Below are 115,343 nucleotides of genomic sequence, written 5' to 3'. Positions count from 1 at the left end.
GTCCAATTAAAGAATGAAGCAGAAAAGGAGCTGATGGACCAAAGTAATTATGCCATTCAAGATATTACAATTACACTTTTGGATAAGAATGGAGAAATGAATGTAGAAAATATTGAAACCATACACGTGTTTGTGGCAGAAAGCCAAGAGTCCAGCTCAGAGGTTGTGCAGCCCGTAGAAAAAATTGATATTAACATTGATCAGAAACAAACCAATATGAATGATATACCGTCATCCGAACTATCCACAATACTATCTAATATATGGGGGATCGATTCAAATAAAATTGTAATCGGATTAAATGAAGGGGGTGATGGGCTTTGAAGAATGATTGGATTCAAAAGATTAAGGACTTATTGTCCAAAGGAGATGAGGGAGGCAAACAAAAGAAAACATATCGGTATCTTGCCATTATTTTAATTGCCGGTATATTACTGATGGTGGCAAGCATGTTTACGAATAAACCCACCTCTGAAAATGGACAAACAAATAAAGTTTTTCAAGCGAGTTCTACGCAAAATCAGAAAGAAGAGGAAGCGGTCACGACCTGGAAATCAACTTCATCAAAAAAGTCTGGATCAATCGGAGATATTGAAAAAATGTATGAAAGTGAATTGAAGGGTACATTGGAAACGATGCAAGGGGTATCAAATGTATCCGTTATCGTCAATATTGACGCAACAGAAACAAAGGTTTACGAAAAGAATTCAGTCGCGCAGCGCCAAACAACAGAAGAAACAGACCGTGATGGCGGGCAGAGAAAGGTTGAGGATTTTTCAACAGATGAAAAGATTGTGATTATACGCGAAGGGGATAAAGAGGTTCCTCTGGTTAGAGAAACGAAGAAACCGGCTATTCGTGGAGTATTAATTGTGGCAAAGGGAGCAGATGATGTTCGTGTAAAAAAGGAAATCATTGATGCGGTAACCAGGGTGCTGGATGTACCAAGTCACCGTGTAGCCGTATCAGCTAAAAAATAAGGATTTTAAGGAGGAAAAATATGTTGTTAAGAAAGCAAACAGTTTGGTTATTGACGATGTTAAGTTTGGTGGCGGTGCTAAGTGTATATTATATAACAACACCACAGGATACAGCGGTAAATCAGGAACAGGATACTCAGACTACGAAAGAAAAAACAAATACAAATTCGTCTAAAGATTCAACTGAAAATGAAGAGTCTTCCACAGTTATAACAAATGAATCAAGTGATTCTATTTTTGAAGCGATGCGTATTGATCTGAATGATGAAAGAAGCAGGCAGAAAGAGGAACTGACAAATAAAGTTGCTTCAAGCGATTTATCGGAAGAAGAGAGAGTGGAAGCACACGCACAGATTGAGGCATTGGCCGAAATGTCCACAAAAGAGGATATGCTAGAGACGATGATTATTGCGCTTGGTTATAAAGACGCATTGGTAAGGGCTGATGGTGATCAAATTCAAATTACTGTAAAAGCTGATAAACAGGATGCAGGGGCTGCAAATGAAATTATCCAAATGGTCACAAAAGAAATTGGCAAAACAAATGCAGTTGCTGTTGAATTTCAACCGGAAAAATAATACCAATCTATGAAACGATATCGGTGAGCTGCCGATATCGTTTTTGGTGTAAGGAAAGAGTTAAAAGTCAATTCCCCTCCATAATTGCTAGTTTATATAATTCAAATCACAACTACCAGCAAATGATGGAGCGTAATCAGGTGAACAGTGTTCTCAAAATGTTAGTATTGGCAGGAAGCTATACTCTGTGTAGCCATCAGTAAATAAAAATGGAATCGGACAAGTTGGCGTATCTGAAAAAGGATTTTAGGTAATCTGTGATTATCTGGAATACGTCCAGAGAGATTAGGAAACTCTTTAAAAGCAGGCCGGCAAAATTCTGTTTATATAGTTTTACAGATATTTAACGTAGCTCATCTCAGGGTGGGATTATTAGTTTTAGTAAACAATCCAATAATTTTATATGTAAATAAAAAGGATTGTGAGGTGTTTTTATCGAACTTGTAAATAACCTGCCATAAGAGAAAGCAGAGGAGGGAGTTAAATTAGGAAAGCTTCTAAATTGATCTATAGAGATTTTACTAGTGAAATTTAAATGCTTTTTTTGAGGAAATAAACTACTCACTTCATTGCCGAATCAAGCAGCTAGAGTAAGTTTTGTATGCGCATACAGACTGAATAACTGGATTTTTTTAATAATCTTTTTAACAAAAATTAGAAACTTGCAAAAGGGGTATCTATTTATCAAAATTGAATTTCTACCAGCTATTATAGTATTATATTAGTATCTGGTCATAAATAGGAGGGGTGGTTCCTGATGAAAGTACAGGAAATAAGAGAAATTATAAAATTAATTAACCAAACAACTATTAATGAGTTTGAGTTTGAACAAGAGGGTACAAAAATAAAAATTATTAAAAGTACTGGATTAGAAAACAGTATACAACCAACAGATGCACCAGTGCCTGCACCGGCAGTACAATCTGTATCTAAACAAGAGGTTCAATCTGAGAGTATAGAAGAGAAACCGCCTGTTGTGGGAGAAAAAACAGAACAACCATCCAACCTTCACAAGATTACTTCGCCAATGGTTGGCACATTTTATGGAGCATCATCGCCTGATGAAGACCCATACATAAAAATTGGTGAAAAAGTTAAGAAGGATACAATTGTTTGCATTGTGGAAGCGATGAAATTGTTTAATGAAATTGAGGCTGAAGTTTCCGGTGAGATTGTGGAAGTATTGGTGGAAGATGGCCAATTGATTGAATACGGTCAACCTCTGTTTTTAGTAAAAGCCGAATAGGAGGAACCGACTCATGATAAAGAAAGTACTAATTGCAAACCGTGGTGAAATTGCCGTTCGAATTATCCGCGCCTGCAAGGAATTAGATATTGAAACGGTAGCTGTTTATTCTGAAGCTGATAAAACTGCCCTGCATGTACAAATTGCGGATGAAGCCTACTGTATTGGGCCCACTGCCTCTAAGGACAGTTATTTAAATAAGGTAAATATAATCAGTCTGGCAAAATTAACAGGATGTGATGCTATTCATCCAGGCTACGGCTTTTTAGCCGAAAATGCTGATTTCGCCGAAATGTGTAAAGAATGTCATCTGATTTTTATTGGCCCGTCAGCGGATGCCATTTCAAAAATGGGTACAAAGGATGTAGCTAGAGAGACCATGCGCGCGGCCGGTGTACCGGTAGTGCCAGGTTCGAGAGGAATTGTGGATGATGAAGATGCTGCCATTCAGGTTGCTTCTGACATCGGATATCCGGTCATTATTAAAGCGACTGCCGGGGGCGGCGGTAAAGGGATTCGAATAGCAAGAGATGAAGCCGATCTGCTAAAAGGTTTTCGCATTACCCGCCAAGAGGCATTAACTGCTTTTGGCAATCCCGGTGTTTATATTGAAAAATTTATTGAAGATTTCCGCCATGTTGAAATTCAGGTTTTAGGGGACACGTTTGGGAATGTCATCCATCTGGGTGAAAGAGATTGTTCAATTCAAAGAAGAATGCAAAAGCTCGTAGAAGAAACACCTTCGCCTGCAATTGATAGTGAAATGAGAGCCGAAATGGGCGAAGCGGCAGTGACTGCAGCAAAAGCTGTCGATTATACCGGAGCGGGAACAGTTGAGTTTATTTTCGATCATCACAAGCGAAAATTTTATTTCATGGAAATGAATACAAGGATTCAAGTTGAACATCCTGTTACAGAGATGGTGACTGGAATTGATTTAATTAAGGAGCAAATCAGAGTAGCCTCCGGTGAAAAATTATCGGTTGAGCAAAATGATGTTCAATTTAACGGTTGGGCAATTGAATGCAGAATCAATGCGGAAAATCCGAATAAAAATTTTATGCCGTCAGCGGGTCAAGTGGAAATGTATTTACCCCCAGGTGGATTTGGCGTAAGGGTTGATTCGGCAGCATATACAGGCTATTTTATTCCTCCATATTACGATTCTATGGTAGCAAAATTGATAGTCCATGCTCCAACGAGAGACGAAGCTGTTCAAAAAATGAAACGTGCATTATCAGAATTTGTAGTCGAAGGTATTGAAACAACCATACCCTTTCATTTAAGGTTAATGAACCATGATGTTTTTGTTTCTGGAGATTTTAACACAAAATTTCTTGAAACTTATGACGTTATGAATCCATAATAGAGGTAGAAGATTTGGAGGTGTATGACATGGAACAAAATCAAACAGTAGATTTAGAGAGCTATGATGATGGATTGGGCAAGGTTGAAATTGCCCCTGAAGTTATTGAGGTGATCACTGGTATAGCAGCAAGTGAAGTAGAAGGAATTGCCCAAATGCGAGGTAATTTTGCTTCAGGTGTTGTAGAAAAGCTTGGTAAAAAGAATCATGGCAAAGGTGTAAAAGTTGAACTTAATGAGGACAGCATTAAAATTGATGTTTATTGCCTTGTGAAATTCGGTGTATCTATCCCGAAAGTAGCTCAGGAAGCACAGGAGAATATCCGCCAAACATTATTAAATATGACTGCTCTTGAAGCAACTGAAGTGAATATTCATATTGTTGGCATTCAATTTGAAACAGCTAAAGCTGAATCAGATTACCAGGATACAATCTAAATAATTGTATAACTAATGGTGTATAGGCTGCCCTCATTGTGGCACTGACGCACCGACTAAAAAGCACTCAGAACTGAACTTCCCTATATTAAGTTAGGTATTCATCTAACTTTCTTGGGGTAGATCAGCCATACTGAGTGCTTTTATTTTTTGGAAACAAATTTTGTATATAGTTCACTATAAGGGAAATAATGGGAGATCTAAGATGTCGTTCGCATCTGCAGGTAAGTTAATAGTAAATCACTTAATGACAATCTTTAAATGATGTTACTATACTACCTTTACTTGTCATGATGTGGTATGATTTCATATATGATACGAGGTGCACAAAGTTTAGTGTACTTTTCGAAAGTAAAGGAGTAAGAATTATTCATGAAACGCAGAGAGGCAAGAGAAAAAGCTCTTCAAGCTCTTTTTCAAATAGACGTTGGGAAAGTAGAAAGAGAACTAGCTATAGAACATGTGGTGGAAGAATCAGAGGCAGATCCCTATTTGGTTCAATTGGTAAATGGAACGACAGATCAGTTGGAAAAGATAGATAGTCTTATTATATCCAATTTAGAGAATTGGAAATTGGACCGTCTTTCTAATATAGATCGTAATATTTTAAGAATAACTACATACGAACTGTTATTCAACGAAGAAGTTCCGCAGAACGCTGCCATTAACGAAGCAATCGAATTAGCTAAACTATTTGGGGATGATCAGTCTCCGAAGTTTATTAATGCAGTATTATCCAAGATAAAAGAATCTTTATAAATAGAAAAGATGATAAGATTTTAAGGGGGAGCTGCTGTCATGCCGGCACAGATACTTAACGGGAAATCGATATCAGCAACAATCCGCGAAGAGATTGCAAGTGAAGTTGAATTATTAAAAGAAAACGGCATTATACCAGGTCTTGCGGTTATCCTGGTCGGTGACGATCAGGCATCGCAAACATATGTGCGAAATAAAGAAAAAGCATGTGAACAATTGGCGATGAAATCCGAGTTGATCACCTACCCTGCATCTATTTCCGAAGACAGGCTTCTTGATAAGCTTGTAGAGCTGAATCATCGTCCGGATATCCATGGGATTTTAGTTCAGTTACCTTTACCGGGGCATATTGATGAAAAACGGGTAATTGAAACGATTGATCCTGCTAAGGATGTAGATGGTTTTCACCCAATTAATATTGGCCGAATGATGACCAAGCAGGAGGCATTGTTGCCTTGTACACCATTTGGGATATTAAAAATGGTACAAAAAACAGGAATTGAGATTGCCGGTAAACATGTTGTGGTTGTGGGTCGAAGTAATATTGTCGGCAAACCTGTCGGACAGCTATTTTTAAATGAGAATGCGACCGTAACCTATTGTCATTCAAAAACAGTCGATCTGAGACACTTCACTAAGCAGGCCGATATCCTGATTGCAGCGGTGGGAATTGCTAAAATGATTAAAGCGGATGATATAAAAGAAGGCGCTATAGTAATTGATGTTGGTATGAACAGGGATGAATCGAATAAATTATGCGGTGATGTCGATTTTGATGATGTCATACACAAAGCATCTTATATCACGCCTGTTCCCGGTGGTGTTGGTCCGATGACAATTACGATGCTCATGTATAATACGGTTCAAGTTGCTAAAAAATCTTTGTAAAATAATAAAGAGTATGATTATAAAAAGCTGCCGAAAATTGCTATAATAACATTTACGGCAGCTTTTTTATGTGTAAAATAATAATTCGAAGAAGGAGGCCATATATAAAATGGAGAAAAATCAATATTTAACTGTGGCCGCCTTAACCAAGTATATTAAACGAAAATTTGATGCAGATCCTCATCTTGCGGATATTTATGTAAAGGGAGAAATATCAAATTTCAAAAAGCATTCCAGCGGTCATATGTACTTGACATTAAAGGATGATAAATCAAGAATTAATGCGGTGATGTTTGCTAAATCTGCACAATCGCTCGCGTTTACTCCTGAAAACGGGATGAAGGTTCTGTTGCGAGGAGAAATACGTGTTTATGAACCTACCGGCGGATATCAAATGTACATAAAAGAAATGATGCCTGATGGGATTGGAGAGCTCTTTATTGCATTTGAGCAGTTGAAGAAAAAGCTCGAGCAAGAAGGACTCTTTCAAAGGATGTATAAAAAGCCAATCCCCCTGTTTCCGGCTAAAATTGGAGTGATTACGTCTCCAACTGGAGCTGCGATTCGCGATATTATTACGACCTTAAAAAGGCGTTATCCAATTGGGGAAATTTTGATCTTTCCGGCTTTAGTTCAAGGGAAACAGGCAGCACCCTCTATCGTAAAAGCGATTGAACAAGCAAATGAGTATCCGATTGATGTCTTAATTGTCGGTCGGGGCGGTGGATCTATTGAAGAATTATGGGCATTTAATGAAGAAATAGTCGCAAGAGCTATCTATGCTTCTAAAATACCGATTATTTCAGCTGTTGGCCATGAAACAGATACAACGATCAGTGATTTTGTAGCTGATTTAAGAGCTCCTACTCCTACTGGGGCAGCAGAAATGGCAGCGCCAAGGGTAAGTGATATTGCAGAACGGATTACTATAATGGAAACGAAGCTGATTCGTTACTCTAATCAGCGGATTGAAACAGAGAAAAATCGCTTGTCTGCTATTCATAAATCATATGCTTTCAAATATCCCCACCTGTTATATCAACAAAAATTAGAGCAGCTGGATAGAGTGGCGGAGCGTATTTCACGGAACAGCAAGCTTTATTTCGAACGTAAACAAGACCAATTGTTGGCACTCACGAAAGCGGTGGAGCGTAATATTCCATTGAATTCGATATCGAGAAAAATACGTGAAATTGAACAAATAGAGTCTCGCATGACCCGTGCGGCTGTCCATACAGTTAAAAGTAAACAGCGGGATTATTTGAATACGGTAACGCTTCTTGAGGCAGTCAGCCCTCTTAAGATTATGGAAAAGGGGTTTGGACTGGTTTATAAAGATGAAGATAACTTGATAAAATCAACTGAGTCTGTAAAAATAGGCGATCAAATAACAGTTGTTGTACAAGACGGTGAAATCGACTGTACGGTTAATGATATTAGGGAGAGTGATTGATATGAGTAAAAAGGAAGAGGTTGCTATCACATTTGAAGAGGCAATGTCTAAGCTTGAAGGAATCGTGGCGCGACTCGAGGATGGAGAAGTACCATTGGAAGAGTCGATTAATCTTTACAAAGAAGGAATGGAGTTATCCAAATGGTGTCATGATAAGCTTAAAACAGCTGAAGAGCAATTAACGTTAATTATGAAAGAAGATGCGTTTAAGCCATTTTCCATTGATGAGGAGGAGTAACATGGAAGAGTTTGCTTCCTTCTTAAATAGTAATAAACATCAAATTGAGTCAAGGATGGAAGAAATCGTCTCTAATTTAAATACCCCGTCAACTCTCCAAAAGGCAATGGGTTATTCTTTGGAAGCCGGCGGAAAAAGACTAAGGCCTTTATTAGTGCTGGCTGTTTTACATGCCTTTGGCAAAGAGGGAGAGATTGGCCTTGATACAGCATGTGCTATTGAAATGATACATACGTATTCATTGATTCACGACGATCTCCCGTGTATGGATAATGATGACCTAAGAAGAGGCAAGCCAACGAACCATAAGGTATTTGGAGAGGGAATGGCAGTCCTGGCGGGCGATGCACTCCTTACATTAGCATTTGAAGTCGTTGCTAATCAGTCTAAATATGAAATAAACCCGTCAGTCAAACTTGAATTAGTTCTTGAATTGGCGAGAGCAGCCGGAGCTGAGGGCATGGTTGGGGGTCAAGTGGCCGATATAGAAGCAGAGGAAAATGGTGTTGATTTACAGGGTCTTGAGTATATCCATGAAAATAAGACTGGTAAACTACTTGGGTACAGCATTATGGCCGGAGCCATACTTGCGGGAGCAAGCTTGGAACAGAAGGAGAAGCTAAGGGAGTTTTCCCGCCATCTTGGCCTTGCTTTCCAAATCCGCGATGATATTCTTGATGTTGAGGGTTCCGAAAGTGTAATAGGTAAACCTGTAGGAAGCGATGTTACTAATCATAAAAGTACATATCCATCCCTTTTAACAATGGATAAAGCTAAAATAATGCTGGATCAGCATATTCATTCAGCAAGAATATTACTTTCCGAAATTGATTTTAATGAGACCTTATTACTGAAGTTTGTTGAATTGGTAGCAAACCGTGACCATTGATTTGGAAGGTTTTCCATCCAAATCCACTTACCTAGAATTATGATGTATGCTATACTTTTTGGTATCTAAGAGTGGTGCAGTATTCTAGTCGGTCTACCGTTCTGGAGAGTGAGCCTAAAAATTCACTAAAGGGCACATCGATGATGGTTCTTGGATTGGCTCGGGGCGCCCAGCTTTGGGTCGATTCAGGAAGTAAGGAATTAGGGCGATCCACAATGGCATGTGGGCGTTGACCCTGGTTTCGCGGAGGCTTTATTCTGATTTGAAAATAAATTGGAATATTGGAAAACCTGCATAAACAGGAAACTGTGTGCAGCGTAGCCTGCCTTGAGTGAAGTTTGAGGGGATTGCGAAAGGAGCGTATATACATCAGTTGGCCATTGATATATCTACTGCCATCGCATGAAATCGGCTTTGCAAAAGAGGCTAAAGAATTGGTTAAGGGCTGTCGGGGAAATCTCCTAGACTGTTCAATGACATATATGAAGGATTAAGGTACGGACTAAGTGGCAATCCAGTCCAATTGACGGAAACGCAGTTGAGTCAGATTTAAAGGGGAACCGCCGATATGGCGACATTCGGTAACTGACTGGGAAATCCTACTGGACCTAAGCCGTAAAATTAACTTCCTATATGACCACTCTCCTATAAAAATTACTTTAAAAGCTTGCTGATAGCAGGCTTTATTTTGCATATAGGATGGTTAGAGTATATATATTATGAAAAAAATATTGAAAGAATCAGCCAGATGGACAGTTACGATTACCGTTATTACGTTTCTTCTTGCAGCTATATTTACAGTCGTATCTACCGTAGCTTTAAATGGCGTTGGTTGGATAAGTGGTTTGGCGATTGTTCTTAGCATTGTACTTATTGGTATCTTCTTTGATATGATTGGTATTGCAGCTACTGCTGCTGATGAAATTCCTTTTCATGCAATGGCCTCCAATCGGGTACACGGAGCGAAGCATTCTATTCGGATCGTTCGAAATGCCGATAGGTTTGCAAGCTTCTGCAATGATGTAATCGGGGATATTTCGGGTATTGTTAGTGGAACAGCAACTGCAATTGTGATTGTGCAATTATCAATCAGCTTTGACTGGAATGAAGCGTCAGTAGCTGAAAGTGTTGGTTCGATTATTTTAACGAGTTTAATCGCAGCATTGACAGTGGGCGGTAAAGCAATGGGCAAAACCCTTGCTATTCGATATTCAAAGGATATTATATTTGCAGTGGGCAAAGTATTGTACATTCTCGAAGAACATTTCCAAATTGTTATTATAAAGGAAAATAAGGGAAAGAGACTCAAAAGAAAAAGAAATGAAAGTGAGTGATCCTGATGGATATGCTATCCATAAAAGACCCATCTTTTCTTAAAAAGATGTCCAATGCGGAATTGGAGTCTTTGGCACAGGATATTAGGGATTTTTTAATTAAACAACTATCTGTTACCGGCGGGCATATTGGACCAAACTTGGGTGTAGTAGAGTTAACGCTCGCCTTACATAAGGAGTTTAATAGCCCAAAGGATAAATTTTTGTGGGATGTCGGCCATCAGTCTTATGTTCATAAAATATTGACAGGGCGGGCATGTCAGTTTGAAACTCTCCGTCAATACAAAGGGCTGTGTGGATTTCCAAAGATGAATGAAAGTGAGCATGATGTTTGGGAGACAGGTCATAGCTCAACTTCTTTGTCAGCTGCAATGGGTATGGCGATTGCTCGTGACTTGAAAAAAGAAAAAAGCTTTATCATTCCTATTATTGGTGATGGTGCTTTAACAGGTGGTATGGCCCTTGAAGCATTAAACCATATAGGACATGAAAAAAAAGATATGATTGTTATCTTAAATGATAACGAGATGTCCATTGCTCCAAACGTAGGTGCCCTGCATTCTATTCTCGGAAGAATGCGGACAGGAGGCAAATATAACTATGTTAAAGATGAGCTGGAACAACTGCTTAAAAAAATACCGGCTGTGGGTGGCAAGCTTGCTAATACAGCTGAACGTATAAAAGACAGTTTGAAGTATCTGGTTGTTTCCGGAATGTTTTTTGAGGAACTGGGCTTTACTTATTTAGGTCCGGTTGATGGACACGACTTTGAAGATTTGTCTGAAAACCTTAAATATGCTAAAAAAACAAAAGGTCCTGTTCTTTTGCATGTGATTACGAAAAAAGGAAAAGGTTATAAACCTGCGGAAACAGATGCAATTGGTACGTGGCATGGTACGGGGCCATATAAAATCGAGACAGGCGATATAATCAAGGAATTGAATGCACCTCCGGCATGGAGTGCACTTGTCAGCGAGACTGTCAGAAGATTGGCGAGAGAAGACGAGCGGATTGTAGCGATTACTCCGGCAATGCCGGTAGGTTCGAAGCTGCTCGGATTTGCTTCTGAATTCCCTGATCGAATGTTTGATGTCGGAATCGCGGAACAGCATGCGACTACTGTTGCTGCAGGACTTGCCACGCAGGGAATGAAGCCATTCCTAGCGATTTATTCTACATTCTTGCAACGTGCTTATGACCAGGTTCTTCATGATATATGCCGACAAAAATTAAATGTCTTCATTGGGATTGATCGAGCAGGACTTGTTGGAGCAGATGGAGAAACCCATCAGGGTGTATTTGATATTTCCTTCCTGCGCCCTATGCCTAATATGGTTATTATGATGCCCAAAGATGAAAATGAGGGACAGCATATGGTGAATACGGCTATTCAATATAATGATGGTCCGATTGCCATGCGATTCCCAAGAGGAAATGGTTTGGGTGTTCCGATGGATGAAGAGCTAAAAACAATCCCGATTGGTACTTGGGAGGTCCTGCGTGAAGGAAATGATGCTGTCATATTAACATTCGGCACAACCATTCCAATGGCGATGGAAGCAGCTGATAGACTTCAGAAGGATAATATTCATGTGAAGGTAGTAAACGCTCGTTTTATAAAACCATTGGATCATGAAATGCTTGCTGAATTAATGTCTGCCAATTTGCCAATCCTAACAATAGAAGAAGCTGTTCTTCAGGGTGGTTTCGGAAGTGCAGTACTTGAATTTGCAGAGGAAAATGGATTCCATAAAGCTTATATCGAAAGAATTGGAATACCGGATGAATTTGTAGAACATGGCAGCGTCGGTAAATTGCTTCATGATATTAACCTAACGGCTGAACAAGTGGTAGAAAAATTATCTAAGATGACCTATAAAGTGACGAAAAAGGCGTATTAAATATGAAAAAAGAACGTGTAGATGTATTATTGGTTGAACGTGGATTAGCGGAAACAAGAGAAAAGGCAAAAAGGGCAGTAATGGCTGGTATTGTTTATTCAAACGACCTGCGAATGGACAAGGCTGGTGAAAAAATAGCTACCGATGCGCCGCTATCCATAAAAGGGCAAGTAATGCCTTATGTATCAAGAGGCGGCTACAAGCTGGAAAAGGCTATGGAGACATTTACTATTTCCGTTAAGGATAAGTTAATGATTGATATTGGGTCATCGACGGGAGGGTTCACAGACTGTGCCCTGCAGAACGGTGCAAAAAAATCATATGCTGTTGATGTCGGTTATAACCAACTGGCTTGGAAGCTGAGACAGGATCCGCGGGTAGTCGTAATGGAAAGAACGAACTTCCGTCATTCAGTACCTGAGGATTTCACTGAAGGTCTGCCAGAATTTGCTACAATTGATGTTTCTTTTATATCGTTAAAGCTTATCTTACCGGCTTTAAAACGAATTCTTGTGCCTGGAAGCGATGTTGTAAGTCTTGTAAAACCGCAATTTGAAGCTGGTCGTGAGCAGGTTGGAAAAAAAGGAATTATTCGTGATAAAAAAGTACATCTTCAAGTTGTGGAGCAAATTCGAGACTTTGCTATCCAGGAAGGCTATATACTAAAAGAAGCTACTTTTAGCCCCATTACAGGCGGGGATGGAAATATTGAATTTTTATTCCATTTATACTGGCCAGGGGAAGGTTCCGATTGTACACAAGATGTAGTCGTGAATCTTGAGCAGGTAGTTGAAGCGGCACACGAAGCGTTAAAAACGAATAAAGGTGAAGATAAGTGAAATGTTTAATCCCCCGGTGGCTTTGCCATGGGGGTTATTTCTTTATGCAATCCTTGCATAAAGATACATAAAATACATGTACTTTTGTGACAAAATCCGCTAACATTAGGTATGGAAGGCATTATATTGAGAGGTGTCAAACTAGATGAATAAAGGTCAAAGACATATAAAAATACGTGAAATCATTACAAATAATAATATTGAAACACAAGATGATTTAGTGGATATTTTAAGAGCGGAAGGGGTAAATGTTACGCAAGCGACTGTATCAAGAGACATTAAAGAACTGCATCTGGCAAAAGTACCAATGCAGGATGGACGCTATAAATACAGCCTGCCAGCAGATCAGCGCTTTAACCCTTTTCAAAAACTTAAACGGGCATTGGTAGATGCGTTCGTGCGAATTGATTCAGCCAACAATCTATTGGTCATGAAAACATTACCAGGTAATGCTCAGGCAATTGGTGTGTTAATGGACAATTTGGATTGGGAAGAGATTCTCGGAACGATTTGCGGAGATGATACATGTTTAATTATTTGCAGAGATGAAAAAGATGCTGAAATCATATCAAAACGTTTTCTTGATATGCTTTAAGAAAGTTGGGATGAAAGATGTTATTGGAACTCTCCATTCGTAATTTCGCCATCATTGAATCACAAACGCTCTCCCTCGATAAAGGTTTGACTGTACTTACTGGTGAAACAGGTGCCGGTAAATCTATAATCATTGATGCAGTACAGCTATTGGCCGGTGGACGAGGATCGTCTGAATTCATAAGACATGGTGAAGAAAAAGCTGAACTGGAAGGTTTGTTTCAGTTGCCGGATTCATTACACCCAGCCATAGAGAAAGCAAAAGAATTTGGGATTGAATCTGAAGACAATATAATTATTATCAGAAGAGATATGTATACCTCAGGGAAAAGTGTGTGCCGAATCAATGGGAAGATGGTTACAATCTCAACCTTAAGAGAGGTAGGGAGAAAATTAATTGATATTCATGGACAGCATGAACACCAGGAGTTAATGGATCCCGATTTTCATCTCCCTTTATTGGATCAATTTGGCGAGCAGGATATTAAACAATCTCTGACTGAATATCGGAAGCTTTATAAGCAATATAATGAAACCCGTCAGCAAATGAAAAAATTAAGTGAAAATGAGCAGAAAATGGCACACAGGCTTGATTTGATACAATTTCAATTTGATGAGATCCAAAAGGCTGAATTGGAGATTGATGAAGAAGAGCAATTAATGGAGGAAAAGCATAAACTGAGTAACTTTGAAAAGGTTCACCAAAGTCTACATAATTCCTATATGTCCTTAAATAATGAGAATGGCGGACTTGATTGGGTCGGTAATGCGATGACAGACCTACAAGGAATTGAACACATTGATGAACAATATAAAGAGTTATCTGAATCAGTGAAAAATGCGTTTTATATTCTTGAGGATGTAACAAGCTCGATTCGTTCCCAATTGGATTTATTGGAGTTTGATCCTGAAAGACTTCATGATATTGATGCAAGACTTAATGAAATTAATCATTTGAAGCGGAAATATGGTAAGACGATCAAGGAAATTCTGGAGTATGCTGCAACCATTGAGGAAGAGATTGATACGATATTGAATCGCGAAACACATCTTGAAAAATTAAAAACCCAGCTATCAGCTTTAGAGAAAGAAGTAATCCTAGAGGGCACAAATCTGTCAGAACTGAGACAAAAATATGCACATCTTCTAACGGACGCAATCCACCGTGAACTTAAAGAGCTGTACATGGATAAAGCCGTATTTGAAGTGTATTTTCATCATTCTGGACAAGATCAATCCAATCTTATTGGTGAGAACGGGATAGATCAGGTGGAATTTTATATTTCTGCTAACCCTGGCGAGCCTGTAAAGCCGCTATCCAAAACAGCCTCCGGTGGAGAACTTTCACGTATTATGCTGGCTATCAAAAATATCTTCTCTCAACACCAGGGAATCACATCGATTATCTTCGACGAAGTAGATACAGGAGTCAGCGGACGGGTTGCACAGGCAATAGCCGAAAAGATATACCGTGTGTCGGAAGGCTCGCAGGTATTATGTATCAGTCACTTGCCGCAGGTAGCAGCTATGGCAGACATTCATTTATTTATCTCTAAGGAAATTACAGAAGGCCGTACAAAAACGAATGTCAAACCGCTTGAAAAAGAGGAACGAGTAATAGAGATTGGCCGAATGATTTCCGGTAAAGAATTAACAGCTTTAACAGAAGAGCATGTAAAAGAAATGCTGAATCAGGCTGATCAAATTAAATACAATATAAAGACAAACTGAGGAGCGTTCTCCTCAGTTTTTTTCAATACTATTGTCTCCTCATTAAAATTATCTTATGTAAATATTTTACCATTGTTATTCCTATCCATAATGGGTAGCTTTTTATTTTGTACTTTTGTTATAAAGTCAATCCCTCTCGGCAAAATTATAAGGGTAGCCATAGAAACGAGGAGAGTGAATGGATGAAATCGATATCAATAAGAAAATGTTTCGGTGTATTTCTCCTTGTTTCGCTGTTAGCCGTTATTTTTAGCCACCCAATGCAAAAATATTTTGAAATTCCCACCAAACTTACTTTATTTGAAGGACAAAATAAATCATTTAAAAAAAGCCAGTTCCTTAACGCAGAAGTGGTCTCTGCAAACTCTGGAGTTTTAATTGATAATCGTTCCAAGGCTCTGAATATTAAGGGCTCTAAAAATGGGTATAACCAAGTCGTTTTTAATATTGCAGGTATTCCTGTTAAAACGGTTGACATAGAGGTTTTAAAGGATTTTAAGGTAATTCCGGGAGGGCAATCCATTGGAGTGAAATTGAATACATTGGGTGTCCTTGTGGTAGGCCATCATCAAATAGCAACCGAGAAAGGCAACCTTTCGCCAGGTGAGATTTCAGGAGTGCAAGTTGGAGATATTATTACTGCTATAAACGGGAAACCAATTACCAAAATGCAGGATGTCGCTCCTTTCGTTCAGGAATTTGAGAAGAATAATAAACCGCTGATTGTAGATATATTTCGGGATAATGTAAAATTGACCAAACAATTATCTCCTTTAAAGGATAAGAATGAGAAAGTATTTAAATTGGGGTTATATATTCGTGATTCAGCTGCGGGTATAGGTACAATGACCTTTTACCATCCACAGACGAGAAAATATGGGGCTTTAGGTCATGTTATTTCTGATATGGATACAAAAAAGCCAATTGTAGTGAAGGATGGTCAAATTGTTAAGTCAACCGTTACCTCGATAGAAAAAGGAAGCAATGGAAATCCTGGAGAAAAGCTGGCTCGTTTTGCAGCTGATCGGGAAGTAATCGGGAATATAAACCGTAATTCTCCATTCGGTATTTTTGGACGGTTGAATCGGCAAGTGGACAATGGAGTAAATGATACACCAATGCCAATTGCTTTATCAAATGAAGTCGAAGAAGGACCAGCTGAGATTTATACAGTTGTGAACGGAAATAAGGTAGAGAAATTCGATATTGAGATAATCAGTACTATTCCGCAAAAATTTCCGGCAACTAAAGGAATGGTTTTGAAGGTTACCGATAAAGATTTATTAAGCAAAACTGGCGGGATTGTGCAAGGAATGAGTGGGAGTCCAATTATACAAAAAGGGAAGGTTATTGGCGCAGTCACGCATGTTTTTGTCAACGACCCAACAAGCGGATACGGAGTTCATATTGAATGGATGCTCAATGAAGCAGGTATTAATATCTATCAAAAGGATCAAAAAGCAGGGTAATTCAGCCTGCTTTTTCCTTTTATTGGTAGTATAATGGGGAGTAGAGTGGAGATTTTTCGACAATTGAATAATATTATTTGCATGTTAAGACGAAAACAGTCGAAATAAAGAGGATTCAGGAGCAAAACTTGTATTAATATATAATTTTAAGTATTTTTCATTTTTTCAATGCTTTTTATATTGCAATGTCGAATTTCTCGGTTAGAATAAAGATTAGAAATGATAGAAAATAAAGGAAATGTCTGAGGAGGATATCTGGTTGAAAAAAATAAAAGTATGTGTCGTTGATGACAATCGTGAACTTGTTGCTTTATTGGAAGAGTATATATCAGAACAGCCGGATATGGAGATTACAGGGGTTGCCCATAATGGACAGGATTGTTTAAGCATGCTTGAACAGCAAACGCCGGATGTTTTAGTACTTGATATTATCATGCCGCATTTGGATGGTCTGGCCGTTTTGGAGCGAATTAAAGATTCTCAAAAAGGAACGAGTGTTCCGAATGTCATCATGTTAACTGCTTTTGGCCAGGAAGATGTTACGAAAAAGCGGTTGAACTAGGAGCGTCATATTTTATACTTAAACCATTTGATATGGATAACCTTGTCAATCATATTAGACAGACAGGTGAAAAGGGTGCTGGCATAGCGAGAACGAGCACATATACACCGCGTCAGCCATCGGAATCTAAGCCTCTAAACCTTGATGCAAGTATCACTAGCATTATCCACGAGATTGGGGTACCTGCGCATATTAAAGGCTATATGTATTTACGTGAAGCAATTTCTATGGTTTATAACGACATTGAACTGCTTGGTTCGATTACTAAAGTCCTTTATCCGGATATTGCGAAAAAATTCAACACTACTGCGAGCCGTGTAGAACGTGCTATTCGACATGCAATTGAGGTCGCATGGAGCAGAGGAAACATTGAATCCATCTCCTCATTATTTGGATACACAGTCAGTATGACGAAAGCGAAACCGACAAACAGTGAGTTTATTGCAATGGTCGCTGATAAGCTTCGACTCGAACATAAAGCATCTTAATCATATGTAATTGACGTACTTGTGATCTAACCCTTAGTGGTGCGACGCGATTAATTAATAAACCTTATGTACCAACTGTCTGGTTTATTATCATAAAGAGGTATCTGTGAAATGAAATTTGCATGGATACTTCTTTTCTTTCTAATCATCTGACCTTTAATCTGGATTAAATACCACATATTAGCTACAAAAGTTTACCCGTTTTGTTTTAACCCCTTCTTCATGTACTCCCCTAGCTTTATGCCTTGCAGATTTTCCTAATCTTGTGAGACTCGAAAATGAAAGAACAGCTACCTTTACGGGAATACTGTTTAATAATTACCTCCAGAGAAAATATCCTACTTCCTCCGGTTTTGTTAGTTTGTATTCTAAATCCTGTCCTATAAAATAGATGCATGAAATAAACTGATATAGGGAATAGGAATTTATATGTTTTGAACGGAGGTATGAATATTGACATTAATATTTGGACATAGAGGATATGCTGCTGTGTATCCGGAAAACACGATGATTTCTTTTATCGAAGCCTTTAATGCAGGTGCAGATGGGATTGAATTGGATGTACAATTAACGGAAGATGGTGAGCTTGTTGTCATCCATGATCTAACGGTTGACCGTACGACAGACTCAGAAGGTAATGTTCGTGATTTTACTCTTGCAGAGATTAAAAAGCTCAATGCTGCCAATAACTCCAAAACTGTAGAATTTGCTAGTATACCTACTCTTCGGGAAGTTATGGAGTGGTTGGCTACAAATGATTTACTATTGAACATTGAATTAAAAAATGGGGTATTTCCCTATCCAGGCATGGAAGAAAAAGTGATTGAAATGATTCGTGAGTATGACATGGAAGAGAGGACGGTTTTGTCCTCGTTTAATCACTATAGTATGGTCTATTGTCATCGATTGGCTCCTGAGATTGAAACAGCGCCATTATACTCAGATGGGCTATATATGCCCTGGATTTATGCAAGCTCGATAAAAGCGAAAGGGATTCATCCAAAATACAAAGCAGCACCTAATGAAATCATTGAGGAATCTATGAAAGCTGGGATTGCAGTCAGGCCTTATACGGTGAACCGCAAAGCAGATATGAAGCGATTATTTAATGTGGGATGCACTGCATTTATTACGGATGACCCAGATAAAGCGATTCAGCTCAGGAATCAATATCAATAATTTCATCTGAACTTATCCATTTTCGTGGTATATTTATCCATATAGATAAATAGGGGATGATGAATTGTTAGTGTTACTCTGTATCGTCGGCTGCATAGTTATAGGGTATTTTACCTTTGCGATATTTGGCTACTTATATGGCGGTATAATTGTTTTGGGAATAGTATTAGGATGTCTTGTCAGAAGCTTATACCTTATAACTAAGGTACATAATTATCTTTTAAAAGATGAGCCAAGAAAAGATAAAGTAAAAGAGGCCTACCAAAAGTATTTGCAAGAAGGCAGATCATATAAGTAGACTAAAATGGGCAGCCTTTGGTTTAAAATTAGATATATGCGTACATAAATAGATCAACTAAAGTAGGATATAGCAATAGGATATCTTTTGGTTGGAGCCTTTCTAATCGTGATATAGTCGAAGCGTGGAATCGTGTTTCGTGAATAGCATTATAACAGACGAACGTATTGTATACGTTCGTTTTTTAGTATGAAAAAAGGTATTTCGGAAATGGAAAACGAATATATACTTTTTCAGCTAACGGTTAGAAGAGTGGAATGAGGTTACCAATTTTAAACTAATTTGTAAAACAAACTTTACTTTTGGTAAAATTAGTTTTACAATTAACTTAACAAATATTTACAAAGGAGGGCTTGTGTGGGAGGAGAGGGATGTTTATTATCAAATAGAATTCGTATTCTAAGAGCCGAACGAAAAATGACTCAACAGGATTTAGCTAAAAGCGCAGGGGTTAGCAGACAGACAATTATTTCGATAGAAAAAGGTAACTATACCCCGTCATTAGTGCTAGCCTTTGATATTGCAGAAGCTTTTAATGTTGGGATTAATGAAGTATTCCAGTATAGAAAAAAAGGGGAGGGGTTATAATGGCAGTGTTTCTGCTTATCGCTATAATCGCGTATATATTGATCTTTTTTGGTTCTGTGTTCTTTAGTGTGAAATTCCAATTTGGAGACGAGAGTAAGGATGAGAGAGGGAAGGGTATATTAAACACATCTTACTCAATTGCTTTCCCGATATTCATATTAGGATGGTTCTTTATTTTTTTAATTGATGAATTTATAACACCATTTTCTTTTGATGGTTACAAAATGGCTATATGGTTCTTATTAACTGGAACCTATATTATTCACGCTGTTAGTTTATATAATTTGAAAAGGATTTCATAAAGTTTACTGGAAGTTCAGCCATTAAATAAAATAGTTTTACATCTTTTAGAACTAATTGCGAAATTAGGTCAATTAAGGAGACAGCCAATAAAAGCTGTCTCCTTCTTTAATCATAAGTACCAAGGTTACGAACAAATCCTTTTATAATTCCCTCACCTCCTGCCTTATCCTCATATAGCGATTAATTTAAATAACATTTCAATTACCAACTCTTTTAAATATGTGTCATAAAAAAAGACCAAATCATGTAGGATCTGGTCTTCAAAATTGGTACTTCTATTGGCACCCTTGCAAAACTTAATGGTTGTATGCCTGTAAGGATCACCTGAAATTCATTTACGGACAGGTTTCTCACTAAATCGATTTTGAACTTTATTACGTTTTCGATCGCGATAAAACACGAATCCGGCAATAAAAGAAAGTCCGCCAATAAATAATAGTAAACCTAATAAAAATTGTACCCAAAGGGCAGGTAGCATTGGGCTGAGTCTGCCAAAAATCATGTCTCTCATCCATTTAATTCCGAGTGCGGTTAGAAGGCCCGGAATCAATAAAAGCGCAAAGGCGATTATCCGTTGCAATTCATCACGTCCTGATTAAGTGTATTTCTATCTTCAACTTTATAAAATATAGAAAATTTGTCAAGTTTATTCAAATAACTTATGATAGAGGAAACAATGAAAAAATTTGCACTATTCTGCACCTTCACTTCAAAAGGAGGAGATTGCCTTGCAAACAGTTTTGATTATTGGGGCGGGCACTGGAGGGCTATCCATTTTAAAAATCTTACTTGAGGCAAAGGATTATCAGGTTATAGGAGTAGTGGATCGTCATTCGAGTGCAGTGGGACTTCAATTAGCTGAACAAAATCATATAAAAACAGGCAGTGACTGGGTAGATTTTATCACTGATGGCTCGGATATCATTTTTGAAGTGACAGGGGATGAGCAAGTTTACCAGGATATAGCCCGCCATAAAAGTAATCACACTCTTTTAGTTCACGGGCAGATTGCCTTTCTGTTAGCCAATCTGATTCAAGAGAAAGAAAGTTTAATCAGGAAGTCGAAAGAAGAGGCATATTTACATGAATTAGTTTTGAATGCGACCGATAACGGGATGGTGCTTATTAATACAGAAGAGAAAATCATCTTTTTTAATCAGGCTGCAGCAACGATTACCGGTGTCCCCAGAAAACAAGCAATCGGTCAGCACATACATAGAGTTATTCCTGCGTCCCGTCTTCCTGAAATCCTCAAAACAAGAAAAACGGAGAGCAATCAGCGGGCTCATTTGGATAAAAATTTAGATGTGGTAACAACCAGAATGCCTATCAAGAATGAAGAAGGCGGTTTACTGGGAGCTTTGGCCGTTTTTAAAGGAATCACGGAATTTACAAGCTTAGCAGAGGAAATTACAAATTTAAAGCATATTCAAAACATGCTCGAAGCTATTATTCATTCGAGTGAAGATGCAATAACTGTAGTGGATGAGGATGGGAATGGAATCTTAATTAATCCTGCGTATACCAGAATTACCGGGTTGACCGAAGAGGATGTCCTGGGCAAACCGGCTACGGCAGATATTACAGAAGGTAAAAGTATGCATATGCAGGTTTTGAAAACAAAAAAACCTGTCCGGGGCGTACGAATGAAGGTAGGGGCATCGAACCGGGATGTGGTGGTTAATGTAGCACCGATTATGGTGAATGGTCATTTGAAGGGAAGCGTTGGCGTCATTCATGACCTTTCTGAAATACAAAGCCTAACACAGGAACTGAAAAGGGCGAGACAAATCATTCGTAATCTAGAGGCCAAATATACATTTGACGATATTATTGGCCAATCTAAAGAGATGAAATTGGCATTGGAGCAGGCGCGTTTATGTGCCCGTACGCCAGTTACCGTATTATTGAGGGGTGAATCGGGTACAGGCAAGGAATTATTCGCCCATGCAATCCATAATGCCAGTGATCGAAAATATAATAAATTCATTCGCGTGAATTGCGCAGCGATATCGGAGTCGCTTTTGGAGAGTGAGTTATTTGGCTATGAAGATGGAGCTTTTTCAGGTGCAAAGCGAGGCGGTAAACGAGGACTGTTTGAAGAAGCCAATAATGGCAGCATATTTCTTGATGAAATTGGTGAGCTTTCTCAAAATATGCAGGCAAAGCTTCTTCGCGTTTTGCAGGAGAATGAAATAGTTCGTGTAGGAGGAACCAAGCCTATTTCCATTGATGTGCGTGTGATAACAGCGACCAATGTCAATCTTGAGAAAGCGATTGCAAAAGGAAACTTCAGAGAAGATTTATATTACCGAATTAACAGAATGCCTATTTATATTGAGCCTTTAAGGGAACGTAAGGAAGATATTCCCCCATTATGCGTCCACTTAATCAAAAAGTTAAATTTGGAGTATGGCCGAAGTATTGAGGATATAAGCGGTGAGGCACTCATCATGCTTCAGGAATATGATTGGACTGGAAATGTAAGGGAAATAGAGAATATATTAGGGAGAGCCATAATTTTTATGGATCAGCATGAAAAAATTATACAAAAGAAGCATTTACCTGAAAAATTATTGAAGGCTGCAGAAGGTTCTCCTAACCATACAATCGAAAAAAGACCAACATTAAATAATAAACAAAGTTTAGCGGATCAATTGGATGAAGTGGAGAAAAGCATTATTATGCGTTCTTTAGAAAAGCATAATGGGAATAAAACTGCTGCCAGCCGTGATCTGGGTTTGTCCATTCGTAATTTTTATTATAAATTGCAAAAGTTTAGTCTTGAATAAACTTGCATGCAGAATTTTTCGTGTGTGCAAATTTTTGCAGGTTCTATGAAAAAAGGATTCTTCTAAAAAGGTCGATTACTCAACAAAATTCATGTTGGCACGATTCTTGCATCTAAAGACTGTGGGTGAACCAAAACAAGGGGCCAAGATGGTATGGCTTGAGTTTTACAGCAGCTATGCTGTTCATAACAAGTCTGCAGAGGAGGCAAGTTCAAGCACGATTTAGAATTACACCCTAAAAGGACCTAAAAAGCCAAATAACTTCATTTTAAATCTTAAAGTGTGAAAGGTCAGTAAAAAGTAAAGGTTAGACCGAAGATAGAGAGGGGAAATGAAAAATGGAAATTTTTAAATATATGGAGCAATATGATTATGAACAATTGCTGTTTGTACAGGATAAACAATCTGGTTTAAAAGCTATTATTGCCATACATGATACAACCCTCGGACCTGCGCTTGGCGGCACAAGAATGTGGACATATGATACAGAGGATGCTGCAATAGAGGACGCTCTTCGATTAGCGAAGGGAATGACGTATAAAAATGCAGCTGCCGGCCTGAATCTTGGCGGAGGTAAAACCGTTATTATCGGTGACCCGCGTAAAGATAAAAATGAAGAAATGTTCCGTGCATTTGGGCGTTATATTCAAGGGTTGAATGGAAGATATATTACGGCTGAGGATGTTGGAACAACAGTGGCTGATATGGATATAATTCATGAGGAAACGGACTATGTAACGGGTATTTCACCTGCTTTTGGTTCATCAGGAAATCCATCCCCTGTCACTGCTTATGGCGTGTACAGAGGAATGAAAGCAGCAGCAAAAGAAGCATTTGGCACAGATTCGCTGGAAGGAAAAGTAATTGCTATCCAGGGAGTAGGAAACGTGGCCTATAATCTTTGTAAGCATCTACATGAAGAGGGTGCACAATTAATAGTGACAGATATTAATAAAGAATCAGTGAATCGTGCTGTGGAGGATTTTGGAGCAAAAGCAGTGGATCCTGAAGATATATATAGTGTCGATTGTGATATCTATGCACCTTGTGCGCTCGGTGCAACTATAAATGATGAAACTATTACGCGAATCAAAGCAAGAGTAATTGCGGGTGCAGCTAATAATCAATTAAAGGAAACTCGTCATGGAGATGCCATTCATGAAATGGGTATCGTTTACGCACCTGATTATGTGATTAATGCCGGTGGGGTTATTAATGTCGCAGATGAGTTATATGGCTATAACAAGGATCGGGCATTGAAAAAAGTAGAGGGTATATATAGCAATATTGAAAGAGTCATAGAGATTGCTAAAAGAGACGGAATTCCGACCTATGTTGCAGCGGACCGAATGGCTGAGGAGAGAATTGAAAAATTAAAACAATCCAGAAGCCAGTTTTTATTAAACGGCCGCCATATACTAAATCGTCGCCGTTAGAGTCACCTGGGAATGAAGAGTCCGTATACGTGTAAACTTGCGGACTCTTGTTCTCTAATCAGGCTCATTTCTGGTTTGCGAAAGGGGTTTAACTTAATAATCTCTGACCATGTGGTAAGACCAGTAGAATAAGGATGGAGTTATATGAGAAAGTGTGTATCTCTTAAATATTAAGTACTGAATATAGATGTTAGGATGTGGATTTTAAATGGCAACTGATTATGATTTGGTCATTTTGGGCGGCGGCACAGGCGGCTATGTAGCAGCCATAAGAGGCTCCCAGTTAGGTTTGAAAACAGCTATTGTTGAAAAGGGCAAGCTAGGCGGAACCTGTCTCCATGCTGGATGCATACCGTCAAAAGCACTTTTACGCAGTGCAGAGGTCTACCAAACTATCAAACATGCAGGAGAGTTTGGCGTGGAAGTATCCGAACCTCGTCTAAATTTTCTAAAGGCACAGGAAAGAAAAGAAAGAATCGTTGAACAGCTCCATAAAGGTGTGCAACATCTAATCAAACAAGGAAAAATCGATTTATATGAAGGGTATGGACGCATTCTTGGACCATCCATATTTTCGCCAATGCCAGGGACCATTTCAGTTGAGATGAATAATGGAACGGAAAATGAGATGTTAATTCCGAAAAATGTCATTATTGCAACGGGTTCAAGACCAAAATCCTTGCCGGGTTTAAAAATTGACGGTGAATCCGTAATAACATCAGATGAAGCTTTACAGCTATCCGAACTGCCATCTTCCTTGCTTGTTATCGGAGGAGGAGTTATTGGAGTAGAATGGGCATCGATGATGGCTGATTTTGGAGTGGAGGTAACTATACTGGAATACGCAGATCGTCTTATACCAACAGAAGACCGAGATATTTCGAAAGAGATGCAAAGGATCTTAAAGAAAAAAGGTATTAGGATCGTTACTAAAGCAAAAGTAATGCCAGAAACGCTGCAAACAGGACAGGGCGTATCCATATCCGCAGAATTAAACGGAGAAAAGAAGGAATATAAGGCTGAAAAAATTCTTGTATCGGTTGGTCGCCAGGCAAATGTTGAAGGGATTGGTCTTCAAAACACCGATATACAAATTGATAACGGCGTAATAGCTGTTAATGAGTTTTATCAAACAAAGGAATCGCATATCTATGCCATTGGTGATGTGATTGGAGGCATGCAACTGGCTCATGTCGCAAGCCATGAAGGAATCACTGCAGTGGAGCATATAGCTAACCAAAGTCCACATCCTATCCAATACGATTTTATTTCCAGATGCATATATAGTAGTCCTGAGGCAGCAAGTGTAGGAATCACAGAAGATGAAGCTATTCAGCGCGGTCATAAGGTCAAGGTCGGAAAATTCCCGTTCAAAGCAATTGGAAAGGCATTGGTCTTCGGAGAGTCAGACGGTTTTGTGAAAATGATTTCTGATGAAGAAACGGATGATTTATTAGGTGTACATATGATTGGCCCGCATGTAACAGATATGATTTCTGAGGCAGGCTTGGCCCTTGTATTAAATGCTTCAGCTTGGGAGGTTGCTCATACTATTCATCCGCATCCTTCATTGTCTGAAGTGATTGGAGAAGCAGCTCTGGCTGTTGATGGAAAAGCGATTCATTCGTAAAAATTTGAGCAAGGCTTTAGAGGAGGTTTACTAAATGACAAAAAACAGGCATGAAGTCCTGGGATTAACGGACGAAATGGTATTGGAAATGTATGAAACAATGCTGATGGCAAGGCGTATAGATGAAAGAATGTGGCTGTTAAATCGCTCTGGGAAAATTCCGTTTGTGATTTCGTGTCAGGGTCAGGAGGCAGCTCAGGTTGGAGCAGCTTTTGCCCTTGATAGGGAAAAGGATTATGTACTGCCTTACTATCGCGATATGGGGGTAGTTCTAACATTTGGTATGACACCAACTGAGTTGATGCTCTCAGGATTTGCAAAGCAGGAAGATCCAAACTCCGGCGGCAGGCAGATGCCAGGTCATTTTGGTCAGAAGAAAAATCGAATTGTAACAGGTTCATCGCCGGTTACCACTCAAGTTCCCCATGCAGTCGGAATCGCATTGGCTGGAAAAATGGAAAAGAAAGATTTGGTTACATTTGTAACTTTTGGTGAAGGTTCATCAAATCAGGGAGATTTTCATGAAGGTGCCAATTTTGCTGGTGTACATAAACTCCCTGTTATTTTTATGGTTGAAAATAATAAATATGCAATTTCGGTACCAATTGAAAAACAATTAGCCTGTGAAAAAGTGTCAGACCGAGCTATTGGATATGGGATGCCTGGTGTCACAGTAGATGGCAATGATCCGCTCGAAGTGTATAAAGCTGTTAAAGAGGCTGCTGACCGTGCCCGACGCGGGGAAGGCCCTTCTTTGGTTGAAACTGTATCCTACCGGCTTACTCCGCACTCAAGTGATGATGATGATCGAAGCTACCGTGCTCGAGATGAAGTGGAAAAGGCAAAAACGGAGGATCCGATTCTCACATTTGGGGCGTATTTAAAGGAAATTGACCTTCTGGATGAAGAGAAAGAAACAGAAATCAATAAAAGGGTCATGAAAATCGTAAATGAAGCAACAGATTACGCTGAAAATGCTCCGTATGCAAAAGCAGAAGATGCTTTGAAGTTTGTATATGCTGAGACGGAAGGAGAGTAAACCATGCCTGTCATTTCATATATTGATGCAATAACCATGGCGATGAAAGAAGAAATGGAACGAGATGAAAAAGTTTTTATCCTTGGTGAAGATGTTGGCAGAAAAGGAGGAGTGTTTAAGGCTACAAACGGGCTGTACGAGCAATTTGGTGAAGATCGAGTAATTGATACGCCTTTGGCTGAATCTGCTATTGCGGGGGTAGGAATCGGAGCTGCAATGTATGGAATGCGACCGATTGCAGAAATACAATTTGCGGATTTTATTATGCCGGCAATAAACCAAATCATTTCTGAGGCTGCCAAAATCCGCTATCGGTCCAATAATGATTGGCATTGTCCGATGGTCATACGTGCTCCTTACGGTGGTGGGGTACACGGTGCCTTATATCATTCACAATCAGTAGAGGCCATTTTTGCCAACCAGCCTGGTTTAAAAATTGTTATGCCATCTACACCATACGACGCAAAAGGGCTTTTAAAAGCAGCAATACGTGATGAAGATCCTGTACTTTTCTTTGAGCATAAACGTGCGTACCGTCTGATCAAAGGGGAAGTCTCCAATGATGATTATGTATTGCCGATAGGCAAAGCGGATGTAAAAAGAGATGGAGATGATATTACGGTTATCACTTATGGACTTTGTGTTCACTTTGCGCTTCAGGCTGCTGAAAAATTAGCTCAGGATGGAATCTCAGTGCATGTTTTAGATTTAAGGACAGTGTATCCCCTCGATAAGGAAGCAATTATCGAGGCTTCCTCCAAAACTGGTAAAGTGCTATTGATAACGGAAGATACGAAGGAAGGCAGCATAATAAGCGAGGTGGCGGCGATCATTGCCGAGAACTGCTTGTTTGAGCTGGATGCACCAATTAAACGTTTAGCAGGTCCTGATCTTCCGGCGATGCCATATGCTCCAACTATGGAAAAATATTTTATGGTCAACCCGGAAAAAGTGGAAAAAGCCATGAGAGAATTAGCAGAATTTTAAACTGATTGCGAAAGGAGATAAATAGCGAATGCCAATAGAACAGATGAAAATGCCGCAGCTTGGGGAGAGTGTAACAGAAGGGACGATCTCGAGCTGGCTTGTAAAGCCCGGTGACCGAGTGAATAAATATGACCCGATAGCTGAAGTAATGACGGATAAAGTGAATGCCGAAGTTCCATCTTCCTTTACTGGAGTAATTAAAGATTTGATTGCAGCAGAGGGAGAGACACTTCCTGTCGGGGAAGTCATGTGCAGTATCCAACTAGCAGGAGAGCCTGATAGTTCTGAAGAGGCACCAAAGGAAGAAAAGAATCATTCTGAGGAAAAAAGTGAATCGCTAATTCAGACCGACCAATCTAATAAGGCACGTTATTCTCCGGCCGTATTAAAATTATCCCAGGAACATGGGATTAACCTCGAAAACGTGGCTGGAAGCGGAGCCGGCGGTCGAATTACTCGTAAAGACATTTTGAAAGCTGTGGAGAGCGGCACTGCTGCTAAGGCCCAAGTTAACATTGAAAATGCTGAACCGAAAGCGGATACTCAGATGTATGAGCCTAATTTGGGTGTAAAGCAAAAATCATCAGGCAGTGATATGAAGATAGAAAGTGGAGATCGAGAAATACCTGTAACTGGTATAAGGAAAGCTATTGCACAAAATATGGTGCGTTCTAAACATGAGATTCCGCATGCATGGACAATGGTGGAAGCGGATGTAACCAATCTCGTTCAATACCGTGATTCACTTAAGAAGGAATTTAGGCAAAAGGAAGGCTATAATCTAACTTATTTTGCCTTTTTTGTTAAAGCGGTTGCTCAAGCATTAAAAGAGTTTCCAGAAATGAATTCAATGTGGGCTGGAGATAAAATTGTCAGGAAAAAAGATATTAACATCTCGATTGCTGTGTCGACGGATGAAGCGTTGTATGTTCCGGTTATTAAATTTGCAGATGAAAAAACAATTAAAGGGATTGCACGTGAAATTAATGAATTGGCTGAAAAGGTCCGTTCCGGTAAATTAAAGTCCGAGGATATGCAGGGCGGTACCTTTACGGTAAATAATACTGGTTCATTTGGATCCATCCAATCGATGGGAATTATAAACCATCCACAGGCAGCTATCTTGCAAGTGGAGTCAATTGTCAAGAAACCAGTTGTCATGCACGGCAATATGATTGCTATCCGGGATCGGGTCAATTTATGTCTATCACTAGATCACCGTATTCTTGATGGATTGGTATGCGGAAGGTTTTTGGCTCGAGTGAAAGATATCCTGGAACATATCACAAGCGAAAATACACCGCTATATTAATAGAAAACATGAGGGCACACAGTATGTGTGTCTTCTTTTATCTACTTGAATCATTTCCCAAGAAATAATTTACTGGATTAAATGAAAACAATGAAGTTCCTCTGAAGAATGGACATTGTATACACCTGTGAATTCATCGACGTTTTTCTTTTCATTTTATTTTAAAGGAATTTTTCTCGGAGTTGAAGAAATGATAGAGTGACTGCCGTCTGATTAAGGGGATGGATGTAGCTATGCACTATTTGATAGAACCAATAGCATTTGTGAAGAATAGCAGGAAAGAAATAGTGGATGATGATTGGGGTGCTATTGTATCGTCCATTGAACTGGCTGAGAATATAAGTCAATCGTCTTTAAAAGGTATACACGAATTCTCTCATTTAGAAATTATTTTTTATTTTGACAAAGTAGATGATAGAAATATTCAGTATGAAGCAAGACATCCCAGAAATAAAGAATTTCCCGAGGTAGGCATCTTTGCACAAAGAGGGAAGAATCGGCCGAATAAGCTTGGGGTTACAATCGTTGAATTGGTGGGAGTTGAACAGAGAGTATTAACTGTTAAAGGGCTAGATGCTCTGGATGGTACCCCTATCATAGATATTAAGCCTGTAATGAAAGAATTTTTGCCAAAAGAAAGAGTTCTTCAACCCACCTGGTCAAATACTTTAATGGAGAAGTATTGGTGAATTGATTGAATAATGATTTAAGAAGATTTGGACTATTTTTCCTTTTATTGGAGAAAAAGGTCGTTTGCATGATAAGATTAATTAACATACTATTTCGTTAATTGGCGAGGGGAGGGAGCTTTCTTTTAGTAGAAAGCAAGCTATGAAGATAAAGGATGCGAAGAATGATAGGTTTCAACAGACAACAGTGGAGGAGTGGGAAAAAGCAGTTCTAAAATCTTTAAAGGGAAAAGAACTGGACACATTACACACTCAAACGTTTGAAAAAATCATTTTGAAACCGCTTTACAATTTGGATTCAGAAAAAGATGAAGTACCCGTACCCGGTAAACCTCCTTATACAAGAGGAATCTATGAAAATGGCTATCAGCATCACCCGCTAAAAATTTGCCAAGTGGCAACAGGAAGCAATATTAAGGGAACTATACTCGAGGCATTGGAGAATGGGCAAAATACGATTTCCTTTGATGTAAACAAAATGGGCAGTGAAGAACTTATCAAACTATTGAATGATTTGCCGATTGAGGACTATCCTTTATTTCTACAGGCTGGTTCTGGTAACCGGCAGGAAATCATTATGGAAAAGTTAGCTGAGGTTAACGGGCTATCTGATCAACAAGGAGCAGTGGTACGAGATTTAATTACTGAATGGGCTGAAAGAGGGTCTATACCTACTAAAGAAAACAATGCCTTATCTGATTGGTTTCACTATATAAAGAACTGGAATCTATCTTCCCCAACAATAAAAACAATTCTGGTCAATAGTAGGCCTTATCATGAAGCAGGTGCAGATGCCGTCAAAGAGATTGCGTATTCATTATCACTTGGTGCACATTATGTATTTGAAGGCATGCAGGCAGGGTTATCAGCACAAGAAACGGCAGAAAAAATAATTTTTTCATTCTCGATTGATTCCTCCTTTTTCATGCAAATTGCCAAACTTCGAGCTGCGCGAAAGCTTTGGTTTGCGGTTGGTAAATCATATGGTCAGGAAAACATCTTTAAAATGGACATCCATGCACAGACCTCATTAAGAAATAAAACGGGGTTTGATCATTATGTAAATCTCCTCCGTTCAACAAATGAAGCATTGGCAGCAGTAATTGGGAACTGTCAGTATCTCACGGTCATCCCATTCGATCAATTGCAAAGAGAAAAGAGTTCTCTTGGAAAACGCCTGGCAAGAAACATTCCACATATTCTTAGGGAAGAGAGCATGTTAATGAAAACAGCTGATCCAGGCGGGGGTTCTTACTATTTGGAGGCTTTAACAGATGAACTGTGTCAACAGGCATGGGATCAGTTTATTAAACTGGAGAAAAAAGGCGGTATTCTTTCAGAGTTAAAGAAGGGGCAAATACAAGGAGAGTTAACGGAGCTAGCTAAAAACAGATTATCAGCGGTAGCTATTAGGAAGGAAAAGATGGTGGGTACAAATGTGTATGCAAATCCAAAGGAAGAACGACCGGATCTGGCACAGAATTTAATAGAAACGCAAAGCATTCAAAAGAGTGAAAAAGAAATATTCCCGCTTAAACCAATCCGTTTAGCATCAGAATTTGAAGCTATTAGATCGATGAATTTGACCTGGGGCAATGAGATGGAGCAACGGCAAAGAATCATAGTGATTGGACTGGGCAGCGTCTCTCAATCTAAGCCATATATTGATCTTTCAAAAGAAGTATTGGCGGCAGGGGGTCTGAGTTATACAGAGCGAACCGGAATAGTAAATCAAGAAATGCTGGAAGAGATAATAAGAGGTTGCCAGGGAATCTATTTCCTGATATGCGGTGATGAGAATCACCTGAATACGCCATTATCCAATTTAAAAGTAGACAGCAATATGCATATTTATGCAGTGGGGAATTTTGATTTGGCTATCAAGGAATTTAATTGGAAGAAAATTGACCGACATACAAATATGATTGACCTATTAACCATATTGTCATCAAGGCAGGGGGTAAAGGCATGAAAAAACCGGATTTTTCACAAATAGATTGGCAGTCTGTCCATGAGGATTTCGTTTCAGATTCAGCAGATATACGTTCGGATATTCCTGACTTTGAAACAAATGAGCAAATACCGTTAAAGCCTCTATATAATCGGGATGATTTAGAACTGGTGGAGCATGTACCGTCCTTCCCGGGGATTGCTCCCTTTACGCGGGGGCCATATGCAGCGATGTATGTAAACCGCCCATGGACAGTTCGCCAATATGCAGGCTTTTCTACTGCTGAAGAATCGAATGCTTTTTACAGACGGAATTTGGAGATGGGACAAAAAGGGTTATCGGTTGCATTTGATTTAGCGACTCATCGAGGCTATGATTCTGATCATCCGCGTGTGGTTGGGGATGTTGGGAAAGCGGGAGTTGCGATTGATTCGATAGAAGACATGAAAATACTATTTTCCGGTATACCACTAGAGAAAATGTCTGTGTCGATGACAATGAATGGTGCCGTATTGCCGATAATGGCATTTTATATTGCTACAGCAAAAGAACAGGGCGTAGATTCATCACGGCTTACCGGTACGATACAGAATGATATTTTAAAAGAATATATGGTACGTAATACATATATTTACCCACCAGCTATGTCTATGAAAATTATTGCCGATATCTTTGAGTATACCTCCGCTCATATGCCGAAATTTAATAGTATATCAATCTCTGGCTATCATATGCAGGAGGCAGGAGCACCTGCAGATTTGGAGCTTGCCTATACACTGGCTGATGGAATTGAGTATGTGAAAACAGGATTGAAAGCGGGCATACCTATTGATACGTTTGCCCCACGTTTATCGTTTTTTTGGGGTATCGGTATGAACTATTTTATGGAAGTTGCTAAGCTAAGAGCGGCTCGCTTTTTATGGTCAAAACTTATGAAGCAATTTGATCCGAAAAATGAAAAATCGCTGGCACTTAGAACACATTCGCAAACATCCGGTTGGAGCCTTGCTGAACAAGATCCATTCAATAATATCGCCAGAACTTTAATAGAGGCACATGCAGCGGCACTCGGGCATACTCAATCCTTACATACAAATGCTTTCGATGAAGCGATTGCGCTGCCGACAGAGTTTTCAGCCAGTATCGCCAGGAATACGCAGTTATTCTTACAGGAGGAAACCGGAATTACAAATGTTATTGATCCATGGGGTGGTTCCTATTATGTCGAGTCCTTAACGAATCGTTTAATTGAGAAAGCATGGGCACATTTGGAAGAGATTGAACAGCTTGGAGGCATGGCGAAAGCAATTGAATCCGGTATTCCAAAGATGAGGATTGAGGAAGCTTCTGCACGCCGGCAAGCAAAGATTGATTCCGGTGAAGAAATCATGATTGGAATCAATCAATACAGGACAGAAGAAAAAGAAGAATTTGATATCCTTGAAATTGATAATTCAAAGGTCCGCGAACAGCAGATTAAACGACTCGAAACGATTAAGGATACGCGTAATCAGGAACAAGTTACAAAAACACTGAATGCATTGACCAAAGCGGCACAGTCTGGCGAAGGAAATTTGTTGGAATTGGCTGTTGAGGCAGCAATTGCAAGAGCAACTCTTGGTGAAATCTCGGATGCGATAGAAGCGGTTTCGGGTCGCCACCGCGCTGTTATCCGAACAATCAGCGGAGTCTATGGTTCCCATTATCGGGAGTTGGATAAAATCAAAGAAGTTAGAGAATTAACAGAGGGATTTTTGCTAAATGAGGGTCGCCGTCCCCGAATATTAATTGCCAAAATGGGTCAGGACGGTCATGACCGAGGGGCTAAAATAGTTGCCTCAGCTTATGCAGATCTAGGATTTGATGTCGATATGGGTCCTTTATTTCAAACACCGGAGGAGTCTGCTAAACAGGCAGTTGAAAATGATGTGCATGTCATAGGGATGAGTTCTTTAGCCGGAGGGCATAAAACATTGTTGCCTCAGTTGGCCAGTGAACTAAAAAAACTTGGCCGGGAGGATATCGTCATTATTGCAGGAGGTGTCATACCGGAGCAGGACTATGACTATTTATACGAGCATGGAGCTTCAGCTATATTTGGTCCTGGAACCGTCATACCGGAAGCGGCTATCAAAATAGTAAATGAAATTTATAAAAGGCTAGGGTATGAGGAAGTGTCCAGTCATGACAGACCATAATCAGCAATACGCAAGAAAGAAGTATAAGAGAGTCCATACGAAGCCCGTTGATACAGAGGAAATTGTCCGGAACTTAAAAGCCGGGCAATTACAAGCATTATCAAAAGCCATTACTTTCGTTGAAAGCAAAGGGGACGTTTATCGTCCGCAGGCTGAAGAGATTTTGCAATCTATCCTCCCCTTTACAGGGAATTCAATTCGCATCGGTATTAGTGGGGTTCCAGGGGCAGGAAAGAGTACATTTATTGAGAATTTGGGGCTATTTTTATGTGAGCTTGGGTATAAAGTGGCCGTACTTGCCATTGACCCAAGCTCTTCCATCAGCGGAGGCAGTATACTTGGGGATAAAACTAGGATGGAAGAACTTTCGAAACATCCAAATGCCTTTATCCGCCCGACCCCATCAGGAGGTAAATTAGGCGGTGTGCACCGTAAAACAAGAGAAAGCATGATGATTTGTGAGGCTGCCGGTTATTCAGTGATCTTAGTGGAAACGGTTGGAGTGGGACAAAGCGAAGCTGAAGTCAGGGATATGGTAGATTTTTTTCTGCTGCTGACTCTTACGGGTGCCGGAGACGAACTGCAAGGAATGAAAAAAGGCATCCTTGAGCTTGTCGATGGAATAGCTGTTAATAAAGCTGATGGGGAAAATGAGAAGTTAGCAATTCGAGCGAAAGAGGAATACCGTCAAATCCTCCGTGATCATATACCGGCTACAAAGGATTGGACTGTCAAAACGTTTACCTGTTCAGCCTTGCATAAAAAAGGTCTGAATGAAATTTGGGAGGCCATTATAGAATTTTCCGTTTTCACAAAGGAAACAGGTGAATTTTCGAATAGGCGAAAGCAGCAGGTCACAAAATGGTTTGAGAGTGAAGTAGAACAACAAATCATTGACCATTTTTATACCAATAAAGCTGTTAAGGAACTATTACCGATTATCGAAGCAAGTGTCAGAGATGGAGAGAAAATAGTTTCAAAAGCAGCTGCTGAATTATTTCATCTGTATTTTTTTTCGAAGGATAAGTAAAATGTAGAGTAGTACATAAAAAAGATGGATAGCCTTATGGCTATCCAAAAGTTTAGGAGTATAGGGGGTCATCTTAATTAAAGGTACTATTCCCCTGTGTAAGTAAACTAAACCTGTCATCTGGAATATTTTATAAAAAACGGCTGCTCTGATACTATAAGGGTAGCTCCGATAGAAAGGAAGATGTTTAAGTGAGCATGAATTTTAATTTATTTATGAACGACGTGGTTCGCCAGGCTCGTCAGGAAATACAAAATGCAGGTTACAAAGAATTAACAACTGCAGAAGAAGTAGATGAGACTCTAAGCAAAAAGGGAACAACGCTTGTTATGGTTAACTCTGTTTGTGGATGTGCAGGTGGTATTGCTCGTCCTGCTGCTTATCATGCAGTGAATTATGATAAAAGACCAGACCAATTGGTAACGGTCTTTGCCGGTCAGGATAAAGAAGCTACTGCCAGAGCAAGAGAATACTTTACGGGCTATCCGCCTTCCTCTCCATCATTCGCTCTTTTAAAAGATGGAAAAATCATTAAAATGGTTGAGCGTCATGAGATTGAAGGGCATGAACCTGTAGAAGTAATTGAAAATCTGCAAAAAATGTTTGATGAATATTGTGAAGAAGTCTAATCGATCTTACCTCAGGTGAAAAGAGGAAAATAAGCTCAAAAAAGATAAGAATGAAAATGTCTAAATATAATAAAATTCTGTATATAATTTTATTATAATGTTATGGGAGAAGTATCATTTTTTGATACTTCTTTTTTAGTTTAACGCGTGAAAACTCAAGAAAAATTAATTATATATACATAATAATTAAATATTTTGCAAAACAGATTTTATGTGTTAAAATACATTTTGTTGCATATATATAATATTTATTAAATCTTAAAATATAGTTTGATAGTTTAATTGTGTAAGGAAATGAAAACTATCATCATGAAAAACACATTATAGTGGGGGTAAAGGACAATGAAAAAATGGTTGCTTAGTTTATTGACAGCAGTATTAGCAGTTTCGGTATTAACGGCTTGTGGAAGTTCTGACGAGTCAGGAAATGGTTCTGAAGATGAAAAAGTTTTAAAAATGGCTACATCGGCTGATTATAAACCATTCGAATACATTGATACAGCGAAAAGTGATGAAATTATCGGATTTGATGTAGATTTGGCAAAAGCGATTGCTGGGAAACTTGGTTATAAAGTAGAAGTTGTCGATATGGATTTTGGCGGTTTAGTAACGGCTGTGAAAAATGGACAAGCTGATTTTGTTATGGCTGGGATGACTCCAACTGAGGAGCGTGAAAAGAATGTGGATTTCTCTGATATTTATTACACAGCGAACCATATGATTGTCACTTCAAAAGATAACAAAATCGAATCAGTTAAAGATCTGGAAAATAAAACTGTCGGGGTACAAATGGGTTCTATTCAAGAAGAAAAAGCTCAGGAATTAGCTAAAATAACAAAAATGACAGTTGAAAACCGTGACAAAATTCCTGAATTGGTACAGGAAATAAAATCTGAACGTTTTGATGCGGCTATTATTGAAGATTTAGTGGCACAAGGGTATCTTGATAAGAATGAAGATTTAACAGGATTCCTTCTTGAAGGAGATGCAGAAGAAGTTGGATCTGCCATTGCTTTCAAAAAAGGCAGTGAATTGCGCGATCAATTTAATGAAGAGTTGAAAAAGATGAAAGAAAATGGTGAACTTGAAGAGTTAGTTCTAAAATGGTTTGGCGGAGACGCTGAATAATAATTTCAGAAAGGGAGAACCCCTTTCTGAAATTTTCTTTTTATTAACAGTGATAGGAGAAAGTACATGAATCTTGATTTTACAGATATTATCCCTTCCATGCCCTATATAATGGAAGGTGTATATACGACATTGCAAATAGCAGCATTGGCTGCATTGTTTGGTTTCTTGCTTGGAACCATTATAGCTTTATGCAAAATCACTACAATTAAGCCGCTCATTTGGTTATCAGATTTTTATACATCTATATTTAGGGGTACTCCATTAGTTCTTCAATTAATGATTATTTATTTTGCTTCACCGCAATTATTTGGTTTTCAAATTGAAGGGTATTGGGCAGCAGTTCTAGCGTTTTCTTTAAACTCGGCTGCATATATTTCCGAAATTATCCGTGGGGGAGTTCTTGCGGTAGATAAGGGTCAAAGGGAAGCAGCCATGGCACTTGGTGTTCCATACAGCAGCATGATGGCCAATATCATCCTTCCGCAGGCATATAAAAATATTTTACCTGCCTTAATGAATGAATTCATCACGCTTACAAAGGAATCTGCGATCGTTACAACTATCGGGGTAATGGATATCATGAGACGCGCATACCAAGTTGGGGGACAAACCTTCCAATATTTAGAGCCGCTTCTGTTTGCAGGTTTAATCTATTACGTATTGGTTATGATTTTAACGCTAATCGGAAAAATGCTTGAAAAGAGGTTGCAGCACTGATGATAAAAGTAAAAGAGCTATATAAAAGCTATGGAAAGCTGGAAGTTCTAAAGGGGATTTCCACAGAGATAAAAGAAGGAGAAGTGATTGCTGTAATTGGACCATCCGGTTCCGGTAAATCAACATTTCTTCGTTGTATGAACCTAATGGAAAAACCAACTGGCGGACAGATTTGGATAAAGGGTGAGGAGATTACTGCACCGAAAACAGATGTGTTAGCGATGCGTCAGAATGTAGGAATGGTATTCCAGCACTTTTATCTGTTTCCTCATAAGACGGTTTTGGAAAACATCATGTACGCACCAATGAAAGTCCGCAAAGTCAAGAAAGAGCAAGCCAAAAAGGAAGCAATGGAACTATTGGCAAAAGTAGGAATGGAAGATAAAGCGAATGTGTATCCTGAACGCCTCTCCGGCGGTCAAAAACAAAGGGTAGCCATAGCGCGAGCATTAGCCATGAAACCTGAAATTATGCTGTTTGATGAACCTACTTCAGCGCTTGATCCTGAGATGGTGAAAGAAGTACTCGAAGTTATGAAATCACTGGCAACTTCAGGGATGACAATGGCGATTGTGACGCATGAAATGGGATTTGCCAAGGAAGTAGCCGATCGTGTTTTATTTTTAGATGGAGGAGTGATTGTGGAGGATGCCCCTCCGGCAGAGTTTTTCTCGAATCCTAAATCTGAACGTGCTAAAGACTTCTTGCAAAAGGTACTCTAAAAAGTTTATGCTATTAGTAAAAAGATGGTCTGATTTCAGAGCGTCTTTTTTGCATTAAATTGCATGAGAGGGACTACATAAACTATGTTTAAAATCGGATATCGAACCGTTAAAACGGCTATAGGGACTCCAATTGCTATATACATAGCCCAAATAATTGGGCTTCAGAGTTTTGCCTCTGCTGGAATCATTACTATATTGTGTATTCAAAGAACAAAAAAGCGATCGTTCAGGGCTGCCGGTGAGCGTTTCTTTGCCTGTTCATTGGCCATGCTTTATTCCTTTGCATTTTTTGAACTTCTCGGATATACACCTCCTGTCATTGGATTAATGCTGTTGTTTTTTATTCCGACAACTGTTGCATTAAATATTTCTGGCGGTATTGTGACAAGCAGTGTAATTATTTTGCACTTATACGCTTCTAATTCGATTACATTGTCAAGCTTACTTAATGAATTTTTACTAGTTGTCATTGGGATTACAGTTGCCTTTCTGGTTAACTTTTATATGCCGAACATGGAGCGGGAGCTAAAAAAATACCGAATGGATATTGAAAAGCTCTATAGTATTATTTTTAAGGAATTAAGTAATTATTTGGTGACAGGGAACAGTGCCTGGAGCGGTAAAGAGATTATAGATGCAGAAAATTTAATTCGAAAAGCGGTTTACTATGCAGCTTTGGAGGAAGAAAATCATAAAATAGTCGATGATGCCTCGTACTATCACTATTTTAAACTCCGTGAAAAACAGTTGAGTATCTTAAAGAGAATACTGCCTTTAGCTGCTAAGATGGATTTGTCGGGTGATGAGGTCAGTCATGAACTTGGTGAATACATTGGATTTTTAAGTGATAATGTTCATCATCATAATACCGCTAATGAATACATCGAGATGCTTGAGAAGTTAGTGAAGGAAGTAAAAAAGAAAGAAATTCCAACATCCTTCGATGATTTTGAGAAACGGGCCGCACTTTTCCAGCTGATCAAAGAATTGAAAGACTATCTAATAATCAAAAGTACAGTGAAACCACTGCCAAATTCTAAAGAAAAGAAATGAATGAAAACACAGTTCAGAGCCCATCCTAAACAAAAAGGATGGGTGTTTTTTATGAAATGGATGTCACTCTGGTTATTACTGCAAGTAATGTCTCCAATATGGCCTTTAGGACCCAACCCAATTCCCGGGGATCCGTTTATCGTGATTAATAAACAAACCAATCAGCTAGTATTTTATGTTGATAATCAGGAAAGATATCAATTTTCGATTGCTACTGGAAAGAATGATGAAGATACACCAGAGGGTCTGTTTACGATTATTACAAAATTCGAGGATCCTGAATACTCCAGAAAGTCGATTCCGGGTAATGATGAAAGAAACCCACTCGGCTCTAGATGGATGGGGTTTGATGCACGTAAAACGAATGGTAGAAATTACGGGATTCATGGAACGAATCAGGAGGATTCGATTGGAAAAAAGGTGTCTGCTGGATGTATCCGGATGAAAAATCAAGAAGTCCAGGTACTGTTTGAATTAGTTCCGCTTGGTACAAAGGTGTACATCTATGATAATTCAGAGCCTGCTTCTTTTTATGCGAGACTATTTCATGCCATAAACGAAAAAACCTCATCTGACTCTCCGTGAAGAGAAAAAGATGAGGTTTATTTTTTATAGGAAAGCTGACAAACCGGATAATAAGGTCACCGCGACCATCGTAAAAATCATAATATAAACGATTATCTTCTGTGTACGCTTTTTAGACATAGAGCTACACTCCTTTTACATTCTTCTATTTGATACTACTATGTTTAGCAAAACTCCTCAAGTCTAAAAAAAATTCATTCACTATTTGAGCAAAATATCTTTATAGAATTTTAAGAATGCTCTATTATTTAAGATAGGAAAATAAAGGGGGATTTGTATGCAAAAGGGAATTGATCATATCGGCATTGCTGTTCGTTCCATTTCGAAAGCGCTTCCTTTATATGAGGGGATTTTTGGTATGGTAAATGAAGGGGAAGAAATAGTCGAGAGCCAGGGAGTTAGGGTAGCTTTTTTATCCACTGGTAATACACGAATAGAGTTATTGGAGCCCTTGAATGAATCAAGTGCTGTTGCAAAATTTATTGCAAAAAGAGGGGAAGGCATACACCATATTGCGCTTGAAGTGAGTGATATTAAAGAAAGAATTAAAGAAATAAAGGATAATGGCATTCAATTGATTGATGAAGAACCCAGACCCGGAGCACATCATACACAAGTAGCTTTTATACATCCTAAGTCGGTACAGGGAGTTTTAGTAGAGGTTCTAGAGAAACCGGAACGGGAGGAATAAAATAGTGGATATGTATGAAAGAATAACCGAACTGTATGATAGAAAAAATGATATCGAGCTTGGTGGCGGATGGGATAAGATTGAAAAACAACACGAAAAAGGAAAATTGACAGCTAGAGAGAGAATCGATATTTTGATGGATGATAATAGCTTTGTTGAACTGAATGCTTTTGTTGAACATCGCAACAGAGACTTTGGTTTGGATCAAATAAAAGGGCCTGGCGATGGGGTTGTAACCGGCTATGGCAAAATTGATGGAAGGCCAGTTTATATTTTTTCTCAGGATTTTACCGTATTTGGCGGAGCATTGGGTGAGATGCATGCCAAGAAAATATCATCCATTATGGATTTGGCTGCTAAAAACGGAGCTCCAATAATAGGATTAAATGATTCCGGCGGAGCGAGAATTCAGGAGGGTGTCACCTCGCTGGATGGATATGGCCAGGTTTTTTACCGCAATGTTATCTACTCGGGCGTTGTACCGCAAATATCAGTTATCATGGGTCCATGTGCAGGTGGTGCCGTATATTCTCCAGCCATTACGGATTTCGTTTTTATGGTGGATCAAACAAGCCAAATGTTCATCACCGGTCCAAAAGTGATAGAAACCGTGACTGGGGAAAAAATTAGTTCAGAAGATTTAGGCGGAGCGAAAGTGCATAATTCTATTAGTGGAAATGCACATTTTGAAGGAAAAACTGAGGAAGAAACATTACGTTTGGTAAGGAAATTGCTTTCCTATCTGCCTTTAAATAATGAAGAAAAACCACCAGTAAGTGAATGGACTGAGCAAAATGATTATTGCCCTGATATTGCTGAATTGGTACCTTATGACGGTATCCGTCCTTATGATGTTAGGAAGGTTGTAAAAGCAGTAGTCGATCAGGATTCCTTCTTTGAAATCCAAGAGAGTTTTGCTCGAAACCTAGTGATTGGTTTAGCGAAAATTAAAGGTGAGACAGTCGGTTTGGTATGTAATCAACCGAAATATATGGCGGGAGGACTCGATATCAATTCTTCTGATAAGGCGGCAAGATTTATCCGTTTCTGTGATTCATTTAATATCCCGATTATTACATTTGAGGATGTAACGGGATTCTTTCCGGGAATTAAACAGGAGCATGGAGGAATTATTCGGCATGGTGCGAAAATTTTGTATGCTTATTCGGAAGCAACCGTTCCAAAATTAACGGTGATTTTAAGAAAAGCATATGGGGGAGCATATGTAGCCTTAAACAGTAAATCGATTGGGGCTGATCTTGTCTATGCTTGGCCGAATGCTGAAATCGCTGTGATGGGGCCACAAGGTGCAGCCAATATCATTTTTGCTAAAGAAATTAACAATAGCCCTGATCCTGAAGCCGTACGCCAACAAAAAATTGAAGAATACCGTGTAAAATTTGCTAATCCATATGTAGCGGCAAGTCAAGGGATGGTCGATGATGTTATCGATCCAAGAGAAACCCGAATTAAATTGGCACAGGCTTTAGAGATGCTTCGAACAAAAAAAGAATCAAGGCCGTCAAAAAAACATGGAAATATTCCGCTTTAATTAAATTGAAGAGTCCTATAAAGGGCTCTTTTCTTGTAATCTATTTTTTTAATAAGGATTAATTGTATCTGATTATTAAACAGCTGAATAAAAGACTTGTAATTCCTAAATGATACTAACCGTACACCTCATTCCCTGAAAAAGAGAATGGCTCAAAATTATTATTTGCAAAGGGAAAAACTGTCTGCCATATGTCAAGTGCCTGCTCTTTTCTTATGACAAAAACATCGGTATACTTATAAAGTAACTTATTCCTGATAGGAGGAAGACAATTGATTAATGAAGAGAGATTATTACAAGAATTCTTAGAATTAGTACAAATTGATTCTGAAACAAAAAATGAAGGACAAATAGCAAAAATCTTAAAAGATAAATTCAGTCTTCTCGGAGTAGACGTTTACGAGGACAATGCAAAGGAACTTACTGGCTTTGGAGCAGGCAACTTAATTTGTACGCTGCCTGGCACTAAAGAAGGTGTTGATACGATCTATTTTACATCCCATATGGATACGGTTGTTCCTGGTAACGGTGTCAAACCTTCCATTAAAGATGGTTATGTAGTAACTGATGGTACAACTATTCTTGGGGCAGATGATAAAACTGGTCTTTCCGTAATGCTGGAAGTTATCCGTGTATTAAAAGAAAACAATATTGAGCATGGCACAATCCAATTCATCATCACAGTTGGTGAAGAATCCGGCTTAGTTGGTGCAAAGGTATTGGATCGTTCTCTTATTAAAGCTACATATGGTTTTGCATTGGATAGTGATGAAGCGGTTGGTAACATTATTGTTGCAGCACCGACACAAGCTAAAGTACAGGCTGTTATTAAAGGTAAAACAGCGCATGCAGGAGTTGCGCCGGAAAAAGGTGTTTCTGCAATTACGATTGCGGCTAAAGCTATTGCCAAAATGCCGCTTGGACGAATTGACGAAGAAACAACTGCTAATATCGGTCGCTTTGAGGGTGGTACTCAAACAAATATCGTTTGTGATCACGTAGAAATTCTAGCTGAAGCACGCTCCCTAATCCCTGAGAAAATGGAAGCTCAGGTTGCGAAAATGAAAGATGCCTTTGAAACAACAGCTGCAGAAATGGGCGGTACTGCTGAAGTAGAGGTAACGGTTATGTATCCTGGTTTTAAATATGATCATGGTGATCATGTGGTGGAAGTTGCTAAAAAAGCAGCCGTTAAAATCGGCCGTGAACCAAAACTTCAGCACAGCGGAGGAGGCAGTGATGCAAATGTCATTGCTGGACACGGCATTCCTACAGTTAATCTTGCGGTAGGATATGAGGATATCCATACTACAAGTGAAAAAATGCCAATTGCTGAGCTTAATAAGCTTGGTGAAATGGTACTTGCAATTATTGAAGAAGTAGCAAGTCCATCTAAATAATAGTGTTTGTTCAAGGTGCCACTGGATTATTCCGGTGGCCATTTTACATAAAATTGTTTAGTGCCGGATAAACAGTGAATATAAGGGAATAAGAGGGTTTAAAGAGATGGAACAACGTCAAGTAAAAAAAGGCGGAAGAGTCATTTTACATGTGGATATGAATAGCTTCTACGCCTCAGTTGAAATGGCACATAATCCTGAATTGAAAGGCAAGCCATTGGCAATTGCCGGGAATGCAAAAGAAAGAAGAGGGATTATCGTGACATGCAGCTATGCAGCGCGTAAACACGGGGTGAAAACCACCATGCCTATTTGGCAGGCGCAGAAGCTTTGTCCCGGCCTTATCCTGATGGAACCTAATTTTGACCGGTACCGTGCTGCCTCGCAAGGTATTTTTGATTTGTTGCGGATGTATACACCGCTTGTAGAACCAGTTTCGATAGATGAAGGGTATTTGGATATTACCGATTATTGCGGAGATAGATCACCAGTTGAAATAGCCCAGACAATTCAAAAAAGGATTATGGAAACGATGGATTTGCCTTGCAGTATAGGTATAGCTCCAAATAAGTTTTTAGCGAAAACGGCTTCAGATATGAAAAAACCAATGGGAATTACGATTCTTAGAAAGCGTGAAGTTCAGGCTAAACTTTGGCACCTGCCGGTTGGAGAGATGCATGGAGTGGGCCAGAAAACAGCTGAAAAACTGTCATCAATAAACATTAAAACAATTGGTGATTTGGCCAATGCACATGAGGTTTCGCTTAAAAAGCTGCTTGGAATTAATGGGGTTCGATTAAGAGAAAGAGCTAATGGCATTGACAGACGTGTGGTAGATCCTGAGTCGATATATGATTTTAAAAGTGTCGGGAATTCAACCACATTACCAAGAGATGTAACAAACCAGCAGGAATTGTTCGAAGTCCTTCATCGTTTGAGTGAAAAAGTTTCTGCTCGGTTAAAGAAAAAGGAACTGCTGACTATAAAAGTTCAAATCATGATTCGTTATAAGGATCGAAAAACAGTAACACGAGGTAAAACCCTTCAAAATCCTATTCATAAGGCTGAAGATCTATATAGCCATGCACGAGATCTTTTTTCAAAGCATTGGAATGGAAATCCAGTTAGGCTATTAGGGGTAACAGCAAATGAAGTAGTTGAACAGCAGGAAGCAATTAAGCAATTGGACATTGGATACGACTGTGGAAAAGCTAACTAAAAAGTTTGGGGATAAAATTATCCGAAAAGGGATAGAAATAGATAACAATAAAGTGGATGCTAAGACCAGTTTTAGCAAGGACTTCTTAAAACAGCCCAAACCTAGGAATGACAAGGGAAACTAATTCGTAGCACTTGCGAAAATAGTGTAAAATTGCTAAAGTTAATACGATTTAATATAGCGAATAAATCAATGAAAGGAATGTTTACAGATGGAAAAACAACAAATCGGTGTAATCGGTCTTGCCGTTATGGGTAAGAATTTAGCATTTAATATTGAAAGCCGTGGATATTCCGTTTCAGTATATAATCGTTCATCCGAAAAAACAGATGCTATGATGAAAGAGGCAGAAGGCAGAAATGTTCATCCTACCTATTCAATCGAAGAATTTGTAAACTCATTGGAAACGCCGCGTAAAATCTTAATCATGGTTAAAGCGGGTGCAGCAACAGATGCAACTATTGCCCAATTAACTCCTTACCTTGACAAAGGGGATATCCTGATTGATGGCGGTAACACGTTCTTTAAAGATACGCAGCGCCGTAATGAAGAATTAAGCAAGCAAGGCTTCCATTTTATTGGGACTGGTGTATCTGGCGGTGAAGAGGGAGCACTGAAAGGCCCTTCTATTATGCCTGGAGGACAAAAGGAAGCATACGAGCTTGTAGCTCCAATTTTAAAAGCTATTTCCGCTAAAGTTGGCGATGATGCATGTTGTACATATATTGGGCCGGATGGGGCTGGTCATTATGTGAAAATGGTTCACAATGGAATTGAATACGGAGATATGCAATTGATTTCCGAATCCTATGCTTTATTACGCCATATTCTAGGGCTTAATGCTGATGAACTTCATGGTGTATTCTCCGAATGGAATAAAGGTGAACTTGATAGCTATCTAATCGAAATCACAGCTGACATCTTTACGAAAAAAGATGACGAGACCGGTAAGCCGATGGTAGATGTAATCCTTGATAAAGCAGGACAAAAAGGAACTGGAAAGTGGACAAGTCAAAGTGCACTGGATCTTGGTGTTCCACTGCCAATCATTACTGAGTCTGTTTTTGCGCGTTTCTTATCCGCGTTGAAAGAAGAACGTGTGGAAGCCTCTAAAGTTTTAACAGGTCCTGAGGTTAAACCATTTGCCGGAGATAAAGCAGCGTTTATCGAATCAATTCGAAAAGCTTTATATTTGAGCAAAATTTGTTCATATGCTCAAGGCTTTGCACAAATGAAAGCTGCATCAGACGAATACAATTGGGATCTTCAGTATGGTGATATTGCGATGATCTTCCGTGGCGGATGCATCATTCGTGCACAATTCCTTCAAAAGATTAAAGATGCTTATGATCGCAATCCTAACCTTAAGAATCTTCTTTTGGACGATTATTTCAAAGAAATTGCATTAAGCTATCAGGAAGCATTGCGTGAAGTAATTGTTGCAGCTGTTCAGGCTGGTATTCCGGTACCATGCTTTACAGCAGCATTGTCCTACTATGACAGCTACCGTGCAGAAACATTGCCTGCAAATCTATTACAGGCACAACGTGACTACTTTGGAGCTCACACATACGAGCGTGTAGATAAAGAAGGCATTTTCCATACTGAATGGATGGAATCTAAATAATATCAATAAAGCAGCTTAAAGATCCTTGTTCTTTAAGCTGCTTTTTTATGTATAATTATGGGAATGAAATCCATTCTAGGAAATAGATTTTAGCAAACCCTCAGTGACTGAAAAGTCATAATAGTTTTAGAACAGTTTGACATCGTTCAAGAGCTGGCATATACTGTAAATAATAAAAGGTAAAGGACTGATATTGGGACGATGAGAATCTAATCTTGTTTTCTGCGATGTTTTTTTATAAAAACAGAAGCCTGAAAATTGGATTAGTGTGCCCATAACACGTTCTTTCATTGAATAGAGTATAAATAAAGGATTCAGCTGCCATGGCTGTATTCATATTTGTATACCTCTGTTGATCAACGATGTTCACACCCCAATAGGCTTCTGTTGGGGTTTTTAGTTGTTAATTTTAAGAGGTGAGAATGAATATGCTAAGTCTGAAGGAAATACAAAAAAGCTATGGTGAAAGAACGATTTTAAAGAATATAAATATGATTATAGAATCTTGGGATAGAATTGGGCTGATTGGCTATAACGGGGCAGGTAAAACAACGTTAGCCAATATTATGACAGGAGCAATTCAAGCGGATAAAGGGAATATTAGTTTTGGGAAAGATCATGTCAGTATAGGATATCTGCGGCAGTCAATTGACTATACAGCCAGTATCTTTCAATCCATGTTGGAGACCGGGGCTGAGGCTGGAATGTTTGAGCTGACGAGTCAGCTTGGATTAGAAGGGTCACAGTTGTGGAATCAAGAACGATTGGACCATTTAAGCGGGGGAGAACGTTTAAAGCTTGCACTCGCACATATTTGGTCAACCAAACCTGATTTATTAATTCTGGATGAACCAACAAATCATTTAGACTTTGATGGGATTCTTTGGCTGGTAGAGGAGCTTGCATCCTATCAAGGTGCGGCCATTATCATCTCACATGATCGATACTTCCTGGACCTGGCTGTTAAACGTATATATGAAATTGAGGATGGTATTGCGCATGAGTACACTGGCAATTACAGTGCTTATAAGAAACAAAAAGAAGAAAACAGAAGAATTCATAAACATCAATATGATCAACAACAGAAAGAAATCAAACGGGTAGAAGCGCAAATGAATCAATTGAAGAATTGGTCAGAAAAGGCACACCGTGATTCAACGAAGCATGGCACTGCCTCTGAAAGAAAATTAATGGGCAAAAAAGAATATTACCGAGTTAAGGCCAAGAAGAAGGATATACAGGTTAAATCCAAGCGAAAAAGGCTGGAAGCGGAACTTACAAAAAAAAGAATAGAAAAGCCTGCTGATGAAGTAAAGATTGAATTTGATTTTCAGGCGGCGGACAAGCGAGGTAAACGGATAGTGGAGGCAAAGGATTTAAAAAAGCAATATAGAGATCATACAGTTTTCCAAAGCAGTTATTTTTATATAAAACACGGGGAGTCAATTGGCGTCGTTGGTCCTAATGGCGCGGGGAAAACAACGCTAATTCGGCTGATTCTAGATCAAGAGCCCATCAGCGGCGGAGAGTTATGGAAAAGTCCTACTCTGAAAATCGGCTACTTAAGTCAGGATGTTGGTGATCTCCCGGTTCATAAGAAGCCAATAGAAGCACTTGGACTTTATGAAAGGGATTCGATATTTAAGGCAAAAACGTACTTGGCGAATCTCGGGATTACAGCAAGACAAATAGACGAACCGATTTCCTCCCTATCAATGGGGCAGCGTACGAAAATCAAGCTAGTTCAAATGCTGATGGAAGGTTATGATTTGTTGATACTGGATGAACCGACTAATCATCTCGATTTACCGAGCAGAGAACAATTGGAGGAGACTCTTTCAACTTTTGCCGGGACCTTGGTAATAGTGTCGCATGATCAATATTTAATTGAACGTCTATGTAACAAGCTGTTGGTTATTGATGAAAAAATCATTAACCGCGTTGAAAGAAACAATCGAAATCCGGCCGGACAAATACCTGCAATGAATAGGAATATCGAAGAAGAACTTATGGTCGTAGAGACAAAATTAGCTGCGGTTTTAAGTCAATTGAGTTTATTAACATCCGTCGATTCTAAGTACAGTGCATTGGATAAAGAGTTTAAACAATTAATTGAACAGAAGGCTATCCTGAATAGAACCGGAAATTAGCCATTTATATTAAAGAGGTGCTCTGCAGATATGATTGAAATTATTATGGTGTTCACTATTGGTGAATTTCACGCCCGATAAGTAAGAAGAACCCGCCATCATTTTCTGTGGGCCATCATTTTTTTATAGTATCATTTGCGAGACGTTCCTACTCATGAAGCTATAATTTGATATTAGTAAAAAATAAAAGAACTACAAAGAGACGATCATTTGTATCGACCCAAAATTTAGTTTTTCACTCTAAATTTTAGGAGTCATTACCATTTGGTCGTCTCTTTTATATTTATCATCGTACTTATTTATTTGTTTTTAGATGCCAATTTTCTACCATAATACCAGTATGTCAGCATCCCCAAGATATACGCAATAATATCCCAAGCATCACCGGTACTCGTTTTTATAAATAGAGGAGTTATGACCTCCCAACAGATTCCACAAAATAAACCGGCAACGAGGAAGTGATGGATCTTGGTTAGCTGAAACGAAGTCCAGTTACTTAGAGACAGAACAAAGTTCAGGTATGCTGCAAAGGAGATGCCTCCTAGGTAGTCATTGAAATGACATCGCAGCAGATATCCGAGGACAGGAATTTGTACATCCGCTTTAATTAATTCATTCATTTGAAAAAGGATCAGCGGCACAATGAAAAATAACAAATCCTTCTTTTGTCTCTTATTTAACCGCATATTGAGAAGAGAACCAATGCGACTATGATTGCGAAAACAGTTGACCAGAAACCCATAAGGCAGTCTCCTTTACATGATAAAATTAATTTTCCACAGACTTATATTCTGAAACTCTATAACAACATATGTACACCTATGAATGCTACATAAACCGGATGACCTAGTTCAAAATTATATTCATCCCAAGAGAAAATATGCAGTGTCATCTCAAGGTTTTTTCTAATGCAGGGAATGTATATCCTTCATACTCTGAGATCGTAAGTACACAGTCCGCCAGTTTGCCCGGTGAGATTTCTGTACTCATCGCGTTAATAGCATATCGTCCTCAATGAGAGAAAAAATATCCGCTAACTCTTTATACATGACACCTGACACCTCATCTTTCCTATGTTTATACTACATAAATGCTACAACTATCTAATACCCTATTAACAGCTAAAATAATCCGATTTAATTATACTAGAAAAACAAATTGTTATATTAGAATAAGAGATGCCTTTTTCTTGTATTATAATAACACTGTTAATTTTTGTTAATATTCAGAAGGTGGACTGCGGTTGAGAGACCGTCCACAGACGGTCAACCCATCCTGCAGCCGCAGCTGCTATGATTGTATTATGATACAACCATACAACAAAAAAGAGCCGACCTATACGGTAAGCTCCGGGGAGAGATTAGTGAGGACTCTCATTCTCTGCCTTGTTTCGGTAAAGTATAACGGCATCTAAACAACTGTAACTTGAAGATAATGATACAAACCACTCTTATATAAGATATAATTTATCGAGTTCATGGTAACACCCTCTGGTTTGCCAACATTATCAAGAATGCTTTGTCCAAAATCAAAAGCTTCAGAATACCCTAAACCTGGATCAAGTGCTAATACCGTTGCAGCTACAATCGGCGATACATCAGTCGTTTCTTCAATGAGGAAGGTAATGCCGATTGCAACGCCTTCCGAGTAACCTTGACTAACAGGAACAGATATGTCAGTTCCTTTGGAGAACGAATACATTCCGACCGAACGACTATCGTCTTTTATTCTATAAAAAAGGATATTATCTTCATCATAGAACAATTTATTTTCATCATGTTCCTCTTCTGATTCAAAAGAATATCCATTTATACCGTCAAAAGCATCATCAAATCGATCTGCAAAGGCAGAAGGGTAAATCGATAAATGATTGCCATCAACAAACGAGGTCACATCTTCTGATTCAGTATCCAAAACAGTTTCACACCTTGTGCAAGATACTTCTCTGACACTAACTGCCTCGTCATAATCTATATCCCACTCGCTCCAGGCTCCGCGTTCATGACCCAATGCTTCACCTTCAATCTTTTCGCATATAGTGCAGGTTTTAGGTTCTGTACATGTGGCATCAGAATAATCATGAGTGTGAAAAAGCTGTGTTATTCTGCACGCGGATAGACAAAACAGCATACATGCAATAAATAACAATGAAATTATTTTTTTTTGCCATTTCTCTTCCTCCAACAAAAAAATTAAGCATGTTATAGATAATATTATATTAGAATATTATGGAAATATATAGATAAATGGTTATTTTTTAGATATGTAAAGATTTACAAAGAGAGTTTACTTTGTTGTAAGAATAAGGATTCATTAATAATTTATAATCATCCTCTTCTTTTTTATATTCTATATAACTTAATTAAAGAGATAATAATCAGTGGAAAAATATCGGAGAAATATTTAACTATGGTCTTGTTGTGGGTTTTATTTTTAGCTGGGTATTTTATCTAAAAAAGAGAATAGTAAATAAAAACTATTTCCTTTCCTTATCTGAAGGTGGGTATGTTTATGATCGAGAAGCTCGAGGGTTACCCTTCAGTGCAAATTATTATGATATATCAAGAATCTTTTGAAATTAAAAAAAGTATCATGTATAGTTTAATTGTAATAGAAAGATACATAATGCTAAACAAAAGTTGATAAGGCAGAGGAAATGTTGGAGTTTTTAACAAGTCAAGATTGGTATCTGAACGATGAATCTCTTAAAAGTTACTTTTCAGATTTGATATATTGGAATATCAAATGCTGTGTTTCTATAAATAAAACTGGAATTTTAATCTATCATAACAGTAAGTTATAGAATTCATCGCCCTGATTTATGATCCATACATGAATCTGCCAATTAATTTAACGATGATTAGGAGGATGAACAATGGGAAGATTGCAAGACCAAGTAGCCATTATTACAGGTGGAGCGAATGGTATTGGTAAATCAATTGCGACACGCTATGCGGAAGAAGGGGCAAAGCTGGTAATTGCCGATTTCAATGAAGAAGCATTGCAAGCTACTGTCAATGAATTTAAAGCGCAAGATGTTGAGATAATGGGTGTAAAAGTCAATGTGGCAGTTGAAGAAGATGTTCAAAAAATGGTGGAAGAAACTGTGGCCACATTTGGTCGCGTAGATATTTTAGTTAACTGTGCAGGTGTATTAGACAAAATGCAGGCTGCTCATAATGTAGAAGATGCAGTTTGGAGCCGCGTAATGGATATTAATGTTGGCGGTGTAATGCGCGGTACACGTAAAGTATTGCCATACTTCCAGGCTCAGGGCAGCGGCGTAATCGTGAACCTTTCCTCCATTACCGGTTTAACTGGTGGACGTGGCGGATTTACGTATACTGCGGCTAAACATGCAGTTACAGGCATGACTAAAAATATTGCATCTCATTATGGCCCGCAAGGGATTCGTTGCAATGGAATCGCACCGGCCCAAGTTGAGACTGGGTTAACCAGTTCAGTGGATGGTATGGATATGGAAGGATTACAATATGCAACGCGTGGTGTTAGTTTAATGCCTCGTGCTGCTAAGCCACAAGAAATTGCAGACATTGCCCTTTTCTTGGCAAGCAATGAATCTTCCTATATTAATGGTGTAGTATTGGCAGCGGATGCAGGATGGTCTGCTTACTAATCAGATTAAAAAATGAATAGGTTTGAAAAAAAGGAATCCATTTGGATTCTTTTTTTATTACTATCTAGCATTTCTATATGGGTTTTCTATTAAAATTCAACATGGATCATAGTGGGGGAGAAAGGGATACAGGGAGAAAAGTGTATTTAATAAGTAGTTCATGGCAAAGACAAAACAGTGCAATTGTCCTGAAAGTTAAGGAATTTTTATTCCTGATACTGGTGATTAATTGCGGATATTCTAAACACGAATCTACCAATAAGAAATCATTAAAATTAGTAAAATAGGGAACCAAATGGGTTCCCTTGTTTTGCTTATTACTATGAGTCTTGAACTAACAACTAGCATAAAATAAGAAATCTTAAACTAATTGTACCTCATCACCTATCCGGATTTTTCCGGTTTTAAGAACGGAGGCATATACACCGAAACAATTCTGACGAGTTCTATTCATAAATTTTAATAGAGAAGGATCCTTTTCGCTGTTTTCGGGATTAATGGTAATAATCATGCATCTTTCACAATGTCGGTTAACTTGTATTTCAACCGATTCACCAATCAAAAGACGTCTTCCGAACCAGGTATCTTCTATATATGGTTGCTTTTCAGTTAGATCGAGGACCAAGTTAGGGCGAAACCGTTTATAGTCTATCAGACTTCCATACTGCTTTTTTAATTCTAGAAGAGAAGCATCTGTTACGAGCAATAAATGTTCCACCTCAATTGCGCCTAGTGGCACATCATTCGGGGTGAATTGTACAGGAGTAATACTCCTGTTTGCTGCCGTTTCTAGGTCCTTAATCAATCCAGGGTGATTCCACGTTACTCTTTTTCCTGATGGCGTGACTACTTCGATGGGTGGATAGGTATCCAAGCTGTCAGGACCCATAAAGGATGCTTGGTAACTTGCCATGATTGGAGCCTGAGTGATGGTCAGAAATTTATTTGTACGGCTATTGTCTATATAAGCATGACTGCGATCCCCATAAAGACCATAGGGCATTACATTAGATTCCTGAACATGTTCACCTGTAAAGGATTTAACAGGGTGGCGCATAATTGCTTTCACGTGCCCGATTAACATAGCAACCCGCCTTTATTTATATTTCTTTTTGAACTTCTCGATACTGGTATTTGAACCAATCAGTAAAAAGTCGTCTCCTTCTTGTAATTTGAGATCCGCAAAATGCGATAATATTGGCTGTCCATTACGAAGGACTAAGGACACCGTAATATCGAATTTTCTTGAAAAATTCAATTCGTTCAATGACTTTCCATGCATCGTTTCAGGTACTTGCATTTCAATTGCAGAAATATCCTTCGTGATTTCAATATATTCAATGACACCTGTTAATAATTCCTGACGTGCCACTTTCCGACCAGCTTCTTCCTCTGGAAGGATAATACGATCGGCACCAAGGCTTTTTAAAATTTCCCCGATTTCTCGATTGTTAGCCTTGGCGATGATTTTTTTTGCTTTTCTTTCTTTCAGTTTTTTTGTAATTAAAATGGCCGAAAAGGCATCAGAGCCAATTGCAACAAAGACCGCATTGAATTGATCGATTTTCAGTTCATCGAGTACAAGCGGATCACGAAAGTCACCGACAATCGCATGAGTCGAATATTCATCTAAGGACTCGAGATTTTTTTCACTGCGATCTGTAACGATTACTTCACAATGTTGTTTGTATAATTCTTTTACGATGCCAGTACCAAATCTTCCTGCTCCAATGACTAGATATGATTTCATGAAAAATGTCCCCTTTTTAGCCTACTGCTAAGTCTTCTTTTAAATATCTTGTTTTAACTTTTTCTACTTTAAAAATAGTATAAATGAAACTGAATACACCTATTCGGCCGATAATCATCAGCATGATTAAAATGGATTTTGAAACAGGTGTTAATTCAGATGTAATTCCAAATGATAAGCCTGTATTTGTCAGGGCAGATAACACCTCAAACATCAATGGCTCCAATGGCTGCGTTTGTAACATGGTTAATAAAATCGTAGAACCAAAAAACAATGCCATAAAAGTAAAGAAAACCATAAAGGATTTATCAACTGCTTCCTGAGCAATGGTTTTTTTATAGATAACAACCTCTTTTTGTGATTTCGCTACAGATAATACCTTTGATAATAGTACTGCAAAGGTGGTCAATCGTATACCGCCTCCTGTACTGGAGGAAGCTCCCCCTATAAACATAAATAGGGTCAAACATAAAAAGGTAGTGATTGTTACTTGTGAGACATCAATCGTTGAAAGCCCACCATTTCTTGCTGTCGCCGAAAAAAACAATGAATTCGATAGTTTTTCCCAAATGGAAAGTCCGCTAAACGTATTATTTGTTTCCAAAAAGAAAAATATAGCCATACCGATAAATAGTAGGAGAAAATGAAGTCTTATATTAATCTTTGTAAACAAACTTTTCTTCCTTCTAAAAGATAAGAAGTACTCTACCAATGTCGGATAGCCAAGACTTCCTAAGAAGATTGTTATAGCCGTTGTTATTAGGAAAAGATGATTATGTTTAAATGAAATCAGGCTATCACCGAATAAATCAAATCCGGAATTAGTGAAGCTTGCTACTGCATGAAAGGCAGACACGAATGCCGCATCCCAAAAATCATCATATCGGGGTCGTATCTCCCCTAATAATATAAAGAAACAAATCGTTTCTACTAATAAGGCAATGACTAAAACCGAAATTCCAAGAGATGTAATGGAACTTAGTTTTGACTGGTTTTGGTCCTTGGATAAAAGAAGCATACTTGATACCGTAATCTTCTTGTCCATCACGACAAACAGGTAACTGATTAATACAACAATCCCGATTCCGCCAAGCTGCATTTCCACCATTAAGATGGATTGTCCCACCCTGGTTAATTCTGTTCCTACGTCTATTGTAGTAAGTCCTGTTACGCTTAAGGCGCTTGTGGACAGAAATAGAGAATCCATTATAGAAAACCCGATGGAATTGGACTGGGGTATCCATAACAAAAAGGCAAATAAAATGATAAAACCTATGTATAGGAAGAATATTTGCCGGAATGAGTGGATTGAAGATTTGCTCTGCTGCATATTTATTTAATCTCCATTTCTTCTTTGTAAAGTTAGTGTATTGATTCATAATATAACCCGTTTGCTGTAAAAGCCAATATCATCGTACTATATCTCATAATAAAACACCAAATAACATTTTTTCGTGTTCACTAAACAGTTTTTTATCCTATCACAATTTATACGAATTTAAAACAGTAAATTAAACTTATAGGATTACGTTTATGACAGAAAATCAACCCGTAAAAAAAAATACTAGTTAACTAGACAAATAGATGGCGATTTTTCTAAAGAACTGAATATAAATAAGTGAGGACTTAATGGGAGGGGAACCATTATGGACAATATCCAAAATTTATATGAGCGTTATAAAAAAGGCGAGAAATTTGCTAAGCCCTTTAGCCAAAAGCAAGTGGGGAAGCTAAGTGCAAAAGATCCAACAGAACTGGCATCCAATAACAAAGTGGTTCAGGATATGCTAAAGAAGTATTCACAACAGTTCCAAAATAATAGACATTTTATATGAGCATCTGTATTAAACTTTGACCTTATTACTATATGAATAAGGGCATTTTTTTTGTAAACAAATAAAACCCCTTTAATTAGGGGTTTTGGCAAAGGGCCATTCTTCTTTTTCAACCATAAGTGCATACTCAATATTTTCAGCTTGATACATTAGGGCATAATGTAAAAATAAGATATTTTGTTTATCAATAACATCAAATTGAGAAGAGTAGCTGGACAATATGGTCACCTTATCAGTTCCGCGATAGTTGAAATGGAAAACAAGTCTGTTTTTCTTTATTTTCACAAGGGGAACCTCCCAGTTTAACACTTCTGGATCGCCGGTTTCTTTTGAAAGTATGGCATATTCCCGTTCGACTCCGATAAGCTGATGTAAATCCTTGGTTTCGCATTCAAAGGCAATATTATATCGTTGTTTATAACTGATTTTAAAGTCCTCCAAAAAGTAATCAAGTGCGGAAAAATAATTCACCTCCATCGTTTCTTCATCAAGGAATGTGAACAACTTTCCGATGCTTGCATCTGAATACATGGCTGACAGAAGGGTTGCTTTTGAGCTTTGCAATTCTATAAAGGCAACTGCAGCCGTTTCTTTATCCTCCACCTCAAATTCCATTTGAAATAGCTTGAAACGTTTGAGCTGCCTCGTTGTACTAGGAATAATTAAAAATAAAATGATCCAGACTGATAATAAGAAGATTCCCTTCAATATGGTAAGCAGAAAGGTGGAGGAAATCAGTGGTTTAATTACATATTCCGTCCACCATGTAGGAGGAACAGCAGTTGAAATAGGAAGCGGTTTCACATCACCCCATAACAATTGATATAGTGTCCAGCCGATGATGAAGAGCAGCCCGCTATAATAAATAAAAGTCAGTATATCGTTTATTAGGTCTTTGATTGATGAAAGGAACTGTTTGAGGACTTCTGCAATCCGACTCACGAAATAGTCACCTCTTCACATTTTACAGGAAAGACCATAAATGTATATGCGAAGAGGTGGAGAAATAGAATAGGTAATTAAGTTTTAATCCATTTTTAAAATGGGTGTCTTATATCCAACCGTATGAATATTATTCAGCTTGACTTTATGGTTGGCATTTTTAATTGCGATATCTCCAATCTTTGATTCAGCCTGTACATTTGATATAGTTGCTTTTGCTACACCTTTACCAATATCGATGGCAGTTGGAGCTGAGTTTTTTATGGAAATAGTACTTAAACGAATGTCATCGGTATGCTGCCTGCCGCCAACTATTTTTATATCCGTACCCGCAGTTTGGAAATTTTCTATTGTTATATTTGCCAGTGTGATATGACGAGATTTATATTGAATGGAAACCATTGGATTCCTTTGATAATCATAATTCGAATCTCCGAGCAGAGTGAAATGGTTAATAACCACATTTTGATAGGCTGATACGACTAGACACCTTGGAGTCGAGCCTTCATAAAGATCTGTGAAAATGGGTGCAATTGCAACGATATTCGTCGCTGTTATATTAAAGGCAGATTTAGACTGTGGCTCTGATTCGAGATGGTGGCCTATGTGCCGAAAGTTATAGGAACGATTATCATGGATAGATATATGTCCGATAATATGAACATTGGAAGCAGCTGATGCAGTACCATGCGCCTTTATTTCAACCCCTCCAAAGCACCTGGTTGAAGAATTATTAATCAGCCAAACATCGTCAGATCCGTCATCTACCTCAAACCCATTTGAATTGGAGAATCCCTTCATGTGAGCTCTGCCGCTTGGATCACACATATGGCTGTTTGTAATCAGAATATGGCTGCTATGATGTGTTGTTATTCCATCATCTCCAAATCCATAGCCAGAAAGATGATCTAACCATATATATTGGCTCGGCCATCTCGAACGTGTGCCATCGCCCAAATATGTATAGTAGGCAGCTGAAACATCAAAACAGTGTAAACCTGCATTACGGGCTACAACATCCTTCACCCATCCATAAGTAACATGAGCATATGTTAAACAGCTCGAACGGTTATTACCGGAACTAGTTCGATCGCTCTGTGGAAGCCTTTCTACATTCCAGTCAAGTGTCATCCCCTGTACGAGAATATGATGATTACCACGGATTGGACTAGAGTTTGTAATAAGAATAGCTTTCTTTGGTGTTTCATTGGCTAATTTAAGAACCGTTTTATCTTTACCTTCTCCTATCAGACATGTGTAGGAGGGGAGCTTTAGTCCCTTAACAATAAAAACACCTTCCGGAATATAAACCATTCGCTTACCTTTACCAAGAGCAGCCTCAAACGCTTTAGTATTGTCTGTTATCCCATCACCAACAGCACCATAGTCGGTTACATTGATCTGTTCCTGGATCTTTTGATTTAAATGCTGATACTCTTCATCTAATTTCTTTTTCCATGCTGGAAAAGGGTGACCGTTCAAGATTGTGAAATCAGCTGGATTTTTTAGCTCAGGCTGTCTGCTTGTTGTCAATAAGAGACGGGGAAATGCATATTTTAAATCCCTTAGTGGCTTCCGATTAGGCATGGAAAGAGGGGAAAACTTATTTAATTTTTCATTAAGCAATGAAAACGTCTCTTTTACCAGACTTGCTGGAGTTTGGTTTGAGGGAAGCCATCTAGATAAGAGAATTTCATTTTTATTTGGATCATGATTTTTCGATAAGTACAACATACTGGAGTTTCACTCCTCACGTGAATGAAAAATGGATGTTATTGTATTCCCTTACTAGATGTAAATTAATCGTAATGAAAATGTAATATCGTTTGTAGGTATCTTAGCATATTATATGGGTATAAAATATAAGAATCATATGTAGAAACAACTAGAGGAATCATGCTTGAAAGAAGGAGACTGCGATTGAGGAAGTTATTTAAAACTGAAGTAGGAAGTTGGATTATCTCTATCGCATTTGCAATCGTCTTAGCTTATCTTGTAAAAACATTTATCATTTCCTTTTTTATAGTTGAAGGAGCCTCAATGGAACCAACACTTTATAATAATGAAAAAGTCTTGGTCAATAAGTTAGCGGCGTATAGTGGTTCAGTTGATCGTCAGGATATAGTAGTCATTCGAGATGATGGAAAAGATAAATACTATATAAAGCGGATTATAGGGTTACCTGGAGAAAAGGTTGAATATAAGAATGACTCGCTTTATATAAACGGCAAGCAAAAAGATGAGCCATATCTGCCTGATGAACAAGGAGAAGTTGATTTACTGAAAATGAATAAAACAGGTGACTTTGATCCATTGAAAGTTCCTAATGATCATTATTTTGTGATGGGAGATAATCGGTTGAACAGCAGGGATAGCCGTAATGGATTGGGCTACATAGATGAAGATGATATAGTCGGTACATGTGAATATGTCATTCTCCCATTTGAACACGCACGTAAAACAGATTGATAAAATTGCATCTCCACATGGTGTGGAAAAGGTGAATGGCTCTCGAGCCATTCACCTTTCCGTTTTTAAATATTGCGTTTATAGGTTTCTTTTGTCAGCACCGGGAATTGATCCACAGGAGCATCGAGTTTTTGTATATTGAAAACCTCTCCATATTTCTCAAGTTCATTGGCTATTTGATCCTGCAACTCTCTGGTCGGAACCTCCACGTTGTATTTAGTACCTTCATGCAAAAGCCTTGGCTCCGTTTCAAAATAAACATAGTACATGGGAAATTCCTCCAAATCATCATTTGGTTATTGTATTCCCTTTTTGAAGTTAACAAAACAATTTTTACATTATAGACCAATAATCTGATATAAATATAGATCCATATAGTCTATCTTTTGATCGTTGCTTTTTGTCTCAATCGTTCCTTCGAAAATGGATTTTCCGTCTTCGAAATTAAAGATGCTTATATAAGGTTTGTTTTTTTCCCCTCTATAAGTGAGAATCATTTTGTTGTGATATACATTTATATTGTGATCAAACATTTCTGAGTTCACTTGGATTTTATGATCCTTTGTGATTTTTTGTTTCTCAAAATCATACGTAACCATAGCGACTATTTTCTTTCCGTTCTCATCTTTAATAGCGGAAACATATAATGAAGTTTGATCATAAGCTATATTAAAACTAGAACCATCTTCTTGTAATAGCTGTTTCGTTAAATCACTCGGAAGGGTCAACCTATCTAATTTCTTTGTTTTATAGTTGTACACATATAAGTCACGGCTAACAGTTTGACTGTTTTCATCTGTATGGATAGTCTTATCTATCTGAAATGTAAAATGAGTACGAGCTTGCGTCGGGTTAGTATCTGTTAAACTGGTTATATAAATATCTTGCTGATCCGTTGATTGTTCAGTTGTCAAAATCGAATTATCGTCAATTAGTTTTTCCTTTTTAAGGTTAATCGTATATTCCTGAAGTATTTCTGTCCCATCTTTCGAATTACTGCGTGTCATGACAAATAATTCATTCGTGGAGATTTGGACATCAAGGATTTCAATAAAAGATGAATATTCCTGATTGGGCAGGTTTACTTCAAAAGAGGTTGTATCCTCTGTTTTCTTATTGAGCTGATCAATTTTTAAACTGAAATTATGCATTCCATGTCTGGTAGAAAAATCATACTTGGAGTCGACAAAAATGACTTGATTTGTGTCATTGTACAACTGGTTACTATAAATTTTTCCTCTCATAAAGGAAGAATACTGATTTGCTAAATCTTTCAATTCCGCTGTTTCTAAATATTTTTCCCCGTAGTCCACCTGCTCAAAAAAAGGTAATTCAGATCGATAAGTGGCCCCCTCTTTCGTTACATTAAACGTTTCTGTGAATCCACCTACTTGATAATCTGCTTCCAATGATAAGGTGTCTAAGATTTTAGCATCTCCATTTATTTGTTTGACGTAAAAATCAGGGAGGGTGGAGGAAGAAAAGGCCTGATTTATATAAAATACTGATATGGATAGCACAGCAACAAGCAGGATCAGAATAGAATTTCGATATTTTTTCATATGTTTCCTCTCCTTACACAGTTATTTTCTTATTTAATAAATAGCGGCTTAATAAAATGGAGATAATGCCTAAAATACTGGCTGTAACGCTTACAATGATGATTTGCTCAGATGTATAAATGTAATTACCTATTTCTAATAATTCGATTAATATAATAGGTGCTGATAATACAGCTATAACACCTACACAGTATAGGATGGCAAGAATGATTCCTTTCCATTTAAAGCTGCGCTCAAGCAATATGGCCGTGAATAGGATGCTCAAAGCAATAAATCCTGCACCATAATATAAAACGAATTCTGTGAAGGTAGATGGGAGAATAACCGTAATAAATTGAGATCCCTTGATTAAGCTGCCAATCGATACCTCATGTAAATAATCCGCTGATATAAACCATTTCAAAATTTTTGATTCAATTAGAAGGAGTATCAATTGGATAGATACTAGTGAGAGTACAAGTAGCATTATAGCTGTTAATTTCGAAAAATAAATATTCATTCTTGATGTAGGAATCATTAATAAACGATAGATAAAGGATCCTTTACCTGACCAGTCACGGTACCAAATTAGAAAGATATATAAGAAGATGGCACCTGCACATAAGGCAATCGGACCATTAAACCAAATAGAATTCACATAATTGTCCATGCCATAATAACCAAATTCTTCAATAAAGACTTCTATAGGGACACCATTCGTTAATGATTTATTAGCGTCACTCATGTAGATGTTAGCTTCAATGATTAACCCGGCAACTTGTATAATAAAAACAGCAATAATCAATCCAAATAAAATTTTTGTAAATCGATTTAACTCCATATTCACAAGCTTAAAAAAGCGATTCATCCTCTATACACCTCTCTCATTACATCTACGACAGACTTACCTTCGTTATTTCGAACTTCTTCTGCATTAAATTCTTTATAAACGACTCCGTCATTTAACAAAACAACTTTATCAATGAGGTGCTCAATATCGTTGATTTCATGGGTTGTGATGATAACACCGCGGTCTTCAATCAGGTGGCTTGTAAAGACATCTGCTATTTGTTCACGGCTGAAAATATCGATACCGGAGAATGGTTCATCCATAAGAACATAATCAACATCCAGAGCCAATCCCAATAACAAATTCACTTTCGCGGTATTTCCTTTAGATAATGTTGAAATCCGTATGTTTTCATCCAATTTGAAAAAGCTCAATAATTCATCGGCGCGATCTTGGTTCCAACTCTCATAAAAATCATTCATAAAATCCATTGCCTGCATAATGGTGAAGTTCGAAAGCATCGTGAACGTATCTGGAATAAATGTGATTTTCTCATACGTATCCTTCGTTCTTTTAGTTCCGTTTATAAGAATTTCTCCACCATCAATAGGAGTAAGGCCCATGATGGATTTCATAATCGTTGTTTTACCTACACCGTTTATACCGATTAAACACGTGATTTCCCCTTTGTTGGCTGTGAATGATACATCATCCAATACGTTTTTTCTTCCAAATTTTTTCGTTACATTTTTTACTTCTAACATGAAATCCCCTCCTTACTCTTGTTCCGCATTATATTTTTCTTTGACAATACTCAACAGTTCATCTACTGGTAATTGAATCGGTTTAATTGCCTGAACAAAGGTATCAACGGCTTCAACAATGAGTTCCTGACGAACGCTTGACAATATGACCTTGTCGGTTGTGACCCGGCTTGGGAAATTTCTTTCTGTGTGAATCAATCCCTGTTCCTCCATTTCCTTATACGCTTTTTGAGCAGTATTGGGGTTTATTTTTAGAAGATTGGCAAGCTCACGTCGAGAAGGAATCTCCTCTCCGCTTGCAAGCCGACCGGTCGCTATTTGTTCTTTGAAGTAACGGACAACTTGTAAATATACAGGATCCCGGTTATTAAAGATGATGTTCATTAATTCATCTCCTATGGCTTTTTAACCAATTATTAGTGTGTGTACTATGTAGTTCATACACTCGATATGTGTACTATACAGTTAATACACTAAAACTGTCAATAGGATAGTAAAAAATTCCCTGAAATAGTTTTAAAACGTGTAATTATTTAAGAAGGGTCATGGCAAAATAATAAGGATTCTCTGGGGAAGGAGTTTACTTGTTATGCATAATACAGGCCTGGTTCTAGAGGGTGGCGGAATGAGAGGGCTATATACAGCTGGAGTTCTGAGGTATTTGATGGAACAGGATATATATGTGCCATATACAATTGGTGTTTCAGCTGGTGCATGTAATGGCTCTTCTTATATTGCACGGCAAATAGACCGTAATTATGCGGCGAATATCGATTATGTCTCACACCCGGAATACCTATCCTATAAACGTTTTCTGAAGAAACGTGAATTATTTGGAATGGACTTTATTTTTGATAAAATTCCAAATGAACTGGTCCCATTTGATATAAAGGCTTTTTGTGAAGCAAAGGAACAGTTTGTCGTGGGTGTTACAGATTGCGTAACAGGCGAACCTGTATACTATAGAAAAGAGCACCTAATAAAAGATATTACAACGATTCTGCGCGCATCCAGTTCGATTCCTTTTTTTGCTCCGGAAATCTCTTATGATGGAAGAATGCTGCTGGATGGCGGTGTTGCCGATCCAATACCGATACAAAAATCTCAAGCAGACGGGAATACGAAAAATATCGTTGTGCTTACTGGGAATAAAGGCTATATGAAAGCATCGTCGCTTGATTGGCTTGGAAAAAGAAAATATAAGAACTATCAAGGGCTGCTAAAGGCTCTTCGCAAACGGCATATCGTTTACAATGACACGATCCGCTATTTGGAGGAACAAGAAGAAAAGGGACTTGTCGTCATTATTCGTCCATTAGTGAAATCAGATGTCAGCCGTGTTGAGCGTAACCCTAAAAAGCTGAAAAAGCTGTACAATCAAGGATATGCTGAAGCCAAGGCTGCTTATGGAAAAATCAAACGGTTATTATAATAAAAACCCATCACTTAAATGGTGATGGGTTAACGTTTAGTATGAAATTAGGCTAATTCTGATTGTAAGTAATTCCAGATTAACTGGGCAGTATGTTCAATAGAGCTGATATGGGTTCTTTCAAAAGCATGTGAAGCATCAATGCCGGGTCCAATTAATCCGTGTATGATATCATAGCCGGCACGGATGGCAGCAGAAGCATCAGATCCGTAAAAAGGATATATATCTACACGGTAATCAATCTTGTGTTGCTTTGCCAATTCGACTAAATGCTGACGCAGGCCATAATGATAGGGTCCGCTAGAATCTTTTGCACAAATGGAAACACTGTATTCATCCGTAGATTGTCCTTCTCCAATTGCTCCCATATCTACAGCCAGGTATTCAACAGTTTCAGCAGGAATGTTGGAGTTTCCGCCATAGCCTATTTCTTCATTATTTGAAATTAAGAAGTGGGTCGTATAGGGGAGAGTGATGCCTTCTTCTTTTAACTGTTTAATGATATACATCAGTATGCCGACACTCGCTTTATCATCTAAATGACGGGATTTAATAAATCCATTGTCTGTCAGTTCAACACGGGGCTCGAAGGAAACAAAATCACCTACAGAAATACCTAGACCTTCTGTATCCGTCTTGCTTTTTGTCACAGCATCAATTCGAACTTCAATCGTTGCATCCTCGCGTTTAATATCTCCCATTTTCTGATAAACATGGACAGAAGTTTGATTTAAAAGAATCGTCCCTGTAAACGTTTTACCTTCAGCTGTATGGATTTTACAATATTCGCCTTCAACAGAATTCCAACGAAATCCGCCGATCATCGATAATTTTAAACGCCCGCTTGGTTTGATTTCTTTCACCATAGCACCTAATGTATCTACATGGGCTGTTAGAAAACGGTGCTTTGAATCATCCTGTCCCTTGATTGTTGCCAATAGGGCACCTTTATTTGTTTTTACTGCAGGTATTCCTTGAGATTGTAAAAACTGTGCTACATGATCAATTACTTCCGTTGTATAGCCGCTCGGACTTGGAATGGATACAAGGTCTTTTATGTACTGGAAAATTTCCTGGCCATTGGCTTTCATGGTTCCGAATCACTCCTTTTTATGTATAGATTTATTATATACCTTTGTTAAAAAGTTGGACAATAAAGGCAGAAATAACTTGCTTTTTTAGCAGTAGGACTGTAAATTTATAGTTAAATAAATATTCTGAAAAATCTTATCAAGAGAGATGGAGGGACAGGCCCTGTGAAGTCTCAGCAACCGCCAATATGGAAAGGTGCTAATTCCTGCAGGAACAATCATTCCTGGCCGATAAGAAGGGACTCACTCTAATGAAAAGTCTTCTTCTTGAAGACTTTTTTCGTTTTTAAGCATAGTTTTATTCACTGGGAAAATGAGTGGATGTAAGTAATTCGTAACTTTGATGGCAAATTAGAGCCGGATGAAGGTAAATCAGAGTAACTGTATTTCGGGGATTAATAAAGAGAGAGGGGTCATACATATGACAACAGTTAAAATCGAAACACTCTTAGCTCAAATAGGCAATCGAAGTGAAACACAAACAGGTACTGTTAATCCGCCAGTTTATTTTTCCACAGCCTATCGCCATAACGGAATAGGGGAATCAACAGGGTTTGATTACATAAGAACAGGAAACCCAACCAGAAAATTATTAGAGGAAGCAATTGCCGAGCTAGAGGGTGGTAAACAGGGATTTGCCTTTAGTTCAGGTATGGCTGCCATTCACTCATTGCTATGTTTATTTTCTCCAGGTGATGAAATAGCCGTCTCTGCCGATCTGTATGGAGGGACATATCGGTTATTTGAGCAAATATGGAAGACGTATGGCATCAAGTTTAACTATTGCCATACATATGAAGATTTCGCTGAATCCATTACGGAAAATACGAAGGCCTTTTTTATAGAAACACCGACAAATCCGCTTATGCAGGAAATGGATATTAAAGAAATTGCTCAACTGACCCAATCTAACAATCTACTGCTCCTTGTGGATAATACGTTTTATACACCCATTTTGCAAAGACCGATTGAGCAGGGAGCAGATATCGTTGTCCACAGTGCCACCAAATATTTAGCAGGACATAATGATGTATTGGCTGGATTAATTGTCTCAAAGAGTAAAGAGGTTGGTGCGCGCCTAGAAGAATATCAAAATGCAACAGGCGCTGTACTGCCGCCATTTGACTCCTGGCTTGTGATGAGGGGAATGAAAACATTGAGCCTAAGGATGAGGCAGCATGAGGAAAATGCTAAGATAATCAGCCGATTTTTAAGAGAAAGAGAAGAAGTGACAGATGTCCTTTATCCTGGTAAAGGGGGGATGATATCGTTCCGGCTGAAATCAGAGGAATGGATCAATCCATTTTTAAAAAGCCTTCGCATCATATCTTTTGCTGAAAGTCTGGGTGGAGTAGAAAGTTTAATGACGTACCCTGCTACACAAACACATGCGGATATCCCTGAGGAAGTGCGTACACAAAATGGAGTCTGTAATTGTTTGCTGCGCTATTCTGTTGGGATAGAGCATGCGAATGATTTGATTGATGATCTTATTCAAGCTTTTGAATCATTATCGGTTTAGGTTATTAGAAATTTGAACTTTACAGGCATTTAGGTGCATCATGAAGGATTCCAGAAGTAATACCTAAAAAGGATAAATTAGAAAATTATGCAAATTAACGACCCGTTTTGATATACTATACCAAAATGGGTCTTTGGGGAGAATGAAAATGGCTGAACTGGTGATTTCTATTAGCAATCTTCAAATGCATTATGGATCGAAAGAAGTACTTCGAGGAATTAATCTTGATGTAAACAAGGGACAAATTATTGGCTATATAGGTCCCAATGGGGCGGGGAAAACTACCACAGTTAAAATATTGCTCGGACTCCTTACAGACTATACAGGCTCAGTGAAGGTCTTTGATAAAGAGCTTTCTGAGGATAGGATTACCTATAAAAATAGAATTGGCTATGTGCCTGAATTGGCAGATTTATATGATGTATTGACTGCACGTGAATATTTGACTTTTATAGGTGAGCTTTATGGCTTATCTTATGAGCAGGCTGACCAAAAGGCTTTTAAACTAATGAGGCTATTAAATATTGAAGAAATGTATGATTCACGAATAAATAGTTATTCAAAAGGGATGAAGCAAAAGGTTCTATTAATTTCAAGCCTTCTTCATAATCCGGATATTTTATTTTTAGATGAACCTTTAAGCGGTCTCGACGCGAATAGCGTTATGGTCATTAAAGAATTGCTTGGACTGCTGGCAAGCGAGGGAAAAACTATTTTTTATTCCTCACATATCATGGATGTCGTCGAGAAAATTAGCAATCGAATTATTTTACTGCATGAAGGCAGGATTGTTGCAGATGGAAGCTTTGCAGAATTACAGGATGTTGGCAAGGAAGGAACTCTTGAAGAAATTTTTAACCAATTAACTGGTTTTACACAGCATCGTTCAATTGCCGAAGATATTGTATCTGTTGTTAAAGAGGATTAATAGATGAAAAAATTTATGAGTTTGCGTGTGTTGGATAGAGGACAAAAGCTCTTTCAGTGGATGGGAATTGATTATCCGGTTATGAGAAGAATTCTTCAGGTTAAGCTTACAATGGATGCCAGAAGAGTTCCAACTTTGATGAATGATGGGTCTGGAAATACAGGTAAGGATTCAAATCAATTTTTAAAATCCTTATGGGTTTATGCGCTTATGGGTCTAATACTGATTCCTTTTATTATTATGGGTGAAAATTATTTTTTCCAAATGAGTATGTTGTTTGCGGTATTTATGTTTTTTATCATTACATCTTTAATATCTGATTTTTCCCATGTGATGCTTGATATACGGGATCAGTCTATTTTATTGTCTAGACCGGTTGATGGGAGAACGGTCTCGGTGGCAAAGCTGATACATATTATTATTTACCTTGGCACAATAACCCTTATTTTTATTGCGCCTGCGTTCATTGCTGCTATTGTTACTCAAGGAATTGGCTTTAGTCTGTTATTTTTGCTGGTCATTATATTGATTGATATATGGATAGTCTTGCTTACTGCTTTAATCTACTTGGTTATTTTAAAGTATTTTGATGGAGAGAAATTAAAGGATTTTATCAGTTATGTACAAATCTCCTTGTCTATTTTAATGATTGTTGGCTATCAACTAACGGTAAGGATATTTGACCTTGTAGATAGGCAAGTAGAATTTACACCAACTTGGTGGAGCTATATTCTTGCGCCTATTTGGTATGCCGCTCCCTTTGAGGTAAAACTAAATGGGAATTTTGCATGGCAATATATTCTCTTAATCAGCTTGGCTGTAATTGTACCGCTTGTTTCTGTCATTATTTATATTAAAAATGTTCAAAACTTTGAGCAGTATTTACAAAAGTTAACTAATCATACAGGAGCCTTATCGAAAAAGAAACGCAGTCATTTTTCAATGTTCCTATTACGAAATAAAGAAGAACGAGTCTTTTATCATTTCGCAAAAAACCTCATGAAAAACGAACAGGCGTTTAAACTGAAGGTATATCCATCTATTGGAATGGTTATTATTTTTCCGTTTATTACACTACTCAATCAATTCGGGGAAAATGGATGGAAAGGTATTCAAAATGGCAGCGGTTATTATACAATTTATTTCAGTGCGCTTATGATTCCAACTATTGCTATTGCACTCCGATATACCGATTCATATAAAGGAGCATGGATATACAGGGCCTCTCCATTACAGAGTGCTAAGTCTATCTTTATAGGTACATGGAATGCGGTTATGGCCAAGTATGTTCTTCCCATCTATTTGGCATATAGCTTTCTATTTATTCTTATATATGGAAGTGCTATCTTTTGGGATCTATTGATTGGTCTCTTTACGTTATTTATAATGGCAGTCCTGTCGTTCAGGACATATACAATTATATTGCCATTTTCTAAACCAACTTCTGCAACACAGGAGAATGAGGGGATTAAGACCGTTTTCCTGCTTTTCATTCTTGGCGTATTTGCAGGTTTTCACTTTCTTATAAGCAAGGTTGAGTATGGTTTATATGGATATGGGGGAGTCTTGCTGATCACAGCTATTCTTGTATGGCGATATGGATTTAGGGTCGACTTTAAAGATTTAAAGGATTGATACGATTTTAATAACCACTGTGTTCGTATCAAAAAGCGCTGTTTATTTTATTGGTGGTTGACTTTCTTTAAAATCAAAGTAGGCATTTTGTAATACAATTTGATATTCTATACGTACGATAAGCGGATTTGATGGAAAATGGATAGGGGAGTGGAGAGATGAAAGCTTTAATCAATATAGATTATACAAATGACTTTATAGCAGATGCTGGCAAATTAACATGCGGTAAACCTGGAAAGGAAATTGAAGAGTACATTGTTTCTTTAACAAAAAGATTCATTGAGGACAAAGATTTTGTTGTATTTGCTATTGATGTACACGATGAGAATGATCCATTTCACCCTGAAAGTAAATTATTCCCACCGCATAATATACGTGGTACCGAAGGTCGTTTATTATTTGGAAATCTTCAAAATGTGTATAATACTAATATTGGACAAGAGAACCTGCTATGGATTGATAAAACACGATACTCTGCCTTTGCTGGTACTGATTTGGAAATTAAATTGCGTGAACGCGGAATCACGGAATTACATTTAGTAGGAGTTTGTACAGATATCTGTATTTTGCATACAGCAGTGGATGCCTATAATAAAGGGTTTAAAATAGTAATACATAAAAATGGAGTGGCGAGCTTTAATGAAGCAGGTCATGAGTGGGCCTTATCCCATTTTGAAAATACGCTGGGAGCCAGTGTTTTGTAATTGAAGGAGGAAGTTTGATGACACATTATCCGGACGACAGCTTTGCTTTGCATACAGACCTATACCAAATTAATATGATGGAAACCTATTTTAAAGATGGGATTCATAATAAAAAAGCGGTATTTGATGTGTATTTCAGGCGCAACCCATTTAAGAACGGTTATGCCATATTTGCCGGACTTGAACGGGTGATTACATATATTAAAGACTTAAAATTTACAGAGAGTGATATTCAATATTTAAGGGAAGAGCTTAAGTATGACGAAGTATTCCTTGAATATTTAAAAGAACTGCGTTTTACAGGCACCATCAGAAGCATGAAAGAAGGCGAGCTCGTTTTCGAAAATGAGCCTTTAATGCGAATTGAGGCTCCGCTTGCAGAAGCTCAGCTGGTTGAAACAGCAATATTGAATATTATTAATTACCAAACTCTTATTGCAACAAAAGCATCACGTCTGAGTGTAGTAACTGGTGGTGAATCCCTGTTTGAATTCGGTACAAGGAGAGCACAGGAAACGGAAGCGGCAATTTGGGGAACAAGAGCCGCTTATATCGGCGGTTTTCAGGCAAGCAGTAATGTCAGAGCTGGCAAGAAATTCGGCATTCCGGTAGTAGGAACTCATGCGCACGCGCTTGTTCAGGCTTATCGGGATGAATATACAGCCTTCCGAAAATATGCAGAATCACATTATGATTGCACCTTCCTTGTTGACACCTTTGATACATTAAAATCAGGTGTGCCAACTGCCATACGAGTAGCGAAGGAAATGGGCGATAAAATTAATTTTAAAGCCATTCGTTTGGATAGTGGGGATTTAGCTTACTTGTCTAAGAAAGCACGCAAAATGCTTGATGAAGCAGGCTTCACAGATACATTAATTACGGCTTCCAATGATTTAGATGAAGCAACAATCCTGAACCTGAAAGCACAGGGCGCCAAAATTGATATGTGGGGTGTCGGAACCAAACTGATCACGGCCTATGACCAGCCAGCTTTAGGAGCTGTATATAAAATGGTCAGCATTGAAGATGAAAACGGCGATATGGTTGATACAATCAAAATCAGTGCAAATCCTGAAAAAGTGACTACTCCTGGCATGAAGAATGTGTATCGGATTATTAATAAGGAAACAAATAAATCGGAAGGGGATTATATTACACTCGAATATGAAAATCCTGCTTCTGAGAAAATATTGACTATGTTCCATCCTGTACATACCTTCATTAGCAAGGAAGTAACAAATTTTGATGCAGTACCACTGCATGAAAACATCTTTGTGGATGGGCAATTAGTGTATAAAACACCAGACTTGACGGTTATTCAACAATTTGCAAAGGATAACCTGGACTTGCTTTGGGATGAATATAAACGGTTCCTTAATCCGGAAAAATATCCGGTTGATCTAAGTCCAAAATGCTGGGAAAATAAACGGGTTCGTATTCAGGAAATAATGGAACACGTGAGAAAAACAGAAGCTGAAGTGAAAAACTGGAGATAATCAGCAATCCACCTTGCCAATAGACAAGGTGGATTTTTTGCTTTCAAAATAAATTTTAGGAAGGGAGTGCTTATACCTTGAAATGGAGACAATTATTTCGTGAGTATCGTAATATCCTTCCGAATGATTTAGAACAAGTTAGAATTAAAGGGATAAGATTACGCAAACGGCGAACCATGCTGAAAAAGAATGAATGTGGCTAAGAAATATTTAATGAACCTGGCATATAGCCAGGTTTTTATTTTTACTGACTAAAATCCGCTATAATATCAGACTGAATGTCGGTAAATGATGAAATGAGGGGAACGAAAATTATAAAAATAGGTTTCAGGATGTATGTTAGAACTTGATTTTAAAATGTATAATATTGGAAACGCATAAAAGAGGGTGGGTGCATGAAAGTAGGTTCGTTGATTAAATATTATCGGACTAAGCAGGGATTAACTCAAAGTGAGCTGGTCGAAGGCATATGTTCTGTACCTCATCTAAGTAAGATTGAACATAATGAGAAGGAAGCAAATGACCAAACTATCCATTTATTATTACAACGTTTAGGAGCAGACTTAACGAATGTTTATGAACAAAATAATACGGTGAAAAGATTGCTGGATGAATGGATTGAATGCATCAATTATTTTCAGATTGAAGAGGCAAAAGAGATTGATCGGAAGTTAGATAGTTTGGTAGATTTCATTGCCTATACACCACATTTATTTTTATATGAATTGTATAAAATGAGATATTTATTATTTATTAAGGATACTAAAAAAGCCATTCAACACTATAAATGGCTTGATAAACATAAGAAGAATTTAAATTATCAGGAGCTATATTTGCTTCATTATTATCATGCTATTTGTCTGCTCATCCAAAATAAGTACAGACAGGCCAATGAAGTTTTAGAGGAATTAGTTTCTGCAAGCAGGGATGGGATGAGTGTTTCTGCGGATGTTTATTATCATTTGGCACTTGCTAAATGTCATATGGAACAGCATGGGCATGCTATCTTCTATGCTAACGAGGCACTAAATGCCTTTACTGCCCAATATAATATAAAGCGAATTATGCACACGCTTGTGATTCTCGGCATTAGTTATACCGATACAGGCATTTATGAGGTGGCAGCAGAGTGCTATAAACATTTGAAAAGAAATGCTGAGATCCTAAATGAATCGGCAACTTTATCGATTGCCTATCATAATATTGGCTATTTAAAGCAGAAAAAAGGAGAGCTGAGTGAAGCAAGAGACTATTATTATAAAGCTGTAAATTGTGAAGCGGAGAATGCCCAATCTTCTATGGTGAGCCTTTATGCTTTGGCAGAAACCTCTTATTATTTGGGAGAATGGGAACAGGCGAAAGAGTATTTACATCACTTAAAGAAGAAAGCTCAAGAAACCGGGTCTAAAATATATCAAATGCTGCCCAATTATTATTTATATATGATTCAGGGGGAAGAAGAAAGAGCGATTAGCTATTTAGAAGAGTATACCCTTCCTTATCTATATAATGGGGAATCTCATTATAATGATATTCGCAGTGTTAGTAAAATTTTGGCAGATTATTATAAGAAATCAGGAAAGTTTCAGAAAGCCTTGCAATATATTTATACAGACTACTAGTTAAGGAGGAGAATAGATGAAAAGAAAAGCTCCCATTTTGCCGCCAATCGTATAAATGGTGTCATTTTAGAGAGGGTCAAAAGGACTGATTGTCCAATCAATCAGTTCTTTTTTGTTTTCATTTTTGCATAATTAATTTAGTGGATTATTAAATTATCTGAAAATTTACATAAATTTTATTGGGAAAATATAATTCTACTAGGTACAAACACCCGTTTGTATTAATCGCCAAATAGGTCGCAAATAGGATAGAAAAATGTCGATAGGTAAGAAAAAGCGCAAAAAATATAGTAATTTGTCACAAAAACTAATCTGATAACTTGGGAAAGTTTTTTTATTTGACAAAATAGAAAATAATAATTCTGAATTAATAGTTAATTTGTTCCGTGTTCAAAGAAAAAAATAGCCACTATAATAACGATACAACAAGAAAAGTTCACAGAAAATTCAAAAAACGAGAGGAGACTGAAAGATGAAAAAAAGGAAGATATTTGCTGGAGTTGTCCTAAGTGTATCAATGGCTTTATCTTTTGGCTCAGGAACAAATGCTGAGGATAGGTCGACTGCAAAGGCAAAGGATGTCAGCTCAGAGAAAACCTATCGTGTTCTGATTCAGGGATCTCAGTCAGAAAAAACAAAAGTAAAGAAAAATATGGGGACACACCGAGACTTCAGCAACCAAGGATTTACGACAGATGTTTCTGAAAAAGAATATCAGAAACTATTGGAAAATAAAAATATCGAAGTAGAAAAAGTACCTGAATTTAAAATTGCTGCAACTGCTATAGAAAAAGCTACTTCTGCACCTACAACCCGAGTGCCATGGGGAATTAAAGCAATCTATAATAATAGCTCTCTTACTTCTACATCAGGCGGCAGTGGAATTAAAGTAGCAGTTTTAGACACAGGCGTGTTAAAAACGCATGCGAGTCTTTCATCCAATATTGAACAATGTAAGGATTTCACTCAAACAAGCAGCACGGTTGTGAATGGCTCCTGTGCTGATGGGAATGGTCATGGTACCCATGTAGCCGGAACAGTGGCTGGCAATGGTACTGGCGTATATGGGGTTGCCCCTCAATCCAAAGTATGGGCCTATAAAGTTTTGGGTGACGATGGATCTGGTTATTCAGATGATATAGCAGCAGCAATTAGACATGCGGCAGACCAAGCATCCTCTACAGGTTCAAAAGTAATTATTTCAATGTCACTTGGTTCCAGCTCTAATAATTCTCTCATTAGCAGTGCTGTAACATATGCTTATGGAAAAGGTGTTCTAATTATTGCGGCAGCTGGTAATAGCGGCTATTCTGCCAATACAATCGGATATCCGGGTGCTTTGGCGAATGTAGTGGCTGTGGCAGCTCTTGAGAATGTTCAGCAAAATGGAACATACCGTGTGGCTAACTATTCTTCCAGAGGTAACCCATCCACAGATGGTGATTATGTAATTGGCTTAAAGGATGTTGAAATCTCTGCTCCAGGTTCTGCAGTTGAATCAACCTGGCATACGGGTGGATATAATACAATCAGTGGAACCTCAATGGCAACACCGCATGTATCCGGATTGGCAGCAAAAATATGGGCTTCCAATACAGGATACTCTCATACACAGCTACGCGCGGAATTACAAAGACGTGCGAAGTTAGTTGATATTAAAGGTGGATATGGAGCCGCTACAGGTGATGATTACGCATCCGGTTTCGGTTTTGCAAGAGTACAATAATAATTGAAACTTACGAATCAGCCTCCCGATTTTTGGGAGGCTGATTGATAATAGGATTAATTGAGAGAGTGGATTAATCTGATCTGGAATTCAATGGAATCTGCAAAACTAGGAGGTGTTTCCAGATGAAAGTATAAAAAAATGATGTAAAACAACAAAACTTGTGGGGAATTCATCTTAAGCAGAGGAAAATCTGCTGACGTGGAGCTGAAATTAGCCAAAGCGAGTATATAAATAGCAGAATCCAGCCAAAATGGAACAGAATCCAGCCGAACTGGACGGAAATCCAGCCAACTGAGTCTGAAAGCCGACTGATATATCAGATACAACGAAACAATTACACTATTTAATTATTCATTACTATCCCCCTTTAGGTAGTTGCCATTAGCAAAATCCTTATAAAGGAATTGATGATAATGAAAAAATGGTTTCGAATGAAAGGATGCGTAGAGTTATTTCGCTCGATAGCCAAGAAAGGAATGCTTTATTTTTATCAATTGGGGTTAGTTAGTATTGCCGGCTGGACATTGGCAAGTTTAGTGATGGCATATCAGGAAGTCTTGATGAATCCGATACAACTGCTCATGGTAACAGAATTGTCTAACCTTGATAAAGGTTGGTTCGTAGCATTGATGACCAATATAGTAACATCAGATGCAAATCGGATTATTGGAAGAGGGCTGTTGTTGCTGATTATTTGGATACTACTATTTCTATTTGTGCCTTTAGCAACGAGGAGTTTAAAGAGCTTCAGATTATTTCAGTTTGAGATAGAGCTGGAGGATGAAGATCCTTTGGAGGAACAAGTCCCTGTCGAAATTTTTCAATATGCACGGTTAAAAATCATTTCTAATATCTATGCCGAAAACAATAAAATGAGTCTCTACCGTTTCTATAATGAACAAGCCGGTTGGGCAGATTATAAAGAGGCACTGGCTTTCTATCTGGAAATAATGGCGGAGGAATACTGGGAGCAGGTTAGGATAGGAATCAATTGGGGGGTATATGAGTGGCAGGCTTTACCGGAAGAATGGAAACACCAGGCTTATATATCAGCAGATAAAGATAAGCCTTGTATAAAGAATAAACAAACGACTGTATATGGACCATCAAAAAACTCCATGATTTATACGTATCAGCATTTTGACACCGTCCTTGTAACGGTTCTTTGGAGTTATACTCATGAGTTTGATGCTATTGACCAGCAATGCATGTATATACTTCATCATGCCTTATCTGATCGTCTGGAAAACATAGAATATGCCATCTGGATTGAAAAAAAAGCAGCCTGTGGTCATTTTTATGAAACTGATTGTGAAATTATGGAGAGGTGAGTATTGGATTGGCTGATTATATTATGGACAAAGCCAAATATCGTGCTGAAAAATATAGACAATCGCCAAAAATGTTGAGTATCACTAAAGAGTGTAAAGTTATTGAAATAAAGCCGAGAGCCGAATATGGTTATGCAATTGAGAAAAAGGTGTTTAAAAAGTAGTCCATTCCGCTCAATCTTTATTATTGACTGGATGGTCTATTTTTTTATTTGCCAAAAAGAGGCTAACGTATACCTGCACATTTATCCCAAAGAGAGTAACGTAAGGGAAATTTATTTATAAACAGAGAGGGGACTAGTATGTCCTTACCTAACAACCCAAACATTACCCTTGTATAATAATTGACCGGGAAGATGCCATTAAAATGTTACTGCCTTCCATAGCGATGGAAGTTATGGGTTTATCACATATATTGAATGCAAGGGGAGAGAAACTGTAGTAAAAGCTGTCCATAACATTCAGAAGACTCTATTATGATGGATGATAGCGTTAATCAAATACTTAGGACAACTGTAATATCATAAATTATGCTGCAACTGAAATTGGAAGATATCATTTTGGGCTAGGTTCCATCTACCTTGTCAGTAGTAGTATCTTTTCAACGTGCCAATGAGGTAAGCCTCCCTTTAACTGAAAGGTTCGACTATTTCTCTCCAATTAGTAGGTACGGTCTCTGTGGAAACAGGGGACAGGGGCTAACATATCGATTGTAAGATTAGTATAAATAGTAATAAAAGAACGTGCTTTTCAAAGATGTTCTTTTTCAATGGCTGTTTTCGTATGTTGCTCAATACAAAAGACTCAATTACCATTTTGTAGTAGTTATAGATAGAGATAGCTGCTTCAACAAACCGAAAAAAGGAGTGCGTTATAGTGATAAATAAACGTTTTGAGGATGTTTATACTCAAGGAAAATGGAGGTTACTAAAATAATTCGTGATAATGAGACAGGAGTCCTATATATGTTTCATTATAACGGCCTTATTTCTGGATTAACTGTTATGGTTGATAAAGATGGAAAACCTTTAGTTAATAAAGATTTTATACCTGAGTCTGGTACTTCAGTGGAATAATGCGTCGGCCACTTCCTTATGGAGGTGGCTTTTTTTACACATATATTTAACCGTTAATCTAAAATGTACTTAAAACCATTTGATTCACTCGTTCTTTGGTTGCAAAGAGTTTAATCATTTTTTGGTCTCACAATATTGACAAGTCATAGATGAAATCGTTTGCGCAAAAAGTGAATATTATTTGACTTTTCAGGATAATTTATATGATTAAATAGGTAAATGAGTAAAAAAAGGTTTGAGATATTACATTCATATGTTAAATTGGAAAAGAAAGGTTTGTGCAAACGTTTTCGTAAAGTGGAAAATTAATAGTTTTTAAGAATAAGGTCACTGGTCTTTTACATATTTATAGAAAACGTTTACTTGAACCAAACATAAAGAGAGAAGCGAGGTAAAAGAATGAAACAAAAAAAATGGTATGCGGGTGCTTTATCAGCTTCACTATTGGCAGCAGCTGTCTTAACGGGATGCTCATCTGAGAGCTCTTCCTCCGATAGCAAAGATAAGGTAACAATTGATGTATTTCAGTTTAAAGTGGAATTCAAGGATCAATTTGAAGATGTAGCCGAACAATATGAAAAAGAAAATCCAGGTGTAGAAATTAATATTACTACAGTTGGTGGCGGGGAAGATTATGGTGCTTCTTTAAAATCTAAATTTGCTTCAGGCAAGGAACCTGCTATCTATAATGTTGGCGGACCGCAGGATGTTGCAGATTGGAAAGATAAACTAGCTGATTTATCCGATACAAAAGCATCCAAAGAAGCACTAGATGGAACTCTAGATGGTGTAACTACAGATGATAAAATCCTTGGTCTTCCATATAACCAGGAAGGATACGGCTTGCTTTATAACAAAGAAGTCTTTGAAAAAGCTGGTATTAAAGCAGAAGAAATCAGAACAATGAAAGCGCTTGAAGAGGCGGTTAAAACAATCGATACCAAAAAAGACGATCTTGGTATTAAAGCAGTATTTGCTTTACCAGGAAAAGAAAAATGGATTACCGGGTTGCATGCTTCCAACGTCTTTATCTCTCCAGAATTTGAAGAAAATATTATGAATGCTTACAAATCTGACAAGGTTGATTTTAAATATGGAGATCAATATAAAACATACATTGATTTATCCAATAAATATTCTATTCAGCCAACTGTTAGCCTTGATTACTCACAGCAAGTAGAAGAAAACTTCTCACTTGGAAAGGTAGCTATGATTCAACAAGGTAACTGGGTATATGGTTCCATCGCCGGAATTGATGAAGAATTTGCTCAAGAAAAAGTTGGTATTCTACCAATTCCTGTAGAAAGTTATAAAGAAGATTCTCTACCAGTTGGTATTCCAATGTACTGGGGAGTAAACAGCAACAATGATGAGAAAGTTATTGAAGCATCTAAAGACTTCTTGGATTGGTTATATACATCTGAAGAAGGTAAAAAGACAGTTCTTGAAGATTTCAGCTTCATTCCTGCTTACAAAGGATATGATTCTAGTAAAATCGCAGACCCAATATCTAGAGAAGTATATGATTATGCGACTGAAGGAAAAACAATTGGATGGGTATTTATGGGCTATCCAACTGGTTGGGGCGAAGATAAATTGGGTGTAAACATACAAAAATATTTAAGTGATGAAATGTCTTGGGATGAGCTAGTCAAAGAATCTCAAAAATCTTGGTCTGAATCACGCTAATATCATTTACGTATATGTGATAGAACTGCAAAACAAAGTAGTGTTGGGCTACTTTGTTTTGCTACATAGATAATGGATGAGGTCATAAATTTTGTCACAATTTTGGAGGGGTAATAATGCGTACTCGCAGTTTTTCCTACTGGTTATTCCTTACACCGGTTCTAGTATCGCTATTTCTTGTCGTACTCGTGCCACTGGCACTTGGTGTATTTTACTCATTTACGGACTGGAATGGAATTCAAACAACCGCTTTTGTTGGTTTTCAAAACTATATTGGTATATTCCAAGAAAAAGAATTCATGGACGCTTTGTGGTTCACAGTTAAGTTTTCTATCGTATCGATTATTTTAATCAATGTGATCGGTTTAGTTTTAGCCTTAATTGTAACCTCAAAAATTAAATCAAATAATATCTTACGTACAATCTTCTTTATGCCAAACTTGATTGGTGGACTGATTTTAGGGTTCATTTGGCAGTTTATTTTCACGAAAGCATTTGACGCAGTTGGTGTGGCCCTTGGCTATGAAGGTTTACAAGGCTGGTTGTCGACTACAAATACTGGATTCTGGGGATTAGTCATCCTGATGAGCTGGCAAATGGCCGGTTATATCATGATTATCTATATTTCGTATCTTGAGGGTGTTCCAGAAGAATTAACTGAAGCTGCCGAGATTGACGGGGCGAGCTATTTCCAAAAACTACGCGCAATCATATTCCCGCTCGTAGCACCGGCATTTACCGTTAGTATGTTCTTGACGCTGTCCAATACGTTTAAATTATATGATCAAAACTTAAGCTTAACAGCTGGGGGACCTTATAACTCCACACAAATGGTCGCCATGGAAATATTCCAGACTGCATTTAAGGAAAGCGATATGGCTTATGCCTCTGCAAAAGCAGTTATCTTTTTCTTGATTGTCGCATCTATCAGCTTGACACAAGTATATATCAACAAGAAAAGGGAGGTTGAATTGTAATGCGCAGAAAGCATAACTGGCCCTTAGAAATAACTGGGATTGTATTAGCCTTAATTTGGCTCTCCCCTTTCTATATCATGATTGTTAATTCGCTTAAAACAAAAAAAGAAATGTTTACGAATGTCTTAAGCCTTCCGGAAGCATTTAATTTTGACAACTATGTGGAGGCGTACGAACAACTGGATTTCTTGAAAACACTATTTAATTCCGTGTTAATTACAGTTGTAAGTGTAGGTCTGATTATTATCTTTTCTTCAATGGCTGCATATGCTCTCTCACGGAATAAAAGTAAGATGAGTACGTTTTTATTCTTTATTTTCGTGGCAGCTATGCTGATTCCTTTCCAATCCGTCATGATTCCATTAATTACGGTATTTGGGAAATTTGAAATGCTGAATCGTGCTGGCTTAATCTTTATGTATATTGGCTTTGGTTGCAGCTTGTCGATTTTCTTGTATCATGGAACATTAAAAAGTATATCCCAATCGCTTGATGAAGCGGCTACTATAGATGGAGCTAACAAATGGCAAATCTTCTGGCATATTATCTTCCCAATGCTAAAACCAATTTCTATTACAGTCGGTATTTTAAATACGATCTGGATTTGGAATGACTATCTATTGCCGTCCCTTGTCATCAACCAGGAAGGAATGCAGACTCTTCCATTGAAAATGTTCTTCTTCTTTGGGGAATATACAAAACAATGGCATCTTGCTCTAGCCGGGTTAACTTTAGCCATTATTCCTGTCATCATTGGATATTTCTTTGCACAAAAACAAATTATTAAAGGGGTAGCTGAAGGTGCAGTGAAATAGGATTTACGAATTGAGGGGTGGCTCTGATGGATGTAACAATTAAAGATGTTGCTCGAGAAGCGAATGTAGCACCGTCAACTGTGTCAAGAGTCCTGAAAGATAGCCCGCATATCAGTCTTCAAACAAAACGGAGAGTCCGGGAAATCATGAATCTGATGGGGTATACCCCTAATTTTCAGGCTCAAAGCTTAGCTGGGAAAAGTACACAGGCTATAGGAGTAATTATGCCTGACACTGCCTATCAAGCATTTAAAAATCCTTTCTTCTCAGTCGTTCTACGTGGCATTAGCCGAAGTGCGAATGAACAAAAATATGGTTTGTATTTATCAACCAGTTTTACTCAAGAAGGTATCTATGAAGAAGTTGTTTCCATGGTTCAAGGAAAAAGGGTCGACGGGTTAATACTCTTGTATTCACGTAAAAATGATGAAGTGATTGAGTTTTTAAAGCAAGTTAATTTCCCATTCATCGTAATTGGAAGACCCTTGATGCATGAAAAAAGTATTACCTATGTGGATAATGATAATGTGACAGTTGCTAAAGATGTTACAAAGTATTTGATAGAGATGGGACACAAGAATATTGCATTTATTGGAGGAAATGAAAACTTTGCTGTTACGATTGATCGTTTAAAAGGATACAGGGAGGCGCTGGAAGAGAGTGGACTACCATTTTGCAGGGATTATCTGATTGACGAACATCAATTTAATGATAAAGGTTTTGAATCACTAAAGAATCTAATTAACTACAATCCCATGCCAACAGCTATCATTGCCCAAGATGATTTGACCGGATATGAAATATTAAGTTATTTGGAAAAACTCAATATCCATGTACCAAGAGACCTTTCCATTATCGGCTTTAATAACCAAATTCTTTCTCAGCATTCGAGACCGCCACTGACATCAATAGAAATACATATATCTCGCCTTGGTATTGAAGCAACAAAAAGTTTAATTGAAAAGATAAAGGATCCAAACACATTTCCAAAGAGAGTGACGGTTCCAACACAATTTATTGAACGGGAATCTTGCAGAAACATAAAGTGAATTTTAAAGCTGTCCAATCATTCAACCGAGTAACTGATTGGACAGCTTTTGTTATGGAGATAAAGAAATACAATACGTTTAGGCGCTTATCCTATTTTAATAGTTAGGGAGATGTATGCTATATAACTAAAAAATATGGAAAGGAGAAATCGCCTCAATTAAGTGCTGTTTTCGCTCAATTATTATGGAAAATCGCTCAATTATATTCAAGGAAAGCTATAGAATAAGATTATTTCTTATCTGTTTGGCTAATAAATGGCTGTTTTGAGCTTTTTTTATTGAAATAAGCATGTAAAAGACTTGATTGAATACAGATGAATGGTTAATAACATCATTTATAGAAAAAATCGATTCAAGCAAGCTATGAATAAGCTGAATCGATACTTTTTCAATTAATATTGAGTAACTCTTGAAGCTTGAGTAGCTTTTTTACCATGAGCTACATAATAAAGGCCTATAGCTATAAACGAGATAACAGCCATTGTTAAATAAAGCCCACTATAACCGGAAACCGGAATATAAAATCCTTGAACAAATGGTCCGATCCCGATCCCAATGTCATACATGACAAAGAATGTGGAGGTGGCGAGCCCAATCCGGTGGGGAGACGTCATTTTGATTGCTACAGTTTGTGCACTGGATTGAAAAGTGCCAAGCCCTACACCGATTATAGCGCCTGCTAAAAGCAATGTAATACTGTGGCTTGTCTGACTTAAAACGATCAACCCGATTGTGTATAAAATTAGAGAGGGGTAGATTACTGTATTTTCACCGTATATATCAAACCATTTTCCCGTAAATGGACGCGTCAGTATTAGACAAATAGAATACATGACAAAGAAGAAGCCTGCTGTCGATACTAAATTAAGCTCCTGAGAATAGGAAGTTAAATAAGATAATATACTGGAATATGTAAATCCAATGACCCCAGCTGTAATAGCAATAGGCAGTGCGGCCAGCTCAAAGTAGTCACTTATTTTATGACCTTTCATCGACTTGACTTGCTCAGCTGTAAATTGCATCTTTGGAACATTCAAGAAGAGCGTGAAGATGAAACTTAACGAAGCAAAGACAACGGCAACCGAAAAGACAATTGTATAAGAAAAGGAATTGCTGATCATTAAGCCTAGAAATGGTCCAATAGCCATTGCCAGGTTTGTACTCATCGCGAAATATCCCATACCTTCCCCTCTTCTGGATAAAGGTAATATTTCAGCCACAAGTGTTCCTGTAGCGGTTGATGCGAAACCAAATGAAATACCGTGGATTAATCGAACGATTAGTAAGAGTGCAAGGCTCGACGCCATAAAATAGAGAATAGTTGCTGCTAAAAATAAGGCTAGACTGATCGTAAGCATTATTTTTGCACCGACCAGGGCAATTCTTTTGCCAGCAATAGGCCTAACTAGCACAGCTCCGATAACAAATATACTTGAAGCGAGTCCGGCTATACTTTGGCTCGTATGAAAAGTAGTAATTGTATAAAGTGTTAAAGTAACCATTAAGCTGTAAAATGTTAAAAAGATAAATAAATTAGCTGAAGAGATTAATAGGAAGTTTTTTGTCCAAAGTCTTGGTTTCTCCATTTGTAGTCACGTCCTTATTCATGCTGTAATTGATGCTGCATTTTGCCAAATATCTTCATCATAATTTTTATTTCATCCTCTGATACACTTGACATTACTTTTTCTTCAAATTCACTGACATGGTGTATGCAGGTGATATAAATTTCTCTTCCTGCCTCTGTTAATTGAATTCTTTTTTCCCGTTTATTATCGCTTGGAATCTGCTCGATAATATCCCGCTCTTGCAGTCTGGTAACGGTTCTTGTAATAGTGGGTTTTTCCACATTCAAATAATTACTAATATCCACGAGGGTGGAAGGTCCATAGTGCTTTAAATAATAAATAATAGCCCATTGTGAGTGGAATAAATCATGCTTGGCTAATTGATCATTCAATCGTTTTGTAAATAATCGAGCTGTCTGCAAATATTGATGAAAAAAATACTGGTGCCCGGAAATAGACAATTGTACCACCACCTCGAATATAGTTACCTAGGTAACTATACGCCGGTGTTGATCATAAATCCAGTAAAAAGCACCAATAAATTCATTTGGATTATTGTTTCTTCAAAATTAGTGTAAATACACTAGAGATGGGGAATAAAATGATGAGATAATTGAGATTAACAGATAAGGGATTAGGAGGTGAAGAAGAAAATTCAAACATAGGAATTAAATGAAGTGTGATCCAAAATGTTTTATATTTTTTTAAAATCCTCGTCTTAATGGAATAGCTTACTAGTTTTCATTACAGAGGCTAGCCTAATCTTTACATATCTAGTTTTTCTATCTGCATGTATCTATTTTGAATTGAAGGAGTAGGGTCTATGGGTGAATTATTTCAGTTACTAAAAAAAGGAAATACAAGTGCAATTACAGCAGCAATCGTCAACTTAGTGATATCTATTATTAAAGGTGCAGCTTATATGTTTACTGGTAATGTGGCATTATTCGCGGAGACACTTCATAGTTTGGGAGATTCAGCTAACCAATTCTTTGTGTTTATTGGGTCAGCGTTAAGTAAAAAAGCACCGACCGAACGTTTTCCCAATGGATTTGGCCGCTTGGTAAATTTGGTTCTTTTGGGAGCGGTATTAATAGTAGGAATCATGTCTTATGAAACGATAAAAGAAGGATATATGCATATTTTACACCCTAGTGAATCTAGTTATTTTTGGGTGAGTATCGGTGTTTTAGCCATCAGTGTAATTCTCGAAGTTTTTGTTTTAGTTAAAGCAATGAAGGAAATTATGCATGAAGTCGGAGTGGAAGCGAAAGGCTTGTCTTTCTTATATAAAAGCTTCACCTATTTTGGTAAAGCGAAGCCTGCAACTAGGCTAGTGTTTTTGGAAGACCTAGTTGCTACTTCAGGTGGGGTTTTAGCGATCATCGCGATTGTCATATCACATTTAACAAACCTACACGCAGCTGAAGGAATTGCCTCCATTCTTATCGGCATGATGATGTTATTTGTAGTTGGTAAAGTATTCTTCGACAATGCAGCAGGTGCCCTTGGTGAAGCTGATGAACTGATGGAGCAATATATTGGCGATCTGGTTCTTCTTGATAAAGATATCAAGGATGTTCAGAAGGTAGTCGTAATTAAAGAGGGCGAGGATTTTCATGTAGAAGTCTGTGTCGAAATTGATCTGTCTTTAACGGTTGCCGATATGGACGATATTAAAGATCGTCTTAAAAAGCAAATCTTAGCGGAAAAGGGCGTTGTTGATGTCATGATCGAATTCGATGAAGACGATGGCCTGGTAAATTGGAACCAAGCTGAGAAATTGCCAGCAGAATAAAAACAAAGCGCTTGATGACGGGTATATGTCTCAAGCGCTTTTGTTTTTAATTATTTAGCTGTGGCATATCCAATTTATATAGTTTTGTATAATGGGGCATCATTTGAAGAAGTTCTTCATGAGAACCGTTCATACTGATTTCCCCGTCTTGAAGAAACAGAACTCTATCCATTTTTTCCACACCCATTAAGTGATGGGTAATCCAGATCATTGTTTTACCATTTAACGTCTTAAATATGGTTTCAAGGAGGCTGCGTTCGGTTTGCGAATCAAGACCGACAGTTGGTTCATCTAGAATAACAATCGGATTTTTTTGTAAAAGTATTCTCGCAAGCGCAATACGCTGACGTTCTCCGCCTGAAAAACGCCCTCCCAATTCATGCATACGCGTTTGATACCCATTTGGAAGAGATTCAATATAATCATGCATCCTAACTAATTTAGCAGCTTCATATACCTCTTCATCGCAAGCATTTGGATTGCCCAGCCGTATATTATTCATAACGGTTGTATCAAATAAATGTGGTTTCTGATGGAGTACAGAAATGAAGCTTGTAATTTGAGAATCTAAAAGAGAAATATCTTTATTTCCTATACTGATTTTTCCTTGATTAGGTTTATATGCACCTAATAAAAGCTTTACGATTGTACTTTTCCCCGCTCCGCTTTTACCCAGCATCGCAATTTTTTCGCCAGGCTGAATGGTAAAGTTTAAATTATTCAATACCTTCTCGTCAGTAGAAGAATAAGAAAAACTAATCTGATTAAAGGTGATAGGCAATGCAGTTTGTGCCTTCAAATCATTAAATTCGCTCGTGTTTTCATTGTTTGTTAATCCTATTAATTCTTTTTCTTCCTGTAAGCCATTCATTCGCTCCAATGAACTTTTATAACTGGAGACCTGGCTAACAGCATCGGATAATGGGGCGAAAGCATCGACTAATGGGAACACTACTAGAATAAAAGCTGCAATCCAAATAGGAGAGAATTGTTCGGCTTCTACCTGTAAGGTAATCCAGCAGGCAAGTGCCACAATAATAACCAATATGACAGCTTGAAAGAGAAAATTACGTTTTCGTTGAAATAGATTGATCTTTGCTTCAAGTACATCAACCTTTTTTTCATCTTTTTCATAACATTCGATAAAATCGGACTGTCTGCCACTAATCATCCAATCACCAATTCCCATAACAGCATCTGTCAGAGATTGATATAGTCCGTTTCTTGCATTTTTCATTTGTGCATGTCTTGCACGCGTCACTAATAGTGATACGAGAGGAAACAAAATAATCAGGACGAATAACAATAGAAACATTAGAAGCGCAAAAGGAATAGAAAAGAATCCTAATGCCAAGACAATTAACATATATAAACCGATGCTTATGATAGATGGAAAGATTGTCTTAATATATAAATCTTGAAGATGCTCAATATCATCAGCCATCACACCAAGCAAATCGCCGGTTTTATATCGGGATTTGAAATCTAAAGCATCTGGTTCAAGTGCCCTATATAAACGGACCCGCATACTCGATAGTATTTTTAAAACAAGGCTATGGCTGCTTAAGCGTTCAGCATAACGAAAGGCTGGCCTTGATACTCCAAACAGCCTTACCAAGACAATCGGTACATACACAAGGAGGATGTTTTCTGGTAAAGTGGCAGATTTGGATATTAAATAGCCAGATGTAAACATTAAAGCACCTGCGCTAAAGAACGTGCCAACACCAAGTACAATTACGATAGTTAAGAGCCACTTATTTTGGGATAAATAAGGACCAACCCACGAGTTATTGAGAATGGAGATATAGTCTTTTTTCTTAGCCATGGTGCACCTCATTTCCCCCTAAGTGTTCTTTAATTAATTGATAATAATGGCCTTCTTTTTTTAATAGCTCCTCATGACTTCCGATTTCAACGATACGCCCTTGATCTAAAACAATAATTTGGTCCATGTCTGTCATCCAATGAAGTCGATGAGTCGCAAAGAATACAAGATGATCGTCAAATAAAGGAACGATATTTTGCTTTAATTCATATTCCGTCTCTATATCAAGGTGAGCAGTTGGCTCATCAAACAAGAGAATTTTTCTATTTTTATCAAGGAATGCCCGTGCTAAAGCAACTCGTTGTTCCTGACCGCCACTCAGCATACGACCGCTTTCTCCAATCTGTTCATCCAATCCATTTGGTAGGGAATCAACAACTTCTTTTAATCCTGCTCGATCAATAGCCAACTGAATTTCCTCTTCACTGGCGTTTGGAGTGTAAAATGTAATATTGTTTCGCACAGTATCATTAAATAGATAAGGATGCTGTGGAATATATAGCAATTGATCCTGCCAGCTCATTTCTTTAAAAGAGGAATAGGAATGATTGTTAATAGTAACTGTGCAGGATGTAGGGTTTAAAAATCCGCCCAGTACATCAATTAAGGTAGATTTTCCGGCACCGCTTGCGCCAATAATACCGATTTTTCCGTATCCCTTCCATGAAAATGATAGATCATTCAGAGCGGATTGATTGGATTCCATGTGTTGGACTGTCAAGTTGCTAATGGTTAAGGAATCCTGATTTGACCAAGTAGAGAATGTTGTATTTTGTTTTTGTTTTAGATCAAGCGGCCAATTAATAATCCGTTGAATAGCAGACATACTGTTTTTTCCGTCTAAAGTAGCGTGGTAATCTGTTCCGAAGTCCCGAATCGGTAAAAAGTATTCAGGAGCAAGGATTAATACCGTAAGTGCCGGTCCTAATAAAATTGCACCTTCCATAAGCCGAACACCCAGGAATAAGGCGACAATAGCGACTGAAAGGGAGGTGAAGAAATCGAGCGCGAATGTTGAAAGGAATGCAATTCGTAGTGTCCCCATCGTTGCTTTTCGGTAACGTTCACTTACGTTTTTGATATTTCGATCGTACTTTTTACTTAAGCCCAGAAGTCGTAAAGTTTCCAAGCCACGTAAGGAATCAACAAAATGGTTGGAAAGGACTTGATAGGATTCATATTGTTTATCAGCCTTACGCTTTGCTGCAATCCCAAGCATAGCCATAAAGAATAAAAGAATAGGGAGTACAATGATTACAATTCCCGCAGAAGTCAAATCAAGCGTCAGCATAAACCCTACAATTAACAGAGGAATCAGGAACATACTCATCATCTTGGGCAAGAAAAGCTTTAAATACGTTTCAACCTGGGAAACACCTTCTAAAGCCATTGTTACTAAGCTTCCTGTCCCTTCGGATTGGGTGAATCGAGGACCCAATTCAAATAATTTCTTCAATAATTCTTTTCGCATCGCTGTCCCTGATTCGGAGGCAAAGCGATCCATCCATTTATCACGAATAAAAGTCAAAAGGTGGCGTACCAAAAAAGCTAATACGAATAAAAGGAAGGGGATAAGCTGTTCAGACAGCTTTTCCCCATTAAATAAGTTTGTAATCCCTTCAGCAAGGTAGATGGCCTGAATAATAATGGCAATCCCCTGTAATAAAGAAATCACGAATAGGAATGTCATGGTGCTCTTTATTCCTTTTATAGTTAAAATCTCTTTGTTTATCATTAATGACTCACCGGTTCCTTATCAGAAATACGCTTTCTGAATACATAGTAGCTCCATATTTGATAGCCAAGAACGAAGGGAAGTAATATTAATGCTACGATGGTCATCACCTTAAGGGTATATGGTCCACTGGAAGCATTCAATATAGTTAAGTTATATTCGGAACTAATTGAACTGACCATTACTCTTGGGAACAGACCAACAAATAACATCGTAACAGTAAATAGCATAGTTGAAGCCGTCATAGTGAAGGCTAAAGCTTCCCTTTTCTTTGCTGAGAATACATAACCTAATACGGTTGTTACAACTGCACCGAGCAGGAATAATGGTGTAGCGAGCGGCCGTACTTCAAATAAGTCTGTCATTGTATAGGTTAGTACGGCGAAAACTATAAGACCTGCTAATAGAATTAAATATATTTTTGATACTAAAGAACGTGCACGATCACGAATCTGCCCCTCTGTCCGAATGCCGATGAATGTTAAACCATGCACAAGGCATAACACAATCATCGCGATTCCGCCAACAATGGAGTAGGGGTCAAAGTAATCTCCAAAGCTAGCATACATATTTTTGGATGCATCAATTGGCATTCCACGTACAAGGCTAGTAAAAAGAACACCCAATACAAAAGCAGGTATTATACTGCCGACAAATATCATCCAATCCCAGAAACTAATCCACTTTTCATGGACTTTATGTCTGAATTCAAAAGCAACTCCTCGTACAATTAAGGCCAGCAGGAATAAAACAAATGGTAGATAGTACCCACTGAACATGGTTGCGTACCATTCAGGGAATGCCGCAAAAATAGCACCGCCTGCAGTAATCAACCATACTTCGTTTGCATCCCAGAAAGGCCCGATGGTAGAAACCAACTGATCCCGCTCTTTTTGATTACGCGCGAGAAAACGAGTGGACATTCCCACGCCAAAGTCAAAGCCTTCAAGAATAAAGAAACCAATAAATAAAACAGCTACAAGGATAAACCATAACTCATTTAGACTCATGCTCCAAAGGCCTCCTTGTCAAATAAATCTACATCTGGTTTTGTATCAGTGGTTTGGTATGGTCCTTTTTTAATTTGTTTCACAATAAGAGTGATTAATACGACAGCAAGAACAGTATAGGCCCCCAAAAATACAATAATCGATGTTAACAGCTGTCCTGCAGTAACATTAGGGGATACGGACTGTGCAGTCGTATATAATCCAAAGACTGTCCAAGGCTGCCGGCCAATTTCAGTCATAATCCAGCCAGCTGTATTGGCGATAAAAGGAAGGGCTATTGCTCCAACCATTGCTTTTAAATAGAGTGATTGATTTATTAGGTTATTTTTCTTGATAAATAATAGTCCTAAGGTTGCTAACCCCATAATAATAACTCCAGCAAAAACCATAATGCGGAAGCTCCAATAAACAGCTCCTACCGGCGGGATATAATCGCCTTCACCATAAAGCTCTGTGTATTTCTCCTGGAGTGTATTCATTCCTTCTACAGATCCCTCAAAGCTATTATAGGCTAAGATACTTAAAGCATAAGGGATTTCAACAGACCACTTGTTTTCACGGGTTTCTTCATCAATATTAGCAATTAGCGACCAGCTTGCCGGGTCACCGCTATCTTCCCATAAACTTTCACTGGCTGCCATTTTCATAGGCTGTGAGGACATTAAATGCTGTGCCTGCCAGTGACCAGTAAATGCGATTCCAAGTCCTGAGATCATCGCCACAATCATAGCGATCGTAAATGATTTCTTAAATACATCTAAGTTTTGCTTTTTCAATATTTTAAATGCACTGATCCCAGCTACTACGAAGGCTCCGGTTGCAAAAGCCCCAAAGACCGTATGTGGAAATTCAACAAGCAGCTGAGGATTTGTGATAAATGCCCCGAAATCATTTAATACAGCTTTGCCATTCTCAATCGCAATCCCAACTGGTTCCTGCATAAAAGAGTTCGCAGCGAGAATAAACAAGGCAGAAAAAATGGTACCGATTGATACAAGCCATATAGATAGTAAATGAACCCATCTTGGCAATCGGTCACGCCCAAACATCCATACACCAATGAATGTGGATTCTAAAAAGAAAGCCAGTAAGGCTTCAATAGCCAATGGAACACCAAATACATCTCCGACAAAGCGGGAGTATTCTGACCAGTTCATTCCAAACTGGAATTCTTGGATAATTCCTGTAACTACTCCGACAGCAAAAGAGATGAGAAAGATATTTCCCCAAAACTTTGCCATGTCCAAATAAATTTCTTTTTTCTTAAAAAAATACAATGTCTCCATAATAGCAACTAAAAATACCAATCCAATGGATAGTGGTACAAAGAAGAAGTGATAGATTGTAGTTGCTGCATACTGAAACCTAGCGAGATCCAATACTTCCATTTAACTGTTCACACCTTTCAATTCTTATGCATTGTTCATTCATTCACAAAACAGACGAAAAAAAACCATTTATAAAGTGCTGTCACCTCTATTATAAAAGTAACTAATTATTTTTGCGTGAATGAAGAGTTGGCTTAAATAGTTTAAATTGTTTAGTAGGTTATCCCTATGTATATATTAATAATTAGTTAAATTTACAATGACCTTGTTTATATTAGATATAATAGTCCTATAATTTGCAAATATCTATAACTAAACTAAAATTACTATAATTAATTCAAATTTATGAAACAATATTGTCACAAAAGCTGCGCAAACGAATTGTCATTCGTTTGCAAATCAGTTGACAAAAAGAACAGCTTGATTTTAATAAATCAAGCTGAAGAGGAAGATCAAGATTAATATTTTACCAACTTGTAGCCTTTTATTTTGCAGATATGATTCATAGCCTGATTAAACGTAGCAAATGTTTCATTCTTTATTTTTGTTCCCTGGTTTACGATTTGGCGGACAAGAGTAGTGGACAGGCCTGTATATATAGCTTCTGTACCCAATAAAGCAAGGGATTGAGAGATGACCTCCAGCTCTGCCACAATATATTCGTCATCCAGTGAAGTTACGCTAGTAAAATCAATCACCATATAGGAAGCCTGTTTATCAGAGCTTTCATATAAAGCCTTCTCTTTGATCTTATGAAGACGATCTTCCGACAAAAATCCAGTAATGGGCATTAAAAGTACATCATCCAGAATTGTTTTGATGATAGGAGCATACATTTCTTCCATCATCGAATGCCCTTTATGTATTTCTTCTTCATAATCGGTTACATCCTTCCAAGTGAGCATATAACCTGTTAAACCATTGTTGAATGTAAAGGGATTTATTGCAATCTTAGCTGTGTATTTATTGAAAAATATAATTCTGCTGGTATTGGGGAAGGAATCGTTTTCGAGTATTGTCCTCTTGCAGTTCCCCCCTTGATCAAATTCTGCTATGTTTCTCCCGATATATTCTTCCTTACTTGATAAACCGGTAAAAGGACTTAGACATTGAATTAATTTGTCAGCGTAACGGTTGATAAATATGATGGTTAATTGATCATCACAAATAAAAATATTTTCTCCTACTGCATTTAATAATTGATAAGTCTCCTCTGATTGAAAATATCCCATAACCTGTCTCCTTATTTTCTTCGTGCTGTATTAACTCTCATTATACGGAATAATATTGGATAGATAAAAAGTTTTACTTTATATATTAAAAAGGGTAACCAATCAAGAGGTTCAAGAGGATGAGTAGATAGCATATGGGAGACAGTACTATTATTGAGGAAAATATATATCCAACTGGTAATAAAAGTTGTATACTGAAAATTGTGAAAAGACAGGAGGTTTTTGAATGAATTACTCTCTAACATGGAATTTGGATAACATATTTCCAAATGGCTCTGAGTCACCTGAATTACTATCAAAATTAGCTGAAATCAAAGAGCTGTTAAATACATACAAAGGGGAAGTAAAAGCTTGGCAGGCTCCTTCAGACGTTAGCGGTACCAAAGAGATTGTTTCTATATTAAAACAAACAGAGGTACTGCAAAAAGCAATCTATCAGGTATCGGCATTTCTTGAATGTGCTACTGCCCAAAATGTCCATGATACAAAGGCGGATCAATTAAATGGAGAAGTATACACATTAATAAGTGAATTCGAAACAGTTTTTACAGGATTTACAATTAAACTTGTCCAAATAAATGATGCTGTCTGGCAAGAAATCATCGAACAACCAGAAATTAGTGAAATAGCTTTCTATATTAATGAGCAAAGGGAACATGGTAAGGAACAATTATCGGAAGCTGAAGAAGCACTCATTAATGCATTGCGCGTAGATGGATATGTCGGGTGGAGTACCCATTACGATTCACTTGTAAAAATGATTGAGATTCCTTATACAAATGAAGATGGCGAGACTGTTCATTTATCAGCTGGCCAAGCTTTTAATAAGATGCACGACGATCCTAATCCAGAAGTCCGAGCGGAAATTTTCAAGAAATGGGAAAAAGCCTGGGGAGAAAAAGCCCCTTTGTTTGCTGACACGATTAATCATTTAGGCGGCTTCCGTTTGGCTAATTATAAAATGCATGGTGTTGAAGATTTTATGAAAGAGCCATTGCAGTATAACCGAATGAAGAAAGAAACATTGGATGTAATGTGGGATGTCATTGCAAAAAATAAGCAGCCTTTTGTAGAGTTTCTTAAACGTAAGGCAAAGCTTTTAGGTAAAGAGAAATTGAGCTGGGTAGATGTTGATGCACCGATCGTAACAACGGAACCGATGCATTACACATTTGATGAGGGAGCAAAGTTTATCATCGATAATTTTGCGAAATTCGGTGATGAATTGCCTAAATTTGCCCAGGAAGCATTTGAAAAGGCGTGGATTGAAGCAGAGGACCGTACTGGCAAGCGTCCTGGAGGATTCTGTACTAGCTTTCCTGAAACAAATGAATCACGTATCTTTATGACCTATTCAGGCTCACCAAGCGGTGTAGCAACGCTTGCTCATGAACTAGGTCATGCTTTCCACAGCCATGTATTAAATGATAAGCCATTCTTTAATACAGATTACGCGATGAATGTCGCTGAAACAGCATCTACATTTGCTGAACAAATTTGCTCTGATGCCAGTGTCCGTGCTGCTGTATCGGATGCAGAAAAAATCACATTGCTCGATAACAAAATACTAAATGCAATTGCTATGTTCATGAACATTCATGCCCGTTTTATTTTTGAAAAAAATTATTATACAGAACGCAAAAATGGATTGGTTTCCGTTGAGCGCTTGAACGAAATGATGGCATCTGCACAAAAAGAGGCATATCAAAATTCTCTGAGTGAATATCATCCAACCTTCTGGGCAAGTAAATTGCATTTCTATATTGCAGAAGTGCCATTTTATAATTTCCCGTACACGTTTGGATATTTGTTTAGCTTAGGGATTTATCACTTATCTTTAAAAGAAGGTAAGTCATTTGAAAAGAAATATATTGCATTATTGCAGGATACAGCTGCTATGACAACAGAGGAGCTTGCGATGAAACATTTAGGTGTAGACCTAACGAAACCAGATTTCTGGCAGGCTGGTGTGGATCTTGCAATTGCTGATGTAAATGAATTCCTTGAATTAACGAAATAAAGGGAGAAATTCCTTTTGTGTGGCATTGTCATTCTTTAGAGGGTGGCAATGCTTTTTGACTTTGATAGATCATTCAAGCATGTAAAGAGTAAACTATAGGATAGATGGTTGAAAAGGGGATTAGATATTAAATGGTCATACGTTCATCAAGAATTGAGGACTACGAACAATTAATAGAACTTGAAAATTTGATTTGGAATTATACAAATACACCGATGCCGATCGTTTGGGAATCAGTAGCCGATTATGCTCAGCATTTTCCGCCGGGAAGCATGTTTGTCGCAATTGAGAACGGGAGAGTTGCGGGCTATATGTCTGTTAAATATCCTACTCCGTTGGAGAGCAATTGTCATGTATGGGAAATGGCGATTGGTGTCCATCCTGACTTTCAGGGCAAGAGTATAGGCAGTAAATTATTGCAGTTTCTGGATGAAGAGGGGAAGAAGCGTGGGATCCGAAAAATTTCTTTAAGGGTATTGTCCACAAATACACCGGCTATTTCTTTCTATAAGAGGAATGGCTATATTAAGCAAGGTGTATTAAAGGGAGAATTTTTTCTGAATGGTCAGTATGTGGATGATATACTAATGTATAAAGAACTCGTTGATTAAGAAGGAGAGGTTGTTTGAGTGATTAAAATAGAGCTCGGCACCGAAGGAGATCAAGCGTTTATCCGAGAACATTTAATTGATTTTAATCGACGAAAACTGCCGGAGTATAATGATACACCGTATGGGAAAGTCACCTATGTGGTAAAGGACGACCACAATCATATACAGGGCGGAATCGCAGCTCATTACAGCTGGGGAAGAATGCAGATTGATTTCCTGTGGATTGACGATCAATTGCGACAAAAAGGGGTAGGGAAAGAGCTTCTGGCAAGAGTTGAACACTATGCAATAGAAAAAGGATGTACACTTCTGATGTTGGATACATTCAGCTTTCAAGCACCAGATTTCTATAAGAAAAACGGATTTTCCGTATTTGGAGTGATTGAAAATCATCCAGAAGGACATCATCAATATTTTTTACAAAAAAGAATCTGAAGTGTTAATTCATCTAATTGATTATTAAATTCTACTACTAAAATATTACTATATTACAGTGGATGCGGTTAAAATCATGTGTTTTTATATGGAACAAATCGAAAAAAATGGATTAAAAGAGCCATTCAGTGGAAATTCTTAAAAGAATAGCTCTACATAATTTAGTTTGTAGCAAATTTAACTCTTAACTGCTGAATAAGCTGTAAATCACTCATTTCACACCATTGTTCGGCAATTTTACCATTCTCGATTCGAAATATGATGATACCCGTTTCTTTAACCTGTTGATTTTCAGAAGGAATATCCAGTAATCCGCCTTTATAAATGCTATATCCGCTATAGCATGCAACGATTTTATCCCCTTCTTCAATCGTGTCATGAACGGTCCATTCGCGCTCAAAAAAGAGGTGTAATACCAGGATAGCCAATTTTTAAAGTGCTCGATACCGACATAGCCCTCGTCATTTCCCTGAGAATGAGTAACCATATCCGCTGATGCAATATCTTTTAAAATATCTGTATTCCCGTCCGTAAATACATCCCGAAACCATACTTTAACGATTTCTTTTTTATCAACGCTTCGCAAAGTAAAAACCTCCATTTTATCTCATTATACAAATTCGAAACGTCGCCAAAAAAACTGTATTTCTTTTCAAAATAAAAGCTGTAATATTGGAATACAGAGAAGTTGCTCACTTTTTTTGATTACTATTTTCTTATATATAGCTTGTTGATTGTTGTTCAATCAGTCATACAGTATTTTGTATGAACTGGCTAATAATACCGGTATAAATAGAAAACTTAGGATATTAAAATAGTTAGGTTGAATACTAAGCGTAGAGGATGAGGATGATGATTAGCAGTAAATTAGGATTTGGAAGGAGATTCCAAATTTCTATAATCCTGATTATGGTGGTAATCGTACTCTTTTCGGTAATGACCATCCAGAATTTAAATAGCTCCCGTGAGGACTTATTAGAAATTGTAGAAAATCGATATAAAAAAGTGAATTATACTTATGAGATAGAAAAGAACGTCAGTTCATCAAAAATGTTGGTTGGGAGTATTGCGAATGATCTATCAGGAGTAACATCAGCTACTATACAAGATAAACTTGCTGAAAATCATGTCAAGATTGAAGAACATTTTGCAAAAATCCATGGTATGACACTAAATGAGGAAGCTAGGGAAATATTAATGGATTGCGCATCCCTATATCGTATATACAAAGAAAACGAACGAATAATCATAATGGAACTAATACAAGACAATGAGTACGTTAGTAAAAATTGGAAGAAAATAGAGGAATCAAGTTCTAAGCTAACAGAGTCAATAGAAGAGTTTATTAGCTATCAAGAGGAGATGATGGAGGGCGCATTTAAACGGGCAAGTGAAAAGTACAATCATTTGTGTCAGGTTGTTTTCTTGTTAACAATAACTTCCTGCGGGTTAATTGGGTTAATTGGATACTGGGTTATTCGTTCAACAACAAAGGACTTAAAACAAATAACAACTGTATTGAAAGAAATTGATTTAAATGATCCATCGACCCTCCACAGGCTTGAAGTAAAAACGGATGATGAAATAGGTCTGATTGCTGAAGCTTTTAATAATATGTCCGTGTCTTTAGAAATCTACAATAAAAATGAGAAAGCGTATTTGAAAGATATCAAGATACAGAACTGGGTACTATCAAAAATTAATGAAATAACAAGCTTAACACAAAGTGCCTTTGATATAAATGAATTTGCAAAACGTCTTCAAGGGAAGCTTGCACCATTAGTAGGTGCTTCGATTGGGGCGCTCTATTTGAGGGGTCAAGCTGATGAAACATGTTTTTATCGTGCAGCATCCTATGGTGACGGTGGAAAAGATCAATTTAAAGTTGGTGAGGGGATTATTGGGCAGGCTGCTATTGATCAACAAATAGTCCTGTTAGAAGATATCCCGGAAGATTACCAATTACTTTCAACAAGCTTGTTTGAGACAAAACCTAAAGCGTTTTTGGTTGTCCCGATTATTTATGAAAACATCACGATTGGGGTTCTTGAATTTGCAAGTATAACAGGCTTTTCAGATATACAATACCAAGCCATTCAGCAGGTGAATGAATCTCTCGGTTTGGCTATACACAGTGTTCTAAATAGAATGGAAATTGAATGTTTGCTAAATGAGTCAAAAGCAATGACTGAAGAATTGCAGGTTCAGACTGAAGAGCTTCATTCACAGTCAGAAGAATTAATGACGATTAATGAACTTCTGGAAGAACGTGAGCAAGAAGCTATACAAAAAACGAAGGAACTTGAACAGTCCCAGGAAGAATTAAGAATTAAAAATGAACAATTGCAGCTAAGCTCAAATTATAAATCCGAATTTCTGGCGAATATTAGCCATGAACTTCGTACTCCTTTAAATAGTATTTTAATTCTTGCAGAGATGTTAATAGACATAGATAGTGATTGTTTTTCAGCAGAGGAAAAAGAGTATATTGAATATATTTATTCGGCTGCAGACAGTTTAACATCTTTAATTAACGATATACTTGACCTTTCAAAAATAGAAGCTGGAAAGTCTGAAATCACATATAGCAAAATGAACATCAGTGAGTTGGTTGAAACCTTAAATATATTTTCGCCACAAGCCGAAAGAAAACAACTTGGTTTCACCATTGAAATAGATGAGAATCTACCTTCCTATTTCTATACAGATGTACAAAAAATTCAGCAGATCGTAAAAAACTTACTATCAAATGCTATTAAGTTCACAGAACGAGGAAAAGTGTCTGTGAAGGTGGAAAAAATAATCCATACATGTGATGAAAAAGATAACCATAATACCACTCAATCTGACGAGTGGATAAAAATTGTTGTCATGGATACAGGTATAGGAATCCATAAAGATAAGCAACAAACCATTTTTGAGGCCTTTCAACAGGGAGACGGATCTACTGTACAAAAATATGGTGGAACAGGCTTAGGTTTATCAATCTGCAAAAAATTATCCTATTTGCTTAACGGTCATATATTTGTTGAAAGTGAAGTAGGGAAAGGTAGTACGTTTACTCTTTATATACCGTATCTACAGAATCAGGAAAATATTAATGTAAATCAAGGGGATCAATATCATCAGATGATAGCAGAAGTGGCTGCGGCTAAAGAACCAAATGATATCCAATTGGACATACTCCATGGAAAAAGAGTGCTTATTACAGATGATGATCAGCGTAACATATACTCACTAAAAGCAATTCTTGAAAAAAAGAAAATGGAAGTCTTAGTAGCTCATAATGGAATCGAATGCTTGGAGATTCTAAAAAAGGATTGCCAGATTGATATGATCCTGATGGATATTATGATGCCTGAATTGAACGGATATGAGACGATGAAACGTATCCGTCAGAATTCAGAGTTTGCATCACTACCGATTATTGCCTTAACAGCAAAAGGAATGAAGGGCGATCGTGAAAAATGCTTAGCGGCTGGTGCATCAGACTATATCAGTAAACCAATTAACCTGGAGCAATTAATATCCGTGATGAGAGTATGGATGAATTAAAAGGAAAATAGATAAGGATTCATTTCAAAAAGTTAATGTTTTTGCCGCTCAATTGGAGTCAATTTGAGCGGCTTTTTTTATGGAAGGACAGAAAAGAAATCTTCTGTAATATAGGTTTATTCTCTACTAGTAGTAGGTTCATTCAGTAGACTTGGAGTCAAATCATTGATTGTTAATTTGAGCTTCTATGGCACTAATTCCTCTTTGAAGGATTTTAATTTTCTAATCTATTTTAGTTCTTTATCATAAATCACAAGCATAGAGGGAATGGTTGTTTTCCTGCTTCACGAATAATATTTTTAACAATTAGGAGGGTTTTAAGCTCTCTTTCTTGAACATAAGTAGTCAAATCGTTTTATAGTTTAAAGGGGGATCGGTATGAATGAGATTGTTGATTACTATAGTGAATTTGATGAGTGGGGAAGATTAGACAGGGAACCAATTGAGTTTCAGGTGAATTGGCATTATATTAAAAAATATTTAACTCCATCAGGTACTGTTTTGGACAATGGAGCAGGCCCAGGGAAATATTCGCTTAAGCTGGCTGAAGAGGGGTATCGCGTTACCCTGTCGGATTTGACACCGAGCTTGGTTGATATTGCTGAAGATAAAGCGCGGGAATTGGGACTGTTTGCCCAATTTGATGGGTTTTATAACATAGATGCAAGAGACCTGTCTGCAATAGAAGATGAACAATTCGATGCTTCATTAATGCTAGGGCCACTATACCATTTGCAGCAGGAAGAGGATCGATTGATGGCGGTAAAAGAATTATATCGTGTAACCAAGAAAAACGGCCTTGTTTTCATAGCATTTATGCCAAGAGTAAAGCACATGTTAAATTCACTCATCTGTCCTGAACATTGGCGGCCAAACAACACGGTGGATGCCATTCGACAGTTTACCGAAACCGGCTGTTTTAATCATGCAGATAGTGGGAGATTTACGGGTGCATACTATTATCGTGTAGAAGATATAGATCCATTTATGAAATCAAGTGGATTTGAAAAAGTAGCTTTAATAGGATCTAATATAGGTTCTATGGTTACAAATCATCAGTGGAATTATTGGAGAGAGAAGGGTGAAGGCGAAATGGGAAAAATAGTAGACCTGTTGATTGAGTATGCAAAGGAACCATCTCTGCTCGGTACATCATCACATTTACTTTATATTGGTCTGAAAAAATGAAGAATAGAGCTGCCAACTAGTGTGACAGCTCTATCCTTATATCATCTCGATTAGATAAATGTAGTAATATCTTCTACAGGTAAGCGTACGGTTTTAAAGTAATGATCTCCCTCTGCTTTACCAATTGCGATTAATACTAATGGAATATATCTTTCGTCCACATTGAAATTTTTAGCAAAAGCAGTTTTATCGAAGCCGCCCATCGTAATGGTATCCAGCCCACGATTTTTCGCTATCAGCATTAATTGCATGGAAACAAGACCGGCATCAAAGCTTGCCATATTAGCTCTTGTTTCTAAAGGTGCACCCGGATAGACCCGTTTAACATCATTCACGAGCCTTTGTCTATTTTCTTCGTCAACATAGCCTGCTTCAAACATCATATCGTAGATTTGATCTGCTTTTTTATACATTTCAGTATCCCCAAGGACAGCAATAACAGCAGATGCATTTTCAGCCACCTTTGCATTGTTACCATATAAGGCAAGATCTTTCTTTCTATCCTCATCTTTAACTACGATGAAGCTCCAAGCCTGCATATTGCTAGAAGATGGAGCTAAAGTAGCTTCCTCAAGGATGCTTTTTAATTCTTCTTCGGAAATTTTAAAAGAAGCATCATACTGTCTGATCGAATGACGTTCCTTAATAATCGTTGATAAATCTTTATGTACATTTGACAAAGTAAATCCCCCACAGTTCCATAAATAAAGTTATTATTATATGCTTTGCTTATTTTTAGTAAGTAACAAGTAAATTGTAATGTTGCAACTTACATTTGTCAACTCAATCGCCAGTTAGGAACGCAAACGATATGGATTGTGAAAAAACATGAAGAAAACTAACTTTTTTTTAGGCAACTCCGTATATCTATATTTGAATAAGTGAACATCAATCTACCATTTTGCTATATGGTCTTCAATACAGCCAAGCATTTGCTTGATTGTCAGGATAGTGCTGTCCGGTAAGCGTATTTCTCCGTTATAATAGCCTACCATTTGATGTACTTCTGATTTCACTATAATAGCATCAGTCTTGGCGATCCGTTCATATAGAGGTGTAAAGGTGAGCCTTACACAATCAGTCGCCAAAGAGTCAATCTTCCATGGCTGCATGAAATCATGTTTATTATAGTGAAATTTCATATCTTCACTGATTTTTGTCAGCCGTCCATTAACTAATACGGCATTTTCATTAAAGCCTGTCCCATCAGTCCATTGTCCGCCAAAATTTAGACCAATTACATCATTTCCTTGTTTACCAGATGCCATTCCCCAATTCCAGGTACAGTTTCTTGGCCAGATACCTCGTCCGTAATCTAAGCTGGCATAGCTTTCATCAGGAGTAAATTGATAGGTTTTAGACCCAATAGTCAGCGTCCCTTTAGTAGGAAGACAGTGCATTTTCGTTGTTAATTGAAATGTTTGATCACTCCAGGGTATGACAACACTCAACGAATCCGTTTCAGGATAGCTAATTTCAAAGTTTGCCAGCAACGGTTTTTCGTTAAAATTAGGAATCTCTACGTTCAGCTGAAAACGATTATTTTCCCATAATATAGCGATGTCCATTTGTTTGGAGGTGAGTTTAGTACTCGCCAATACATCATTAGGGAGCGCTTTATTACTTTTAAAAGGAAATAAGGCTGTTTTCTCAAAAAATGTCTTGGTGTTTAAATCGAGATAATAAACAAAGCAAACCATTGCGAAATCTAAATGGCTGATTGTAGCCGAAAAAAGAACATCTTTATTTGTTATACACCAATAGTTCCATTTCTTTTTACGAAGAAAGCGTCCAGTGACATTTCCGCTGATAAGAGGCTTTCTCGACCAGCCTATGCTATCAGGTATTAAATTACCTTTTTCATCGCATAAATGAACTGGTTCTATTATTTCTCTTTCATTATATATATGACTCATCCTTAACAACCTTTCTATTAGAATTACTATTTGTAGTACAGATCTATTATTAATTTATCATTAGAGGGAAGGTGAGTCTATTGGTGAAAAAACAGCGAGCGGGTAATAGAACCCGCTCGCTGAATCTTAATTAGCGTATAATCGCTTATAACTATCAAAATGTTTTTTATAATAGCTGTTGTTTGTACTAGTAATACGTACTCCGCTGTTATCAGCATGAATAAATTCATTATTTCCTAGATAGATGCCTAAATGGGAGATTCCTTTCTTATATGTACCGGAAAAGAAAATGAGATCTCCAGGCTGAGGAGAACTTACATAATAGGAACGATTAAAGAAACCTTCAGCCGTGTATCTTGGCATAGAATGTCCCGCTTTATTAAAGACATAATAAAGAAAACCGCTGCAATCGAACCCAGATGGTGTTGTTCCTCCCCACACATATTTTGTGCCGATCAAGCTTTTACTGATGGAAATCAGATTAGATGTAAAAGCTAAGTTTCCTATTGTTTCCTGAGCGGAAGAAGACCCGCTTGAAGGTTCGGAAACAGAAGGCAAATCACTTGCTGCCTTTGAAATTTTCAGCTTTTGCCCCACATAAATCACATCAGATTTTAACCCATTCATCGATTTGATTTGTGAAACGGTCAAGGAATAGGTTTTAGCAATCTTACTTAGCGTATCCCCCGACTTAACTGTATAGGTCGTTGAAGTAGCAGTACTGCCGGAAGAGCTTGAAGAGCTGCTTGACCCTGTAGTAGTAGAAGGCTTAGACACCTTTAACACTTGGTTAGGGTAAATAATTGTACTGGATAGGTTATTCCAGCTCTTAAGTTGACTGACCGTAATTGAATGCTTGTTGGCAATTTTACTTAACGTATCGCCAGATTTCACCGTATAAGTAGTAGCGGATGAACTACTGCTGGAAGAACTTGTAGAACTTGAGCTGCTAGATCCAGTAGTAGTTGAAGACTTAGTCACCTTTAACGTTTGATTCGGATAAATAACTGTACTCGATAGGTTGTTCCAGCTCATAAGCTGACTGACCGTAGTTGAATATTTACGGGCGATTTTACTTAATGTGTCTCCTGACTTTACCGTATATGTCTGATTGGTAGACACTGATGTACTTCCGGAAGAAGAATGATTGGTGCTTGATGAGGATCCGGAAGCACCTTCGGCCACTTTAATAATTTGACCAGGGTAAATGAGATCATTCTTTAAATCATTCCAGCTCTTTAGTTTACTTACAGTCGTAGAGTGCTTAGCAGCTATTGCTGATAAAGTATCTCCTGATTTAATGGTGTAAGTTTTAGAACTGATAGAACGTTCGGTAATACCGGATGATGATGTACTGCTAGATACTGTGATGACTTGGTTTGGATAAATAATGTCACCTGTCAAATCATTCAACTTCTTTAAATTCGAAACCGTTGTTTTGAATTTTGAGGCAATAAAAGAAAGTGTATCCCCCTTTTTAACTGTATATGTCGATGCTGCAGAGGCTTCTTGAGCAAAAGCAGTCGACATGATTGCAGCTGCAGTGAGGGTCACAACTTTTATATGCTTCATTTGAATCAACTCCTTTACTAGCTATTTGATAAAAATACAATATCGTTATTATATTAGCATAGTAAAATTTTAGATTAAAGTTATAAGTATTAATTTTCGCTGTTGTAAGAATATGAGATTAATAAAATTTAGAAATAAAACTTACTATTTTTTATTTTTTTAGAATAATTAACAATAGGAGGAATTTAATACCTGGGTAGGGGGTGAGTGAATATTCTGGTTGCAGACGTACAAATTTAGGGAAGTGTATAATCGATGTAAATTATATTATAGTGAACCATTAGGCAGTTATATATAAACGAGTTAGAAAAAACAAAGAATTAAGCTCAGCAGTTATCCAAAGAAATTAGATATTAGCTTTAACAGTAAGTTATATGCGGATTTTGTGCATATAAAAAAGAATGACCAGAAACAAGGTCATTCTTTCTTTTTGCTTACGCAACATCCTTAATAGTTGCATTCTTTTTCCAAAAGCCTAAAAGAACAGCTGTTACTAGTGAACCAATTAGTATGGCTAAAAGGTACATAAAAGGATTATCTATTAATCCAACAACGAAGATACCACCGTGTGGAGCTGGAGTCGAACAGCCAAATGCTGCAGATAAGGCTCCAGCCGTGGCAGCGCCTATTACAGAACTGACGATGACTCGAATTGGATCTGCTGCTGCAAAGGGGATTGCTCCTTCCGTGATGAAGGAAGCACCCATAACATAGTTTGTAAGACCAGACTTACGTTCCGAGTCAGTGTATTTATGTTTAAAGAATGTAGTGGATAGTGCGATACCAAGCGGTGGGACCATTCCTCCAGCCATAACAGCAGCATGGGGGACACCATTGCCGGCAGCAATTGCTGCTATACCAAATGTGAAAGCAGCCTTATTGATAGGACCTCCCATATCGACAGCCATCATACCGCCGACGATTAAACCAAGGAACACTGCGTTTGTACCGCTTAAGTTTTCAAGCCAATTAGTCAGCCCTTTATTCATGGCCACAACCGGGTCATTAATGATGAATATCATAATTAGACCGGTAATTAATAGGCCAAATAAAGGATATAGCAGTACTGGTTTGATACCTTCCAAAGAAGTTGGCAGCCAATTGAAAGCTCTTTTCACACCAAGAGTTACATACCCTGCAAGGAAACCAGCGATTAATCCGCCAAGGAAGCCTGCGCCTGCCGTTGCAGCTAATAAGCCGCCGACCATACCGGGCATGAAACCTGGGCGATCTGCAATCGAGCTGGCAATGAAACCAGCAAGTACAGGTACTAATAAGAAGAACGCACCCTTGTCTCCGCCGCCAATGGTATTGAGTGCTGCAGCAAATTCATTGTAGCCCGGTGTCGTTGGATCGGTTGGGTTAATTCCGCCAAATAAGAAGGAAAGGGCAATTAAGAGACCGCCGCCGACAACGAATGGAAGCATATTACTTACACCGCTCATGAGATGTTTATATATTTGAGCGCCTATCCCTTTTTTCTCCTGATTCCCGCTATCCTGATTAGTGGATCCGCCTTTGGCTTCGTAAATTGGGGCATCCTGTTTTAAAGCACGGTTAATTAGTTCTTCGGGCTTGCGGATTCCTTGTGCTACAGGAACTTGAATCACATGTTTGCCATTGAAACGATTCATTTCAACGTTTTTGTCTGCAGCAACAATGATTGCACTTGCCTTTTGAATGTCTTCAGCAGTGAGAGGGTTTTTGATACCGGTGGAACCATTTGTTTCTACTTTAATATTTACATTCATTTCTTTCGCTTTTGCTTTTAAGGCATCAGCTGCCATATAAGTATGTGCAATTCCAGTTGGACAGGCAGTGACGGCTAATACATAACCTTCTTCATTTGCCTCTGCAGTATCCGGTGCAGGTTGATCTTTTGAATCTTCATTTTCAAGCTCATTCTGTTTGGCATCAATAATAGAGAGGATTTCATCCTCTGAAGAAGCTTTCAAAATAGCCTGACGGAAATCATCATACATTAGCATAGAGGAAAGCTTTGATAATGTATCAAGATGAGTATCGTTTGCTCCGTCAGGCGCGGCTATCATAAAGAACAGGCGAGCAGGCTGCCCATCCAATGATTCATAATCAATTCCGTTAATGGAACGACCGAAACATAGGGCCGCTTCTTTAACAGCTGCCGATTTAGCATGGGGGATTGCAATCCCTTCACCGATACCGGTTGTGCTTTGCTCTTCACGTTTCATGATTGCTTCATGATATCCTTTACGATCTTTCAGTTTGCCTGCTTGATCTAGTTTGCTGACAAGTTCAGCAATAACTTCTTTTTTGTTACTGGATGAAAGATTCAGGATAATAGTATCTTTCTTTAACAGGTCTGTGATTCTCATGGTTTCACTTCCTTATAGTTTTTGAATTTCAACTTGCGGGAGAAGAGCTTCGATATGTTCTTTTTCGGCAAGGTCGTAGTTGAATGCTGTTGCACTTCCAGAGGCAACTCCATATTGAAATGCTTTTTGTATATCCTTCGTTTGATCCCACTTCCCGATAAATCCAGCTACTAAAGAATCGCCTGCACCAGTAGAGTTTTTTACATCTCCTTTTGGAATCGTAGCTGTATAAACTCCATCGTGATTAATAAGTAAAGCTCCTTCGCCTGCCATAGAAACAATTACGTTTTTAGCACCTTGCTCAACAAGAATGCTACCGTACTGAATGGCCTCTTTGGTTGTTTCTATTTTCGTATCAAATAGTTCCCCAAGTTCATGATGATTTGGTTTCACAAGAAAAGGATGTTCTTTTACAACATCGAGTAAGGTTTTTCCGCTTGCATCTACGACTACTTGTATACCTTGTGCTGCATATTCCCTTGTTAACTGCTGATACAAATCTGGCGAAATGGAAGGAGGGATGCTGCCTGACAAAACGAGAATATCCTCCTTAGTCATCTTTGAAAGCTTTTGACGGAGTTCATCCATTTTTTCGGCGCTTATGTATGGCCCTAATCCATTAATTTCAGTTTCTTGCCCAGTTTTTAGCTTTATATTGATTCGGGAATCTTCATCGACATTGATAAAATCTTCAGGTACGTTCTCTTTTCTCAAAGCATCGAGAATGAATCCACCCGGAAATCCACCGCTAAAACCAAGTGCGGTTGTTTTTGAACCAATTCGGGAGAGGATACGTGAAACATTTATTCCTTTTCCTCCTGGATATTTAGCTTCTTTGCGCATTCGATTTAAGCCGCCAAGTTGAAAATGATCAACCTCTACGATGAAATCCACCGATGGATTTAGTGTTACGGTATAGATCATGATTTCACTACCTTTATTTTTGTATTCATCTTATACTTAGCCAATTTGGCTGAATCCATCCCGCTGGTAATTATAGTTGCTTGATTCAGTTCAGCCACTCTGGCAAAGGATGTTTCATCAAATTTACTGAAATCGGCTAATATAAAAGCTTCTTTCGATAAATCGATGGCTGATCTTTTTAATATAGCTTCCTCTGGGTCAGGTGTACTGAAGCCCCAATCTGGATGAATGCCGTTTATTCCGAGAAAAACTTTATCAAACCGGTAGTTGTTTATATTATTGATAGCCTGACTGCCAATTATTGCATTTGTAGATTTCTTGATGCGGCCACCAATTAAATACGTAATAATATTGCTTTTCTGAAGTGCAGCTGCCTGCATAATCCCATTTGTGACGACTGTAACGGGTTTATTTTGAATGAAGGGAATCATAGCAAGGGTTGTTGTACCAGCATCAAGATAAATACAATCACCATCATCAATCATACTTACAGCTTCTTTGGCGATTGCTTTTTTTTCGCTTGTTCTGGAAGTGGATTTCTCCAGAATCGTTGGTTCAATGCTGCGTTTTTTCACAAGTTCAGCTCCGCCATGTACTCTCTTTAAAATAGACATGTCTTCCAATTGGCTTAAGTCTCTGCGAATTGTGGATTCTGATGTATGTAATTCTTTTACTAGCTCCTGTATTTTGATGAAGCCATTTTGGTTGATTTTTTCGATGATATATTGCTGTCTTTCTGAAGTCAGCAATCCAATCACCTCCCTACCGTTTAAATATAATGTGTTTATAAATAAAAATCAATCAAATTCATTCAAAATCAATCAAAAAGATTCATGAAGTTTTTAAAAACTATCATAGGGTTAATTCTTTATAGCACCTGAGATGGTTTTTAGATAAAATCCATTATTTAATAAGATGGGTTTAGTATAATCAAATAGAAGAATTTATATTTTGGGGTAACAAAATTGTCTATATCACAATAAAGAGGGTAACTTTATCAATAGAAACCGAAGGGGCAACTTGAGAAGGGGGTTAGTAGAAGATGATTGTATTATTTGATGGGGAATGCAATTTTTGCGATAAGAGTGTTCAATTTATCATTAAAAGAGACCCGAAAGGAATTTTTGTTTTTGCCTCCCTGCAGAGTGAAGCAGGCCAGCAGTTATTAAAGGAATACCATGTTCCTGAAGGAATAGACAGCTTAATTTTACTTGAACCAGATAATCACAAATACTATATGAAGTCTTCGGCTGCCTTAAGGATATGTAAACATTTATCGGGTTTATGGAGTATGTTGTATGTCTTTAAGCTGGTTCCAAGAACTATTAGAGATAGAGTGTATGATTTAATTGCGAGAAACAGAATTAAATGGTTCGGTAGTAAAGATCAGTGTATGTTGCCTTCACCGGAAATTCGAAAAAGGTTTTTATGATGGGTTCTACATCAAAAAAATCCACTTTCGCAGGCGAAAGTGGATTTAATCATTTATTAAAGCATACCATCTAGCAATAATACACGAGACGGAGCAGCATCAATGCCTACCAATTTAAGCGGTGCTGCGACCATAAAGTATTCACCGGCAGGGACATCTTTCAAGCGCAAACCTTCAATAACAATTACATCGTTTGCAAACAGGGTTCGGTGAGTAGGGTGTCCAGGTTGAGCACGTTCAACACCAAGCCCATCGATACCAACACCATTAATGCCAATCTCAGACACATGCTTCGCACCAGACTCACCTAGCGCGATAAATTCAAAGTTAAATTCTTCATCGAAAGAGTTTTTTGTTTTTAAAAGAATGAAGTCACCTTTTTCAATAGGTAAAGACTCAAGATCTTCTTTTTCAACTAACCCTGTTACATGAGTTAAATCAAATACTTTACACTTACCAACGAGACGTTCAAGTCCAATTGTTTCAATAGTAGCACCATCATTCATCATATGAAGCGGGGCATCTGTATGAGTTCCGACATGGGCATCAAGAGTAATGCGGGATTCGGTAACATGTCCGTTTGTTACAGTGTTGAAAACTGGCTGTTTGTCCTCAATATTTTTATAAACGGGCATTCCAGTGTAAATTGGCATAGAAACATCATAAATTTTCATATTGGTTTCTCCTCCACAACTTTATTTTAATTTACTCGTCTTCTTCTTCAATTGCCCACCAATGGAAGCCATCTTTTGAGAGCAGTTCATCTGCGCTCTCTGGCCCCATTGAACCGGATGAATAATTAGGGAAACATCCAGCAGGTTGGCTTTCCCATGCACGAGAAATTACATCTGTGAACTTCCAGGACAAGGCTACTTCATCCCAATGGGAAAAGTTTGTTGCATCTCCGCGCATCGCATCGAAAAGCAGGCGTTCATAGGCTTCAGGGGTATTGAATCGGTCGTATTTGGAAGTCCTAAAGCTTAATTTAACTGGTGTTTTTCCGCCTTTTTTAGCATTGAGGTGAAGCGTGATTCCTTCTTTAGGCTGGATATTAATAACTAGTAAATTAGGGTTTAGCTGCTCTTCAGTTCTATAAAACAGATTCATCGGCACGTCCTTAAATTGTACGACAATCTGAGTAGACTTCGCCGCAAGCCGCTTGCCGGTACGGATATAGAACGGTACACCGGCCCATCTGAAATTTTCAAATAACAATTTTCCGGCTACATAAGTTTCTGTATTGGACTCTGGGTCAACCATATTTTCAGAACGGTATGCTGGTAAAAGTTTGTCACCGACTTGACCTTCACCATATTGACCGCGCACAAAGTATTGATCTACTTCATCTTCCTTTATAGGGCGAAGGGAGCGAAGTACTTTAACTTTTTCACTGCGGATCTCGTCAGTCGTTAATTTAATCGGAGCCTCCATCGCAAGCAGTGAAACAATTTGCATAATATGGTTTTGAACCATATCACGCAAGGCACCGCTGTTCTCATAATATCTGCCTCTATCTTCAACTCCGAGAGTTTCTGTAGAGGTAATCTGAACATTGGCTATGTAGTGATTATTCCAAAGCGGTTCAAAAAAAGCATTTGCAAAGCGAATCACTTCAATATTTTGAACCATTTCTTTCCCTAAATAATGATCGATTCGATAAATTTCATTTTCGGAGAATGATTGACGAAGCTGATTATTGAGCTCTTCAGCTGATTTAAAATCATGGCCGAATGGCTTTTCGATAACTAAGCGTTTATAACCGGCTGTATTGGTCAATCCATCTTCTTTTAATCTTGTGGCAATCGGTCCAAAATACTCCGGTGCCATCGCAAGATAAAATAGTCGATTTCCATTTAACTCATATTTTTCATCCAATTGGTCTGCCAAGAGACGCAGTTCTTCATATGATACACTCGCTTGGCTGACATCCAGTGATTGATAGTAGAAATGACCGGCAAATTCAAGCTTTTCTGAATCAGTGCCATGTTCATCGGCAACCGCTTCCTGAATATGTTGTTTAAGACGATCTGTTGTCCATTCGCGTCTGCCAATTCCTATACAGGCGAAGTTTGAAGATAATCTGCCTTTCGTGTATAGACGGAATAATGAAGGGAAAAGTTTCCGTTGCGCTAAATCTCCAGTAGCCCCAAATATCAATATTAATCCTGATTGTTTGTCAATAGTGGGCATTCAGAACCTCTCCTTATATGGTAATTACGATAGTTTATTTTATCTCTTATTCAACTCTTTATCAATGGATTGAATTTTTTCCATCTATACTTAGTTTACAGATAAAGAGGGAGAAAATAAAATATTTTATCGCTATATTAAAAATGTGGAAGTATTCGGATTTTCTCAAATGCTGAAAAAAAAGGAAGAGTGCTGTAAAATAGATGTATTCAAATAGGCTGGAGGAATTAGATTGGAATTTGTATTTTTAGGAACAGGAGCCGGCATACCGGCTAAGCAGCGAAACGTATCTTCGCTTATCCTGCAGATGAATGAAGAGAGAGGGGCAAGCTGGATGTTTGATTGTGGAGAAGCGACTCAGCATCAAATATTACGCACGCCTGTAAAAACGAGAAAAATAGAGAAAATATTCATCACGCATCTGCATGGTGATCATATATATGGGCTACCTGGCTTACTTGGCAGCCGTTCATTTCAGGGGGGGACAGAACCGCTGACCATTTACGGACCGGTAGGAATCAAAGAGTATGTGGAAACGTCCTTGCGTTTGAGCCAAACTCATTTAAAATATGATCTGTCATTCGTGGAAATAGTAGAAGGTGGTCTGCTATTCGAGGATGAGACATTCAGAGTGGAGGTATTGCCTTTAGATCATGCTATTTTAAGCTATGGGTATCGAATCGTCGAAAAAGATAAACCCGGAGAACTACGGGCTGATTTATTAAAAGAAGCTGGAATTCCGCCCGGTCCGTTATACAGCAAGCTGAAAAAAGGTGAAATGGTCCAATTGGAGGATGGCCACATAATAGATGGCAGAGATTATATCGGAACACCTAAGCCGGGGAGAGTGATTGCTATATTGGGTGATACCCGCCCGTGTGAAAATACTGTCAATCTGGCATTGCACGCTGAATGCATCGTTCATGAAGCTACTTTCCAAAAGGGACAGGAAGAGATGGCCGCTGACTATTTTCATTCGACTACCATTCAGGCAGCCGAATGCGCTGTAAAAGCGGGTGCCAAGCGTTTAATCCTCACTCACATCAGTTCCAGATTTACTATGGATGATGAAATAGAGCTTGTTAATGAGGCCAAAGCTGTTTTTGCAAATACTGAATTAGCGAGAGATTTTTCGGTTTTTAAGCTTTAAAAATAAATCGATAAACTAATAGTAGAGATAGCAGGAAGCGTATGTCCTGCTATCTTTTTTTATTTCTGGGATAAGCATAGTTTTATTAGTTTTAATTAAAAACCCTTTTGTAAGAAAATGTAATACAATTGATGTATACATATATAGGGGGAATACGATTTGGATAAACAAAAGTTTGAAGTATTAATTGGAGATGTGTTTGCTGTAAAACTGCCTGATGGACGGTTTGGTGCGATAAGAATTGCTAAGCACCATCAAGAATTAGGCTCATACCTGGTTATCACAACTCCATATATAGGTGAGGAACTGCCTGTTATTGAGAATAATTGTTTAACTTATATCCTTCGTCAAAATCATTTTTTTTATAAGAATAATCGAGCCCTTGTATGGGTTGATGGAGAGCCTCCTCGGGATTTAATATATATAGGAAATCTTCCTTTGGCGGAAAAGGAAAAAGCTATAATATGCAATTCATTCTGTGAACAATGGGATCGTATTGGAATAGAGGTTTATCATGAATGGAGATGGGAGAATGATCAGGAGAATTTTATTAAAGAAGTTCAAGAGGAACAAAAAAATGATGAGGAAGAAAATCGAAATATAGCTCAAGTACCTAAAAAGATGATGCATGATGAAGAATTTTGGTCTATTATTTCCTTGCTGAATTCAAATGGTAATGGGAGAGAAGATATACTAGAACCGGCCGTTATTGCTTTATCAAAAATGAGTGTAAAAGATATAAAAGAATTTGAGGAAGCATTATCTTACAAACTCTACCTATTAGACACTAGAGAGCATGCCAAAAACATCGGAGAATATTCATATATAGAAGATAATCCAATCAATTTTTCTGTTGATTTATTTTTGTATATCCGTTGTGCAGTGGTTGCAGAGGGGCAGCAAAATTTTGAGCGTACATTAAAAAATCCCGAGATGATGAATAAAAATCGAACATTTGAACCTTTATTATCAATAGCCTCCTATGCTTATGCAACAAGAATGAAAAAGGATTTTGAGTATACATCCGGCTGCAGCTATGAAACTTTCTCAAATATTGCTGGATGGAAGGGCTAAACAGCCGTTTGAGGTGATTCTTTAGGAAAGGTATTAATGCATAAGAGTGCTATTGACTTCCGTTTGAGAGAGAAGATTTTCTACCTGTTATTAAAAATTCTCTGTTGTTTGAGATGTTTTTTTATCTGCGATTAAATGAAAGCGACCCATTTCTTATTTCATTCCAAATGAAGTTATAATATTAATATAATATTTAAAAAAGAATGGGGGACGGATTAGTATGTCTGAGGAGTTATTAGACTTAGCTATTGAATTAGCTAAAAAGTATCATAAGGATCAATTTGATAAGGGCGGTAACCCTTACATTAATCATCCATTAGCTGTAATGAATAGGTTAGACACGGCAGAAGAGAAAATTGTCGGAGTGTTGCATGATATCATCGAGGATACAGAGCTTACCTTTGATGATTTACGAGAATATGGCTTTTCAGAAAAAATTATAGCTGGAATTGATTCTGTGACTAGAAGGGAAGGAGAAGAGAGGGAAGCATTTATATATCGCGCCAAATTAAATGAGCTTGGTCGAACAGTTAAAATAGCGGATTTAAAAGAAAACAGAGACTTATCCAGAATTCCTAACCCACAGGAAAAAGATTATCAACGTGCAGAAAAGTATGAAAGAGAAATTAGAATTCTAACAGAAGATAATTGGATTTATAGCGATGATGAATGGATAGAGATTTTGGAAGAGAAGTGAATAAGGAATCAATGATATCAAACCAACTTATTTAATCATATTAGGAAAAATGATATTAATAAATATGAAAGCAAAAATTTTAATTGATAAAAAAACACCTCTTGATTTGAGGTGATTTTTTTATTAAATATATATGTTAGGCTTGGAAGAAATGAAATGTACTAAAATTAATTTGAATGAGAAATTCACTTTTAAGAATGTAGAAGAGATTTTAGATAATCCACATGTTCCCGGTCTTTATCCAGGATTTTATGGACTAGACTAAGACTTTCTTCATCTAACTTCCCCCTTACTAGGTCCTCACTCATTTTTATCCCATATATATTTTCCCCCTTAATAGCATGTTTTATAATCTCTTCCTCTGAATTGTAGTTTTCAATCAAATTTACAACTTTCGCTTCAATCCTTCCAAATATTCCTTCACTCGTTATAGGTGTACCACCTAGATTTTGAATTCTCTCTGAAATAAGGATTGCGTGATTTTTTAGGTCTTTCTGGATCGAAATAAACGAGTCTTTTAATGAGGAATGTTGTAGCTTTTTTATAAAGTGTTCATAGGCGTTAATGGCCATATATGAACCCCGTAAGAATGTGTTAAGCGTCTTAATCGCTTGTTGTTGGTCCAATCATATCACTTCCTTAAAATAATAATTTTACTATGTCCATGTAAAGTGAAAATCATTAGATTGCGGTATCGATACAGCTCAAATGTTAGCAGCTGTTGAAAATAGTGAAACGATTTTATTAGATGAAAACCAATAATAACACTGAGACCTCAACCACTTGCTATTTGGCTTGGAGAAACCGACAGACGGCAGACGGGGAAGTGTTGATTAGAAAGACTCGTCTGGATCATTTATCAAGAGCCGAAAAAGTATTCCGTAAAAACCTAAATGCTTAATCTGCAATAAAGAAATAATGAAATTAAAGTTGTTTTATTGGTGAGGGATGCTTCAATAAAAAAACAATTTAAAGTGGGAAAAACAATATTAAAGTTTAACATAGAAAAAATATATAGAATTTATATGTGAATAAATGTACTTAAAAAAGGGGATTTAGTTGAATAACGGAGACAGCAAAAAAGATATCTTTAAGGCTCAGAAACAAACCTTATAAAATAGAAAAAAGAAAGACCTTCCATAAAGAATGTTGCCAGCACGCGAAATTCTCTGAAGGTCTTTGGATTTTCTCCAAGTTTTCAATTGTAATAAGAGATTTTTATAGCTTAAATTTCGCCATTTGCTCCTGTAACTCTGATGAGAGCTTGGATAGAGAGCTTGAGGACAGGCTGATTTCTTCGGTGGCTGCAAGCTGTTCTTCAGTAGAGGCAGCTATATTAGTTGTATGCACTGACACACTTGATATATCCTCTGCTACTTGATTAATGGAATCCGATACAAGGTTGGAGCTGGCCGAAATCTGTTGGACTGAAGCGGCCATGCTATTCACTTCTTGTTCCATTTGAACCATGTAAGCCACAATTTCCTTGAAAGCCTCTTCCGTATTATTGATAACAGACATCCCTTCCTCAACCTCGACCTTTACCTCATACATGGATGAAATCGATCCTTCCATATTTGACTGGATTTCTTTAATAAGGTTGACGATTTGGCTGGACGAGGATTGAGATTGCTCAGCAAGCTTTCGTACCTCATCTGCGACAACAGCAAAGCTTCTTCCATGTTCTCCAGCTCTGGCTGCTTCAATAGCTGCATTTAATGCTAAAAGGTTTGTTTGATCGGCAATGGCTGAAATAGTTCCTGAAATCTTGCTGATTTCACTGGAACTGGTATCCAGCATTTTCAGGATTTCTTCGCTTTCAGTGGCTTTCTTGTAAATAAACTCTATTTGCTGAATGGTCCTGGATAATAATTCATTCCCATGATTTGCTTTTGATACGACCTTGCTGCCTGTTTCGGAGATTTCGTTTGATACACCTGCCAGACGCTGGATAGAGGTTGTCACTTCCTCAAGAGCGTGTACACTTTCCTGAAGTCGAGTATTAGCAGAATCAGACACATCGGCAACATGGTTAATGGAATTGGATACTTCTTCTGTGCTGTGAGTTGTTTCCTCCGAGCTTGCAGTCAATTCTTCGGATGCTCTTGCAACTTGTTCAGTTGAATGGTTAACCTGGGTGATCAGTATCTTCGTATTGTCCACCATTGTATTAAAATCACTTGCCAACTGTCCTAATTCATCCTTGCTTTTATTCTTTAATGGAGAGATTGAAAAG

At 37.9% G+C, this 115,343-nt stretch carries 105 protein-coding genes, 2 pseudogenes and 1 riboswitch (2 of these 108 running past the window's edge); of the genes and pseudogenes, 75 read left to right on the top strand and 32 right to left on the bottom strand.

The genetic code is table 11. The annotated features are described in order from the left end of the window. The 23 genes and pseudogenes from spoIIIAF to FHY45_RS15945 form a co-directional block, all read left to right on the top strand. A protein-coding gene (spoIIIAF, locus tag FHY45_RS16050) for a stage III sporulation protein AF (RefSeq protein ID WP_066104961.1) crosses the window boundary here: on the top strand, positions 1 to 324 show its 3' portion. It extends 303 nt beyond the left edge of the window; 324 of the gene's 627 nt are visible here — the last part of the coding sequence; its start codon lies beyond the left edge, outside the window; its stop codon occupies positions 322 to 324. Beyond that, a complete protein-coding gene (spoIIIAG, locus tag FHY45_RS16045; RefSeq protein WP_066104959.1) occupies positions 321 to 980 on the top strand; it encodes a stage III sporulation protein AG in 660 nt (219 codons plus the stop codon). The genes spoIIIAF and spoIIIAG overlap by 4 nt, the downstream gene beginning before the upstream one ends. A 20-nt stretch (positions 981 to 1,000) precedes the next feature. After that, positions 1,001 to 1,558, top strand: coding sequence for a SpoIIIAH-like family protein (locus FHY45_RS16040; protein WP_066104956.1), 558 nt, complete (start codon positions 1,001 to 1,003; stop codon positions 1,556 to 1,558). A 754-nt stretch (positions 1,559 to 2,312) separates the two neighbouring features. Then, a complete protein-coding gene (gene accB / locus FHY45_RS16035; protein WP_066104953.1) occupies positions 2,313 to 2,804 on the top strand; it encodes an acetyl-CoA carboxylase biotin carboxyl carrier protein in 492 nt (163 codons plus the stop codon). Between the two features lie 13 nt (positions 2,805 to 2,817). After that, positions 2,818 to 4,170 carry an acetyl-CoA carboxylase biotin carboxylase subunit gene (accC, locus tag FHY45_RS16030; protein ID WP_066104950.1) on the top strand — a complete coding sequence of 451 codons (1,353 nt, stop codon included), beginning with the start codon at positions 2,818 to 2,820 and terminating at the stop codon, positions 4,168 to 4,170. Between the two features lie 29 nt (positions 4,171 to 4,199). Then, positions 4,200 to 4,607: an Asp23/Gls24 family envelope stress response protein gene (locus FHY45_RS16025; protein WP_066104947.1), complete on the top strand. Its 408-nt coding sequence runs from the start codon at positions 4,200 to 4,202 to the stop codon at positions 4,605 to 4,607. A 372-nt stretch (positions 4,608 to 4,979) separates the two neighbouring features. After that, positions 4,980 to 5,366, top strand: coding sequence for a transcription antitermination factor NusB (nusB, locus tag FHY45_RS16020; RefSeq protein WP_066104944.1), 387 nt, complete (start codon positions 4,980 to 4,982; stop codon positions 5,364 to 5,366). A gap of 39 nt (positions 5,367 to 5,405) precedes the next feature. Further along, the gene (gene folD, locus FHY45_RS16015) at positions 5,406 to 6,254 is read left to right on the top strand and encodes a bifunctional methylenetetrahydrofolate dehydrogenase/methenyltetrahydrofolate cyclohydrolase FolD (RefSeq protein ID WP_066104942.1); all 849 of its coding nucleotides are present in this window, start codon (positions 5,406 to 5,408) and stop codon (positions 6,252 to 6,254) included. Between the two features lie 109 nt (positions 6,255 to 6,363). After that, on the top strand, positions 6,364 to 7,707 hold the full coding sequence (gene xseA / locus FHY45_RS16010; RefSeq protein ID WP_066104940.1) for an exodeoxyribonuclease VII large subunit: 1,344 nt from the start codon (positions 6,364 to 6,366) through the stop codon (positions 7,705 to 7,707). Between the two features lies 1 nt (position 7,708). Continuing rightward, positions 7,709 to 7,945: an exodeoxyribonuclease VII small subunit gene (gene xseB, locus FHY45_RS16005; protein WP_066104937.1), complete on the top strand. Its 237-nt coding sequence runs from the start codon at positions 7,709 to 7,711 to the stop codon at positions 7,943 to 7,945. 1 nt (position 7,946) lies between these two features. Then, a complete protein-coding gene (locus FHY45_RS16000; RefSeq protein ID WP_066104933.1) occupies positions 7,947 to 8,834 on the top strand; it encodes a polyprenyl synthetase family protein in 888 nt (295 codons plus the stop codon). A gap of 74 nt (positions 8,835 to 8,908) precedes the next feature. Beyond that, positions 8,909 to 9,067, top strand: a complete 159-nt coding sequence (locus FHY45_RS20640) for a hypothetical protein (RefSeq protein ID WP_180350000.1) — start codon at positions 8,909 to 8,911, stop codon at positions 9,065 to 9,067. Between the two features lie 486 nt (positions 9,068 to 9,553). After that, on the top strand, positions 9,554 to 10,168 hold the full coding sequence (locus FHY45_RS15995) for a CNNM metal transporter family protein (protein WP_066104932.1): 615 nt from the start codon (positions 9,554 to 9,556) through the stop codon (positions 10,166 to 10,168). Between the two features lie 5 nt (positions 10,169 to 10,173). After that, the gene (gene dxs / locus FHY45_RS15990) at positions 10,174 to 12,069 is read left to right on the top strand and encodes a 1-deoxy-D-xylulose-5-phosphate synthase (RefSeq protein ID WP_139892485.1); all 1,896 of its coding nucleotides are present in this window, start codon (positions 10,174 to 10,176) and stop codon (positions 12,067 to 12,069) included. Positions 12,070 to 12,071: 2 nt separating this feature from the next. Then, positions 12,072 to 12,908, top strand: coding sequence for a TlyA family RNA methyltransferase (locus tag FHY45_RS15985; RefSeq protein ID WP_066104926.1), 837 nt, complete (start codon positions 12,072 to 12,074; stop codon positions 12,906 to 12,908). Between the two features lie 145 nt (positions 12,909 to 13,053). Then, positions 13,054 to 13,503 (top strand): transcriptional regulator AhrC/ArgR, encoded by a 450-nt coding sequence (ahrC, locus tag FHY45_RS15980; RefSeq protein ID WP_066104923.1) that lies wholly within the window; start codon positions 13,054 to 13,056, stop codon positions 13,501 to 13,503. Positions 13,504 to 13,520: 17 nt separating this feature from the next. Next, positions 13,521 to 15,233: a DNA repair protein RecN gene (gene recN, locus FHY45_RS15975; RefSeq protein ID WP_066104921.1), complete on the top strand. Its 1,713-nt coding sequence runs from the start codon at positions 13,521 to 13,523 to the stop codon at positions 15,231 to 15,233. Positions 15,234 to 15,415: 182 nt separating this feature from the next. Further along, the gene (gene spoIVB / locus FHY45_RS15970; protein ID WP_066104920.1) at positions 15,416 to 16,702 is read left to right on the top strand and encodes a SpoIVB peptidase; all 1,287 of its coding nucleotides are present in this window, start codon (positions 15,416 to 15,418) and stop codon (positions 16,700 to 16,702) included. Between the two features lie 259 nt (positions 16,703 to 16,961). Continuing rightward, a pseudogene (gene spo0A, locus FHY45_RS15965) lies at positions 16,962 to 17,752 on the top strand (sporulation transcription factor Spo0A). Between the two features lie 453 nt (positions 17,753 to 18,205). After that, positions 18,206 to 18,931 (top strand): glycerophosphodiester phosphodiesterase, encoded by a 726-nt coding sequence (locus FHY45_RS15960; RefSeq protein ID WP_066104917.1) that lies wholly within the window; start codon positions 18,206 to 18,208, stop codon positions 18,929 to 18,931. A gap of 64 nt (positions 18,932 to 18,995) precedes the next feature. Then, complete coding sequence (locus FHY45_RS15955; protein ID WP_066104915.1) at positions 18,996 to 19,229, top strand: hypothetical protein; 234 nt, start codon at positions 18,996 to 18,998, stop codon at positions 19,227 to 19,229. Positions 19,230 to 19,586: 357 nt separating this feature from the next. After that, the gene (locus tag FHY45_RS15950) at positions 19,587 to 19,817 is read left to right on the top strand and encodes a helix-turn-helix transcriptional regulator (protein ID WP_139892483.1); all 231 of its coding nucleotides are present in this window, start codon (positions 19,587 to 19,589) and stop codon (positions 19,815 to 19,817) included. After that, positions 19,817 to 20,119, top strand: coding sequence for a hypothetical protein (locus FHY45_RS15945; protein WP_066104914.1), 303 nt, complete (start codon positions 19,817 to 19,819; stop codon positions 20,117 to 20,119). Before FHY45_RS15950 ends, FHY45_RS15945 begins: the two co-directional genes overlap by 1 nt. Before the next feature lie 332 nt (positions 20,120 to 20,451). Here the strand turns inward: FHY45_RS15945 and FHY45_RS15940 are convergent, their stop codons facing one another. Next, the gene (locus FHY45_RS15940) at positions 20,452 to 20,700 is read right to left on the bottom strand and encodes a DUF2627 domain-containing protein (RefSeq protein WP_066104911.1); all 249 of its coding nucleotides are present in this window, start codon (positions 20,698 to 20,700) and stop codon (positions 20,452 to 20,454) included. 148 nt (positions 20,701 to 20,848) lie between these two features. On the opposite strand from FHY45_RS15940, the gene FHY45_RS15935 reads away from it, so the two are divergent. The 16 genes from FHY45_RS15935 (at position 20,849) to FHY45_RS15860 (ending at position 40,024) form a co-directional block, all read left to right on the top strand. Next, on the top strand, positions 20,849 to 22,912 hold the full coding sequence (locus FHY45_RS15935) for a sigma-54 interaction domain-containing protein (RefSeq protein WP_139892481.1): 2,064 nt from the start codon (positions 20,849 to 20,851) through the stop codon (positions 22,910 to 22,912). Between the two features lie 338 nt (positions 22,913 to 23,250). Beyond that, positions 23,251 to 24,348 (top strand): branched-chain amino acid dehydrogenase, encoded by a 1,098-nt coding sequence (gene bcd, locus FHY45_RS15930; protein ID WP_066104907.1) that lies wholly within the window; start codon positions 23,251 to 23,253, stop codon positions 24,346 to 24,348. 208 nt (positions 24,349 to 24,556) lie between these two features. After that, positions 24,557 to 25,978, top strand: coding sequence for a dihydrolipoyl dehydrogenase (gene lpdA / locus FHY45_RS15925; protein ID WP_139892479.1), 1,422 nt, complete (start codon positions 24,557 to 24,559; stop codon positions 25,976 to 25,978). 34 nt (positions 25,979 to 26,012) lie between these two features. Further along, positions 26,013 to 27,017 (top strand): thiamine pyrophosphate-dependent dehydrogenase E1 component subunit alpha, encoded by a 1,005-nt coding sequence (locus FHY45_RS15920; protein ID WP_139892477.1) that lies wholly within the window; start codon positions 26,013 to 26,015, stop codon positions 27,015 to 27,017. Positions 27,018 to 27,020: 3 nt separating this feature from the next. Then, positions 27,021 to 28,004 (top strand): alpha-ketoacid dehydrogenase subunit beta, encoded by a 984-nt coding sequence (locus FHY45_RS15915; RefSeq protein WP_066104899.1) that lies wholly within the window; start codon positions 27,021 to 27,023, stop codon positions 28,002 to 28,004. A gap of 28 nt (positions 28,005 to 28,032) precedes the next feature. Continuing rightward, the gene (locus tag FHY45_RS15910; RefSeq protein WP_066104895.1) at positions 28,033 to 29,316 is read left to right on the top strand and encodes a dihydrolipoamide acetyltransferase family protein; all 1,284 of its coding nucleotides are present in this window, start codon (positions 28,033 to 28,035) and stop codon (positions 29,314 to 29,316) included. A 233-nt stretch (positions 29,317 to 29,549) separates the two neighbouring features. Then, entirely contained in the window at positions 29,550 to 30,005 is a 456-nt protein-coding gene (locus FHY45_RS15905) for an SAM-dependent methyltransferase (protein ID WP_139892475.1), read from the top strand. A gap of 142 nt (positions 30,006 to 30,147) precedes the next feature. Continuing rightward, positions 30,148 to 31,977, top strand: a complete 1,830-nt coding sequence (locus FHY45_RS15900; RefSeq protein WP_139892473.1) for a methylmalonyl-CoA mutase family protein — start codon at positions 30,148 to 30,150, stop codon at positions 31,975 to 31,977. After that, the gene (gene scpA, locus FHY45_RS15895) at positions 31,974 to 34,154 is read left to right on the top strand and encodes a methylmalonyl-CoA mutase (protein ID WP_139892470.1); all 2,181 of its coding nucleotides are present in this window, start codon (positions 31,974 to 31,976) and stop codon (positions 34,152 to 34,154) included. Before FHY45_RS15900 ends, scpA begins: the two co-directional genes overlap by 4 nt. Continuing rightward, a complete protein-coding gene (meaB, locus tag FHY45_RS15890; RefSeq protein ID WP_257469154.1) occupies positions 34,141 to 35,184 on the top strand; it encodes a methylmalonyl Co-A mutase-associated GTPase MeaB in 1,044 nt (347 codons plus the stop codon). Before scpA ends, meaB begins: the two co-directional genes overlap by 14 nt. 191 nt (positions 35,185 to 35,375) lie before the next feature. Next, entirely contained in the window at positions 35,376 to 35,813 is a 438-nt protein-coding gene (locus FHY45_RS15885) for a BrxA/BrxB family bacilliredoxin (protein WP_139892467.1), read from the top strand. 342 nt (positions 35,814 to 36,155) lie between these two features. Then, complete coding sequence (locus FHY45_RS15880; protein WP_139892466.1) at positions 36,156 to 36,941, top strand: transporter substrate-binding domain-containing protein; 786 nt, start codon at positions 36,156 to 36,158, stop codon at positions 36,939 to 36,941. Positions 36,942 to 37,007: 66 nt separating this feature from the next. After that, entirely contained in the window at positions 37,008 to 37,661 is a 654-nt protein-coding gene (locus FHY45_RS15875; RefSeq protein ID WP_139892463.1) for an amino acid ABC transporter permease, read from the top strand. Continuing rightward, positions 37,661 to 38,383: an amino acid ABC transporter ATP-binding protein gene (locus FHY45_RS15870; protein WP_066104869.1), complete on the top strand. Its 723-nt coding sequence runs from the start codon at positions 37,661 to 37,663 to the stop codon at positions 38,381 to 38,383. Before FHY45_RS15875 ends, FHY45_RS15870 begins: the two co-directional genes overlap by 1 nt. 84 nt (positions 38,384 to 38,467) lie before the next feature. Continuing rightward, a complete protein-coding gene (locus FHY45_RS15865; protein ID WP_139892462.1) occupies positions 38,468 to 39,439 on the top strand; it encodes an aromatic acid exporter family protein in 972 nt (323 codons plus the stop codon). Between the two features lie 51 nt (positions 39,440 to 39,490). Further along, positions 39,491 to 40,024, top strand: a complete 534-nt coding sequence (locus FHY45_RS15860; RefSeq protein ID WP_066105640.1) for a L,D-transpeptidase — start codon at positions 39,491 to 39,493, stop codon at positions 40,022 to 40,024. A 24-nt stretch (positions 40,025 to 40,048) separates the two neighbouring features. Here FHY45_RS15860 and prli42 read toward each other — a convergent pair whose 3' ends face one another. After that, on the bottom strand, positions 40,049 to 40,144 hold the full coding sequence (gene prli42 / locus FHY45_RS15855; RefSeq protein WP_139063836.1) for a stressosome-associated protein Prli42: 96 nt from the start codon (positions 40,142 to 40,144) through the stop codon (positions 40,049 to 40,051). A 157-nt stretch (positions 40,145 to 40,301) separates the two neighbouring features. Between prli42 and mce the strand changes: the two genes are divergently transcribed. From mce to abc-f, 6 genes and pseudogenes are all read left to right on the top strand, one after another. Then, positions 40,302 to 40,715 (top strand): methylmalonyl-CoA epimerase, encoded by a 414-nt coding sequence (gene mce, locus FHY45_RS15850; RefSeq protein WP_066104864.1) that lies wholly within the window; start codon positions 40,302 to 40,304, stop codon positions 40,713 to 40,715. 10 nt (positions 40,716 to 40,725) lie between these two features. Further along, positions 40,726 to 42,267 carry an acyl-CoA carboxylase subunit beta gene (locus FHY45_RS15845; RefSeq protein WP_373925498.1) on the top strand — a complete coding sequence of 514 codons (1,542 nt, stop codon included), beginning with the start codon at positions 40,726 to 40,728 and terminating at the stop codon, positions 42,265 to 42,267. Between the two features lie 272 nt (positions 42,268 to 42,539). Continuing rightward, positions 42,540 to 43,667 (top strand): M20/M25/M40 family metallo-hydrolase, encoded by a 1,128-nt coding sequence (locus FHY45_RS15840; RefSeq protein ID WP_139892460.1) that lies wholly within the window; start codon positions 42,540 to 42,542, stop codon positions 43,665 to 43,667. A gap of 106 nt (positions 43,668 to 43,773) precedes the next feature. Continuing rightward, positions 43,774 to 45,010, top strand: a pseudogene (locus tag FHY45_RS15835) (DNA polymerase IV). Between the two features lie 87 nt (positions 45,011 to 45,097). Further along, positions 45,098 to 46,513 (top strand): NADP-dependent phosphogluconate dehydrogenase, encoded by a 1,416-nt coding sequence (gene gndA / locus FHY45_RS15830; RefSeq protein WP_066104849.1) that lies wholly within the window; start codon positions 45,098 to 45,100, stop codon positions 46,511 to 46,513. A gap of 422 nt (positions 46,514 to 46,935) precedes the next feature. Beyond that, positions 46,936 to 48,663 carry a ribosomal protection-like ABC-F family protein gene (abc-f, locus tag FHY45_RS15825; RefSeq protein ID WP_139892458.1) on the top strand — a complete coding sequence of 576 codons (1,728 nt, stop codon included), beginning with the start codon at positions 46,936 to 46,938 and terminating at the stop codon, positions 48,661 to 48,663. Positions 48,664 to 50,073: 1,410 nt separating this feature from the next. On the opposite strand, the gene FHY45_RS15820 is transcribed toward abc-f, so the two are convergent. Beyond that, positions 50,074 to 50,673, bottom strand: a complete 600-nt coding sequence (locus tag FHY45_RS15820; RefSeq protein ID WP_139892456.1) for a hypothetical protein — start codon at positions 50,671 to 50,673, stop codon at positions 50,074 to 50,076. Positions 50,674 to 51,538: 865 nt separating this feature from the next. Between FHY45_RS15820 and FHY45_RS15815 the strand changes: the two genes are divergently transcribed. After that, positions 51,539 to 52,300, top strand: a complete 762-nt coding sequence (locus tag FHY45_RS15815; RefSeq protein ID WP_066104838.1) for a glucose 1-dehydrogenase — start codon at positions 51,539 to 51,541, stop codon at positions 52,298 to 52,300. A 361-nt stretch (positions 52,301 to 52,661) separates the two neighbouring features. Here FHY45_RS15815 and FHY45_RS15810 read toward each other — a convergent pair whose 3' ends face one another. The 3 genes from FHY45_RS15810 to FHY45_RS15800 are packed head-to-tail and all read right to left on the bottom strand — an operon-like array spanning position 52,662 to position 55,380. Next, positions 52,662 to 53,384, bottom strand: coding sequence for an MOSC domain-containing protein (locus FHY45_RS15810; RefSeq protein WP_139892455.1), 723 nt, complete (start codon positions 53,382 to 53,384; stop codon positions 52,662 to 52,664). Between the two features lie 12 nt (positions 53,385 to 53,396). Continuing rightward, positions 53,397 to 54,050, bottom strand: coding sequence for a potassium channel family protein (locus FHY45_RS15805; RefSeq protein WP_066104829.1), 654 nt, complete (start codon positions 54,048 to 54,050; stop codon positions 53,397 to 53,399). Between the two features lie 16 nt (positions 54,051 to 54,066). Continuing rightward, positions 54,067 to 55,380 (bottom strand): TrkH family potassium uptake protein, encoded by a 1,314-nt coding sequence (locus tag FHY45_RS15800; RefSeq protein WP_066104823.1) that lies wholly within the window; start codon positions 55,378 to 55,380, stop codon positions 54,067 to 54,069. A 316-nt stretch (positions 55,381 to 55,696) separates the two neighbouring features. Here FHY45_RS15800 and FHY45_RS15795 point away from each other — a divergent pair, with 316 nt between their 5' ends. After that, the gene (locus tag FHY45_RS15795; protein WP_066104817.1) at positions 55,697 to 55,885 is read left to right on the top strand and encodes a hypothetical protein; all 189 of its coding nucleotides are present in this window, start codon (positions 55,697 to 55,699) and stop codon (positions 55,883 to 55,885) included. A gap of 72 nt (positions 55,886 to 55,957) precedes the next feature. Here FHY45_RS15795 and FHY45_RS15790 read toward each other — a convergent pair whose 3' ends face one another. Then, positions 55,958 to 56,827 (bottom strand): hypothetical protein, encoded by an 870-nt coding sequence (locus FHY45_RS15790; protein WP_139892453.1) that lies wholly within the window; start codon positions 56,825 to 56,827, stop codon positions 55,958 to 55,960. 84 nt (positions 56,828 to 56,911) lie between these two features. After that, positions 56,912 to 58,561 (bottom strand): glycosyl hydrolase family 28-related protein, encoded by a 1,650-nt coding sequence (locus tag FHY45_RS15785; protein WP_139892452.1) that lies wholly within the window; start codon positions 58,559 to 58,561, stop codon positions 56,912 to 56,914. Between the two features lie 162 nt (positions 58,562 to 58,723). On the opposite strand from FHY45_RS15785, the gene lepB reads away from it, so the two are divergent. Continuing rightward, positions 58,724 to 59,296, top strand: a complete 573-nt coding sequence (gene lepB, locus FHY45_RS15780; protein ID WP_066104808.1) for a signal peptidase I — start codon at positions 58,724 to 58,726, stop codon at positions 59,294 to 59,296. Between the two features lie 65 nt (positions 59,297 to 59,361). Here the strand turns inward: lepB and FHY45_RS15775 are convergent, their stop codons facing one another. The 5 genes from FHY45_RS15775 to FHY45_RS15755 all read right to left on the bottom strand — a co-directional run bounded on the left by FHY45_RS15775 (position 59,362) and on the right by FHY45_RS15755 (position 62,775). After that, positions 59,362 to 59,565 (bottom strand): hypothetical protein, encoded by a 204-nt coding sequence (locus FHY45_RS15775; RefSeq protein WP_066104806.1) that lies wholly within the window; start codon positions 59,563 to 59,565, stop codon positions 59,362 to 59,364. Between the two features lie 69 nt (positions 59,566 to 59,634). Further along, complete coding sequence (locus tag FHY45_RS15770) at positions 59,635 to 60,858, bottom strand: hypothetical protein (protein WP_139892450.1); 1,224 nt, start codon at positions 60,856 to 60,858, stop codon at positions 59,635 to 59,637. A 13-nt stretch (positions 60,859 to 60,871) separates the two neighbouring features. Further along, positions 60,872 to 61,705, bottom strand: coding sequence for a hypothetical protein (locus tag FHY45_RS15765; RefSeq protein ID WP_066104800.1), 834 nt, complete (start codon positions 61,703 to 61,705; stop codon positions 60,872 to 60,874). After that, positions 61,702 to 62,391 (bottom strand): ABC transporter ATP-binding protein, encoded by a 690-nt coding sequence (locus FHY45_RS15760; RefSeq protein WP_066104796.1) that lies wholly within the window; start codon positions 62,389 to 62,391, stop codon positions 61,702 to 61,704. Before FHY45_RS15760 ends, FHY45_RS15765 begins: the two co-directional genes overlap by 4 nt. A 12-nt stretch (positions 62,392 to 62,403) precedes the next feature. Then, complete coding sequence (locus FHY45_RS15755; RefSeq protein ID WP_066104793.1) at positions 62,404 to 62,775, bottom strand: GntR family transcriptional regulator; 372 nt, start codon at positions 62,773 to 62,775, stop codon at positions 62,404 to 62,406. Positions 62,776 to 62,980: 205 nt separating this feature from the next. Between FHY45_RS15755 and FHY45_RS15750 the strand changes: the two genes are divergently transcribed. Beyond that, entirely contained in the window at positions 62,981 to 63,823 is an 843-nt protein-coding gene (locus FHY45_RS15750; protein ID WP_066104791.1) for a patatin-like phospholipase family protein, read from the top strand. A gap of 47 nt (positions 63,824 to 63,870) precedes the next feature. On the opposite strand, the gene FHY45_RS15745 is transcribed toward FHY45_RS15750, so the two are convergent. After that, on the bottom strand, positions 63,871 to 64,914 hold the full coding sequence (locus FHY45_RS15745; RefSeq protein ID WP_066104788.1) for a M42 family metallopeptidase: 1,044 nt from the start codon (positions 64,912 to 64,914) through the stop codon (positions 63,871 to 63,873). Between the two features lie 133 nt (positions 64,915 to 65,047). Continuing rightward, positions 65,048 to 65,152: riboswitch (SAM riboswitch) on the top strand. Positions 65,153 to 65,335: 183 nt separating this feature from the next. Between FHY45_RS15745 and FHY45_RS15740 the strand changes: the two genes are divergently transcribed. The 16 genes from FHY45_RS15740 to FHY45_RS15680 all read left to right on the top strand — a co-directional run bounded on the left by FHY45_RS15740 (position 65,336) and on the right by FHY45_RS15680 (position 81,490). After that, the gene (locus FHY45_RS15740) at positions 65,336 to 66,436 is read left to right on the top strand and encodes a methionine biosynthesis PLP-dependent protein (protein WP_066104782.1); all 1,101 of its coding nucleotides are present in this window, start codon (positions 65,336 to 65,338) and stop codon (positions 66,434 to 66,436) included. Positions 66,437 to 66,578: 142 nt separating this feature from the next. Then, on the top strand, positions 66,579 to 67,364 hold the full coding sequence (locus FHY45_RS15735; RefSeq protein WP_066104780.1) for an ABC transporter ATP-binding protein: 786 nt from the start codon (positions 66,579 to 66,581) through the stop codon (positions 67,362 to 67,364). 3 nt (positions 67,365 to 67,367) lie between these two features. Continuing rightward, the gene (locus FHY45_RS15730; protein ID WP_139892448.1) at positions 67,368 to 68,999 is read left to right on the top strand and encodes an ABC-2 family transporter permease; all 1,632 of its coding nucleotides are present in this window, start codon (positions 67,368 to 67,370) and stop codon (positions 68,997 to 68,999) included. A gap of 158 nt (positions 69,000 to 69,157) precedes the next feature. After that, positions 69,158 to 69,703, top strand: coding sequence for a cysteine hydrolase family protein (locus FHY45_RS15725; protein ID WP_139892446.1), 546 nt, complete (start codon positions 69,158 to 69,160; stop codon positions 69,701 to 69,703). A gap of 17 nt (positions 69,704 to 69,720) precedes the next feature. Next, complete coding sequence (locus FHY45_RS15720) at positions 69,721 to 71,202, top strand: nicotinate phosphoribosyltransferase (protein ID WP_066104773.1); 1,482 nt, start codon at positions 69,721 to 69,723, stop codon at positions 71,200 to 71,202. 77 nt (positions 71,203 to 71,279) lie between these two features. Then, a complete protein-coding gene (locus FHY45_RS21020) occupies positions 71,280 to 71,405 on the top strand; it encodes a hypothetical protein (protein ID WP_257469149.1) in 126 nt (41 codons plus the stop codon). 192 nt (positions 71,406 to 71,597) lie between these two features. Beyond that, positions 71,598 to 72,824, top strand: coding sequence for a helix-turn-helix domain-containing protein (locus FHY45_RS15715; protein ID WP_066104769.1), 1,227 nt, complete (start codon positions 71,598 to 71,600; stop codon positions 72,822 to 72,824). Between the two features lie 472 nt (positions 72,825 to 73,296). Further along, positions 73,297 to 74,550, top strand: a complete 1,254-nt coding sequence (locus tag FHY45_RS15710; protein ID WP_139892445.1) for a S8 family peptidase — start codon at positions 73,297 to 73,299, stop codon at positions 74,548 to 74,550. Between the two features lie 416 nt (positions 74,551 to 74,966). Beyond that, a complete protein-coding gene (locus tag FHY45_RS15705) occupies positions 74,967 to 75,884 on the top strand; it encodes a hypothetical protein (RefSeq protein ID WP_066104763.1) in 918 nt (305 codons plus the stop codon). An 8-nt stretch (positions 75,885 to 75,892) separates the two neighbouring features. Next, a complete protein-coding gene (locus FHY45_RS20635; RefSeq protein ID WP_180349999.1) occupies positions 75,893 to 76,048 on the top strand; it encodes a hypothetical protein in 156 nt (51 codons plus the stop codon). Positions 76,049 to 76,251: 203 nt separating this feature from the next. Next, a complete protein-coding gene (locus FHY45_RS21300) occupies positions 76,252 to 76,326 on the top strand; it encodes an alpha-helical endospore appendage domain-containing protein (protein WP_483861449.1) in 75 nt (24 codons plus the stop codon). Positions 76,327 to 76,849: 523 nt separating this feature from the next. Next, positions 76,850 to 76,960 carry a DUF6440 family protein gene (locus tag FHY45_RS21015; protein WP_257469147.1) on the top strand — a complete coding sequence of 37 codons (111 nt, stop codon included), beginning with the start codon at positions 76,850 to 76,852 and terminating at the stop codon, positions 76,958 to 76,960. Positions 76,961 to 77,359: 399 nt separating this feature from the next. Further along, positions 77,360 to 78,649, top strand: a complete 1,290-nt coding sequence (locus FHY45_RS15695) for an ABC transporter substrate-binding protein (protein ID WP_066104760.1) — start codon at positions 77,360 to 77,362, stop codon at positions 78,647 to 78,649. A 116-nt stretch (positions 78,650 to 78,765) separates the two neighbouring features. Continuing rightward, positions 78,766 to 79,626 carry a carbohydrate ABC transporter permease gene (locus FHY45_RS15690; protein ID WP_139892442.1) on the top strand — a complete coding sequence of 287 codons (861 nt, stop codon included), beginning with the start codon at positions 78,766 to 78,768 and terminating at the stop codon, positions 79,624 to 79,626. Next, on the top strand, positions 79,626 to 80,441 hold the full coding sequence (locus FHY45_RS15685; RefSeq protein WP_139892441.1) for a carbohydrate ABC transporter permease: 816 nt from the start codon (positions 79,626 to 79,628) through the stop codon (positions 80,439 to 80,441). Before FHY45_RS15690 ends, FHY45_RS15685 begins: the two co-directional genes overlap by 1 nt. A gap of 26 nt (positions 80,442 to 80,467) precedes the next feature. Beyond that, positions 80,468 to 81,490: a LacI family DNA-binding transcriptional regulator gene (locus tag FHY45_RS15680; RefSeq protein ID WP_066104749.1), complete on the top strand. Its 1,023-nt coding sequence runs from the start codon at positions 80,468 to 80,470 to the stop codon at positions 81,488 to 81,490. Between the two features lie 392 nt (positions 81,491 to 81,882). Here the strand turns inward: FHY45_RS15680 and FHY45_RS15675 are convergent, their stop codons facing one another. Together FHY45_RS15675 and FHY45_RS15670 are read right to left on the bottom strand one after the other, a co-directional pair. Beyond that, a complete protein-coding gene (locus tag FHY45_RS15675) occupies positions 81,883 to 83,076 on the bottom strand; it encodes an MFS transporter (protein ID WP_139892439.1) in 1,194 nt (397 codons plus the stop codon). A 14-nt stretch (positions 83,077 to 83,090) separates the two neighbouring features. Continuing rightward, positions 83,091 to 83,519: a MarR family winged helix-turn-helix transcriptional regulator gene (locus FHY45_RS15670; protein WP_175354269.1), complete on the bottom strand. Its 429-nt coding sequence runs from the start codon at positions 83,517 to 83,519 to the stop codon at positions 83,091 to 83,093. Positions 83,520 to 83,881: 362 nt separating this feature from the next. On the opposite strand from FHY45_RS15670, the gene FHY45_RS15665 reads away from it, so the two are divergent. Further along, positions 83,882 to 84,856 carry a cation diffusion facilitator family transporter gene (locus FHY45_RS15665; RefSeq protein WP_066104742.1) on the top strand — a complete coding sequence of 325 codons (975 nt, stop codon included), beginning with the start codon at positions 83,882 to 83,884 and terminating at the stop codon, positions 84,854 to 84,856. 46 nt (positions 84,857 to 84,902) lie between these two features. Here the strand turns inward: FHY45_RS15665 and cydC are convergent, their stop codons facing one another. The 5 genes from cydC to FHY45_RS15640 form a co-directional block, all read right to left on the bottom strand. Next, on the bottom strand, positions 84,903 to 86,684 hold the full coding sequence (cydC, locus tag FHY45_RS15660; protein ID WP_139892437.1) for a thiol reductant ABC exporter subunit CydC: 1,782 nt from the start codon (positions 86,682 to 86,684) through the stop codon (positions 84,903 to 84,905). Continuing rightward, on the bottom strand, positions 86,677 to 88,416 hold the full coding sequence (cydD, locus tag FHY45_RS15655; protein WP_218975791.1) for a thiol reductant ABC exporter subunit CydD: 1,740 nt from the start codon (positions 88,414 to 88,416) through the stop codon (positions 86,677 to 86,679). The genes cydC and cydD overlap by 8 nt, the downstream gene beginning before the upstream one ends. 2 nt (positions 88,417 to 88,418) lie before the next feature. Then, on the bottom strand, positions 88,419 to 89,429 hold the full coding sequence (cydB, locus tag FHY45_RS15650; protein ID WP_066104733.1) for a cytochrome d ubiquinol oxidase subunit II: 1,011 nt from the start codon (positions 89,427 to 89,429) through the stop codon (positions 88,419 to 88,421). Continuing rightward, positions 89,426 to 90,817, bottom strand: coding sequence for a cytochrome ubiquinol oxidase subunit I (locus tag FHY45_RS15645; RefSeq protein ID WP_139892435.1), 1,392 nt, complete (start codon positions 90,815 to 90,817; stop codon positions 89,426 to 89,428). The genes cydB and FHY45_RS15645 overlap by 4 nt, the downstream gene beginning before the upstream one ends. Positions 90,818 to 91,215: 398 nt before the next feature. Next, positions 91,216 to 91,989 (bottom strand): hypothetical protein, encoded by a 774-nt coding sequence (locus FHY45_RS15640; RefSeq protein WP_139892434.1) that lies wholly within the window; start codon positions 91,987 to 91,989, stop codon positions 91,216 to 91,218. A 226-nt stretch (positions 91,990 to 92,215) separates the two neighbouring features. On the opposite strand from FHY45_RS15640, the gene FHY45_RS15635 reads away from it, so the two are divergent. The 3 genes from FHY45_RS15635 to FHY45_RS15625 all read left to right on the top strand — a co-directional run bounded on the left by FHY45_RS15635 (position 92,216) and on the right by FHY45_RS15625 (position 95,055). Further along, positions 92,216 to 94,009, top strand: coding sequence for a M3 family oligoendopeptidase (locus FHY45_RS15635; RefSeq protein ID WP_139892433.1), 1,794 nt, complete (start codon positions 92,216 to 92,218; stop codon positions 94,007 to 94,009). A gap of 131 nt (positions 94,010 to 94,140) precedes the next feature. Then, complete coding sequence (locus tag FHY45_RS15630; RefSeq protein ID WP_139892432.1) at positions 94,141 to 94,620, top strand: GNAT family N-acetyltransferase; 480 nt, start codon at positions 94,141 to 94,143, stop codon at positions 94,618 to 94,620. An 18-nt stretch (positions 94,621 to 94,638) separates the two neighbouring features. Further along, positions 94,639 to 95,055, top strand: coding sequence for a GNAT family N-acetyltransferase (locus FHY45_RS15625; RefSeq protein ID WP_139892431.1), 417 nt, complete (start codon positions 94,639 to 94,641; stop codon positions 95,053 to 95,055). A 161-nt stretch (positions 95,056 to 95,216) separates the two neighbouring features. Here FHY45_RS15625 and FHY45_RS21270 read toward each other — a convergent pair whose 3' ends face one another. Continuing rightward, on the bottom strand, positions 95,217 to 95,483 hold the full coding sequence (locus FHY45_RS21270; protein WP_077248057.1) for an ester cyclase: 267 nt from the start codon (positions 95,481 to 95,483) through the stop codon (positions 95,217 to 95,219). A 424-nt stretch (positions 95,484 to 95,907) separates the two neighbouring features. Between FHY45_RS21270 and FHY45_RS15615 the strand changes: the two genes are divergently transcribed. Together FHY45_RS15615 and FHY45_RS15610 are read left to right on the top strand one after the other, a co-directional pair. Next, positions 95,908 to 98,610 carry an ATP-binding protein gene (locus FHY45_RS15615; protein WP_180349998.1) on the top strand — a complete coding sequence of 901 codons (2,703 nt, stop codon included), beginning with the start codon at positions 95,908 to 95,910 and terminating at the stop codon, positions 98,608 to 98,610. A gap of 378 nt (positions 98,611 to 98,988) precedes the next feature. Beyond that, a complete protein-coding gene (locus tag FHY45_RS15610; protein ID WP_066104713.1) occupies positions 98,989 to 99,798 on the top strand; it encodes a class I SAM-dependent methyltransferase in 810 nt (269 codons plus the stop codon). Positions 99,799 to 99,848: 50 nt separating this feature from the next. On the opposite strand, the gene FHY45_RS15605 is transcribed toward FHY45_RS15610, so the two are convergent. From FHY45_RS15605 to FHY45_RS15580, 6 genes are all read right to left on the bottom strand, one after another. Continuing rightward, entirely contained in the window at positions 99,849 to 100,478 is a 630-nt protein-coding gene (locus FHY45_RS15605; RefSeq protein WP_066104710.1) for a nitroreductase family protein, read from the bottom strand. Between the two features lie 213 nt (positions 100,479 to 100,691). Continuing rightward, positions 100,692 to 101,714, bottom strand: coding sequence for a DUF2804 domain-containing protein (locus FHY45_RS15600; protein ID WP_066104707.1), 1,023 nt, complete (start codon positions 101,712 to 101,714; stop codon positions 100,692 to 100,694). Between the two features lie 126 nt (positions 101,715 to 101,840). Then, positions 101,841 to 103,286, bottom strand: coding sequence for a peptidoglycan endopeptidase (locus FHY45_RS15595; RefSeq protein WP_139892429.1), 1,446 nt, complete (start codon positions 103,284 to 103,286; stop codon positions 101,841 to 101,843). Between the two features lie 434 nt (positions 103,287 to 103,720). Next, positions 103,721 to 105,640 (bottom strand): PTS fructose transporter subunit IIABC, encoded by a 1,920-nt coding sequence (locus tag FHY45_RS15590; protein ID WP_139892428.1) that lies wholly within the window; start codon positions 105,638 to 105,640, stop codon positions 103,721 to 103,723. A 12-nt stretch (positions 105,641 to 105,652) separates the two neighbouring features. Next, a complete protein-coding gene (pfkB, locus tag FHY45_RS15585; RefSeq protein ID WP_139892427.1) occupies positions 105,653 to 106,564 on the bottom strand; it encodes a 1-phosphofructokinase in 912 nt (303 codons plus the stop codon). After that, positions 106,561 to 107,313, bottom strand: coding sequence for a DeoR/GlpR family DNA-binding transcription regulator (locus FHY45_RS15580; RefSeq protein ID WP_139892426.1), 753 nt, complete (start codon positions 107,311 to 107,313; stop codon positions 106,561 to 106,563). Before FHY45_RS15580 ends, pfkB begins: the two co-directional genes overlap by 4 nt. Before the next feature lie 293 nt (positions 107,314 to 107,606). Between FHY45_RS15580 and FHY45_RS15575 the strand changes: the two genes are divergently transcribed. After that, the gene (locus FHY45_RS15575) at positions 107,607 to 107,996 is read left to right on the top strand and encodes a thiol-disulfide oxidoreductase DCC family protein (RefSeq protein ID WP_139892425.1); all 390 of its coding nucleotides are present in this window, start codon (positions 107,607 to 107,609) and stop codon (positions 107,994 to 107,996) included. Positions 107,997 to 108,052: 56 nt separating this feature from the next. Here FHY45_RS15575 and FHY45_RS15570 read toward each other — a convergent pair whose 3' ends face one another. Both FHY45_RS15570 and zwf read right to left on the bottom strand, forming a co-directional pair. Beyond that, a complete protein-coding gene (locus FHY45_RS15570) occupies positions 108,053 to 108,670 on the bottom strand; it encodes a cyclase family protein (RefSeq protein WP_066104694.1) in 618 nt (205 codons plus the stop codon). Positions 108,671 to 108,701: 31 nt separating this feature from the next. Then, positions 108,702 to 110,186, bottom strand: a complete 1,485-nt coding sequence (zwf, locus tag FHY45_RS15565; protein ID WP_066104691.1) for a glucose-6-phosphate dehydrogenase — start codon at positions 110,184 to 110,186, stop codon at positions 108,702 to 108,704. A 232-nt stretch (positions 110,187 to 110,418) separates the two neighbouring features. Between zwf and rnz the strand changes: the two genes are divergently transcribed. The 3 genes from rnz to FHY45_RS15550 all read left to right on the top strand — a co-directional run bounded on the left by rnz (position 110,419) and on the right by FHY45_RS15550 (position 113,107). Further along, positions 110,419 to 111,336, top strand: coding sequence for a ribonuclease Z (rnz, locus tag FHY45_RS15560; protein ID WP_139892424.1), 918 nt, complete (start codon positions 110,419 to 110,421; stop codon positions 111,334 to 111,336). Positions 111,337 to 111,495: 159 nt separating this feature from the next. Beyond that, positions 111,496 to 112,410, top strand: coding sequence for a DUF4240 domain-containing protein (locus tag FHY45_RS15555; protein WP_139892423.1), 915 nt, complete (start codon positions 111,496 to 111,498; stop codon positions 112,408 to 112,410). Between the two features lie 220 nt (positions 112,411 to 112,630). Continuing rightward, on the top strand, positions 112,631 to 113,107 hold the full coding sequence (locus tag FHY45_RS15550) for a bifunctional (p)ppGpp synthetase/guanosine-3',5'-bis(diphosphate) 3'-pyrophosphohydrolase (protein ID WP_139892422.1): 477 nt from the start codon (positions 112,631 to 112,633) through the stop codon (positions 113,105 to 113,107). A gap of 191 nt (positions 113,108 to 113,298) precedes the next feature. Here FHY45_RS15550 and FHY45_RS15545 read toward each other — a convergent pair whose 3' ends face one another. Next, entirely contained in the window at positions 113,299 to 113,733 is a 435-nt protein-coding gene (locus FHY45_RS15545) for a ferritin-like domain-containing protein (RefSeq protein ID WP_139892421.1), read from the bottom strand. A 592-nt stretch (positions 113,734 to 114,325) separates the two neighbouring features. Continuing rightward, positions 114,326 to 115,343 carry the 3' portion of a methyl-accepting chemotaxis protein gene (locus FHY45_RS15540; RefSeq protein WP_373925497.1) on the bottom strand. Its footprint extends 656 nt past the window's final position, so only the last 1,018 of its 1,674 coding nucleotides appear in the window; the start codon falls outside the window, past its right edge; its stop codon occupies positions 114,326 to 114,328.

This window comes from Bacillus sp. D386, assembly GCF_006346415.1.
Note: the sequence above shows the minus strand (reverse complement) of the source record. Positions and strands in the feature narration are given on the sequence as shown.

Bases quoted from the DNA above. Each gene is read 5' to 3' on its own strand.
- bcd (WP_066104907.1), top strand. From the start codon at position 23,251: ATGGAAATTTTTAAATATATGGAGCAATATGATTATGAACAATTGCTG.
- FHY45_RS15800 (WP_066104823.1), bottom strand. From the start codon at position 55,380: ATGCAGCAGAGCAAATCTTCAATCCACTCATTCCGGCAAATATTCTTC.
- FHY45_RS21015 (WP_257469147.1), top strand. From the start codon at position 76,850: ATGTTTCATTATAACGGCCTTATTTCTGGATTAACTGTTATGGTTGAT.
- FHY45_RS15760 (WP_066104796.1), bottom strand. From the start codon at position 62,391: ATGTTAGAAGTAAAAAATGTAACGAAAAAATTTGGAAGAAAAAACGTA.
- FHY45_RS15600 (WP_066104707.1), bottom strand. From the start codon at position 101,714: ATGAGTCATATATATAATGAAAGAGAAATAATAGAACCAGTTCATTTA.
- meaB (WP_257469154.1), top strand. From the start codon at position 34,141: ATGACAGACCATAATCAGCAATACGCAAGAAAGAAGTATAAGAGAGTC.
- FHY45_RS15610 (WP_066104713.1), top strand. From the start codon at position 98,989: ATGAATGAGATTGTTGATTACTATAGTGAATTTGATGAGTGGGGAAGA.
- FHY45_RS15745 (WP_066104788.1), bottom strand. From the start codon at position 64,914: ATGAAAGCCAATGGCCAGGAAATTTTCCAGTACATAAAAGACCTTGTA.
- FHY45_RS15595 (WP_139892429.1), bottom strand. From the start codon at position 103,286: ATGAAGCATATAAAAGTTGTGACCCTCACTGCAGCTGCAATCATGTCG.
- FHY45_RS15845 (WP_373925498.1), top strand. From the start codon at position 40,726: ATGTATGAAAGAATAACCGAACTGTATGATAGAAAAAATGATATCGAG.
- FHY45_RS15735 (WP_066104780.1), top strand. From the start codon at position 66,579: ATGAAAATGGCTGAACTGGTGATTTCTATTAGCAATCTTCAAATGCAT.
- FHY45_RS15750 (WP_066104791.1), top strand. From the start codon at position 62,981: ATGCATAATACAGGCCTGGTTCTAGAGGGTGGCGGAATGAGAGGGCTA.
- FHY45_RS15880 (WP_139892466.1), top strand. From the start codon at position 36,156: ATGAAAAAATGGTTGCTTAGTTTATTGACAGCAGTATTAGCAGTTTCG.
- FHY45_RS15865 (WP_139892462.1), top strand. From the start codon at position 38,468: ATGTTTAAAATCGGATATCGAACCGTTAAAACGGCTATAGGGACTCCA.
- ahrC (WP_066104923.1), top strand. From the start codon at position 13,054: ATGAATAAAGGTCAAAGACATATAAAAATACGTGAAATCATTACAAAT.
- FHY45_RS15685 (WP_139892441.1), top strand. From the start codon at position 79,626: ATGCGCAGAAAGCATAACTGGCCCTTAGAAATAACTGGGATTGTATTA.
- prli42 (WP_139063836.1), bottom strand. From the start codon at position 40,144: ATGTCTAAAAAGCGTACACAGAAGATAATCGTTTATATTATGATTTTT.
- cydC (WP_139892437.1), bottom strand. From the start codon at position 86,684: ATGGCTAAGAAAAAAGACTATATCTCCATTCTCAATAACTCGTGGGTT.
- nusB (WP_066104944.1), top strand. From the start codon at position 4,980: ATGAAACGCAGAGAGGCAAGAGAAAAAGCTCTTCAAGCTCTTTTTCAA.
- lpdA (WP_139892479.1), top strand. From the start codon at position 24,557: ATGGCAACTGATTATGATTTGGTCATTTTGGGCGGCGGCACAGGCGGC.
- FHY45_RS15945 (WP_066104914.1), top strand. From the start codon at position 19,817: ATGGCAGTGTTTCTGCTTATCGCTATAATCGCGTATATATTGATCTTT.
- FHY45_RS15775 (WP_066104806.1), bottom strand. From the start codon at position 59,565: ATGTACTATGTTTATTTTGAAACGGAGCCAAGGCTTTTGCATGAAGGT.
- FHY45_RS15920 (WP_139892477.1), top strand. From the start codon at position 26,013: ATGACAAAAAACAGGCATGAAGTCCTGGGATTAACGGACGAAATGGTA.
- FHY45_RS15695 (WP_066104760.1), top strand. From the start codon at position 77,360: ATGAAACAAAAAAAATGGTATGCGGGTGCTTTATCAGCTTCACTATTG.
- FHY45_RS15665 (WP_066104742.1), top strand. From the start codon at position 83,882: ATGGGTGAATTATTTCAGTTACTAAAAAAAGGAAATACAAGTGCAATT.
- FHY45_RS15810 (WP_139892455.1), bottom strand. From the start codon at position 53,384: ATGTTAATCGGGCACGTGAAAGCAATTATGCGCCACCCTGTTAAATCC.
- FHY45_RS15915 (WP_066104899.1), top strand. From the start codon at position 27,021: ATGCCTGTCATTTCATATATTGATGCAATAACCATGGCGATGAAAGAA.
- FHY45_RS15875 (WP_139892463.1), top strand. From the start codon at position 37,008: ATGAATCTTGATTTTACAGATATTATCCCTTCCATGCCCTATATAATG.
- FHY45_RS15765 (WP_066104800.1), bottom strand. From the start codon at position 61,705: ATGAATCGCTTTTTTAAGCTTGTGAATATGGAGTTAAATCGATTTACA.
- FHY45_RS15905 (WP_139892475.1), top strand. From the start codon at position 29,550: ATGCACTATTTGATAGAACCAATAGCATTTGTGAAGAATAGCAGGAAA.
- FHY45_RS15995 (WP_066104932.1), top strand. From the start codon at position 9,554: ATGAAAAAAATATTGAAAGAATCAGCCAGATGGACAGTTACGATTACC.
- FHY45_RS15615 (WP_180349998.1), top strand. From the start codon at position 95,908: ATGATTAGCAGTAAATTAGGATTTGGAAGGAGATTCCAAATTTCTATA.
- xseA (WP_066104940.1), top strand. From the start codon at position 6,364: ATGGAGAAAAATCAATATTTAACTGTGGCCGCCTTAACCAAGTATATT.
- FHY45_RS15985 (WP_066104926.1), top strand. From the start codon at position 12,072: ATGAAAAAAGAACGTGTAGATGTATTATTGGTTGAACGTGGATTAGCG.
- FHY45_RS15570 (WP_066104694.1), bottom strand. From the start codon at position 108,670: ATGAAAATTTATGATGTTTCTATGCCAATTTACACTGGAATGCCCGTT.
- FHY45_RS15755 (WP_066104793.1), bottom strand. From the start codon at position 62,775: ATGAACATCATCTTTAATAACCGGGATCCTGTATATTTACAAGTTGTC.
- FHY45_RS15725 (WP_139892446.1), top strand. From the start codon at position 69,158: ATGAAAGCTTTAATCAATATAGATTATACAAATGACTTTATAGCAGAT.
- FHY45_RS15635 (WP_139892433.1), top strand. From the start codon at position 92,216: ATGAATTACTCTCTAACATGGAATTTGGATAACATATTTCCAAATGGC.
- FHY45_RS15740 (WP_066104782.1), top strand. From the start codon at position 65,336: ATGACAACAGTTAAAATCGAAACACTCTTAGCTCAAATAGGCAATCGA.
- mce (WP_066104864.1), top strand. From the start codon at position 40,302: ATGCAAAAGGGAATTGATCATATCGGCATTGCTGTTCGTTCCATTTCG.
- FHY45_RS15640 (WP_139892434.1), bottom strand. From the start codon at position 91,989: ATGGGATATTTTCAATCAGAGGAGACTTATCAATTATTAAATGCAGTA.
- FHY45_RS16000 (WP_066104933.1), top strand. From the start codon at position 7,947: ATGGAAGAGTTTGCTTCCTTCTTAAATAGTAATAAACATCAAATTGAG.
- zwf (WP_066104691.1), bottom strand. From the start codon at position 110,186: ATGCCCACTATTGACAAACAATCAGGATTAATATTGATATTTGGGGCT.
- FHY45_RS15860 (WP_066105640.1), top strand. From the start codon at position 39,491: ATGAAATGGATGTCACTCTGGTTATTACTGCAAGTAATGTCTCCAATA.
- FHY45_RS16025 (WP_066104947.1), top strand. From the start codon at position 4,200: ATGGAACAAAATCAAACAGTAGATTTAGAGAGCTATGATGATGGATTG.
- dxs (WP_139892485.1), top strand. From the start codon at position 10,174: ATGGATATGCTATCCATAAAAGACCCATCTTTTCTTAAAAAGATGTCC.
- FHY45_RS15815 (WP_066104838.1), top strand. From the start codon at position 51,539: ATGGGAAGATTGCAAGACCAAGTAGCCATTATTACAGGTGGAGCGAAT.
- cydB (WP_066104733.1), bottom strand. From the start codon at position 89,429: ATGAGTCTAAATGAGTTATGGTTTATCCTTGTAGCTGTTTTATTTATT.
- FHY45_RS15590 (WP_139892428.1), bottom strand. From the start codon at position 105,640: ATGAGAATCACAGACCTGTTAAAGAAAGATACTATTATCCTGAATCTT.
- FHY45_RS15705 (WP_066104763.1), top strand. From the start codon at position 74,967: ATGAAAAAATGGTTTCGAATGAAAGGATGCGTAGAGTTATTTCGCTCG.
- FHY45_RS15770 (WP_139892450.1), bottom strand. From the start codon at position 60,858: ATGAAAAAATATCGAAATTCTATTCTGATCCTGCTTGTTGCTGTGCTA.
- FHY45_RS15870 (WP_066104869.1), top strand. From the start codon at position 37,661: ATGATAAAAGTAAAAGAGCTATATAAAAGCTATGGAAAGCTGGAAGTT.
- FHY45_RS16040 (WP_066104956.1), top strand. From the start codon at position 1,001: ATGTTGTTAAGAAAGCAAACAGTTTGGTTATTGACGATGTTAAGTTTG.
- FHY45_RS15795 (WP_066104817.1), top strand. From the start codon at position 55,697: ATGGACAATATCCAAAATTTATATGAGCGTTATAAAAAAGGCGAGAAA.
- folD (WP_066104942.1), top strand. From the start codon at position 5,406: ATGCCGGCACAGATACTTAACGGGAAATCGATATCAGCAACAATCCGC.
- FHY45_RS15730 (WP_139892448.1), top strand. From the start codon at position 67,368: ATGAAAAAATTTATGAGTTTGCGTGTGTTGGATAGAGGACAAAAGCTC.
- spoIVB (WP_066104920.1), top strand. From the start codon at position 15,416: ATGAAATCGATATCAATAAGAAAATGTTTCGGTGTATTTCTCCTTGTT.
- scpA (WP_139892470.1), top strand. From the start codon at position 31,974: ATGAAAAAACCGGATTTTTCACAAATAGATTGGCAGTCTGTCCATGAG.
- FHY45_RS15675 (WP_139892439.1), bottom strand. From the start codon at position 83,076: ATGGAGAAACCAAGACTTTGGACAAAAAACTTCCTATTAATCTCTTCA.
- FHY45_RS15550 (WP_139892422.1), top strand. From the start codon at position 112,631: ATGTCTGAGGAGTTATTAGACTTAGCTATTGAATTAGCTAAAAAGTAT.
- abc-f (WP_139892458.1), top strand. From the start codon at position 46,936: ATGAATATGCTAAGTCTGAAGGAAATACAAAAAAGCTATGGTGAAAGA.
- accC (WP_066104950.1), top strand. From the start codon at position 2,818: ATGATAAAGAAAGTACTAATTGCAAACCGTGGTGAAATTGCCGTTCGA.
- FHY45_RS15690 (WP_139892442.1), top strand. From the start codon at position 78,766: ATGCGTACTCGCAGTTTTTCCTACTGGTTATTCCTTACACCGGTTCTA.
- pfkB (WP_139892427.1), bottom strand. From the start codon at position 106,564: ATGATCTATACCGTAACACTAAATCCATCGGTGGATTTCATCGTAGAG.
- recN (WP_066104921.1), top strand. From the start codon at position 13,521: ATGTTATTGGAACTCTCCATTCGTAATTTCGCCATCATTGAATCACAA.
- FHY45_RS15645 (WP_139892435.1), bottom strand. From the start codon at position 90,817: ATGGAAGTATTGGATCTCGCTAGGTTTCAGTATGCAGCAACTACAATC.
- FHY45_RS15910 (WP_066104895.1), top strand. From the start codon at position 28,033: ATGCCAATAGAACAGATGAAAATGCCGCAGCTTGGGGAGAGTGTAACA.
- FHY45_RS15805 (WP_066104829.1), bottom strand. From the start codon at position 54,050: ATGAAATCATATCTAGTCATTGGAGCAGGAAGATTTGGTACTGGCATC.
- FHY45_RS15715 (WP_066104769.1), top strand. From the start codon at position 71,598: ATGAAAGTAGGTTCGTTGATTAAATATTATCGGACTAAGCAGGGATTA.
- gndA (WP_066104849.1), top strand. From the start codon at position 45,098: ATGGAAAAACAACAAATCGGTGTAATCGGTCTTGCCGTTATGGGTAAG.
- FHY45_RS15575 (WP_139892425.1), top strand. From the start codon at position 107,607: ATGATTGTATTATTTGATGGGGAATGCAATTTTTGCGATAAGAGTGTT.
- FHY45_RS15720 (WP_066104773.1), top strand. From the start codon at position 69,721: ATGACACATTATCCGGACGACAGCTTTGCTTTGCATACAGACCTATAC.
- FHY45_RS15785 (WP_139892452.1), bottom strand. From the start codon at position 58,561: ATGTTGTACTTATCGAAAAATCATGATCCAAATAAAAATGAAATTCTC.
- FHY45_RS15900 (WP_139892473.1), top strand. From the start codon at position 30,148: ATGAAGATAAAGGATGCGAAGAATGATAGGTTTCAACAGACAACAGTG.
- xseB (WP_066104937.1), top strand. From the start codon at position 7,709: ATGAGTAAAAAGGAAGAGGTTGCTATCACATTTGAAGAGGCAATGTCT.
- FHY45_RS15710 (WP_139892445.1), top strand. From the start codon at position 73,297: ATGAAAAAAAGGAAGATATTTGCTGGAGTTGTCCTAAGTGTATCAATG.
- FHY45_RS15630 (WP_139892432.1), top strand. From the start codon at position 94,141: ATGGTCATACGTTCATCAAGAATTGAGGACTACGAACAATTAATAGAA.
- FHY45_RS15680 (WP_066104749.1), top strand. From the start codon at position 80,468: ATGGATGTAACAATTAAAGATGTTGCTCGAGAAGCGAATGTAGCACCG.
- lepB (WP_066104808.1), top strand. From the start codon at position 58,724: ATGCTTGAAAGAAGGAGACTGCGATTGAGGAAGTTATTTAAAACTGAA.